Consider the following 115,343-nt stretch of genomic DNA (forward strand, 5'->3'; position numbering starts at 1 on the left):
GTATCGGAAAAGATTACGGACGCTGACGACAAGATAGCACCTTGGTGGGTAACTCTTGCTCAAAACGATTTGCCAAATTCAGAGCCTAAAGGCATAGAAAACTGGGAACTAAAAGACGATGCCGATCTAGAACGCGTCGATATGACCCATGTTCCTTTTGTCACGATCGATGGCGAATCAACCAAAGATATGGACGACGCTCTGTACGCAAAAAAAACGGCATCGGGTGACTTTGAGCTGACCATAGCTATTGCCGATCCAACGGCGTACATTACGCCTGAAGACGAAATGGATAAAGTGGCTCGTGAACGTGGCTACACGATTTATCTCCCGGGGCGCAATATTCCTATGCTACCTCGTGATCTTGCGGACAACCTTTGCTCTCTAATCGAAGGGGAAATCCGTCCTGCCCTTTGCTGTAAGGTTACTGTGAGCAAAGATGGGGTAATTGGAGATGACATCCAATTCTTTGCCGCAAATATTAAGTCTCACGCCCGCCTTGTTTACGATCATGTTTCTGACTGGCTTGAAAACGGTCATTCAGATGCTTGGCAACCATCAGAAGACATCGCGGCTATCGTTCGCGATCTTTATGAGTTCTCACTTGCCCGCGCAACCTGGCGAGAGAACAATGCCGTTGTTTTCCCTGATCGTCCAGATTACCGCTTCGAACTAAGTGAAGATAACGACGTTGTAGCCATTCATGCGGATATGCGCCGCAGTGCGAATCGACTTGTCGAAGAGTCGATGATTACCGCTAATATCTGTGCAGGACGTACGCTACGCGACAAATTCCAAACGGGTGTGTTCAACACGCATTCAGGTTTAAAAGCCGACAAAATTGAAGACGTTTTACAGCTCATTAATCCTGAAGGAACGCTCGAATTCAACGCAGAATCCATCACTACTCTAGAGGGCTTCGCTGCGCTTCGCCGTTGGTTAGGTGGTCAAGAAAGCTCATACTTGGACAATCGTATTCGTAAATACCAAGCGTACAGTGAAGTTGGCAACCAACCTTTGCCACATTTCGCAATGGGACTAGATATTTACGCAACTTGGACATCACCAATACGTAAATACGGCGATATGATTAATCACCGCATGCTAAAAGCCGCTATTCTTGGTAAAGAGCCGGTTCAACAGCCAGATGATGCTGTCGGTGAAGAACTTGCACTTCATCGTAAACACCATAAAATCGCGGAACGAAACGTCTCAGATTGGCTTTACGCGCGAACGCTTGCTGATGAGCCAAGTAAAGGAACCCGCTTTACAGGGAGATTTTTGATATTAACCGCGCAGGCGCACGTGTCAGACTTCTTGAAAATGGTGCTGCAGCCTTTATTCCTGGCACGCTAATTCTGGATAATAAAGAAAGAATTGAGTGCAATGGCGAAAACGGAACCATCTCAATCGACAAAGAAGTGGTTTACCGACTCGGCGACAAACTGGAAATCACCTTAGCTGACGTTAATCAAGAAAATCGCAGTCTGGTTGCAAAACCAACTCAAGTTTTTGCTGACGCCCCTGCTCCACAACCAGAGCAAACGGTAAGCGAGTAATCACGTATAACATCGTTTACCCGTCCTGATATGGGTTTGACACATTTTAAGTTAAGAAGCGCTTTTAGGAGCGCTTTTTTATTTCCTCCTAGCCTGTTTTGGCCTTAAGTCCAAAAACAGCCTAGCGGATCATTTTCAAGCTCAGCAACCAGGTCTTCAAGTGACTCGCTAAATGGTAGTGCTTCATACGGCACCCAACCCAACTCGGTCCCAAAGTAGCTTGGGACATAGAATTGCCATCTTTGCATTTGAGCATCGAATAGGATCTTAGCCACTGGCGAGGTGTACTCACTATGTTGAGAATCTAGAAGGAAGTGCGCATGATAAAGTTCAACTCCGCCTTCAATAAACTCGCATAAGCACTTGCCCTGCTCGACTGGCAAGTTGGCATTGCGTTTCACACACAGAGACTGAACTGACTTATGTAAACGGCTGGTCGCCATTTGAGAGACGGACATGAATAACCTCCTAGAATGCTGAGGTTAGTATATACCTAAACGACACCTAGGTGCAGAATTCAAAGTATTATCGCAAATCATATTGCCGACGATGATTTGGCAACAAGTCACAAAAATGTAACCTTAACGCAATACCATACACTCTGCTTTAAACCTTAAACGGAGTTTAATATGTTACGTTTTACTGTGGCAACACTACTCGCCATGGCTATCTCCCTTCCCAACGCGATAGCAAAAGAAGTGAACATCTCGGGTTCAACCTCTGTTGCGAACGTAATGGACGTCCTAGCTGAAAAGTACAATCAAACCCACCCGGATGACTATATTGCCGTTCAGGGAATTGGCTCTAGTGCTGGTATTACTATGGTGAATAAAGATATCGTCGAGTTAGGCATGAGCTCTCGCTATCTAACGGAACACGAAAAAGTCGAGAACCTGAACGTCGTCACGATTGCCTTTGATGGGCTTGCAGTCGTCGTTAATCGTGCCAACTCCGTCACAAACTTGTCTCAGCAGCAACTATTCGATATCTACAAAGGTAAAATAAAGAACTGGAAAGAAGTCGGCGGTATAGATCAGCCAATTGCTGTTGTTACTCGTGAGGCATCATCAGGCTCACGCTATAGTTTTGAAAGCTTAATGGGGCTTACGACAATCGTGAATGATCACTTGGTGTCTGACATAGATCCAAACAATTTGGTTGTTAACAGCAACAGCATGGTGAAAACCATCGTAAACCACAACACGCGAGCGATTGGGTTTGTCTCTATAGGCTCCGTTGATAAATCGATTAAAGCGATTGCATTAGAAGGCGTGGAACCGAGCAGTGAAAACATTGCGAATCACAAATATAAATTGGCGCGTCCTTTCTTGGTGGTTTACAAAGTAGATAGAATAAGCGAACCAGCGAAACAATTCGTTGCTTTCTTAAAGTCTGAACCTGGTCAAAAAATTATCGCAGACTACGGATACACACAAGTCAAAGATTTCGAGTGAATAGAATGAAAAAAAGAGAGCACCAAGGTGCTCTCTTTTTAAAATGTTTGCGCTTAAAATCAAAAATGCAATTGGATGACCGATACAACTACAGCCCCAGGTCTACGAACACCTTCAATCTCAACCTTAATTTCGCGTTCAATTTCCAAACCTTTTTTGATTGGCGTAACTTTAGACAACGTGCTCACAGCACGAACGTTATTGCCTGCCTTTACCGGATAAGGAAAGCGAACTTGGTTTAGCCCCAAGTTAACCACTAATTTTGCGGTTGGGAACTGTGCTTTGTCAGGATCAACAGAATCCGTAAGCTTCGGTAACAAAGCCAGAGTCAAAAAGCCGTGAGCAATGGTTGTTTTGAATGGTGATTCAACAGAAGCGCGTTCTGGATCAGTATGAATCCATTGCATATCTTCCGTCACAGCACCAAACTGGTTGATTCGTTCTTGAGATACATTTACCCATTCGCCAACGTGAATCACCTCACCAATTTGCTCACTCAGCTCAGCAAACAACTTTTGTGCTTCCGGCATCATGATCAACGGCTCTGGCTGAGGAGCGACTTCTTCATTAATGGCAGGTTGTTGGTAATCTCGAACTTTAGAAAATAAAACGCTGTGCTGAGCTCGATCCAAAAAGTCACTCCAATAATCGCGGAGCGTTGGAGACATCCAATTCATAAACTCGGATTGATGAGCTGAAATCGCATCAACTTTGTCTTTAAATAAATTAGTGACTTTCATAAACACCCTTAAAAATTCTAAGCACAACTGGCTATACCAGTTAATTTTGAATTACTTCACATAGTGATGCAAATACTTTCGGGCGAACACATGTATCCTCAAACCCATTTATTTATTATTTTTCATAAACTTAACAATAAAACACCATTTTATTGGTGATTCGCAATTAGAGTTAATACTCTACAAAAATCGTTCATTTAAAGGTTTTTACGCACTGTCGCTGCCTTAACAAGCGTAATCACATCGGCAGAATGATCAAGTTATCTTATCGCTCATCCAACTCAGAGAAATAACCTTCAAAAATGTGGCTAATTATGGTTAAGAAAAACGCCAGTCAGCCGATAGTAATAAAAGTCAGTTTATGATGTTAAGGAAGACAACTATCACTGTGTAGAGATATGTGCACATTTCTTGCTTAATTTCCCTTATTAACAAAAACAATATTTACAACTTTAGTGTCGGAGTAATGTTGAAATGAGGTTTAGTCAAAAAATAGTCGCTGTATCTTCAGCGTTGTTGATATGTGCTATCGGTACATTATCTATCTATCAGTTAAGTACCATCAGAACAGAATTGGAAGAAGTCATTGAAGATAGTTTGCATGAGCTTTCGCAAAGTGTGGCTCTTCGTGTAAGTGGGGAAATGAAAGCCAAACAAGATTTGGCGTTAGCGACAACAGAAAGCTTAGAGTTAGATCCAAACAACCGTGAATATGTTAATAATGTGTTGTATAGACCAACCTTAAAAGGGTCTTTCTTAGCGATCGGCTTTGGATATGAAAGTGATGGTGCTGTTGTCGAAAATGACGACGCTTGGGAACCTGACAGCAGTTATAATCCTCGCCTACGGCCTTGGTATGTTGACGCTAAGCGTGAAAAAGAACTTGTCGTCACAGCACCTTATGTTGATGTGTCGACTAAAAAGTCATCATTTCTATTGGAACACCCGTTCAGCAAAACGGCCGTTTTATCGGTGCCATGTTCTATGATATGACACTAGAGCCTTTGTCAGAGTTGGTCAACCAAGTTAACTTGTTTGATGCAGGTGAAATGCTGATCGTCGCTTCAGACGGCACCACAATAGCTCACACAAACAACGAGCTAAATGGTAAAAAGCTAGATTCCTATTTACCACAAGCCAAGTTGAAAGAAGGCTACGATAAATTCGCGATTGACGGCACCCCATACATTGCGGTTTATAAATACCTGCCTGAACAAAAGTGGTACGTCGTGGCGTTAGTTGACGAGAATAAAGCGTATCACGTAATCAGTGAAATTCGGAATAGCTCGATAGTAGGAGCGATTCTCGCTCTATTAGTCAGCGTTGTTTTACTAACCCTTGTAATCAAATACTTAATGCGCCCTCTTGATACATTGAGTTCAGCCATCGATGACATCGCCTCTGGTGAAGGTGATTTAACACATCGCCTCGATACCAATTCCGACGCAGAGTTCGCCCGACTGGCATCAGGATTTAATGTATTCACTGAGAAGCTTCAAGGTCAAATCAAACAATCAATTCAACTGGGGGATGACATTAAGCATAATGCAGCCATTGCATCTCAAGATTTAGTGGTCTCATCCAAAGCCATTGAAGAACAGTTGAGTGAAGTTGAACAGTTAGCAACGGCAATGAATGAAATGTCTGCAACGGCGACAGATGTAGCGAACAATGCTCAAGGCGCAGCGCAGGCAGCTTCGGACGCAGACAATGAAACACAACACGGTGTCTCTGTAGTTTCTGAAACAACCGAAGCCATCAATCAACTTTCTTTACGCATTGAATCCGCTGTCGAAGAAGTCCGTGAGCTAGAATCCGCCACAAACAGTATTGAAACCATCTTACAAGTTATTAATGAAATAGCCGATCAGACTAACTTACTTGCCTTGAATGCGGCAATCGAAGCGGCAAGAGCCGGTGAGTCTGGGAGAGGTTTTGCCGTTGTTGCCGATGAAGTCCGTACACTGGCAAGTCGAACTCAAGCATCAACAACAGAAATTCGTAGCATGATTGAAAAACTACAGAGTGGCGCCCACTCCGTAGCCGCTGTAATGGGAGAAAGTAAGACGACAGCAGAAAACGTCGTTAGCAAAGCACAGTTTGCCAATGATGCCTTGCACAAGATTCGCGCGGCAATTCAACATATTAATGATTTAAACATGCAGATCGCATCTGCGGCAGAGGAACAAAGCTTGGTTGCCGAAGAGATCAATAGCAATACCTTTAAAATTCGAGATTTGTCATCTCAAGTGTCAGGTACGGCTAAAGATGCCACTGAATCAATGGCAAAAACCAACCAACATGTTCAGTCACAACATGAGATTTTAAGTCAGTTTAAAGTCTAATAGATTGTCCATTTAAGGTATCCCCCCTAGTCAAAGTCAATTCTGGCTAGGGGTTTTATTCCAACGAAGTTTGTAAACAGCATCACAGCACGGAATTTTTTAATACTATCTTCGTCACGACCCCCTCCCTGTACCACACACAATGTTCGTTAAACCACGATATTCGTAACAACGTCTGTCTTGACTGAGTTAGCGATAAAACAGTTTTCATGTGCCATATGGTGCATCTTTTCTAACTGTTCAAATGTTGGATTTTTATCACCAGAGAATACAATCTTCGGGTTTAGCGTGACCTTTGAAACCCACTCCTTGCCATTTTCTCCTAACGTTAATTCTCCTTGTGCATCATCGTCATATGAGTCAATGACATAACGTCTTTTAGCTGCAATAGACAAAAATACCAGCATATGACAACTCGAAAGTGACGCGATGAACGCCTCCTCTGGGTCAATGTGTTCTTCTACGGACAGTGGCAGCGGCACGACATAGGGTGATGGTGAAGCAGGCACAGTCAACCCACCATCAAACTCCCATCTATGTGCGCGACTGTATTGATTGTCCTTAAAGCACTCATCAGGCTGACGTTGCCAATGAATACTAGCGGTGTGTTTACTCATCTACATTCCTGTTAGTTTGTGACGTGAATAATCGTTTTTAATGTGGATGTTAGCTTGTGGCATAAATGTTAGCTGTTAGTTCGTCGCAAGCTTGTTAGCTAAACGACCCTAACAACCGTTCAAGCCACGTGATTTCACCATATGCGATCAAATCAAAGATAGTGAAAAAAATGACACAAATAATGACTAACTTAAGTATGCGTAAAAGAATAAGCATGGTTGTTTCCGTTTATTTTTGTTGATTATCAACATACTGTATTTTTTGTATAGCGGTAAAGCCATGATATTTCGTCTAGTGACGCATCTTGGCGTTAATTGCGTATACTTAAATAAGGTTTTTCGTACGTGCCAGTCATCGCACAAGGAGGGTCGTATGAAACAAGTATGGAAATGGCTTCTAGCGCTTCTCATGTTTACCACTCCGGCAATGGCAGACACTATTTGGGTTGTGCCCATAAAAGGCGCAATAGGCCCTGCAACCAGTGACTACCTTACCCGTGAGCTAGAGCAAGCTCAAGCTGAAGGCGTCAGTCTCATTATTTTAAAAATGGACACACCAGGTGGCTTGGATAGCTCAATGAGAGATATTATCCACGCCATCACAACCTCGACCTCCCCCGTAGCGACTTGGTTGGTCCTTCCGGGTCAAGGGCTGCCAGCGCTGGGACTTATATTCTCCTTGCCAGTCACATCGCGGCAATGCAGAAGCAACCAACCTCGGCGCTGCCACACCTGTCGCACTAGGTGGTGGCTCCCCCACCTCGCCCATGCCTTCTTCCGATGATAGACAAGAAGCGGATACGGAAGAAAAACAAGATAATCAAGACAACAAAGAAAGCTCTGAAACAGTGCCTGCAAATACAGCGATGGAGAAAAAAGTCATTAATGATGCCAAAGCATACATTAAAGGACTAGCAAAGCTGCATGGCCGAAATGCCGAATGGGCGGAAAAAGCGGTCAGTGAAGCGGCAAGCCTTGACGCTCAAACTGCATTAGAGCTCAACGTTATAGACTATATAGCCAACTCTCCGGAAGAGCTGGTTCAACTTATCAACGGCAAGAGCGTAAAAATAAACAACCAGGCCGTGACATTGTCACTAAACAATCCGATCTGGGTTGAACGAATTCCTGATTGGCGGGCAGAAATGTTAGCGGTCATCACCAATCCAAATGTGGCATACATTCTGATCCTAATCGGTATTTACGGACTGTTATTAGAATTCTACAACCCTGGCGTAGGTTTGCCTGGAGTATTAGGTGGGATTTGTCTGTTGCTTGCGATGTACGCGCTGCAAATGATGCCAGTCAACTACGCAGGGTTGGGACTTTTGTTACTCGGCATCGCTCTCATGATTGCAGAAGCATTCAGCCCAAGCTTTGGTGTGTTAGGGTTAGGTGGCGTGGCGGCGTTCATCCTGGGATCAATATTCTTGATGGATAGCGATTTGCCCGGTTTTCAGATCGCCCTGCCATTAATTTTTGGTATTGCTATCTTTTCTGTCGCTTTAATTGTGCTCACCGTCGGATTACTGGTAAAAATCCGTCGAAGACGTGTCACCACCGGGCTTGAAACATATCCGGGAAAAACCGCATTGGTCAGCGATGATTTTATTGATGGCGAAGGACGCGTGCAGATGAATGGCGCATTGTGGAAGGCAAAAACAGAGAAAGAACATGACGTAAAACAAGGTGAGCACGTCATCATTGTCGATGTTAAAGGACTGACTTTAACCGTCAAACCCAAAGACACCTTAAAACAATAGGAGGCATTTATGATGCTCTATACTGTCGGTGTTGTGTTAGTGCTGCTCTTTGCACTTGCGACACAAGTGTTCAAAGTGCTGCGAGAATATGAACGTGGTGTCGTGTTTTTTCTCGGTCGATTCCAAGAAGTGAAAGGACCAGGCTTGATTATTCTCATTCCTTTTATCCAACAAATGGTGCGAGTAGATTTACGTACTGTGGTGTTAGACGTTCCGACACAAGACCTGATAACCAAAGATAACGTATCCGTTCGAGTAAATGCGGTAGTCTACTTCCGTGTCGTCGACCCTCAAATGGCAATCAACAACATAGAAAGCTACAGCGATGCAACCAGCCAGCTGTCGCAAACTACATTGCGTTCTGTATTAGGCCAGCATGAATTGGATGAGCTACTTTCCGAACGAGAGCGGCTCAACAAAGATTTGCAAGCTATCTTAGATCAACAAACCGATGACTGGGGCATAAAAATCGCGACAGTCGAAGTCAAACATGTTGATCTCAATGAAAACATGGTACGGGCGCTGGCAAGACAAGCGGAAGCGGAGCGGAACCGTCGCGCAAAAGTAATTCATGCTACTGGTGAATTAGAAGCATCAAAGAAATTGAAAGAAGCCGCGCAAATGCTTAATCAAGCACCGAATGCTTTGCAATTACGCTACATGCAAACATTAACCGAAATAACCACCGATAAAACGTCAACCATCATTTTCCCAATGCCGATCAATTTAGTGGAAGCGGTGCAAGACATTGCCAAGGCGGTAAAAACTGACAAAACACCTAAAGAGTCAGGGCAAGAATGACGATAAACTGATTTAGATTGGAATAACCTCAAGATACCGAGTTATATTCAGTATCTTGAGGCTATAGATCATGCTTTGTTATGCGACTTGCTTAGACTTAAAGTTACCCAGCAAAGCGTCGTAAAGTTCGTTGTCACTTAGAATGCCGACTAATTGGTTATTTTCTACCATTAATAGTGGGTAGTTACTGCGTTGTTTAAGCTCAATCGCATCGCGCATACTGATATCCGGGCTCGTTTGAACTATTGTATTCGCCTTTACATCGCTTAAGTTGGAGGACCCCGTCACCCACTCTACTAAAGATTTGTCTGAATCAACCAAACTCAATCCATTCATGTCTTGGTTTAACCAAATATTCTCAACTGGGCAGACACAAACGCATTGTGCTTTCTTCTCTAGACTCTCGCTTGATTGCATTAAAGAACGACCTTTTAACACATTAAGCGGGTTAGTATGAGCAACAAAATCTGCGACATATTCCGTTTCTGGAGCAAGAATGATTTGTTCTGGCTTCCCATGCTGGATAAGTTTTCCCGACTCCATAATGGCAATGTTATTACCAATTTTCAGTGCTTCGTCTAAATCATGGCTCACAAATAGAATCGTTTTGTTAAGTTTCTTCTGTAGTAAGATCAATTCATCTTGAAGCTGCGCACGAATGAGAGGGTCAAGCGCTGAAAATGGTTCATCCATGAGTAAGATATCCGTATCCATCGCAAAGGCACGGGCCAAACCGACGCGTTGTTGCATACCACCGGACAACTCATGAGGGAACTTCGACTCCCAATCAGACAAACCGACCATTTCTAATTGTTCGCGGGCCTTTTGACGACGTTCTGTTTTGCTAATCCCCTGCATTTCCAATCCAAATGCCACGTTATCCAAAACAGTTAGCCAAGGCATTAAGGCAAATTTTTGAAATACCATCGAAACTCGGTGAGTGCGTAGGTGGCGCAATAGCTGCTCATCACAGTTGGCTAACTCTACCATATCCTCACCGTCTTTAATTTTTAACGAGCCACGAGAGATCTCATTAAGCCCATTTACGGTGCGCAATAGACTAGACTTACCAGAACCAGACAGTCCCATCAGAACACAAATTTCGCCTTGTTCAACGGTTAAAGACACATTGTCAACACCGACAACTTGTCCTGCTTCGTCAATAATTTGTTGTCGTGACTTACCCTGATCAAGTAACGCCAGCGCTTGTGCTGGTTTCTGCCCAAACACGACATCCAAATTTTCAATCGTAATAGCGTCCATGATTATGCTTCCTTCTGATTTGGTGCTTTACACAAGCGGTCAAGAATGATTGCAACGAGAACGATAGCCAGTCCAGCTTCAAAACCTTGCGAAATGTTTACGGTGTTCAATGCGCGCACGACTGGCTTACCTAATCCATCTGCACCGACAAGCGCCGCAACCACAACCATAGAAAGAGACAGCATAATACATTGAGTGACGCCAGCCATGATACTTGGTAACGCAGCAGGTAACTCCACCTTAAACAGTAATTTCATGCGGCTTGCGCCAAACGCTTTACCTGCTTCTAACAACTCTTCTGGAACTTTAATAATCCCTAGATAAGTCAATCGAATAGGCGCGGCAATGGCGAAAATAATCGTAGAGATAAGACCCGGCACAATACCTAAACCAAACAGAACCAGTGTTGGTATGAGATAAACAAACGTTGGTACGGTTTGCATTAAATCTAAGATAGGCCGTAACAAAGTATACAACCAAGGACGATGCGCGGCCATAATACCTAATGGTACGCCAATTAATACGGAAATCGTTGTCGCTGCAAAAACAAGGACAAAGGTTTCCAGCATCTCTTGCCAATAACCCAGGTTAAGAATCGCTAACAGCGCGAAAACGATGAATGCAACCAGCGGGAGACTTCGATGTAAAAACCAAGCAATCGCTGCAGTGAGAATAATTGGCGCTGCTGGCGGCATCCATTTAAAGATATCCACCACGAACATTATCACCGTTTCAAGTGTAATCGAGATGGTATCGAAAAATCCCGCAGCATTAAGTGTTAACCAATCAACACCAGTTTCCATCCACTGGCCTAATGGTAGTTTGTTTTCTGTAATAAAATTCACAATAGAGCCTTTGTGTTAATGAAGTGGGCATGTAACGCCCACTTAAGGAAAGTCAATTAAGCGTTAGTGTCTAAATACGCAGCGATGGCCGTTGGTGCATCTTGACCATCAACGGTTTTCACGTCTTTAAGCCACACTTTGATCTGATCTTGATGTTCGCTCAACCATGCTTGCGCCGCTTTTGATGGCTTCTGTTTCTGGTTCAGAATGGCTTCCATCAACTCATTTTCCATCTCTAGACTGAACTCTAGATTTTTCACTAGCTGACCAACATTCGGACACTCAGAAAGGTAGTTTTTGCGTACATTGGTATAGACACTTGCACCACCATAATTTGGGCCAAAGTAATCATCACCACCCTCTAAGTATTCCATTTCAACATTGCTGTTCATTGGGTGTGGCGCCCAGCTAAGTAAACAATCCATTGGTTACGACGAACCGCTCGAGATACTTGTGACACCATGCCGGCTTCACTTGACTCGACAAGGCTAAAGTTTTTCAGTCCGAACGCATCGCTGTCGATCATTGACTGAATGAGTCGGTTGCCGTCGTTGCCTGGCTCAATGCCATAAATGCGGTCTTTAAACTTGTCGGCATGTTTAACTATATCGGCAAAGCTGGTAACGCCCGCATCATAGACGTATTTGGGTACAGCTAAGGTGTACTTAGCACCTTCAAGATTTGCTCTGACTGTTTCTACCGTGCCTGCTTCTCGATATTTTGCAATATCGCCTTCCATCGTCGGCATCCAGTTGCCCAGGAAAATATCAATATCACCATTTGCCATTGAAGAATAAGTAACAGGTACGGAAAGCAGATCCGTTTTAGTCTGGTACCCTAACCCTTTCAAAATTTCTGAAGTTACCGCAGTCGTTGCAGTGATATCGGTCCAGCCAACATCTGCAAATCGAACGGTTTCACACTGATTTGCGTAGGCGCCTGTAGCTAGTGTACTTAGCGCGATGGATGAAATAGCTTTGGTCATCTTAGACATATTGAATTCCTTATAATGAGTGCTGACTTTTTATTTGTTTTTAAGTTTTAAGCGATGGAGTCTAAAGATCGCTTAGGTGCTTGTATTCGCTGTTTTTCTTGCCAATTTGGAGCTATCCAGACTGGTGTGTTGTTTGCTTTTTCCAATACATTACCCAAAATCATGTCCGCTGCACGTTCTGCAACCATGATGGTCGGTGCGTTTAAGTTGCCATTTGGAATGGTTGGGAAAATTGATGAATCTACGACACGCAGACCTTGGATACCACGTACCTGACATTGTTCATTTAGTACAGCCAATGGGTCACTCTCTGACCCCATTTTGCAGGTACACGAAGGGTGATAAGCACTTTCAACATTTTGTTTCACCCACTCATCAATTTGAGCATCGGTCGTGACATCAAGACCCGGTTGAATTTCTTCTCCACGAAACTCATCCATCGCAGGTTGATTGAGGATTTCTCGCGTTAGGCGAATACAATCACGCCAGTCTTGTTTATCTTGTTGTGTTGAAATGTAATTAAACTCGATTTTAGGCTTGTCGTTTGGATTCGCAGATAAAACCTCTACCGTGCCTCGGCTTTCTGGCTTATTCGGCCCTACATGCACTTGGAAGCCATGGCCATCAAATGCAGCTTGCCCGTCATAACGCATTGCTGCAGGCAAAAAGTGATACTGAATATTTGGCCACTTCAACCCTTCACGCGAGCGGATAAACGCACATGATTCAAAGTGATTGGTTGCGCCAAGTCCTTTGCGAGTCAAGATCCATTCTGTACCAATCAATCCCTTACTCACCAAGCCTAATTTACTGTTCAGCGTGATCGGCTGTTTACAATGATATTGGAAATACACTTCCAAATGATCTTGAAGGTTTCTACCTACACCTTCCAGTTCGTGTTTCACCTCAATGCCAGCGTTTTCCAATACCGATTTAGGCCCAATACCTGATAGTTGCAGGAGCTGTACCGAACCAATTGACCCCGCACTTGAAATCACTTCTTTGTTTGCGAAGCACTGTTTGACCTGACCTGATTGCTCAAATTCGATCCCCACAGCTTTTTGACCTTCAACTGACTGATCTTCTTGAAGCAGTACACGATGAGCCGTCACTCTTTTCATTAGGGTGAAATTCTTGCGCTTTCTTGCACGGCTTAAGTAGGCATTAGATGTTGAAGCTCGTACACCTTTATCGACCGTCATATGCATCGGGCCGAATCCTTCTTGCTGGTATCCGTTGTAATCGTCAGTCTCTGGGTAGCCCGCGTCTTTGCCCGCTTCAATAAAGGCGTTATACAGTGGGTTGAGTTTCATGTCGTTGCCGTTGCAGGTTCCAACTGGGCCACGGTCACCGCGGTATTCATCTGCGCCTCCAACCCATGATTCTGCTTTACGGAAATACGGTAAACATGATTGATAGTTCCACCCTTTTGCGCCTTCTTCTTCCCATTGGTCGAAGTCACACGCATGACCGCGAACATAAACCATGCCATTAATCGAAGAGCTACCACCCAGAACTTTACCGCGAGGACAGTGCAGTTGTCGGCCGTCAAGGCCATCTTCTTTGACGGTTTCAAACTGCCAAGCATACTTCTCAGTATTCATCGGGTATGACAGCGCCGTCGGCATTTGAATGAAAATACTCTTGTCAGTGCCTCCTGCCTCAAGTAACAAAACGGTATTTTCTCCGCTTTCACTTAAACGATCTGCTAGAACACAGCCGGCCGAACCCGCACCGACGATGATATAATCGTAGTGTTGTTGCATCTTGATTCTCCTGAAAAGGTTTAAGCGTAGGGGCTTTCGAAGTCGCTTAACTGAACCAGCACACTCTTCGTTTGCGTGTAATGTTTCAGTGTTTCGACACCGTTTTCACGGCCAATACCGGATTGCTTGTAGCCGCCGACGGGCATTTCTGCCGGTGAATCACCCCATGCATTCACCCAGCAGATACCCGCTTGAATTTGATGAATGACTCGGTGTGCTCGAGAAAGGTTTTGTGTGAAAACGCCTGCAGCCAAGCCATATTCGGTGTCGTTCGCACGCTCGATAACCTCTGATTCATCGCTAAACTTCAGCACTGACATAACAGGGCCAAAAATCTCGTGCTGTACAACACTCATGTTGTCGTCACAATCGATAAATACCGTTGGCGCAACGAAATTGCCGTTTTCTAATCCACTATTGGTGACTTTGTAACCGCCAGTCAGTAGGGTGGCACCTGCTGCTTTGGCTTCTTCAATCGCAGACAGCACTTTGCCTTCGTGATCTTTTGAAATCAGCGCACCGATTTGAGTATTTTCATCACGCGGGTCGCCAATAACCAGTTTCTCGGTACGCACTTTCAACTGCTCAATGAACTCATCATAAATCGATTCATGCACAAAGACTCGAGTCCCATTTGTGCACACTTCACCTTGCGTATAGAAGTTCGCCACCATAGCTGCTGAGACCGCGTCATTTAGCTTCGCATCATCAAAGATGATCAGAGGTGATTTACCACCCAGCTCCATGGTGACTTGCTTAAGCGTTTTCGCACTGTCACCCATTACGATTTTGCCAGTGCCAACTTCTCCCGTGAATGAGACTTTCGCAATATCAGGATGTGCTGTGAGCATTTGACCGACACGGTAATCACCCTGAATAACGTTAAAAACACCGTCAGGCATGCCTGCTTCTGAGTAGATTTCCGCTAATTTTAATGCGGTAAGTGGCGTTTCTTCTGATGGCTTAAAAATCATTACGTTACCTGCCGCCAATGCTGGGGCAGATTTCCACATCGCAATCTGAATTGGGTAATTCCACGCACCAATACCTGCGCAAATACCGAGAGGTTCGCGGCGCGTATAGAAAAACTGATTCTCGTTGAGTGGCTGCTGCTCACCTTGCAAGCTAGGAGCCAAGCCAGCATAGTATTCAATAACATCCGCACCCGTGACCACATCGACAGCAATCGCTTCTTGAATTGGTTTGCCGGTATCCGCAACTTCCAGCTTGGCAAGTTCTTCGTTGCGCTCTCGTAAAATTGCCACCGCTTTATTCAGAATACGGCTACGTTCAATCGCAGTCATTGCAGACCACTTGGCAAAACCTCGCTTTGCAGATTCGATCGCCGCATCCATATCGCGTTGGTTCGCTTGTTTAACATTGGCTAAAGGCTCACCATTCGCTGGGTTGTACGTGGTGAAATGTTCCTCGGAACTTCCTAAATACATAGAGCCATCAATGTAGTGTGTTTTCATTTCCATGTTGAAGACCTGACTTTTCGTTATTTTGTGACTACTTGATTACTTTTTTGCGTAATAAGTTAATTGTTTATCGAGATAGTCATTGATGATGATGGTTGCTTTTTCAGCGTCGATGCCTTGCGGGTTGAGCGTTCCGCGTAGCCAAATACCATCGATAAGAGACGCGATGCCGTGAGCAACTAACTCAGCTTGTTCCGCATTCAGTAACGCTTTTAATTCTTTTCGAAGATGGGATAAAAGGCGTCTTTCGTTCACACGCTGCAAGCGCTTAAGCTGCTCGTCATGCATAGAGTAAGACCAAAACGCCAGCCAAGTTTTAGCGACTTTGTTTTCTGCCTGATAACCGACAAAGTTGCCGTCAATAATGGCGTTAATCCTTTGATGGTGTGCATCGTCAGGCAGTTCACGCAACTTGTTCGTTATGGTGGACGAAAGCTGTCGAAGGATCTCGCGCATCGTTTCTTCCAATAATCCGTGCTTACCACCAAAGTAATGATTGATGATCCCCGTAGATACACCAGCTTCTTTGCTGATCAACGAGATACTCGCTGCGTGTAAGCCTACTCTGTCAATCACTGACATTGTCGCTTTCACCAGCTGTGGCTTCCTAATTTCAGGCATTCCCACCTTTGGCATTTCGTCCCCTTTCATTTTTAATTGAACGATTAGTTAAATATAAAATGCACCAAAACTCATTCGAACTCAAATTATTTTTTGTTAAATATTTTCGCAATCAACGTAAAATCATTGAGACAGAATGCAAGATTAAGTTGTGCTTAGTAACAAACAAGACGTTGTAAAACTCGACAATATGACAAGTCTTTTAATTAAAAATCAACAACTTAATAAATAGTGACAGTAGAAAACACAGAAGACTCATGTTCACTACCCAACACTAGAAATTAATCACATAAAATAAATTGTATCGTGCACTAACTATTGCACCACGATGTGTTTGTCTGCATGAACATTAACCAGATGATGTAACAACAGTTTCATAGCACAACATATTTTATTTGTACGCAGATGAGGCATAGTGAATCATTACGCCACAGGACATACCCAAAAAACGAATTCAAAGGTAGAGCTTAAACAATGAACAGGTAATGTTAGAGATATGAATGGGGGATTACACCAACCCAAATAAGCGCTTGATCACTTACTTATCCAGATTGGTATGAGTAGGCTGGAGACTAAGCATCTTAAATCAAATGGCTTCAAGATGCTGATGAGGTTTATGGCTCAATTTCAGTGCGGTTTCTTCCGTTGTATTTCGCGTTGTAAAGCGCTTTATCTGCCGCCTTAATCGCAATATCTATCGGCTGCTGACTTCCCTTCCAAGAAGAGACGCCAATCGATACGGAGAGCGTATCAACATCAGTGAAGGTTTTAGTATTGATCGATTTTCTTATTCGCTCTGCAACTTCAAAAGCAATGTCGAGGTTTGTATTAACAAGCAACACCAAAAACTCCTCTCCACCATGCCGGCATAGCACGTCATGGTTTCTCGCCTCATCCGCCATATGTTTAGCCACTTCTTTGATCACGGTATCGCCAACATCGTGGCCGTACGTGTCATTAATCTTTTTAAAATGGTCAATATCTATCGCAAGTAGAGAAAACGACGTATACCGTTCACTCAGGTGCACCAGGCTTGTTCCCAACCACGTCGATTTAACAAGCCAGTCATTGTGTCCGTCAAACTATCGACATGAAGCTTTTCAATTCTATCGGAAACACTACTAAACGCCCTCACAAGACTTTGCTTTAAGTTTGCGGCCTCAAAATACCATGGGTTGACCTTATCAAGCTCATTCATCTTAGGGCTTTCTGAATCATACTTCCTCACAGTGCTTGCCAACTGCCATAACGGTTTGGAGATAAGAAAAGAAAAGATCCAAATACATAAAAACGTCATCGCGATAATGGGAATTGATTGCATAACTACTTTCCACATATGCTTGTTAAGATTGGACAAAGTCAATTGCTTCGCTTTTTGTGTAACGATTCCCCATCCTGAACTATCAACAATGGCGTAACCCGCTAGCATATCGACACCTTGTGAATTAGTAACGATTCGCCCGCCTTCAACACCATTAACAAGATCTTCAATCGCAGCGTTATTGAGGATTTTTTCTCCGACTCTAGCCGAATCAGGATGGGCAATTAATGTCGAGTTCTTGTTAACCACGTAAAGGTAAGAGCCGTCTTCATGCGCGTGCTTACCAAGCAACGTTGATAATGCGTTATCTTCTTCCAGATAAATGGTGCCGATGATATAACCTAAGTATTGACGAGACTCGGAAAATATAGGCGCAGAAACCCCGAGCAGATAATTTCCCGCAGGAGAAACAAAAGGTTCGACGATATAAGGGGTTCTAATATTCAAAGGCTCAAGAGAGTTTGGACTAGTGAGTTTGGCACCTTTGACTTCTATGGTTGGGGGGGAAATTGCACGAATGATTCCTTCGGTGTTTACGACCGCCACAGAGTTAAATGCGTTACTTTGCGCTCTTACTCGTTCAACCTCCTCATCCAACAGAACTTGATTGTCAATGTCAGTGCCGAGTTCAGTGGCACTAAATTTTAGTTGGGACAAGGATTCTGACAGAAAGGCGTCCGTCATATACGCCATTTTTTCTGCATACACACGGTTTGACTCTATTGCGTTGGACAGCATGTCGTCACGATTTACTCGATAAACTGAGTAAAAAGCATTGAGCAGCGTCACCACGACACTAAATATACACAGAATGAGAATAAGCCGTCTTAGATTTAACGGTGTTTTTATTTTTTTATTCATTACAACACTAGCCACTACATTTTATTGTGCGCCCATTTTAACATTCACAATCAAACTCGCTATTGTCGTTTCTATATTTTCCATTCCCATTCGGTGTTCTTTTCGACAATCTACGTTCGTATTAAAATTAATTTAAACACTCACTTGGATATGCTTACAGGTTTTTGCAAACTTACTGCACCGATGACACTGCTTTGCGCCTCGCTTTAAACCAGCGCTGACCAAACACGTTAATCACCAATCCCAATCCAATCACTATCACCCCGGCAACCTGCTGCAGACCAAGAGTTTCGTCTAATAATATCCACGCACTCAATAAACCGAATACGGGCACCAATAGAGACAAGGGGGCGACCAAAGCGGTGGCATAGCGACTCAGCAGATAACTCCACCCACCATAGCCAATAATCGTGGCAAATAACGACAGATAAACGATCGAAAATAGGTTATGCCATTGAATATGCAGCAATGATCGTTGGATGACATCCGGCCCTTCAATAAGTAATGAAGTAACGGAAAATGCGACTGTGGGCACAATCGCACTCCACACGATGAGAGACATCGTTGGCACCGTATACTTCTTCATGATGACTTTATTAGTGATGTTTCCTAAAGCCCAGCAACTTGCCGCCCCTAGGATCAAAACTAGGGTAAATCCGGTCAAAGATACAACGCCACCACTTTGCGCAGCGGCAAGTAAGTAAACCCCACTCCCCGCTATGATAATTGCCATCATATTGTGGCGGTGTATTTTTTCTTTTAGTAAAAGGATTCCGAAACCTAAGGTAATGAATGCCTGAGCCTGCAATAGCAGTGAGGCCAATCCAGCAGCCAACCCAACATTTAGCGCCCAGAATAACAACGCGAACTGCCCGAAGCTGATGGTCAAACCGTAAGCCAATAGCCATTTGAATGGCAATTTAGGGCGAGGGACAAAGAGTAAGGCAGGAAATGCCACCAGCGCAAAACGTAACCCAGCCAATAGTAGAGGTGGGACTCCCTCTAAACCGACTTTAATTACTACAAAGTTCACGCCCCAGACCAAAACGATGGTGAGTGCGAGCAGTCTGTCACGCATTAGCATTTAAGTATCCTTACAAACTCAGGTCAGTTTCGCCACAAGCAATTTCACCAAAAGCAAATTCACCTAAAGCAAATTCACCTAAAGCAATTTGACCACTATCAATGTCGCCAAAACAATGTGAAAAGAAGTGAGGTCTGTAACATGCGTGCGACAAGCTGGAGTGAAGAGTTTAGATTGCCTCAAACAAGAAGCGAAAACAAGAAACTCTTTACCTAAGACATCGCGTGTGAGTGACTGTTTTTGTATACACTCACACATTGATAAATGATCACCAGAAGAATACATAGCGCGAGAGCAATACGAGTTGCATCGAGAATACCTTGCCATCCCCAGCCTTGGTAAAATGGTTCCAAAAAGAATACGCCTAAGCTAGCACCAGAATAGTAAAATAAACTGTATAATGCTTGCGCACTTCCCTTTGATTTTGTCACTTTCATACCAATTAACGTGCTGGCTTGAGCATGGCAAAAGAAGAATCCCACCGACACCATAACCATACCGACAACCATAGTGTAAAGGTTAGACCAACTCATCAGGAAGTTTGCAGCCAGCATGATCGTTGCACCAAACGCCACACCTGCTATCGGAGAATGCTTTTTAGCAAACTTTCCTGCCAAAGAAGAACTGGTGGTCCCTCCGAGTAATGTTAAAAACATCAAACTACGAATATCACTCGGAAGGTTGTAAGGGAAGTCACTCAAAACCATCATTAGGTAATTCGATAAGTTAACAAAGGTACCGAACGCCAAGCCAATCAGCAGATACAGTATGACCAACTGCGGGTTTTTCAAGTGATGGCCATAAGCCTTGAGGCATTTTCCTACTTTTAAGGGAGCAGGTTTAAAGTGACGTTGAACGGGTATTAAGTAATAGATGATAGCGTAGAGAATCACGCTGATCCCTGCAATCACATAACCTGCGTAGGCCCAATCACCGAGATGTTCGGCGCTCAATCCACCCAGTAGACGACTGCAAATCCCACCCAGCGTATTTGAAGCAACATAAAAACCAACGGCACCGGCTAACCAACTTTTTCTCAGCTCTTCCCCCATCAACGGAACCGCCAACGCTGGGCAAACCGCTAGGAACATACCTTGGAGAAAACGTAGAGATAAAAATAAGTGGTAATTTTCTACCATAGGAAGGGCCACAGAGACAGTTATACCCGCTGCTGTTCCTGCCAACAACACTTTGCAGCGGCCAATTGCATCTGACAAGCTCGCAAAGACCAGCAGCCCCAAACCCATACCAAGTAGCGGTGCTGACATAGATAGGTTTGCGGCGAGAGAACTCACCTGAAACTCTTTCTGAATAATTGGCAACAAAGGTTGCAGCCAATAAATATTGGAAAAAGTGACGATGGAGAATAAACATACACAGATGACTACTCTGCTGTAATGGGCTGATTTTTTCACTGCTTTACTACTTAATCATTTTCTAATGATGAAACGGGTTACAGAGCTAGATTAACGTTCAGCTATGGATAAAAAAAATATTTTGTATTTATCTAATCCATAGATAATATTTATACCAATCAAACGTTAGATAAGAGAAAGCGAGTTGTCATGGAATTAAGGCAGTTAAAACATTTTGTTGCTGCGGTAGAACAAGGCTCGATCTCCGGAGCAGCCAGAGTTCTGAATTTGGCGCAGCCCGCAATCAGTAGCAGCATTAAAAAGCTGGAACAAGAACTGAAAATGCCACTCTTCAATCGCCGAGATCGTGGTATTGACTTAACCAAAGAAGGCAACGAGTTCCTCTACCATGCGAGACAAATTTTATCTCAGGCAGAAGATGCCAAACTAGCGATGCAGGCGATGGAAGGGTTAGACCAAGGGCTAGTTGATGTCGCAGTCCCCAGTATGTTGGGATCGTACTATTTCCCTCCACTGCTGATGGCTTTTCGGCACCAGTACCCAAACATTGATATCAATATACTTGATACAGGGACACGTAATATTCGACAACTATTGCTACAAGGAGAAATTGAGCTTGGGGTCATCGCAAGCAAAGATATCACTCCAGAACTAGAACATGGCCCGCTTATCCGTGAAGAAATGGTGGTATGCATGGCAGTCGACCATCCCCTAGCGGAAAAGGAGGTGATCGAATACGAAGACTTTCTTGCTCATGATTTAGTCCTGTTTCAAAAAGGCTACTATCACCACACCTTGATAGACAGAATATCTCAACAGGTAAACATTAAACCCAAGGTCGCGTTCAGCAGTAACTTGTTACCGCTAATCAAATCGGTCATTCGGCAAGGTTACGCCATCTCCCCGATGTGGAAAGTCGCGATCAATGACGAAGAGGAAATCATCTCTCGCCCATTTGCCGAAACGTTCGAAATCGATCTCAGTCTCGCTTGGCGCAAAGACAGTTATCTATCTCGAGCCAACCAAGCATTTCGCGACTTTATTTTGAATGAGGCCAATGGTAACCGTTGACCTCATTTTGCTGAAGTGAATACGCAAATTACTGGCAGGTTATCGAGCGACAGGATACAACTCGAGTCACTAATTAATACACGGGCAGTTTGGCGGGAGTACCAGAGCGATGCTTTTTTGCATGACGTCAAAACGTACATTTTTGGAACGGTATGGTTCACCATCCAAATTGAGAGGTAGCTTATTGGGAAAATCGATTTCTAGCCAGCTTGATCTTGTATGTTTCACAAACTCGCCATCGACACTTGGCGTGTTAATTTCTTCAATAACCTTTGGAAGTTGATGGGCTAAAAACGGGCGCACCAATGTTAGATCCATTAATCCGTCGTTGATTAAAGCCTTGGGTGCTAATTCTTGCCCGCCCCCCGCTAAGCGGCCATTACAAAACGCCCCAACCAACATTTCACCTTGATACGTTCCCGATTCGGTTGTAATGGTGCCATCATAAGGTTTGAAGCCTAACGCTTTAACAACGCCCGTCAGCGTATACGCGCCACCACCTAAGAAGTTTTTTAACTCAACGGGGGTTTCCGCTGTAATTTCAGCCCCGAAACCCGCAGCAGCAACGTTAATAAAAAAGCGATCATTAGCTTTTACGCAATCAACCAACGCCGCATCTCCGTTAACCGCTAACGCGAGCGCATCGCCAATGGTATTTGGAATACGATTGGCAGTCGCAAAGTCATTTGCCGTACCCAGTGGAATAATCGCAAGCTCTGGCCGTTGGTCTGCATCAATTTGCGCTAAGGCTGCAACGGCTTCATTAACCGTTCCATCGCCGCCAGCAACAACGATTCGTTTTATTCCTTCAGTCACGGCTTCTTTAATCAAGCGGGCCATATCTTCCGACTCCCACGTGACTCGGACTTGGACCTCTACCCCCTGCTCTCTCATCTTAATGATTTCATCTCTAAGTTCAGGGTTCCCGGCTTTTTTACCGTTAAGGATGGTACGTATCACATTCATCATAGGTTTCCTTTAGATAGAGGTATCAAACACTTCCTGGTTACTTTGGTCGACTTTACTTTACATCGTCTGTTTCAGTTACGCTATTCGTATCACCGCAACTAAGTTCCCTGTCGTTTATTCCGCTGATTTATCACTCGAACTTTGGTATTTCTTTGTTTAATTTGCTTTAATCAATACAAATACCATTTACTCAAAATAACTCGATGAATTTTCGCCTTATTTTTCTTGTTGCTATTGTCAGTTTATTTGCAGGTTGTGCTACTTATGCTGGCCTTAACTTCGACCAACTTTTTGGCCCGCAGCTCGTTCGTGAGCGCACGGTAGGTGTCGAAACCAAACAAGCTAATTTCTTTCAAAAAGAAGTCAAACCCATCATAGACAACCGCTGTGTGGTATGCCATGCGTGCTACGATGCGCCATGTCAGTTGAAGCTTTCGTCCGTCGAAGGGATTGACCGTGGGGCATCAAAAGCCTTGGTTTATGAAGGTACACGCCTTATTGCAGCCGCTCCCACTCGTTTGTTTGAAGATGCCCAAACCACTCAAGAATGGCGAGATGCTGGCTTCCACCCGGTGTTAAATGAACGTGAACAAAGCATGGCTGCGAACCTCGACGCCGGTTTGATTGCTCGTTTATTGCAACAAAAAGAGCGCCACCCCCTACCAGAACAAGTGCAGTTAGAGGGGTTTGATTTTTCCATAGACCGTGAGCAAACCTGTCCGACCATGGAAGAGTACGAACAGTACGAAAAGGACAACCCGACATGGGGAATGCCATTTGGTATGCCCAATCTAACCAACAGCGAATACCATACTTTGATGAATTGGTTAGAGAATGGCGCTCTGATGAATGTCCACAACCCAATCAGCGACCACCAGCAAACGCTTATCGACAAATATGAAACGTTGCTTAATAACTCTGAACTCAAACATCAGTTAATGGCACGCTATATCTATGAGCACTTATTCCTTTCACATCTGTATTTCTCGGAACTAAACGAGCAGCCGCGTTTCTTTACCCTGGTCCGCTCTTCAACACCACCTGGACAACCTGTTCAGCGTATCGCTACACGTCGGCCATATGATGAGCCAGGTGTTGAACGCGTGTATTACCGCATCATTCCTGAGCAAGGCACTATCGTTGATAAAACACACATGCCGTATGCGTTAAATAAGCAACGTTTCAACAACTGGCGTCAATGGTTTATCGACTCAGAATATAGCGTATCTAAACTCCCAAGCTATGAACCAGAAGTCGCCGCAAATCCAATGACGGCCTTTATCGACCTTCCCGTAAAATCACGCTTTAGGTTCATGCTGGATAATGCCCAAAATACAATCATGGCTTATATAAAAGGGCCAGTGTGCCGAGGCCAACTTGCGCTCAATGTGATTAACGATCGTTTTTGGGTACTTTTCCTCGATCCTGATACAAGCAGCATTCCGGAAGTGAACGAGTTTTACCGCTCTCAGGCAGCAAATCTCAAACTCCCTGGAGAGCTGGAGAGTAATACTCTTCCGGTCACCAATTGGGTAAAATACGCCAGTCAGCAAGCCCGCTATCTCGAAGCGAAATCTGCGTTTTCAAACGAATGGTTCAAAGAGCACGAAAACCTGTCAATGAATATTATTTGGGATGGTGATGGAAACAACCCAAATGCTGCGCTGACGGTATTTCGCCATTTTGATAGTGCGTCCGTCGTACAAGGCTTAGTTGGCGAACAGCCCAAAACAGTATGGGTACTTGATTACGCACTACTAGAAAGAATTCATTATCTGTTAGTGGCAGGGTTTGATGTCTACGGCAACTTTGGTCATCAATTAATCACGCGCATGTTTATGGACTTTTTGCGCCTTGAAGGTGAAAGTAATTTTGTATCCTTGCTCCCAGCAGATATGCGTCACCAACTGCAATCGAGTTGGTATCAAAACCAAAGCCCTCAATTGAGCGACTTCTTACAACGCAACGTGAAACCATTCAACCAACCAACAAGTATCGTCTATGAAACGGATGACCCGATGAAAGAGCTACTGGATAAGCTCCGTCAGCGTTTGTCTCCGATATTGAACACGCGATATGAAATCGTCAATACCGCCCTCTCTTCAGAGAGTGAAACCCAGCTCAAACGTATAGGAACGCTTCGTGGTGAAGGGCTGAAAACTATCCCACAAATCACCATGTTAATGGTACAAAGTCAGGCAGGCAAAGATGAACTGTTTACTTTGCTGCACAATAACGCTCATACCAATATCTCGAGTTTGTTTGATGAAGAGAGTAACCGAGATTTCGCGAACGATGACATGACCATCGTACGCGGTGTCGTCGGAAGTTACCCGGCTGCGTTTTTCTCGATAAAAGAGGCGCAAGTCACAGGTTTTGTCGATCAATTCAGCGCAATAAAAAGTGAAGCTGATTACGTTAACTTATTGGATCGTTTTGCGATTCGCCGTAGCTCAGATAAATTCTGGTCATTCAGTGATCGCCTACATAAATGGTACCGTGCAAAACAACCGATCGAATTTGGATTACTTGACTATAATCGTGTTGAGAATCGATGATGATTTAAGGGGGTTCTCATGGGTATCCGAGATAATATTGCCGCTCTTGAACAACAAATCTACATCGCTTGTTCAGAGGGAGACTACGACACGGTCAACATGCTTGAGCATCAACTCGAATACTTGCGTGGCAAAGTGGAGCATCCTTTAGACGATGATCCCTATGCTTTAGACACTCGGTTCGAGTGGGAAGATGATTTGACCAAATAGAAAAAACCTCCGGCGCAACCGGAGGTTTTTGTTTCAGTTAGCGCCAAGCAGCACTAAGCAACAAGGTTAAGAGGCGAATCAAAGATGACCTATCGCAGTCAATAGCTCTGTCATACGCGTTCGCATCCACTAATCAAGATACGCCTGCAAAGCAGCCGTATCATCAACACGCGTACTGAACAATTCACTTAGCGCTTCCACCTCATTTGAGCCTAGCTCTTGTAAGGTCAGTTTATAGATAGAGGTAATGCGCTCCTCTGCTATCGAGATGACTCCTTTTGTATTCGGTTCATCTTTCGACAGCACTTTTCCAACCGATTGGATACACGGCAACCGAGCCTCTACTTCTTGCTGTAAAAGTAGAATATCCATAGGAGTACGGATCCGATACAAATACCCGCCATCCACTTTCTGCCTCGCAACATAACCAACATTCTCGAAAACAATCGACTGAGTAACCAAAACAGTGGCGCAGGTTTGATACTTGTATGGTTTGATGTCAACAGGCGTAAATTTGAACTCTGGTTGTCCAGACAACCGATCAGTCCGGGCGTCGACTAATGCACACGGCTTACTTAATGGACCGGTGATCTCGTTCCAGTGAATCGGAACAAATAATTCTCCATGTTTCATAGTCTCGCTAAGGACCGTCTTAACCACACACTCACCGTTGGCATTGAACACAGTGACCATGTCTCCATCACTGAGATCATATTGCATTGCAGTTTCAGGATGGATTAATACGTATGGCTCCTTTGCATGCTCCGCCAAACGACTCGATAGACCGGTTCGTGTCATTGTATGCCAGTGGTCTCGGCTTCTGCCCGTATTCAGCACGAGTGGAAAGCGTTTCGTTGTAGATGTCACTGGAGCACTATGTTTTACCGGGATAAAATTAGCACGATGATCCTCAGTAAAGTATTGGTTATCTGTAAACATTCTCTGATTCACAACTTCGTTCTGTTTCTGTTCGACCGGCCATTGCTGCGGATCAAGTGAGTTGTACTCAGAGTCGGTTAGTCCTACCAGTCCCGCTAAATTGAGATCCCGCTGTTTATCGTTGTTTCTCAATGTCGTGAGTTCCGCATATTCCTTGAAGATCTGCCCTTCATGCAAGTAATCAAACGAGTCTTTAAAGCCTAATTTTTGTGCGACCTGAGAGACAATCCACCAATCTGGTTTCGCTAAGCCAGGACTGGCTAATAACCTGCGTTGACGTGAAATTCGACGTTCAGAATTGGTAACAGTGCCCGATTTTTCGCTCCAGCCTTGCGCTGGCAATAAAATATCGGCATAAGCTGTTGTTGCCGTCTGCTCAATGCAATCCGACACTACAACCAAAGGACATTGGTTTAACGCCTGCTTAATCTTCTCACTGTCAGGAAGGCTAACGACAGGGTTTGTCGCCATAATCCAAATCGCTTTAATCTCGCCCTTGTGAATAGCATCAAACATATCGATCGCCTTTAAACCGGGCTTTTTCGCCAGATTATCGGTTCGCCAGAACGCTTCGAGCTGCTCAATATCGTCAGGGCGATTAAATTCCATATGCCAGCGAGCGTGTTCGCTAACGCCCCAACCTCTCTGCCCCCCATTGCGTTGGGTTGCCCTGTCACAGAAAATGGGCCAGTCCCTTCTTTGCCGATTTTTCCAGTCGCTAAATGACAATTAATAATGCTATTTACTTTGTCGGATCCTTGAGAGGACTGATTCACGCCCTGCGAATATATCGTGATTACCTTTTCGGTATTGGTGAAAAAATCATAAAACTGTTGGAGTGCCGATGCATCAATTCCGGTCACTTCACTCACATCTGCATCATTGAGTGCTGCTTGGTACGCGTCACTAAAGCCATTTGTCGCAGAACCAATAAATGCGTGATCAACCCGACTATGTTCGCCGAGATGGACCAACAAGCCGTTAAATAGTGAAACATCCGAACCCGGATTTATCGCTAAATGAAGATCGGCTAACTCGCAGGATTCATTACGGCGCGGATCGATCACAATGACGTTCAGGTTAGGATTGGTTTGCTTTGCAGCTCTCAGACGTTGAAATAAGACGGGGTGACACCAAGCCAGATTAGAACCGACAAGTATGACTAAGTCTGTTTTCTCAAGATCTTCATAGCAGACAGGTACCGTATCCATACCAAAGGCTCGCTTATGACCAACTACGGTAGACGCCATACACAAGCGGGAATTGCTATCTATATTAGCGGTTCCGAGATAACCTTTGATGAGTTTATTTGCGACATAGTAATCTTCTGTTAGTAGTTGCCCAGACACATAGAAAGCCACCGCATCCGGACCAAACTTTTCTATAGTATCAGCGAAACCTTTCGCTACTCGAGACAGAGCCTCGTCCCATTCGGAGTCTCGCCACTCACCGCTTTCTGTTTTCAGCTTTGGAGTGAGCAAACGGCCGTCATGTATAACCGTGTCACCAAGAGCGATACCTTTAGTACAGAGTTTACCGTAATTTGAGGGGTGCGCTTTGTCACCACGTACTTCTAGCTGCCCATTTGACATTGGTCTTGCTTCGATGCCACATCCTACACCACAATAAGCACATGTTGATTTGATCCATCCTTCGCTCATATCACCCGTCTCCAATATTCCTTTTAAATACTGAGTAGCAAAAAACATTCCAAACACAAAAAACTGAACATTAACTTAATATTATTAATATTAATCAACAAGATAAAACAAGGGATACCTCTAAAGTAGTAGATGGTATTACTTTATAAAACTACCACCTTTTATGTATATTTACCCATATTGATGCATTCATAACCATAAAAACCCAACATCTACCCCTTTTGGCAATACCGCCTACCCTCCTATTTTTTGTACGAAAACTCACTCCACAAAACATAACCAATTGTATTTTAAAAGATTAATTCTATTTTTTAGGAAAAATACATTCATGGCACCCATGTTGCTATGTGAGATACATACATCTAGCAAAATCACATTCGAGGCAATGGCAATGATGATGAATAAAGAACATACCGTTATTGGAAGCGTATCACTGGTAGGTGCAGGCCCTGGCGATCCAAACTTACTTACCGTCAAAGCAATGAAAGCCATCAAGGGTGCCGACGTCATCGTGTACGACAACCTTGTCAGTGAAGGCATCCGCGCTTTGTTTCCTGCTCATTGCCAACGCGTTTATGTCGGAAAAGCCAAAGGCTGCCATAGCTATAAACAAGAAGAGATCAACCAGTTGATCGCGAACTTTGCTTTAGATGGACAGACTGTATGTCGTGTGAAAGGCGGTGACTCCTTTGTATTCGGACGTGGTGGAGAGGAGATGCTGTTTCTTGCGAAATTGGGGGTTGATGTGAATGTTGTTCCTGGCATTACCGCAGCATCTGGGTGTACGACCTATTCCAACATTCCACTTACCCATCGCGGGCTTGCTCAGGGGTGCACGTTTATTACCGCACATGCTGATAAGCGCTTAGAAATAAATTGGAATGCATTAGCTCAACTTAACCAAACATTGGTTATTTATATGGGGCTAACAAAAGCACCACAAATACAGCAACAGTTGACCAGTGCTGGTATGGAAACCGATAAACCAGTGGCCATTATTGAAAATGGCTGTACTCCACAGCAAAGAACCATCGTTGGCCAACTATCTGAGCTTGCTGAATTGACATCACGTCACGCAATCAAGTCGCCAGCACTTATCGTCATAGGTGATGTTGTGAATGTTGCAAGCCAAATGGAATGGTTGCAGCAGCTTAACGACAAGAATACCACGCCTCTTTCCGAGCCCAGCTTACTTAAAAGCGCTTAATCACACGGTCAAGAATTTCAGAATCACTAAGGGAAATAAGATTATGAGCAAACAAAAAATCATTGTGGTCGGTAACGGAATGGTCGGCCACAAATTCATCGATACTCTGATTCAATCTGAACAGGATGATATTGAAGTCCTCACATTTTCTGAAGAGCCTCGATTAGCGTACGATCGCGTGCAATTGACCTCTTACTTTACTGGCAAAACTGTCGATGACCTTTCGTTAACAAGCGAAGGTTACTATCAGTCAAACGGCATAAAATATTTGCTGAATGAAAAAGTCAGCAACGTAAACCCAGACACTAAAGAGATCGTTACCTCATCAGGCCGTGTTGAGAGTTACGACAAATTAGTGCTCGCCACTGGCTCATACCCTTTTGTTCCACCGATCCCAGGTAATGAAAAAGAATTCTGTCATGTGTACCGCACCATTGAGGACTTAGATGAAATCGAACGTTCGAGTAAAGACAGTAAAATTGGCGTTGTTATTGGGGGCGGTCTTCTAGGTTTAGAAGCAGCGAATGCCATTAAGAACCTAGGGTTAGAAACACACGTTGTTGAGTTTGCACCTCGCTTGATGGCCGTTCAGCTCGATCAAGATGGTGGTGATTTACTTCGTCGCAAGATTGAAGCGCTTGGTGTGACTGTTCATACCGAGAAAGCGACAACTGAAATCGTCGACGGAAGCGAATGTCGCTACAGAATGAATTTTTCTGATGGTACGCATATTGATACGGACATGATCGTATTCTCCGCAGGCATTCGCCCTCAAGACGAACTTGCCCGCAATAGCAGTATAGAAATTGGCGAGCGCGGCGGTATCGTCATCAACAACCAATGCCAAACCAACTATGAAGATATCTATGCGATTGGTGAATGTGCCTTGTGGGAACAACGTATCTTTGGTTTAGTCGCACCGGGCTACCAAATGGCGAAAGTGGCCGCTCAGCATATCCTTGGTTCTGTGCAGGCAACCCAGTTTACTGGCGCGGACATGAGCACCAAATTGAAATTAATGGGTGTGGATGTCGCGAGTATTGGCGACGTGCATGGTCAAACATCCGGCGCACTATCATACACATACAAAGACGAAATTGAGCAAGTTTATAAACGTCTCATCGTTTCTGAAGACAAGAAAAAGATTGTCGGTGCGGTACTCGTGGGCGATGCCTCAGCTTACGGTAATCTATTACAGATTCGTCAAAATGATCTTCCGCTACCGGAAAATCCATCCGTATTAATTCTGCCTAACGTCGCTGACGATGAATCTGCAGGACTGGGTATTGATGCGTTACCAGACAGCGCAGTTATCTGTTCATGCTTTGATGTCACAAAAGGTTCTATCAAACAAGCGGTAGCGGCTGGGTGTACTTCTATGGCGGCGTTAAAAGAAACCACCAACGCATCAACAGGTTGTGGTGGGTGTAGTGCGCTAGCAAAACAAGTGCTCGATAGCGAGTTAGAAAAGCTGGGAGTCGAAGTCAATAACCATGTTTGCCAACACTTTGCTTACTCTCGTCAAGAACTGAGCGATATTATTCGCGTTAATAAAATCAAAACCTTTGATGAGCTGCTAGAGAAGCATGGCCAAGGCTTAGGTTGTGAGATCTGTAAGCCGACTGCGGGTTCGATTTTAGCATCCTACTGGAATGACTATATTTTGCAGGATGAACATATCGAACTGCAGGATACTAATGACATCTATCTCGGCAATATGCAAAAAGACGGCACTTACTCCGTAGTTCCACGCGTTGCTGGCGGAGAGATTACACCAGAAAAACTCATTGTTATTGGCGAAGTGGCCCGTGATTACGATCTCTACACCAAGGTCACGGGTGGACAGCGAATCGACCTCTTTGGCGCTCAGCTTAATGACCTCCCTGCTATCTGGACACGCCTTGTTGATGCGGGCTTTGAAACTGGTCATGCCTACGGTAAGTCCGTTCGTACCGTCAAGTCTTGTGTGGGTAGCACTTGGTGCCGCTACGGTGTTGGTGACAGCGTAGGTTTCGCTATCGATTTAGAGAACCGTTATAAAGGCCTTCGCTCTCCTCACAAACTCAAGTTTGCCGTATCCGGTTGTACGCGCGAATGTGCTGAGGCTCAGTCAAAAGATATTGGCGTTATCGCAACAGATAAAGGTTGGAACTTATATGTATGTGGTAATGGCGGTATGCGCCCACGCCACGCTGACTTGCTCGCAACCGATCTCGACGATGAAACCTTGATTAAGTATGTCGATCGCGTGCTCATGTTCTACATCCGTACCGCGGACAGATTGCAACGCACTTCTGTATGGCTGGAGAACCTTGAGGGTGGCCTGGATTACCTAAAAGAAGTCGTAATCGAAGACAAACTTGGATTAGCAGAAGAACTGGAAAAATCCATGCTCGACAACATTGCTAACTACCAGTGTGAATGGAAAACAACATTGGAGTCGCCTGAAAAATTGCGCCGATTCAGCCACTTTATTAACAGCCCCGACCGCGATGAAGCGCTGCAGTTCGTGACTCTCAGAGATCAGAAATTCCCAAAAGATCGAACGGTTTCTAAACAGACAGCAGACGACCTAGCCATTGAAGTGGTCGAAGTCAGCTAAAACACTGATTAAATGATTAATTTTAGGAGAAGAGACATGGAAAACTGGATATCAATCTGTGAGTCTGATGCTATCGCACCAAACACCGGCGTTTGTGCCAAAGTCGAAGATAAGCAAATCGCTATTTTTTTTAGCAAGCGTACGAATTCGTTGCACGCTATTTCCAATTACGACCCCATTGGCAAAGCCAATATTTTGTCGAGAGGCATTCTCGGCTGCATGGACGATAAACTGTGTGTGTCATCACCGTTGTACAAACAACACTTTTGCCTAGAAACCGGGCACTGTATTGAAGACCCAGAATACAACGTGCCGATTTATCAAGTAAGAAATAACAACGGCACTATTGAAGTAAAGCAGTAACGAGAAGTACTCGACATCAATGCGTGGCATTGCCTACAGAACATGATTAGGGAATGCCACAGAGAAAACGCTTACAAGGATTAATGAACATGGAAAGCTCTAAATTCAACCTTCTTTCCTTCACTGGAAAAATGAAAATCCTCCACTTAAGCTGGATGGCATTTTTTATCACTTTTGTTGTTTGGTTTAACTTTGCACCAATGCTGCAGATGGTGAAAGAATCACTTGGCCTATCAAGCCAGGAAATCAAAACGCTACTGATTTTGAACGTAGCACTGACAATACCAGCACGTGTACTCATTGGGATGTTTACTGACCGTTTTGGCCCACGTATCGTCTACTCAACGTTGCTGGCTATCTGCTCTATCCCATGTTTCATGTTCGCCTTTGCAGATTCCTTTATTCAGGCGGCTATTGCACGCTTTCTACTTGGCTTTATCGGTGCAGGCTTCGTTATTGGTATTCGTCTTGTGTCTGAGTGGTTTCCACACCATCAACTCGGGACAGCAGAGGGCATTTATGGCGGTTGGGGTAACTTTGGTTCTGCTGCTGCAGCGTTTACCCTACCAACACTCGCACTGATGTTCGGAGGTGACGATGGTTGGCGCTATGCGACCGCGATAACGGGTGTGATGAGTCTGCTATTCTCGGTTATTTTCTACAAAAATGTGTCCGACACTCCGAAAGGTGCAACCTATTTCCGTCCAAAACATCTGTCAGCAATGGAAGTAACATCAAAAGGCGACTTCTTTTTCCTATTAGCAATGAAAGTTCCGATGTATGCAGTACTGGCTTTGCTTGCATGGAAACTGTCACCAACTAACATCAACATGCTCGACCAATGGATGGTTAACGCGATCTACGCGGGTCTTGCCATTCTTTACATCGTCGATGCGAACCAAGTATGGAAAGTCAACAAAACGATTTTCCAAAAGCCAGTCGAGCCTATCCATCAGTACAAATTCAAGCAGGTTGCAGTATTAAACGTTCTGTACTTTGCGACGTTTGGCTCTGAGCTTGCGGTGATTTCCATGCTACCGCTGTTCTTCTCTGAAACATTCGAGTTAACACCAGTTGTAGCGGGTATGGTCGCTTCTGCTTATGCGTTCATGAACCTGATGTCTCGCCCTGGTGGTGGTTTAATCTCAGATAAATTTGGCCGTAAGCTAACGCTTCTGATACTGACTGCTGGTCTTGCCGTAGGCTATTTCTTAATGGGTCAGGTGAACGAAAGCTGGCCAGTATGGGTAGCAGTAGCTGCTGCAATGGCGTGTTCGTTCTTCGTCCAAGCAGGTGAAGGCGCGGTGTTTGCTACTGTCCCGCTAATCAAACGTCGAATGACTGGACAAATCGCTGGTATGACCGGTGCTTACGGTAACGTTGGTGCTGTGACTTATCTAACGATTCTATCTTTTGTCTCTTACCAAACGTTCTTCTTTGTCATCGCTGCGACCGCTGTTGTCGGCTTTATTGCGCTAATGTTTATGGAAGAGCCAGCAGGGAAAATTGCAGAAGTTAACGAAGATGGTAGCGTCACATTAATCGATGTATCACATTGATACTCAGCGTAAGTACTTCATGTAGAGACTTAACGTAGAGATAGTGAACGTAAATAGTTTTATCGGGAGGTATTGAGCTTTGCTTGCCAAGATAGGATTCACTACCTTGGTACAAAGCATCAATATCGTTCAGAAGCTCAACCATCTCCGGTTGGGCTTTTGTTCTTGATAACCATTTACTCTCGATAACCATTTGTTCTTGATAAACAAGTGATGGCAAGATACGGGATTCAAGGGAAGCATGAATGTCAGATCAAAAACATATTGAATATTCTGGTTGCTCTTTAACGGGAAAAAGAGCAGAAAACCAAGATGCTTTTATCGTGAAATACCCCACGACACGGGATGAGCTAACCTATAAAGGGGTTGTGGCCTGTATCGCCGATGGCGTGAGTTGTAGTAATCAAGCTCAACAAGCCAGCCAGACTGCGACAACTCAATTTGTAACAGACTACTATGCTACCCCGCTAAGCTGGAGTATTAAGCGTTCCGCAAGTGAACTACTCACCAGTTTAAACTCTTGGCTGTACAATCAAGGCAAAGATCACCTCTATCACAACGGTATGGTGACCACGTTCAGTGCGGTAGTAATTAAATCCAATACCGCTTATATCTTCCATGTCGGTGATAGTCGAGTATATCTATTCCGTGACAACAAGCTGACCCTTCTCACCCGTGATCATCAGCGCACTAACTTCGGCCACCAGCATTATTTGACGCGTGCGCTTGGTATAGATGAAAAGGTTGAAATAGATTTTCAAACCTTAGCACTAACAGAAAACGATAAATTAATTTTAACCACGGACGGCGTACATGAGACGTTAACAAACGAGGAAATGAAACAGCACGCGCTTAGCATAGAGGGTTGCGAAGAGCTCTCTCAAGCATTATGTGACGCGGCGTTGTCGCAAGGCAGTTCCGATAATACAAGCTGCATCGTCTTAAAGGTTAATCAATTGCCGAGCTATGACTTGATTGAGCATCAAAACGCCTTACTCGCAAACAGCATTCCACCAGCATTGGAAAAAGGTCAGGTCCTCGATCATTTTGAGATTTTAAAAACCCTTTACGATGGAGCGCGCAGTCATGTTTATCTCGCTCGTGATAAACAAAGTCTCCGTAATATCATTATTAAAGCCCCCTCCTTGAATGACAGCGAAAACCCACAAACGCTAAAGCAGTTTGCCAATGAATATTGGATTGCCACTCAATTAGACAGTCACCGAGTGATGAAAATGTTTCCTCGGCCAAGTGAATCAAAGTTCATCTATCAGGTATGCGAATACATTGAAGGAATCACTCTGCGTCAATGGATGCATGATCACCCTAACCCGCCTCTCGATATCGTTCGGGAGATATTGGATAGCATCGTCAAAGCGGTACGCGTGTTTCAGCGCGCAGACATGATTCATCGTGACCTCAAGCCTGAAAACATTATGGTCACGGGCAATCGCGAAGTAAAAATCATCGACTTTGGCGCAGTGGAAGTCAAAGGTCTGAGTGAAATGCAAAGTGAAGAAAAAGCGTCTTTCCCTCTTGGTTCCGTCAATTATACCGCTCCTGAGTACATTAACACTGGGGACGCAAGCACACTCTCTGATCTGTTTTCTATCGGTATCATCGGTTACGAAATGCTGACTGGCCACCTTCCTTACAAGGAACAGTCACAGCAAACATTGCAGCAAGCCAGACACATCAAATGGCAATACCATTCACTGAAAGAATACCGTGATGATATTCCACTCTGGGTTGACTTGGCATTTCAAAAAGCGACCTCAGAGCTACCGAGTAAACGTTATCAGGCCCTAGGTGATTTTATTGCCGACCTTTTCACACCGAATGTCCAATTACTCAATGACGTTGGAAACAAGCCATTACTAAAACGCAACCCGATTTTATTCTGGAAGTCCCTTGCGGTCGTCGCGTGTATCGTTGCCGTCGTTGAAGGTTTGTTATTATTTCGGTGAGCAACGATACCTAAACGATTAAAAGGTATGTCCGTTATAAATCATGATAAAATACAAATCTTGTTAAAGTTAAAAGGAGTTAACTTTGAGCTCAAGAGAAGCAACGATAATGCTGGTCGATGACCACCCACTGTTTCGCAGTGGTTTAAGACAATTGCTTACTTTGGAAGAAGGTTTGCAAGTGATCTGCGAATATAGCAATGGCGCTGAAGCGATTGAAGGCGCAATTCAACACGACCCGGATTTGATTATCCTCGACCTCAACATGCAAGGTATGAGTGGTTTGGAGACGGTTCGTAATATGCGAGAACAAGGCGTCACGGCTCGTGTCGTCATGCTCACCGTGTCTGACAATGAAGAAGATGTTCTGGAAGCCATATCGAGCGGCGCTGATGGTTATTTATTAAAAGACATGGAGCCAGAAGATATTGTCACCAACATTAAACAAGCGGTATTAGGACAACTCGCCTTGTCTGACCGACTGACCAAAGTACTTCTCGAATCAAGTTCTAAGCCCCAAAAGCAGCCCCGAGATAACCCACTCAAAACACTCACCAATCGCGAACTGGAAATTTTGTCACTCATCTCAAAAGGCATGAGTAATAAACTCATCGCCAATGAGCTAAACATCACAGACTCTACGGTCAAGGTTCATGTGAAGAACTTACTCAAGAAAATTAATGTAAGTTCACGTTTGGAAGCGGCTGTTTGGATGATGGAACATCAGTAGTAACGTATAGGTGCGCGAAAACCTGCGTTGCTACTGGTGCATTTAAAAAGCATTACCACAGAGGAAAGCCACTACTTTTCTAACCTGATCGAGTACATAGTCGGCGTTTATGGCATTGCGTCTCATGATAAAAGGCCACATAGCTATAACTTAAGCCAATCTTAAGTTTCGTTTTGCATACTCCTTCCATGTTCCAAATTGCAACCACGTTGTCATGCCTGATTTAAAAAGCTTTTCGTTTCCTCGTATTAACATGAATATGACCTCTCTTGTCATCCTATGCGCAATCTACTTTGGTACGGTAATGAACTACCCCGTACTAAATGCCATTTTTGATTTGAGCTCAGATGTCACTAATCCTATATTTGCTTATACCGCTCCAGTGTTACTAATTTGTGCTTTTGTGATTATCTTTTCCATGTTTGCATGGCCGTACGTATTCAAGCCCTTCATGGCGTTTGTCGTGTTGACGTCTGCCGCTGCGCTCTATGCAGAGGTAAATTTCCACGTGCTATTTGATACATCAATGATGGAAAGCGTCTTTGAAACCAATGCATCTGAAGTCTCGTTCTACTTCAACACAGAAAGCGTTATCTACTTGCTGTGTTTTGGGGTCCTGCCCTGCGTGTTTCTCGCGATGGTTCGTGTGACGCCATCTCGTACCTGGACGGTAGCCATCATCTCCCGCCTTGGTGTCGTGCTGCTTGCTGTCGCTGGTATTGGTCTCGTCGCCGCTACCAGCTATAAGGATTACGCTTCGGTTGGCCGTAACAACCACTATCTCAACCGAATGATCATCCCTGCACATATTTTTAACGGTGCAAAATACTTAAGCAAAACTTATTTTGAAACCAAGCTTGTTTATAAAGACCAAGGTACTGACGCCAAGGTCGCAGTCTCACCTAACGGCAAACCAACGTTGATGGTGGTGGTACTAGGTGAAACGGCCCGAGCAATGAATTTTGCCTACAATGGTTATGATCGTGATACAAACCCTTATACTAAAGGGATGGGCTTAATCTCATTTCAGAATGTGTCCTCGTGCGGCACCTATACGGCACTGTCGGTACCATGTATGTTCTCCAACATGACTCGTAAGAGTTACGACAAACCCCGTGCAGCCGCGCAAGATAATGCACTAAACGTACTGCAACATGCGGGCGTCGACGTATTGTGGATCGACAACGATGGTGGCGACAAAGGTGTCGCGAAAAAACTACCATATGATCCTATCAATACGTCCCTGAAGAATCAGAACTGTAATGGCACAACTTGTTTTGATGTTGCTATGATGGCAAACGCAAAAAAATTCATTGAGGGAGCATCAAGCAACAAGTTGTTGGTACTTCACACAATAGGCAGTCATGGTCCGACATACTGGCAACGATATCCTGATGCTCAAGCTCCATTCCAGCCAGCTTGTAACCGCAGTGATATCGAAAATTGTAATGACCAAGAAATAACGAACGTATACGATAATACCTTGGTATATACCGACTACGTTTTAGCCCAAGTGATCAATGAGCTCAAAAATGTGTCTAGCGATTACAATGTGATGATGACGTACATTTCCGATCACGGTGAATCTCTAGGAGAGAGTGGACTCTATCTACACGGCACACCCTACATGATTGCGCCTAAGGAACAAACGCACGTGCCTTGGTTAGTTTGGATGCCGGAGCAGTACGCCCAACAAAAAGGAATCAGCACACAATGTATTCGAGAAAAAGCGAACGATAGTGTGCTATCTCACGACAATTTGTTCCACACCCTGCTTGGTTTATATGGCGTGCACTCACAAGTCATAGATCCTAAGTTTGATATAACGCACGACTGCCAAAAAGCCGTGTAAACCCGTTAATTGAGGTCGCCATTCGTCCTCTACTTATCAACACACTCGAGAACGCTACTCATACAAGAAATACAAGAACGCCTCTTCCATCAGGAGGAGGCGTACATAACTCCTGCGTCATCTATGATGATTGCTGCTATTGCTGTAGATAAACTGGCGTATTTATCCCTATAACAGCAGTTCGTGTTTTTAAGTGACACATTGATATCGCCAAACCAGCATAAATACCCCATACTCATAGTGTTAAGCATTGAGTTATCGTGAACTATCCACTGTTTGTCGATGCTAATACCAAGACGCTAACGCGAATTATGAAGAAACGAGGCCAATCATGTTAATCACTTTCCGCTGTAAAGCTTACGCCAACGTTATGATGTTTGGTGATGTCGCGTTACACATGCTGCAACTGATGGGCGTCAGCCAGACCGTACCTAGCTCTATTTCTCCCACAGAAGCAGCCACGGCTCTCAGCAACTTAAAAGCGGCCATTGAACAGGAAAAAGCGCGAGCTCAAGATGAAGATAAACAAGACGAAGACAACGATGATGAGTGGCTCCGACGCCAGTGAGTCTCTCATCTAGAGCAATACCACTGATTGAATTACTGAGTGCTGCGGTAGCAGATGACTGTGATGTGATGTGGGATTCAAACTAATTGTAGTGACGTTTTTTGGGGGAGACAAGTAAGCGCCGTCTCCCTACTCTACAGCCCTTCACGTTACGTGCTTTTATGCACGTTTCTTACTGGCAGTTTTTCTTACTGACATGCAAGTATGCCATACCCACTAGTAGTCCCCAAAGGGTGGCACTAATTCCTAAAAAGCTTATACCGGAAAGGGTGATCAGAAACGTAAAGAGTGCCGGCTCGCGATACCCTTCATCTTTAAAAGCCGATTGTAGGCACATCAGCAACGTTCCCAACAACGCAAAGCCCGCTAAAATCGAGGTCACTTCGGGTGGAAGAGACAAAAATAACTTCACCACGCTTGTCGCGAATAGACCCGCAATAAGGTAAAACACCCCAGCCCAAATGACAGCACGGTATCTCTGAGTTCGATCAGAATCCACTTCAGGCGTCATGCAGATTGCGGCAGAAATGGCCGCTAAATTAACACTAAAGCCACCAAAAGGCGCTGAAACGATATTCACCAAACCAGTACCAATCAAAACCGGTTTGACGGGCGGCTTGTAGCGATAGCTGTTCATCATCGCAATGCCCGGTAAATTCTGTGAGAGCATAGTAATAAGGTACAACGGTAGCGCTAAGTTCAAAATGGCAGTGATATCCAGTTCAGGTGTGACCCATACCGGTTGTGTTAATGAAAATTCCGAAAGTTGCAGGGTATGTTCATCAGCTACAAAGGTATACAGAAGCCCAACCACCAATAGTATCAACATGGCATATCTAGGCATAAAATGTTTCGCCAACAAAAAGCTCACGAACATGACCAGAAATATCGTTGGTGTGCTTGTTACCGTTTCAAATCCGCCTAAGCAAAAAGGCAACAAAATAGCGCCTAACATTGCCGTACCTAATTGGGATGGTATTCGTTCAAGCGCCCGACTCAGTGGACTGATTAAACCTGTTAAGAAAATTAACAGTCCCGACACCACAAAAGCCCCTATCACTTGACTCAATTCATAGTGAAGCGTGGCAGCCACCAACATAGCGGCGCCGGGCGTCGACCATGCCGTTAATATTGGTGTTTTATAAAGCCACGAATACCCTATAGAAGTTAGCCCCATTATTACGCCCAACGCCAACAACCAGCTCTCTATTTGGGGCTGTGTTGCACCAGCTGAGGTTGCGGCCTGAATGATTATGACAACCGAACTGGTATAACCCACAAGGACAGCGGTAAAGCCAGCAGAAATGTGACTTAAGTTGAATAGGCTTTTCATCGGTGATTTTCCCGTTTATATGTTAAAATCCTTTTTCGTGCGTTATTACGCACATACCAAACCATAACACTGTGCGCTATAACGCACAACGGGATATTTTGTTGTGAAGGAATCGATTTTTAAATCTGAAATCGCTCAGCACTTAAAAGCGGAGCGCAAAAGACAAGGCTTAAGCTTGGATGCGACATCCAAGTTAACTGGCGTATCTAAAGCCATGCTTGGGCAAATAGAAAGGGAAGAATCCAACCCAACTATTGCGACACTGTGGAAGATCGCTAGCGGGTTAAATACCTCTTTTTCGGCCTTTTTTGCTCATGTACCAGACTTGCGTTCTGGAGAAAGAACGTTTCCTGATGACTCAAAAATGAAAGTCAGTACATTGTTTCCCTACCAGTCAGATTCTGGTTTGGAAATGTTCGAGATCACACTAACGGAACATCACAAACAAATGTCTTCGCCTCATGGCATCGGAGTTATCGAACATGTCCACGTACTGAGTGGAGAACTAAATGTGTTTTTTAATAATGAATGGCATTGCGTAAAGGAAGGAGAAAGCCTGCGCTTTTTCAGTGATCAGCCACACGGATATGAAGCGGCTACCGAATCAACAACGTTCCAAAATATCGTTTGTTATCCGAAATAGTTGCGAACTAAAGACATGAAAAAGCCCCTCTCTTCAGAGAGGGGCTTTGATAAGCAATATTAATTTTTAAAGGTATCGTTTATTTAAACGCAAGTTTGTTGGTGCCGTATTGACCACAAGACGCATTGTCGAACGCAGGTACCTTACCTTCATTGTAAGAGTCCATAACCACTTGAGGGTCTTTTGGCTCTTCAAGCTTCGCTTTAAGTAGTGTTTTTGTTGTTACACGAGCAAGATCAGAATCACTTTCCATAATTTTCATCATTTCATCGATAAAAGCATCACCACGAACAGCCCAGTCTGCACTGTCGTCGATGTCGTATTTATCAATCGTGTACGCCAACGAACCACACATCGCTACTGCGCCTTTTGCATCTAAATCCGCGACTAAGTCATCCCAGTTAGATAGAACTTGAGCTTGAGCACCAACACTAACAAAACCTAATACAGCTGCGATTAGAACTTTTTTCATTTTGTAATACCTTATTCAAATAGTATTTCAACTACAGAAATTGTCTCTTGCTCTGGCGTGTTTTTACGCGAAACTTGTTTGCAAAAAGACAATGCGATTGTGTGCTCACGTCTTATTTGTTGTCAGAGTTTAAAACATCTGTACATCCAAATTTGACGTCAACACGTGGAGTAGCAGTAATGTCCATTCCATTTGTTTAGCAACTGCTTATGTGCTTGGCCTTAGTGACCAACAGGCTATTAATCCATAGGGCTTTGCCCTCGCCCTTGTTAGCGCACACAAAACAGTGTAGTTACTTTCATCACAAAGAGTGAATAATTAAAATTAATAATCATTAAAATCAAACTAATCAACAACTTAATAAAAAACACCGTTTTATATATCAGGTGTTAAATCAGTAAGTGTTAAGCGAAATGATTGGTCTTTAGCTCGACAAACTTCACGCAGGATCCAAATTCAAGGGATTAATCGAGGTTAACATGCTTAAATGACACTGAAATGAATACGTTATCGTGTACTTTTTAAAGTAGGTGCCCTGTTTTAATGCAAATTTTCACTGACTTAGTGCATTCCCTCTAAACCATGCTACTTAAAAAAACAAAAATACAATAAAATCAACAAGATGAATTTTTGGCACGCAAGCTGCAATAGTTATAATGCAAATGCATGGCAGCGTTTGTGCTTCTCGTTCTTTGTACCTGTATCAACAGGCACGTCCTTTGAATTGGTAATGTCGCCTCCCTCGGGAGGCTTTTTTTTTATCAAAAATACGGTTTGCTGAAAGAAAAGTATCATCCCTACGTTCATATATAATATGAACATTTCAGCGATAATGAATGAGGAAAACGTATGCTTCAACCGATCAAACTGACGCTTTACCCTTGGGCTGGCAGTTGGGGGCCCTTTAAGGTAAACATTCCCTGCGGTGAATGCACGTTGACAAAAGACATACTGGCGGATGCTCTCGAGAATGAACTCGCAGGTATTCCTGTCCAAATTGAAACGAAAGATTGGTTGTCACACTGGTGGGAGCCACTCAAAGTCGGCGCCTGGCACGCCCCTATTGTTATCGTCGAAGGAAAACTGGTTAGTCAAGGCGAAGCACTCAATAGAGGAGCACTGATTCAAGCTGTCATTTCAGAATGGGTGAAACGAGACCAACTAAAGGGTAACGTCGTTTTTGGTAAAGCAAAATGCCCATACTGCATTAAAGCCAAACAGCTTCTTGATGACGCTGGAGTGCAATATCAGTATTACGATGTGGTTAAAGATAGTGCAGCGCTGTACCGTATGATACCTGAAGTTAAAGCGATAATTGGTGAAAAAACGCCTGTCACTGTCCCTCAAATCTGGTTGGAAAGTCAATACGTTGGAGGAATGGTTGATTTAGAAAAATGGTTAGAGAAAAAGGGATTAGATAAAATGCCTGATAATGTTATCGATATCCCAAACCAATCAGGTTGATACGAACTAAAATGTTTGGCTGGAAAAACTGTGTTTTCGGTGAGTATTTTTTATTTATAGATTGCTGTTTGTCTAATGAATAGTCGCTTGTTTAACGAATAGTAGTGATTAATATCAACATTCTAAAAGTAAAACGCCCTGCTCAAATGAACAGGGCGTTTTGGTATTAGTTCGTATTAGTGCGAGAGCTTTTTAACTATACGAGCAAACACTGAAACTTTTTTCTTTTTTGATTTACCGTAGAGTGCTTTGTGCATTACATCCTTAGCAATCATTTGGCCAATATAAGCGCCACCTATTTCGTGATTCATGACCTTCTCCTGTTTATTAACCAAGTCGTTTATGTAGTAAGTTTACTCCACAAAAGCAAAAAAACAAGATATATATCACAAAATTTTGTAATTTAATTTCAGCAATAGTTTGAGCTAGCGTACCGTCCCCTATTAACGCTTAGGCTGATGATACGTTTTCCCCGCCGCAACATAAGTATCTTTCTGTTTGATTTCAAAGAAAGTTTCAAAAAACCAAGCGGCAAATTTCACTAAGTGATCGCCTTCGTTCATTACATGTTCCACGTATTCCTGCTCAACGCCTGCATCATCCGTTTGAGTCGTAACATGGTAAATACGTTTTTCACCTTCTACCTCAGCAAGAGCAAATTGACCAGTCAGAGACTGCGCAACCTCGGCTATTTCCTGCTCGTCACAGGTTTTAAGCAATTCAAGTGCCTGAGGCATAGTATCCTGCTGGACCAGTTGTTTGACTAAAATTTCAAATTCATTTTGTTGCATTCTTTCACCTAAAAATTAAGAGACCAAGCAATGCTTGGTCTCTTGTCTTGAAGCCTATTGAGTATAGCCCGTTACAGCACTGCTTTTTCTTTCTCTTTAAGCAGTCTATTCATTTCATCTCTGTTAGCAATAAACGTCGCCATTTCTTTCTTAGGGACGGAGCTCGCCATTGGAATGTTTGCTCTCATTGCGTTGACAGGACGTCCATATTCAATCAACTCATAATGTAAGTGAGGCCCTGTGACACGACCTGTTTTGCCTGATAGACCAATACGCTGACCTCGAGAGACCTTCTGACCTTTCTTCACCAAAATTTTACTCAGGTGTAGGTAACGTGTTTTGTATTTGCTGCCGTGCTCAATCACCACATAATTCCCCGCATATGGTGCTTACGCGTCATAATCACTTTACCATCACCGGTCGATACCACTGGTGTACCAATTGGCGTAGCGAAGTCCGTACCGTTGTGAGGAGCAATACGTCCGGTTACAGGGTGGTGACGGTTTGGATTAAAACCAGAACTGATTCGCCAGCCACGGCTAACAGGGTAACGCTGGAAGGCTCTCTGTAGACTCTCACCTTTCGCGTTGTAGAACTGACCATCTGTATGCAGATAGGCAGAGATTTCTCGACCACGGTTAAAAATTTTGATCGCTTCGATCTCATTCTTACCTGTCGAGATGCCATCAATGTTTTGAGCACGTCGAACGACTTCAAAACGGTCACCTGCACGTAAATCTCGTCCAAAGTTCACCTGCTCTTTGAGCAAACTAACAACTTGGCTAATTTCCGCAGATGTTAAACCGATACGACTCGCAGAAGAAGAAAAACTTCCTCGGATGACACCAACTAGCGGTTCTTGAACCCATACACCGGGGATTGAAATATCACTGAAGTCGTAGCCACCATCACTATTGAGTTGATAAACCACTTTATCTGCAATTGAAAATTGCAGTTCCATTTTTTCCAACTCGCCGGCGTTTTCATTACGCCAAAAGCGCAATACGTTCCCAGGCTTCAACGTATCCAAAGCGAGGTAGTTTAAATCGGTTTCCATTACTTTCATCAATGAACTGTAACCGAAACCTAACTGGCTAAAAATGGTGCTTAAATTGTCACCAGCTTGGATTTGATATTCAAAATTAGGTGGCGTAACGACTTCAGCAGTCGTTGCGTCAAGAATTCTTTCAACAACCTGCGATTCTGGCAGGTTTAAGGCGATGGTTTTTGTTAAAGACGACTCTTTGAGAGAGTGAGAAATACCTATCGCGGCTAAAACTGGCAAGGAGTACAACAGTAGCGCTCTACGACTTGTCAGATTCGGCAACCGTTTTGTGTTTTCTTTTGTGGACACGGGAATCACTAGCTCCTTTCAAACAAGTGTTATAGCTTATGCAATCCCGTATAAGAAATCACTAGTAAATTTCGCGATCTAGCGCAGAAAACTCCTACTTTTTACATTAATCAAAATAAATTCATCCTTGTTGCATATGTAAGGAATTTCCTGCATGAATGAATATGGCCGAATTCAATTGATCAGGTTGCTCTGCCATTGCTTGAGTATCGCTGTGCGAATAATACGACACACTGATTTTTTCGTCGTCATTCCACACCAACTGAGTGATGTTTACTCTGTCACCAATGTATTGGCTGTCGAGTAACACCACACGACTAGGAATGGGATCAAACTTGAACAGACCAATATAGTAGAATGCACCTGTCCCTTGAGTCGTGACAATCATAGGCGCGACAACCCATGGAACATCCTCTATATCGCGTTTAACGATAAACTCGGTTAACACCTTTACTTGGCCCTTTGTCGCACCAGCATCATATTGACCGATCAAATACCCTGACTCTTTATCCCATTCATCTAAAAAAGTGACCGCGCTTTGCTCAGGCACCTGTATTGTCCAAGGGTTTCGAGATGATATGCCTAAGGTATCCTTCACTATAGAATTGATTTGTGTCTTGGCTTGCGGAAATTTCGCCATGATCTCTTCGTCTGACAAACTAAAACGATAAATACCCGCGATGCTCACCACGACCAACAAAACAATCGGAATCAAAAGAATAAGAGGAATGGGCAAGATTTTCTTACCAGTCATAGGGGCTTCCTTATCAAAAGAGTTATCGATGTCTTCCGCCCGGATTATAACCTCAAATCACTTCAAGGTGCAGGACTCAGAGCCTAACTAAAAGCCACTTCGAAGATCGCTTTACGATATATTGGTATAGGCTGCCAACCAGGCGCTGTTGTCAGTGGTAAAACATGAGCGTTATAATCCCCGCTTAATATCAGTTGGGGCACTATTTTGATTTCCAAACTTCCTCGTTGGGTAGAATATGGCGCATTTCTGTTAGCCCTTTTAGCAGGCTGCGTCAATGCTGTCGGTCTGCTCGGCTTTCACCATCAAGCGATTACACATATTTCGGGTACTGTGACCCAACTAGGGAGCAGTTTACTGACAGATATCGACAGCCCAATTCACCTGTTTCTTATCGTATTTAGCTTTTTAATTGGTGCAGCATTTAGCGGTTTCTTCATTGAAAGCAGCGCCTTAAAACTCGGGCGTCGTTATGGCGTCGCACTTTGTATTGAAGGTAGCTTGCTTTTACTCAGTTTTGGGTTTTTGGTTCAAGGCAACGTATATGGCCAATATCTCGCTTCGGCAGCCTGTGGTTTGCAGAACGCGATGATCACCACCTTTAGCGGCGCCGTTATTAGAACCACACACATGACGGGAATCATTACAGACTTGGGGATCATGATTGGGGAAAGTTTACGAGGAAGACAATTTGACCGACGCAAAGCTAAACTGTTCTTTTTTATCTTTTCTGGGTTCTTGTTAGGTGGAATCGTCGGCGCTGCGCTTTTCGATATATTTGGGTTACGCACACTGCTCTTTCCGGCCTTGCTATCATTCGGTATCGCGTTCATTTACTGGGCATACCTATATTTCCACGCTCATAAAGAATAACGAAATGCGGATTATTATCCATAGCATGATGCCTTAGTGTGTGAATCCGTCATGGCAAACTCAGTGAATATGTCATAAAGACACTGAAACATTTCCCAACTCACATGCTCGCCTTTCACCTTCACAATAAGTTCACAAAAAGCTTACAAACTAAAGATTCCAATTAAAATCCACACAAATTAGAGTGATGCGGTTCTCATTTATAATGCTTTTTAATATTTCTATCACACTGTAAGTCATTGCTAATCATCACGAGCCATCAAAATGATACAATGCACTAACATTCACAACATAACTACATACATTGTCTTATTTTTTAGACAAAAAGCCACAGCTTACTCTGAATATATAGATAATTTTAATGAATAGTATTGCATCAAAAATGGTTTACAGGTAGGCTCACTTCCTGCGGCTGAATACGGATGTTTAGTGAATATTTATGTCATGGAATATGACAAGTGTATTGACTAGTAGTAACAAGAGACGCTTATGCATAACAACATTAATGCGGTAGAAGCCCCAAAACGCAACTTTTGGATGTTTTTCATCCCATCCTTTATCGGTCTTCTGCTCTTCATGGCACCCATCTCTTACGATGGCGGTCTCACCATCCCTGTTGCGGTCCTAGCACAAGTCATTCCAGCCGTTCTTGGTGATGCACTTATCGCGATTATTACGGGTATTATCGCTCTAATGGCTGTTGCCTCTCTTCTTTGCAAGATTTTTCAACCATCTGCTGTGATTCGTAATAGCTTTCTCAACGGTCTGTTTAATCCATCACCATTGTGGTTACTTGTTCGTCTTATCGGTGGTGTAGCCGTCGTGATGACGTTTTTTCAAGTCGGTCCAGAAGCGATTTGGGAAGAAAACACGGGAGGTTTGGTATTAACTGGTTTATTGCCGACCTTGTTCGCTGTCTTTATCTTCGCGGGCCTATTGCTCCCACTATTACTTAATTTCGGTCTATTGGAGCTGATTGGAGCGCTACTCAGTAAAGTGATGCGTCCTGTATTTAATTTGCCTGGTCGTAGTGCCATTGACTGTATGGCTTCTTGGCTGGGTGATGGCAGTGTTGGCATACTTCTCACTAGCAAACAGTACGAAAATAAATTTTATACTCAGCGTGAAGCGGCTGTCGTTGGTACTACGTTCTCTGCGGTATCAATCACATTCAGTTTGGTGGTCATTGCTCAAGTTCAGTTGGAACACCTATTCCTACCGTTTTATGGTGCAGTTTGCTTAGCAGGAATCGTCGCCGCAATCATTATTCCGCGCCTACCACCATTGAGCTTGAAGACAGATCGTTACATTGATGGAAGTGAGCCAAACGCCAATAGTGATGCATTGCCAGAAGGTCATACGACCTGGTCTTGGGGCATGGATTTAGCTCTACAGCGCGCCTCACAAGTAACATCTGTACGTTCAGTATTTAAAGAAGGCGTACACAATGCGGTTGATATGGTATTCGGCGTACTACCTGTGGTTATGGGCCTTGGAACCGTTGCCCTCATGATTGCTGAGTATACTTCGGTATTTGAAGTGCTAGGCCAACCGTTTATCCCATATCTAGAGCTTCTGCACATTCCAGAAGCAGTTGCTGCGTCACAAACCATCGTTGTTGGCTTTGCTGATATGTTTATTCCAGCCATTCTCGCTGCGTCTATCGACAATGAAATGACTCGATTTGTTATTGCTGCGATGTCGGTCACTCAGCTTATCTACATGTCTGAAGTTGGTGCCCTACTACTCGGGAGCAAAATTCCTGTTAACATCGTCGAGCTGTTTGTTATTTTTATCCTTCGTACACTGATCACACTTCCAGTCATCGCGGGTGTGGCACACCTGATATTCTAACCTGAACAGCTCAAAGAAAAAGGCTTCGCAATGCGAAGCCTTTTTTGTACCCAAAGTTAACTACAATTTAAGGCCGACATGGATATAGCGATCATTTGAACGACGGTAATAATGATCATCCACTTTTAAGTAAGTCAGATTCCCTATTTGGATGAAAACACTGTCCCTTGGTATCCGATCTCGGTAGTAGTATCGATGCCTAGGAGGTCTTGAATCAATCACAACTACGTCTCGATGTCTGTGTTTATGTTTATGCTTATGTTTGCGTTTGTGATGATGTCGGTCATCATAATAGTGATCGTGATGATGATGAGCACGCTTATGGCCATGCTTATGTTTTGGATCCGCTATCGCGTCGGCACTAAACATACCGAGAGAGAGCAAAGCGCCAGCCATGGCAACAGATATTTGTTTTGACACAACCGTTCTCCTTTTAAAAAGTAGCCGTCTCAATAATAGGAATCACCACTGTAACCCATGTCAGGCTTTGGCTAAGGTTTATCACTAAATCGTCAGAGTTTTTGTTGTGTATCAGCGTTACGTCAGAGCCATTTTCAGCCAATTTGCATTCATATACATATAGTTAGTTGATAAATAAAGAAAAAGCCGCACAGATAAACTGTGCGGCTTTCAAATAATTCCGATTAGTCTTTAGACTGCTTGGGCAAGCAACAAGAAGCAGCCAAATAGGAACATCATGCTCATTCCCATCGTGCCACCACCCGCTTCATAAATAGTGTCGTCTTCAACCGATACTCGGCGTACTTTCATCGTCATGGAAAGCGGAACAAACACCGCAAGGAATACGAGAATAATTCCAGCATAGCTTAAAATCGCTAAGAAATGTTCTGGCGCGAACACCGCCCCCATTAACGGCAAAACAAAAGTGGCAATAAAGACTACTGGCTTATTGGATTTAAGTAAGTCTGCGTTTTGATCATAAAGTGCCATGGCAACACCTAAGAAAGAAGTCAACAACGCAAGGCCAGTGAACAAAGAGAGAATAAACGCCAATCCAGAATATTTTTGACCAAGAACAGCAATTAACTCCGTTACATTTGCGTATTGCACCAACTCTTGAGGAGGCAAGTTACCCACCACAGCAAGCAGCCACAATAAGTAACAGACTAGAGGAATCGTCGAACCAATGATGATCATATTACGTAACTGGTTCTTACTCGCTTCTTTGTTGTAACTCACGAGTGACGGAATAACCACCATAAACCCAAAACTGGTAAACAGGACTGAACTGGTTTTTATCAACGCGATCTTGTCGTCACTAACAACCTCATCCAATCCTTCGAAACTAGCGCTTGGCATAAGAGCAAAAAGCGTAAGAATAAGCGCAACAATCATACCTACAAAAAGACCACGATTAAGCTTATCGACAACCCCTGTGCCAGCAGAAACAATAATGCCGACCAAGAGCGTAAAGCCTACTTGGCTCGAGACGGTAGAAATAGGCAGTCCAACCGAGGCTGTGACTTTCTGTACCAAATCACCCGCACCAATAATGTAAGCCATCAACAGGCATACTAACAACGCGTAAAGCAGTCCGTTCGTAACCAATTGACCACCTTTACCCAGCGTTTCGCGCGCAATAGCGTTCATGCTGACGCCACCGCCGACTTTACAACTTGCTTCCAAAAGAAGCAAAGCAGCATAAGTCGTCCCAGCCCAAATAAAGAGCATGAGAAGTGTACCCCATAAAAGGCCAAATTGTGCAAGCACCATAGGTATAGCAAGCATACCGGCGCCAAGTGCAGTTCCTGCGACGATCAGAGAACTGCCGATTAGTTTTAGATTCACGGTTAATACCTCAACATTCAATCCGTTTTGTTTTCACCGACGCACAAGGAAATGAGCACGGATGCAGAAGCTATCCCCACCTAAACATGAACGCAAAAGTACACTTTTGAGGCGAAAAAGATACAGGCCAAATAGAGACTGACTCTACGGCGAACATATCTATCCGTTTTTCCGGTCGATGCTTGGTTGATGAAGCGTCACCATTTTGGGTTCGAAGCAAAATGAGTCCTTTCACCAACCATCCCCCCACTCACTATTGAATGGACGAAATTCGCATGGATTGTAAGCCATAATTAGCAGAATTAACAATGAAAAGACCTATCACATGGTGATATATTTCAATAGACTCACCTAGATTACACATAGACATCTACCAACCGTTCAGTTACCAGCGATAAAGTCCCCAAAAAATTATCGAGTGATTTAATCGCGAAATAACAACTTGGTATGTACAAAAAAATTTACAGAACCTCAGTAAGCATTTGAGCGCAGTTACGTAGCCTAGCGATGCCATTATCGCTATTATCCACCACGTACCAACACGCTTTGGTACGAATACCTCAACACACTGATTTACGGTTCGAAAATTTTGGTAAATCGGTGTCTGAATGCTGGGTTTCACTCCCCAGCATTTACATCTTGCCTTTACTACTCATCGCCCTTGAATCTTTAGGTTGGCAATCAGCCGAATGAATGGCAGGCTGCTCCGCTCACATACGCCAGGCTACGATATACTTAGAAGTACTAAAAGCCGACAAATGAAGTAGACAATGAAAAACCTTTCTTTGACCCAATGTGTGATAGCGGCCTTTCTGATGCTGCTTGTCGGCACTGCACCTTTGTCAGCAAAAACCGATAACCAACATTCGGTGAGACCAATCACTCAACCGGGTAACAAACATCACACTCGTCTATTAAAGCGCCCGCATCAACCAGTCAAGCCACCCCATAGTCACAGGCCGCCCCATCATTATCGACCACATCACCATAGGGCGCCTTATATCGTTAGGCCACCGAGGCATCACGCAAGCCATTTCTATGTTCGCAATGCGCACTGGTATCCACCTTATCGTGGTCGATATTACTACTATCATAACGATCTTGTAGGCATTGCAACGTTCGCGGTATTTGCCGGGATCACCTACGCAATCGTTCACGATGCCTATTATCAGCAACGCGGTAACCGTTATGTTTATGTAGAGAGTCCACCCGTAGGCAACTACACGATTATTGATGACGTACCGAACCGATCGTTATCCAGCACCTCAGAGTTAAGACAAGCTGATTTGCCCGGGGTAGCCCGTTCGACAAATTCTGCAAACCAAGCTAAACAGATATTGTCGACCAAACAAACCATTAAACCAAGTAGGTATAAACTTGGTCAGATTATCGATACCCTTCCGCACACCAAAAAAACCGTGGTTGTGGATGGTCAAAGTTACTTCAAATATCAGGACACGTGGTTTATTCCTTTACGAGAGCAACGCAAATACAAAGCCGTCAGAGCACCTTTAGAGTAACGTAAGTCCTTCTCTGTACCACAACCTACTTTCCTTGCGTAAAACACACGCAGCGAGTAAGATCCATCGCAATTCGACGATTAGCTATCAAAAGCCAAACATGAGTAATAAGTGCACAACAAATTGCCAAGCCGTTTTCAACACGACGCAACAGCAATTAGACAATGAAAAAGAAGTTGCCGCACAAGCGAAAGCCTTGGCGCATCCCGCACGCCTCCGAATTCTGCATATTCTCCATACCTTGGAAAAAATGGATGGCTGCTTGAATAGTGATCTCGTCACTGAACTAGGACTCGCACAATCAACGGTATCGGAACACCTTCGCATTCTTAAGCAGGCGGGCTTCATAACGGCAGAGCCAAATCCACCAAAAGTTTGCTACCGCATACAAAGAGACGCTCTCAATAAATTTAGCGCGCTTTTTTCAGAGTTATTTTAGCGTCTGTTGATCCTCATCACTCAATTCCGATGTATACCCAAATAAGTGCCGAAATTTGAATCGTTCAATCATTATTCGGCGACAGAGGTATCAGGAACCAACCGTGATCATTTGTCTGATAGTCATTGGCCCTCTTACTGAGTTTTCATTCCTAATCGCTTTAGTGAACATAACACTGAGAATGAGAGTGAACGACATCAAACACGACACATAGGCACTTTTTTCTACTTGAAAGTTTCGAGCTAAATTTCTTATTCTCTTAATAATGTTTGGTTTATGCTAACTCACTGCTCAGAGAATAAGGAAGACAGAATGGAACTGGATATTTACGTCGTTGACGCGTTTACTGACTCACAATTTAAAGGCAACTCTGCCGCCGTTGTTCCTCTTACAGAATGGTTGGCACCTGAGCTCATGCAAAACATTGCCTCAGAAAATAATCTCTCTGAGACGGCATTTATTAAAAAAACCGCTCCGAATCAGTATGAGATCCGTTGGTTTTCTCCCCTCACAGAAATCGACTTTTGTGGTCATGCAACGTTAGCGTCTTCGCTGGTATTATTCGAGGAGCTTGGTGTTGAAGGCAGTATCGAATTTCACACGCTGCAAGTTGGCCAACTGTCCGTAGTGAAAAATTCACTCGGCAAGATAGAAATGAGTTTCCCGGCGTTACCACCGCAACCCGTTACGAAGATCCCTACTGCACTGATTGAGGGTCTCAGTAGTCAGGTTGATCGTGTCCTGCTGAGCCAGCAAGCTTATTTCGTGATATTAGGAAGCCAACAAGCAGTGGAGTCGATTGAATACCAATCATTGGAGCTGAAAAAACTCGCGCCATACGATGTTGTCGTCACGGCAAAAGGGTCTGAGTATGATTTTGTTTCGCGTTATTTTTGGCCAGCGAATGGCGGAGATGAGGACCCTGTGACTGGCTCTATTCACGCAGGGCTGGCACCATTTTGGGCAAAAGAGCTTGGCAAAACATCACTTATCGCCTACCAAGCTTCAAAGCGCGGTGGAATTTTACACTGCGACGTGAGCGAAGGTAACGTTAAGGTTTCTGGTGATGGTGTGCTGTATATGAAAGGGAAAATTTTCGTTTAACACGATCAACGACTTCAAGCGAAGCCCAACGATCGGTTGGGCTATCATGATAAACAGGTCATCAATGGTCCGTAACTCATTCGCTACCGTAACGACAATCCAAGCTATCCTCTGTGAACCAAATTTTTTGCTGTGACTTGAATATAAGTCTCTCTATTTAAAAAGAATCGCATCCAAATAACATGCTAAAATGTATCTATTAGGGGTCGGCCGGCCTTATAAGGAAGCATGCATTATGAAGAGAATTCTATTCAATACTTTTATCATCGCCCTTCTCGCAGCATGCTCACCAGACAACACACCTCAAGCTCTTGGCACGTTAGAACGTGACCGCGTCACTTTCACAGCCACATCGAATGAGATTATTCGAGCCCTCCCCGTCAAAGAAGGTAGCCTAGTGAGTGAAGGGGACGTACTGGTACAACTGGATAGTACCAGCCAACAAGCGTTGCTCGCTCATGCGGTAGCAGAACAAGCAAAAGCAGATGCCTACTTATTGAAACTGACGAACGGGGAACGACCAGAAGATATCGCGGCCGCCTCTGCAAAAGTAGCAAGAGCCGAGGCACAACTGACTGAAGCACAAAAGAACTTCCAACGCAAAGCCGAATTGGTGCGCAAAAAACTCATCAGTCAATCGGAGAGAGACTCCGCCCTCGCAGCAAGAGACTCTGCCCGAGCAGAGCTAAATTCGACCAAAGAAGAGTTCAGCAAACTTACTGCTGGCTCACGACTAGAGGACATCGAACAAGCTAAAGCTGCGCTAATGGCGGCAAAAGCCGATGTTGCCCTGCAAGAGCAAAAGTTATCAGAGCTGACGATTACGGCAACACGAGAAGGGAAACTGGACAACCTACCGTACAACCTTGGCGAGCGTGTACCTGTTAATGGCATTGTTGCGGTGATTCAGGCTAGCCGCGTGCCCTATGCGCGAGTGTACGTTCCTGCAGACTATCGCATCAACTTCGTACCAGGCAAATCCGTTACGGTGAACGTTGATGGCTTAGACAGCCCATTGCAAGGCACGGTGCGCTGGGTGGCGAGTGAACCATCTTTTACTCCTTATTTTGCTCTGACCGAAGAGGAACGTTCTCGGTTGATGTATTTGGCTGAAGTCGACTTGCCCGAGTCGGCAGTATCGTTGCCTTCCGGCATCCCTGCGCAAGTCGATTTGGTGGAATAGCCCATGACCGAATACGCGATTCAGGCTCACAATGTGGTGAAAAGATTCGGTGATTTTACTGCGATCAACGATATCACGTTAAACGTGCCCAAAGGTTCGATTTACGGTTTTCTAGGGCCTAATGGATGCGGTAAATCCACGACTATTCGCGTGCTTACTGGCTTACTCAGCCCCAGTGAAGGCAGCGTCGATGTGCTCGGTCTAGAGATCCCCAAACAAGCAGAGCAGTTGAGACTTAAGATCGGCTATATGACACAGAAGTTCTCCTTGTACGACGATCTTTCGGTACAGGAAAATCTTGAGTTTATTGGCCAAATCTACAGCTTGCCCAAAAAACACCTCACAGCCAAAATCGAAGATCAACTTCACATATACGGTTTAGGTCAGTTACGAAAACAACGAGTCAATAGCTTGAGTGGCGGTCAGAAACAACGCCTGTCCCTTGCTGCAGCGACGATGCATGAGCCAGAACTTTTGTTCTTAGATGAGCCAACGTCCGCGGTGGACCCAGAAAATCGGCGTGAATTTTGGGAACAACTGTTTGACCTGTGCGACAAAGGCACGACAATCCTTGTGACCACCCATTACATGGACGAAGCTGAACGCTGCCACCGTCTCGCAATCATGGAGTCAGGAGAAATTCGTGCGGATGGTGAACCGGAACAATTAATGCAAAACATGAGGGTGAACATTGTCGAAGTCAAAGCGAACAAACTAAGGGAACTGAAAGAAAAGCTCATTCAGCGTGAAGAAGTTCGTTCTGCTGCACAACTCGGGATTCGATTAAGAATTCTCATTCACCAACATATTGAACAGCCAATAGAATGGTTGAGAAATACTTTTCCAGAACTAAAACATGCTGAAATGAGCGACGCACGTCCTAGTTTAGAAGACGTGTTTGTCAGCGTAACAGGAAAAGGCCGACAATAATGAGTACCATCACCCGTATGAAAGCGGTAATGATAAAAGAGATACGCCAACTGTCTCGTGACCGCATTACATTTGGCATGGTGGTGATGATCCCGCTCATTCAACTGTTACTGTTCGGATTTGCAATCAACACAGATATCCGCAATATCCCTGTTGGCGTTGTAGACCAAAGTGGCAGTACTGCAGGGCGTATCATTACTCAGTCTGTAAAAGTGACTCAGGTCGTGGATATCAAAGAAACCTATGCCACACCTCAAGAAGCAGAACAAGCGATTCAGGATGGTCTCGTGCGTGCGGCACTCATTTTACCCAGCGATCTGACCCAACGAATGATGCAAGGACGTGTTCTTGGGCAATGGATTGTCGATGGTTCTGACACCATGATCAGTTCTGCGATTCTGTCACTGCAAACCATGCCACTCACGGATTTTGACTTCGACATCAGATCAACCCCCATTAAAACCTTTGAAGTCGCGCTCTATTACAATCCGAGTCGGCGCTCAGCAGTCAACATTGTTCCTGGCCTACTAGGAATTATTCTTACTATGACGATGATTTTGTTTACTAGCGCGGCCATTGTTCGAGAGCGTGAGCGTGGCAATCTCGAGCTACTCATCACCACACCGATTCACTCAATCGAGTTGATGATTGCTAAGATCGTTCCGTATATATTTGTTGGATTAATTCAAGTCTTCATCATCTTGGGATTAGGACACTGGATTTTCGACGTACCAATAAACGGCGCTCTGAGTCAGGTTTTGTTAGGCACATTGTTATTTATCGCGGCCAGTTTGACACTTGGATTAGTGATCTCCACCGTCGCCTCGACTCAACTTCAAGCGATGCAGATGACGGTATTTATTCTTCTTCCTTCCATCCTGCTTTCAGGATTTATGTTTCCTTATGAAGGCATGCCCATCGCGGCCCAGTGGATCTCTGAAGTCCTGCCAGCAACGCATTTTATGCGCATGATTCGAGGCATTGTCTTACGTGGTGCAGACTTAGTCGATTTGTGGCGAGATACACTTTGGTTGGTGGGCTTTACCTTACTTGGCTTGCTCGTCGCTTCATTAAGATTTAAGAAATCGCTGGATTAATAACCTGATACTCAATAGTACTCACCGTACGAGCAATCTCTTAAATGGGATATTGTGTAGTTTTTCAGCGAGTCTATTTTGAAATAGAACAGAACCTCTTTGCACACGACACCTTCTCGATCGGTATAAGTAATAAGGCCTTCACTGTAAGCCCGGTTGCCGTCTGACGACTTAATGCGTGCATCTAGCTCAAGGTGCCCTTTATGCGATTTGACCTTATTCTTAACGTCAAATGCATCAATCCACTCTTCCCGATTTGCCATCTGAATCAGCATAGATTCAGCCTGTGTTTCCAACTGCTTAGGATACACATACATTCGGTTGTATCCGAAATAGGCGCACATAAGTAATAAGAGCAAGGTCAATGAGGTTGTTCTTGTCATGCAAGTTTCCTCTTTTTTGTTATTCGTATATCTAAGTAACCTAAAGTTGTTCGATTCAGCGAGAATAGCTGAGCGCTTAGCCGCGGCAACATATGAATCTTGTTTCACTAATTAACTTGGGTATAAGCATAGTGGATATGAAAAGTTTAGGTTATAAAACTTACCTAAATAACAAGGAATGGTCAGAAATGGTCAATTCTATGACAAGCTCTAACAGCACTTGAACAAAAAACAGTCAACATGTCTGAAAACTTTAAAATAACGAGAATGATCAAGTCAAAAAGCTGAAGAACTGAAGAACTGAAGAACTGAAGAACTGATAAAAACTCAAACAAGTGAGAACCCATGTCGAGCTCTCACCTGCCTATTTTATCTAATCCGTGTGAACGAGCGTTGAAGATTTAGCCGATACGTCCTCCGTTACGCTCACCTCAATTTTTACTGCAGCGACTTTAAACTCTGGGATTTTCGCATGTGGATCGGTTGCCGTTGTGGTTAAACGGTTTACCGGTGATTCAACAAAGTGGAATGGAATAAATACCACCCCTTGCTGCATTCGTTTGGTGACAAAAGCATCTATTTCCATGTTGCCACGGCGGGTAGAGATTTTCAGCCTCTGCCCATTACTGATGCCCAGTATTTCTGCATCCTCAACACTGATCATCGCCCTCGGGCCAGCCAAATTATCTAACCCTTTGGTTTTTCGCGTCATCGTTCCCGTATGGAATTGCTCTAAAACACGCCCCGTGGTCAGTACTAAAGGAAACTCCTCATCCGGAAGCTCAGCAGCATAGCGGAATGGAATTCCCACCATTTGCCCTTTGCCACGCGTAAACTGCGTCTGGTGCATAATGCGCGTACCGTGCGGATTGTTCTTATTGCTAGGCCATTGCACACCATTTGGCGTAATCGTCTCCCAGCGTAATCCTGCGTATTGTGGTGTGACGCGAGCGATCTCATTGGTGATCTCAGAAACGCAGTGATAGTGCCAATCGCCACCCATCGCGTTGGCAATGTCTTGAATGATCTTCCAGTCTTCTCTCGCCTCACCCGGTGCCGACACCACTTGATTAATCCGCTGTACACGGCGCTCTGTATTGGTGAAATGCCCGGTCTTCTCTGCAAAGGAACAAGAAGGAAGAACGACATCCGCATGCTGTGCGGTTTCGGTTAGGAAAATGTCTTGCACCACCAAGAAATCTAATGCTTCCAAACCTTCAATCACATGGGCTTGGTTTGGATCACTGAGCACTGGGTTTTCACCCATAATGTACATACCGCGCACATCGCGTTTACACGCTGCGTCGATAATCTCGGTCAGTGTCAACCCCTGCTCAGCAGACAAGTCCGGCGCGTTCCACTCTATAGAAAAGTGTTGACGTACCATTGGGTTATACACTTTTTGATATCCTGGATAGCAGTTTGGCAGCGCTCCCATATCACACGCGCCTTGCACATTCGATTGACCGCGTAGCGGATTAATACCACCACCTTCGATGCCGATGTTGCCGCACAACAACTGCAAATTTGCAATCGAGCGCACATTGTCGTGTCCAGTGGTATGCTGGGTAATCCCCATCGAGTAGTAAACTGCGGTGCGCTGAGCAGTCCCTATCATGCGCGCCATCGCGAAAATATCTTGCGATTTCACGCCCGTAACAAGCTCAACTTTATCGAGATTATACGCTGGCGACATTACCTCTTGTAATAAGGTATCAAAGCCATCAACACGCTCTTCAACGTACTCTGAGTCATACCAACCATTTTTGATGATTTGCTGCATCACCCCGTTGAGTAGCATGACATCAGTACCGGGGCGATGTGCTAAGTAAAGTTCGGCATGATCGACCATATCCACACGTTTAGGATCGGCAACGATCAAACGAGCACCGTTATGTCGAATCGCTTGTTTAATATGCGAGGCGATGATTGGGTGTGCGGATGTGGTATCCGAACCGATAATAAAGATTACATCAGAATGCTGAATACTTGGAATATCGTTGGTCATCGCACCACTGCCCAGAGAGGCCTCTAGCCCCGTAACCGTTGAAGCGTGACACAAGCGCGCACAGTGGTCGACATTGTTGGTGCCTAATTCACGACGAATAAACTTTTGGAACAGGTAGTTATCTTCATTAGTCGTTTTAGCAGAAGAGAAACCTGCCAGCGCATTTCCTCCAAAATCCTGCTTGATTGCGGAGAACTTGGACGCCACTAACTGAATCGCCTCTTCCCAACTAGCCGGTTGTAGCCAGCCGTCTTTTCGAATCAAAGGGGTAGTTAAACGCTCTTCGCTGGCAATGAAGTCAAAACCAAATCGCCCTTTCACACATAACATACCTTGGTTAACTGGCGAGTCTGCCCCTTCTACATAACGGACTTTATTTTCGGCTTCATCAACATACATGGTCAACTTACAACCCACACCACAGTAGGTGCAGATCGTATCCACAGCTTTCAAGTGCTCGGTACGACCTTGAGAGCGATCACGACTGTCTACCATGGCACCGGTTGGGCACGCTTGTACACAGGCACCACACTGAACACAGTTAGAATCCCCAATCAAGGTTGCGGCGTTAACGTTTGAACCTTTTTCTGCACTGCGAAATCTCGGACGGTCATCTGGTCGCAATGCCGGACGTCCATTTTCGTCACTGACAAAACTCAATACCCCGTGTACCGCTTTTTCGCGGCAGGCTTGAATACATTGGCCACAGCTAATACAACGGTTGGCATCAAATTCGATAAACTCCGAACTACGGTCAACTGGATACTTATGACGAAGATCTTTTGCTCGCAAGTCGAGCCAATCTTGATGCCCAACAACTTTCGTTGGCGAGAGTTTTAGTGACGAGTCAAAAGACTGTGTCGCCTCATATTCCGTCGCATAATCACGCAAATCACAATCTGTATTGGCCTGACAGCCACACTCCAAGCATCGAGCCGCTTCTTGTATGGCTTCTTCATTGTTAAAGCCTAATTCCACTTCAGCAAAACTTTGTTCACGTTGTTCAGGTGTTAACTCAGGCATGATTGAACGCGCCACTTTTTTGAATGTTCTCAAAGTGCAGCGGATCAACTTGCGATAACGTATTCTCTTTACGAGAGTTAAACGCCACAGTTGGCATATCCGCCATGTCGCCATTGAGGAACAAATCTATCGCTTTTGCAACGACACGACCATCTCCCACCGCTTCAACCGCCGTTGCAGGGCCTCGTCGAAAGTCGCCGATACTAAAAATATTCCCAGTACCAGTGTGTAGGGTTTTGTCGTCCGTTTCAGACGTGTTCCATCGAGTTACAGGGATAGAAACGCTGTCATTATCTAAAAAGCTCAGATCAGGCTTTTGAGAAACGGCCGCAATGACCGTATCGAACTCTTCCGTGAAAAACTCACCAGTTGGTTTCGGACTGCGGCGACCTGAAGAGTCTGGCGCCCCTAAGGCCATGCGCTCTAGACGAATCGCCTTCACAGCCCCTTTATCGTCTGAGACATTTTCTGCTGGATTGGTAAGAAAATGGAATTTTACGCCTTCATGCTCGGCTTCCACGATTTCGTAGTCTTCAGCAGGCATCTCGTCTCGAGTTCGACGATAGATAATTGTGGTATCCGCTCCCGCACGACGGGCGGTCCGGGCACAGTCAATCGCCGTGTTACCACCACCAATCACCGCCACTTTTTTGCCCGTGATGTATGTTTGCTCAGTCACATAGTCTTTCAGGTAATCCACCCCCAAATAGCAACCTTGCAAGTCGCTACCAGGATAATTCATTTCTACCGCTTGCGATGCCCCAACCGCTAAACACACCGCGTCGTAATCGTCACTTAATTGGGAAAGCGTGAAATCAACCCCGAGCTTTTTATCGGTCTCGATCCGCATGCCATTGCGACACATTAACTCGATTTCTTTATCCAGAATATCCTTTGGCAAACGGTATTCTGGTATACCGTAACGTAACCATCCCCCCGCTTTTGGCATAGACTCAAAAACGGTGACGTTATAGCCTTCATTCGTTAAGTAGTACCCAGCCGTTAAACCACCGGGGCCGCTGCCCACAATCGCGATGTTTAAGTTTTTAGCGGTTTTCTGTTCAGGAACAAAAGACTCATAGCTTGCTAAGTCCGCATCCGCAGCGTGTCGTTTAAGTTGACGAATCGCAATTGGCTCATCCACCAAAGCACGACGACATTCACTTTCACAAAATGCAGGACAGACTCGACCAATTGACAGCGGCATAGGCAACGTACGCTTAATCACTTCAATTGCTTTTTGATGATCGTTTTGTGCGATGTGATATAGGTACGATTGGATGTCTACGCCAGCTGGGCAGGCAGTTTTACATGGCGCCTCACAGTCAGCGTAATGATCTTTCATGATGCGGTTCAAGGCTTTCCGGCGACGTTCGGTTAAATCTTCAGACTGTGTAAGAACATTCAAACCATGATGCACTTCGAGTTCACAAGCGCGCTTGATACCACCGCTTTCGACTTCAACCACACACAAGTCACACGGAATTTTCTCATTACTTTTATTCGAGCCGCATAATGAGGGAATCTCTACTCCACACACTTTTGCGGCTTCTAGAAGGGTTAGCCCTTCTTCAACTATTCTATATTTTCCGTCAATGACAATTTCGATCATATTTCCCCCGAGGCTAGCCAATTGACCTCATTATTTTTAAGGATAAATCCTACTACGCAGCACGCTTGTGATAAAACACTCAATAAGAGAATTTTATTGTAGATTCTTAAGTATTGACCTTACCCCTAGGGTAACCTTTATGATGTAAGGGTTATTAACATCATCACTCTTATTTTGGATACGGTATGCGTCTCAAATCACTGCATACAATTTGGCTTACGTTACTGACCACACTGGTATTTTTAGTATCCAGTGTGGTCAACAGCGCGTCATTAATGAGTGTAAATATGATGTCGAATAGCACCTCCATGTCGACTCACGCAATGGTTAGTACGCAGAAAATAGTTAATACGCAGAGAATGGTTACAACCGAACATTGTGGTTCTCGCGCAATGGAGGTAGTGGTAGATACTCACGCTTCGCATTCTCCCGATCAAGCTTCGCTCTCCTTGTCTGAAAACGCCTTAGCTGAAAACGTGATGGCAGATTGTGTGGACAATACAGGCTCAATTCATAACTGCTGTTCAGCATCCTGTTCAGCCATGTTCGTGTATTTACCAACACCAAGTAATCATACTTTACCGCAGGCCTATCGTGCTCCAATGTTGTTCGATACAAGTGCACCTGTTGTACAAGTCAACAACAACCTCTATCGACCTCCCATCGTTTAACTTCCCCCAACCATATTCGATCCTGCTAACTCGCAGGTTGTTTAACTACACCCAATTTTTGAACTAAAACTCTCTCCTACTTTGTGCTTACTGACATGAGTACATGGCAACACATGAACAGGTTTTAGCTCATAGAATTGGTGAATTCCCTTCATATGCTCTGGACATACGAGTTCGATCGTACCTCAGCTCTTGAAGGGAAACATTTTGGATGTAAACGATGAAATTCCACCCCAATCGTTTAGTGAGCACTATTTGCTCACTGACCTTTGTTGCCTTACCCGCCTTTAATGTCATGGCGCAGTCCTCATCTGACATTTCGGCAAATGAGTCAACACAAGTTCAATCAGCCCAAGAACTTGAAAAACTAATTAACCTTGCATTGAGTAATGACGGAACTCGAAAGCAGTTCTTTGCACAGTCCGAAGCCATACGCGAATCTGGTGTGGCAAGCGCAACGCTCATGGATCCAAAATTGAAAGTTGGTTTTGGCGGCTTACCTGTCGACAGTTTTCAATTTGATGACGATCCAATGACCAATATTTCCGTTGGCCTAATGCAGCAGTTTGAACGCGGTTCCACCCTTGGTCTGCAGCAAAAGAAAGCGAATCAACAAGCTGATGGTGTCGAACTCCAAGTACATGCGCGTGAATTGGAGATTGCCAACAGCATGACCCAACTCTGGCTTGAGCTTGGGTATCAACAACGAGCGGAACAGATCATGTTGGAAAACCGCCGTTTAATGAAAGAAATGGAAAACTTTATTCAAACCAATTATTCGATTGGTAAGAGTGAGGCTCAGGATTTACTCAATGCACAACTCCAAGTCAGCAAATTAGACGAAAAGCTACAGGCCAACGCACAGATGCAGCGTCGTTTGGTCGCTCAACTGTCTGAGTGGTTAGGGGCAGATTGGATTCACAACGATGCACAGCTCAACCAAATCTCTATTAAAGCCAGTAACCAATTGAACTGGAGCCATTTAACGCGAATACTCGCCGCAAATACCGGTACCAGTAAGCATTATGAACAGTTGAGCTTCCACCCTATGGTGAAAATGGCGGATATCAGTGTTTCAACTAATGAAACACAGGTAGAAATCGCCGAGCAGGCTTATACACCACAGTTTGGGGTCGAAGTGGCTTATGCTTATCGTCAGGCAAACAACATGAAAGGTGAACCAGCATCCGATTTAGTCAGTGCTTATCTCACCATGGATATTCCTCTGTTTACGGGCAATCGCCAAGACCGAAACCTCGCAGCAGCCCAATATCAGGTTGGGGCAGCTCGCTCTCAGAAAGACACATTACTCACCCAAATGAATGCCAAGGTAAACACCTTGCTAGTCGATCGTACCAATCTAACTCAACGTTTGGAACGGTATCAATCCACCCTACTTCCTCAAGTCAAAGCTCGTATTCGCGCGGTAGAGCGAGGTTACCAAAATAACACCGCTCAGTTTAACGATGTGCTCATGGCAAGTACTGATGAGCTGGCCCTAAAGCTAGAACAACAGCGCTTGCTCACCGATTTAAACATCGTAAACAGCAATTTATCAGCGCTGTTGGGCGGGTTTGAATATCAGGTATCAACACCCGTTATTACGCCTGAAAAGAATACGAACTGAATCACGAAAAACTCGAAACCTCTCGTCGCAGTCCGAAATACAAAAAATACATCGACTGTTGAATGAAATGAGGAAATAAGGAATTAAGAATGACGTCAAACTCAATCAAAATTGCCACGATCGCTCTGCTTATCGGTGGAGTACTCGGATTTGGAGCAAACCAATTTAGCTCTGGCACGAAGCACGAGAACGCCAACATAGGCGAGAACACATCAAGCAGTTCAGATGAACCGTTATATTGGGTCGCTCCGATGGACCCTAATTACCAGCGAGATAAGCCCGGAAAGTCTCCAATGGGAATGGATTTAGTCCCTGTTTATGCGGGCGATCTCGCCGGTGAACAGGATAAGCCGGGAACGGTAACGATTGATCCATCGGTGGAAAATAACCTCGGAGTGAAAACGGCTGCCGTCACCTTAGAGAAACTCGCCCCTCGTATTGAAACGGTCGGTTATATTGCTTTTGATGAAAGTCATCTTTGGCAAACCAACGTCAGAGTCGCTGGTTGGGTTGAACAACTGTACATCAATGCGGTAGGTGAGCAGGTTAAAAAAGGCGATGTATTGTTCACGCTATATTCGCCGGAGCTCGTTAAAGCACAAGAAGAGCTTCTGAATGCTTACCGCACGGGTCGCAATGGCTTAGTCAAAGGCGCAACCGAGCGCTTGGTGACTTTGGGTGTTGATCGCTCGCAAATCAAAACGATAACCCAACGCGGAAAAGCGTCACAAACCATTGAAATTAAAGCCCCTGCCGACGGAATCATCGCGAGTTTAAACGTTCGAGAAGGCGGGTATCTATCACCGGCTCAAGTCGTGGTCAGTGCGGGTCCACTTGATAATGTTTGGGTAGACGCAGAAGTGTTCGAACGTCAAGCCCATTGGATGAAAGCGGGTAGTAACGCCTCTATGACACTGGATGCGATTCCTGGCAAGGAGTGGCAAGGCCTGGTGGATTATGTTTACCCCATTTTGGATCCGAAAACCCGAACATTGCGTGTGCGCTTAAAATTCCCCAACCCAAATGGCGAACTTAAGCTAATATGTTTGCCAACATTGCCCTACAACCGGTCAGCGACGAAGCTGTGATGACGATTCCAAAGTCTGCGGTTATTCGCTCTGGCGGAATGGCTCGGGTGGTATTGGCAGAAGGCAACGGAAAATATCGTTCAACACGCATTAAGGTTGGACGTGAAGCCGACGACAAGACGGAAGTGCTGGAAGGTCTAACCCAAGATGATCACATCGTCACATCAGCGCATTTCATGCTTGACTCAGAATCCAGTCAGTCTGCAGACCTATCAAGAATCTCGAAGGCAAAACAAACGCCTGCCCCAACCGCATGGGCAAAAGGTGAAATTACCGATGTAATGAACGATCACCGGATGCTGACCATCAACCACCAACCAGTACCGGAATGGGACTGGCCAGGCATGGTGATGAATTTTACCTTAGCTGAAGGGGTAGAAATGAATGGCCTGAGCAAAGGGCAAGCCATTGAGTTCGAAATACAAAAAACACCATCGGGCCAGTATGAGATTTTGGACTACAAAGCCAATGATAGTGTAGTGGTCACTGACGTTTGGCTAACAGGTGACATCAGCATGCTAATGGCCGACTTTGGCATGATTACTCTCAACCATATGCCAGTTGCAGAATGGAATTGGCAAGCTGGGGAAATGAACTTCTCAGTGGGCAACAACGTCGATTTATCCGGCTTTGAAGAAGGGCAAAAAGTTCGGTTTCTAATCGAAAAGCAAGGCTCTGATTATGTGCTCAAGCAACTTGAAGCGGTCGAGGGATAATTATGATTAGCGCAATTATTCGTTGGTCCATCAATAACCGCGTTATGGTACTGATCGCGACGATCGTGCTGGTATTAGCCGGACTTTATAGTGTAAAAAACACACCTGTCGATGCTATTCCAGACTTGTCTGATGTACAGGTCATCATAAAAACAAGCTACCCGGGACAAGCCCCTCAAGTCGTAGAAGATCAAGTCACCTATCCGCTCACAACGGCAATGTTAGCGGTTCCGGGCGCAGAAACCGTCCGTGGCTATTCATTCTTTGGCGACTCGTACGTTTATATCATTTTTAACGATGATACCGACATGTACTGGGCTCGTTCTCGTGTTTTGGAATACTTAAGCCAAGTTGCACCGAAATTGCCACCCAGTGCGAAACCAACATTGGGGCCTGATGCAACGGGTGTTGGCTGGGTCTACAGTTATGTCCTACAAGACAAAACGGGTCAACACGACCTTGCTGAACTGCGCAGTTTCCAAGATTGGTTTTTAAAATACGAACTGCAAACCGTTGATGGCGTATCTGAAGTCGCAACCGTTGGCGGCATGGTGAAGCAATATCAGGTTCAAATCGACCCAGCTAAATTACGTGCCTATAACCTCACCTTGCAGCAAGTCAACATGGCGATCCAAAATGGTAACCAAGAGACTGGCGCCTCGGTTGTCGAAGTGGCAGAAGCTGAGCACATGGTTCGAACCACAGGCTATTTGACGAGCATCGAAGACATTGAATCCTTGCCTTTAAAAGTGACCGAGAAAGGTACACCGCTGCTGTTAGGTGACATTGCCGACATCAACTTAGGTCCACAAATGCGCCGTGGTATCTCAGAGTTGAATGGCGAAGGTGAGGCAGTCGGCGGTGTTATCGTCATGCGTTATGGAGAAAACGCGAGCGCAGTCATCCACAAGGTCAAAGAAAAGCTTAATGATTTACAGGCCAGCTTGCCTGATGGTGTGGAAATCGTTCCAACTTACGATCGTTCAACTCTGATCAATGCTGCGGTGGACAACTTATGGAAAAAGCTTGCCGAAGAATTCATCGTTGTCGCGGTCGTTTGTGCGTTGTTCCTGTTCCACATCCGTTCATCCTTGGTCATCGCTCTGAGCTTACCGGTCGGCATTTTATCCGCCTTCATCATCATGCATTCTCAAGGCATTAACGCCAACATCATGTCACTGGGTGGGATAGCCATTGCCATCGGAGCCATGGTTGACGGAGCGATTGTCATGATCGAGAACGTCCACAAACACATCGAGCGAACACCGTTAACGGATGAAAACCGTTGGCAGGTGATTAGCAAAGCGGCAGAAGAAGTCGGTGCACCGCTGTTCTTCTCACTGCTTATCATCACGTTAAGTTTTGTTCCGGTGTTTGCGCTCGAAGGACAAGAAGGCAAAATGTTCTCGCCTCTCGCCTTTACGAAAACCTACGCCATGGCATCAGCCGCCGCGCTTGCGATCACACTTGTACCCGTTTTAATGGGTTACTTTATTCGGGGAAAAGTGCTTCCTGAACACAAAAACCCAGTGAACCGTAGTTTGGTTGCGCTTTATCGCCCATTGTTAAACCTAAGCTTAAAGTATCCCAAAGCGATGATCGTCCTCGCACTTGGGCTCATGGCGTCAGCATACTACCCAACGAGTCAATTGGGCAGTGAGTTCATACCACCGCTGGATGAAGGCGATTTGATGTACATGCCAACCACTTATCCAGGAATTTCTATTGGTAAAGCGCGTGAATTACTGCAACAAACCAACAAGTTGATCAAAACGGTACCTGAAGTAAAAACCGTTTGGGGCAAAATTGGTCGTGCAGAAACCGCGACAGATCCCGCTCCATTGACGATGATCGAAACCGTGATTCAGTTTAAACCAAGAGAAGAATGGCGCGAGGGGGTAACCACAGAGTCACTGCGCAAAGAGTTCGATGCGCTGATCCAGTTCCCTGGGTTGACGAATGCTTGGGTTATGCCCATTAAGACTCGTATCGATATGCTAGCGACCGGTATTAAAACCCTATCGGGATCAAAATTGCGGGGCCAGATCTCAAGGAAATTGAAAAAATTGGCGCTCAGTTGGAGCCTATTTTAAATGGTGTTGATGGCACGTCATCGGTTTATGCTGAGCGTGTAGCTGGGGGCCGCTATGTCACAATAGACATCAAGCGTCGCGTTGCCGCTCGTTATGGACTCAATATCAAAGATGTTCAGCAAGTCATTTCTACTGCGGTTGGTGGGATGAACGTAGGTGAAACAATCGAAGGCCTAGAACGGTACCCGATTAACGTTCGCTACCCACAAGATTATCGGGATTCTGTCGTCAAACTGCAAAATTTACCACTCGTTACACCAAACGGCGCTCGCATTGCTCTCGCAGATGTGGCCGACATTCGCTACGAAGATGGACCACCGATGATTAAGACCGAAAATGCACGTCCTAACGGTTGGGTATTCGTCGATATTGACGGACGCGATCTCGGCTCATATGTCGTCGAAGCACAACAAGCTGTCTCTGATCAACTGGTCCTGCCGACTGGCTATTCGATCGCATGGTCGGGTCAGTATGAATATATGGAGCGAGCCAAAGACCGTTTGAGCATCGTGGTCCCTATCACCATCGTAATCATCATGATGCTGCTTTATTTCAGCTTCCGCCGGATAGGTGAAGTCCTGATCATCATGCTGACACTGCCTTTAGCGATGGTGGGAGGCTTGTGGCTCATGCATTACCTCGGCTACAACTTCTCCATTGCTGTGGGAGTCGGATTTATCGCTCTGGCAGGTGTCGCCGTCGAAATTGGGGTCATTATGCTCGTGTACCTCAACCAAGCCTGGCACCACAAAAAGCTCGACGCTCAAGAGAAAAAAGAATCACTAAACCTGAACGATCTGACCAACGCGATTCGTGAAGGTGCGGGCTTACGTGTGCGTCCAGTAATGATGACCGTACTCACCGTAATCATTGGTCTCATACCAATCATGTACGGTGAAGGAACCGGATCACAAGTGATGCAGCGTATCGCAGCGCCGATGATTGGTGGCATGGCGTCAGCGCTTCTGCTCACCCTGCTGGTGTTGCCAGCGATCTTCAAGCTGTGGAAAAAGCGCGAAGTGAAAAATCAATCACACCCTAAATAACTAAACAATCAGCGCCATTGTGTATTTATCAATGGCGCATTACTGATGAAATGTAAGGACATTACGATGAAAAAGACACTAATCGCACTTACTCTGACTATAGCTTCTGGTAGCGTCTTGGCTGAAATGGATCACTCAAATATGAACCATGACGCTATGTCTGTAGAAGGTATGTCTGTAGAAAACATGCCTATGGAGAATATGCAAAGTGAAAGCATGCCTATGGATCATTCAAAAATGGATCACTCAAGTATGGGCGGAATGCCAGGCATGTCTGCGGTAGGCATGCCAGCTACTGGGGCCAAGCCCGACAAGGTGATCCACGTTATCTTGAGTGATGACATGAAAATTACATTCAAAAAAGAGGTAAAAATCGAACCGAACGACGTGGTCCAATTCGTGGTTATGAATACAGGCAAGATCAACCATGAGTTCACGATTGGTTCAGCGCAAGAACAACGTGAACATCGAGAAATGATGAAAACTATGGCTGGTGATCATATGCATGACACTGGTAATGCTGTCACCGTCGCGCCAGGCAAAGCGAAACAGTTGCTGTGGCACTTCCACGGTGACAATAATGTTGAGTTTGCTTGCAACATTCCTGGCCACGCAGAGGCAGGAATGATCAAAAAAGTGAAATTGTAAGCACGCTATCCTTGTACCTGAACGAGAACGCAAATAGGAGCACTTCACTGCTCCTATTTATTTCGAGAAGTCGCATCCTCTGTCGGAAAGTAACCAGACCTCATATCGAGTCATGGAACCTTGAACGATTTCTTCGGCAAACCACTAATCCTCCTTCGCTCTCAGCCCCCGACTGATTATCGCAAGGGTGATATGTCACCAACGGTGTTTTGATAACGTTATCATTCCAATACGCATCGAAACGGAAATTAGAATGACTAAACGTCACGAAGCACAACAACAATTTGAAGAAAGTAATGCCAATTTGATTGTTGGTAACAAGGCTCACTGCCCCATATCGCCAAAACAACTCGCCTTAACCACGAGTCACTCACCTTATGTCATTCAAACATTCAAAAGTGGGTTAACGGCAGAAGTCTATCGTGTCCGCTTTAACGGAAAGGACTACACGTTAAAGAAAAAGCGCCCGATACCTCTCGTACAAAACCTTGATGGTCAGTTCTCTTTTCTTAATGAGGTGCAACGCCGCTCTGATTTTCAAAAGCTTAAAGATGATCCCAATACATCTCAAGCATTCAGGTGTATCGTGGAGACAGTGTATGCAGATTATCGCCTGGGTATAATCTTGTCCGAATGGATTGAAGGTGAACCTATCAGTGAGCTTACTCCTTCGCTGCTATCGCAACTTTTTTCTACCTTGATTGAGAGCGAAAAAGTCGGCTTGTTCGAATGGGATTTAAGTTCTGGTAATTTATTAGTTGATAGTAACGAGAGGTTATGGCTGTTTGATTTCGGTTATATGTATCCATTTGATCCGTTGACTGAATATAATAGTGATGGCATTACAGCGCCGTTATTCCAGTTTTGCGAACGCTTTGAGACCCGCTTCTTATCTGGTTGGATTCTGGACCATGATTGTTCACGACATCAGTCTTTAACGATATTCCATCACGTCAAACACGCAGCCGTAGGTGCACTGGAGAACAAGATTGCATGGTTGCGAGCAAATCATGCTGATAGAACCATCATTGACGTCACTCAGTCGTTGAAAGCACGATACCTTCTCGCACTTGAAAACCATGACGAACTGGAAAGGCTGTTTACTGTTGAGATGTTTCGCTCCAATGTACTGGATATTGAGGATGATCTGAGTGGCAAAAGCTGTACGCCCACGACCGTTAAGCGAGTGAATACGGTTCTTGAGATGATAGAAAACGACTATCCACTACTCAAAGAGCAAGGTGCGCTGCATTTTCACAATAAAGATAAAAGCAAACAAGAGTTGATTGAGTCGTATCAGAAAAAGTGGCACTTAGTAAAACAGTATCAGCTTTAGCTGAATAAAATTTCAGATGGCTGACTAAGCGGGTAAATTCCCCAAGGTGAAGGATAACCTTTTTATTCCCATTCCAAAATCAAGCTACGCTATGATACGAAGTCGTAGCTTGATCAAAGCCAAAGAGTGACCAAGACATTGCTTCCGTTGCGCAGCCCTTTCACCGCATCACAAACAGCTCTTCATGGTAATGATGCTCAGTATCAAATTGATACGCTTTTAGTTGCATTTTCAATGCTTGTGAGAATGATTCTGGACCGCAAAAAACCAGTTCATAACCTGTTAAGTCTCCGCAACGTTTTACGATCCGTTCCGCATTAAGTCTTGGTGACGACTGGGTATCAATCACGCTCAAATCCACCCTTGCTTGGTACGCAGCGTGCCAAAGCTCATCCAGCAACTGGCTATCAAGTCCGCGACAACAATAAAATAAGTGCGCTGGCTGATGTGAGCTCCGCTCTTTTAATGTCGCGAGAATTGCGAAGAAAGCCGCAACCCCTACCCCACCAGCAACCCAAACCTGAGGTTTGCTGACGTCGAATTCCAAACGTCCATAAGGCCCTTCCAAAGTGACGTTATCACCGGGTTTTACTCGTTGGTATAAACCAGTCGAAAAATCCCCTAGCTCTTTGATTAAGAACTTCAGTTCAGGGTCAGAGCTTGCCGAAGCAATCGTAAATGGGTGGGGATCTTCATCACCAAAGCGCACATAGGCAAATTGCCCCGCTTTATGCCCTTGCCAACTTTCTGTCGGCGTGAGAACTAATTCCATCACCCCGGCTTGGGAGAAAAAGCGCGTTGACTTAACCCGCATGGGATGACGATTCGCACGGCCGACGAACCCAAGCAAACTGTAAACCGCGGCCGCAGACCCTAGCAAGGCAAATACCCAAACAATAACATAAATAGGCTCACCCCAATATGCGCGCTTAATCATTAGTACCGAGTGAACCACTAGCATCAAGTAAGCTACGGCCATCAATCGATGGGATAGTTTGAAGGGTCTATACTTTACGACGGTCCAAAGTGAAATACCAACCAAGACCAATAATAAGTAGAAGCCCCACTCCCCAAAATTCATCGCAACATCACGCAAATCTGCTATCCAGGCTTCCCACCCTTGAAGGTTATGACCCGCAGGCCCAGCACCGGTAAACTTGACAGGTTTCTCCAAAAATCCTGACTCAATCAACCATGTGGGTATTTGATACAACGCCCAATGTAGAACCGCTACGCTAACGCCTGAAATGCCCAACCATTTATGGAGTCTATACGCTTTGTCTAGGCCACGAGTCCATCGTTCAATCGCGGGCAATCGCAATGCCAAAACCATCGCTACCGACATTAAAACCAATGCAACCATGCCTGAATATTGGGTTAGCGCTGAACGCCAACGGAAGAATTGAGTCGATGATAGGAGCTGCGGTTCAGATATCAGCCACAACACTGACACAATCGCTATTAATACAAACACAAAATTCCGTACCGTTTTCATGCTCGTCACCCTCACAACCACCTTTATTCTATTTTAGCTCTTCTAACGTCAATATACGTAAAGTTGCGTAAATCCTGTGCATATTTCTACAGAAAATGGACAGAGATTTAACAGGCCAGATAACCGTGAATCGCTATAGTACCGAACCGAATGACGCGATTTCGCGAGCTAAGATAAAAATAGAAGAACAAGACCTATGAAAAAGTTATTTTTGTTGATGGGACTACTCGTGTATTCATCCGCTAGCTTAGCCACCCACCTCAATGAAAACATTTCTAATATTGAGCAACAAATCTCTGGGCGTATTGGTGTTTCTATTTGGGACACGCAAAACGACAGCCACTGGGATTATCGTGGTGATGAGCGCTTTCCTTTAACGGGGACAGCAAAAACTCTGGCATGTGCAACAATGCTAGAAAGTATGGACACCGGTCAATTAGATAAAAATGCCACGTCTAAATTAGTCAAAGAAAACATGGTAATGTGGTCGCCTGTGATGGAGAAGATGACCGGAGAAAGTGTACGCGTTGAACATGCTTGCGAAGCGGCAATGTTAATGAGTGACAACACCGCTGCCAACCTTGTACTCAGTAGCGTTGGAGGCCCAGACGCAGTAAACTTGTTCCTACGTCGTGTTGGAGACAATACAACACGATTAGATCGCCAAGAGCCAGAAATAAACGAGGCCAAACCAGGGGATGTACGTGATACAACCACGCCAAATGCCATGGTCAATACATTAGAAAGTTTACTTGAGGGCAAAGTACTTGCTTATGAGTCTCGTCTACAGTTAAGAATTTGGATGCAGGACAACAAAGTATCCAACGCTCTTATTCGCTCCGTACTTCCACAAGGATGGTCCATTGCCGATCGTTCTGGGCAGGGAGGTCACGGATCGCGGTCGGTCAATGCAGTGATCTGGAAAGAAGATCATAAGCCCATTTACATCACTATTTACGTGACCGATACCGAACTATCTTTACAAGCACGAGATCAACTCGTTGCTCAAATCAGTCAACTCATTCTAGAGCCCTATAAGAACATATAGCTTCTGCCCTACCTCTGTGAGTCAAACTACATAAGCACAACAAAAAAGGTAGCGTTCTAGAACACTACCTTTTATTCGTTGGCCACTGGGTAAAATCAATCAACCCGCAGCACTTTTATCAATGACGTTAAATAGATACACGTTTTTTAACGTCATTTCAGTACATTATGCCTTCTTCAGGTCTCTTGTCGGATAAGTCAATACGGCACCATTAGCTTTAACATGCGTATACGCACCACCGCCACTTACACCAGATACGACCATTTTTCCTAGATCAACGCCTTTGGTAGCGACAACTTCATCACCAATTGAAAACATACTGCATACCTTCTATTTAGATTAAGACCATGGGTCAATTGGGTGTATTTAATATGAAATAGCGACATACACCTAATCAGGTTTTTTGTCGTAAGGATCAAATTTTTATAATGAAGTGACCGTCGAAAACGCATTAAATTTCGGAACCATTGACGAAACTGGATTACAATCCTCGTCACGGAGATCAGGGAGTGACTTTTACTCTCTTAGGAGAAACAAAATGAAAAAAGGTCTTAAAATGCGTGCGCTAGAACGTTCTGATCTACGTTTTATTCACGAGCTGAACAATAATCGTAATATCATGGCCTACTGGTTTGAAGAGCCTTATGAGTCCTACGATGAGTTAGAAGAGCTGTATCGTAAACACATCCATGATGATGCCGAAAGGCGTTTTGTTGTCGAAGACGACGACGGGATTGTGATCGGCCTTGTCGAGCTTATCGAAATTAACTACATACATCGTAGTGCTGAGTTTCAAATTATCATCGCACCCGACCATCAGGGACTTGGCTACGCGACCGATATGATACACCGTGCGTTAGACTATTCGTTTTCAATTTTGAATTTACGTAAAATATACCTACTGGTTGCAGTAGACAATGACATTGCCATTCACCTCTACAAAAAATGCGGTTTCATTGAAGAAGGCCATTTGGTTGAGGAGTACTTTATCAATGGTGCTTATCGAGACGTTAAAAGAATGTATATTTTGAAGAACCAGTATCAGAAAGAAACGGCACAGTAAAAACGACGGCTTAGGATTAAAATCACCACTCAAGTGTATCGGCTTTACCGCAAAAAAAAAAAGAGCCGCTCAATGCGGCTCTAACTGCTAAGGTCAGTTGACCTTTTGAAATGATTGTTACAGCGAACTGTTGGTATTAACCCGCTTGGTTGAGCTGAAGTTCGGCTTGAAGCGACTCGGCTTCAGCTTCATTAAGCACTTGCTCAAAACCTTTTAGACGCTTATGAATTGAAAGCAGTTCAACAATGGTCGTCCAAGAGTTAACTAAATATTGGAAAGAGTTCTCCACTTGACTAAAGGCATTCATGATGCGTTGCATCATACCCAGTGTAAATGCGCCCGCCACAATGGATGGCGCTAAAGCAATCATGGGAACGAATGCACCGACCTGCAAATAACCATAGCGAACAATATTGAAGTACACGTAGTGTAGGTAAAGTCGAAAATAGCTACGACGAACATTACTAAACAATGCTTGCAAAGTAATAGGCTCTGCACGATCTTCGTGGTCTTCTCCGTAAACTAATTCTTTACGGTATGCCGCTTCTACTTTCTGGTTCTTAAACTCCAACCCTGGTAGTTTTGACCCAGCGATTGCCAACAGCATGGTGCCAAAAATCGACCAGAGAATCGCAACGAAAACCAATGCTTGAGGTATTTCACCCAGAATCGGAACTGATTTTACGTGTTCCGACAAGCTCCAAAGAATCGGTAGAAATGCAAGTAACGTCATGATCGAATTGAGGAAACTGATACCCAAGTCTTCCATAATCGACGCAAAACGCATGGTGTCTTCTTGAATACGCTGAGAAGCACCTTCTACGTGACGGACATACTCCCACTTTGACGTGTAATAATCGGTCATTGCCGTTCTCCAACGGAACACATAGTGACTGACAAAAAATGAGTTACACACCGCCACAGTTATCGCGACCATCAATATGATCATTACCGTAGAGAGCTCCGAGTAAAATTCGGTCATTGTAATACTGTTTGGAGCGGACAGTGCCTTTTGGATCAAGTTGTAAAAGTCACCATACCACTCATTAAGAGCCACACTGACTTCCACCTGAAACCAAGTAACGAATACGATTAATCCAGAACCAGCGACAGACCATTTCGCCCACTTTTGGCCACCCACTTTTAGCCAAGTGCCAATGAATAAGGCATAACACACCGCCATATATTGATATAGCCAAGCGTTAGTCGCACTCTCTTGCGCGGATTGAAACTGTGCCACTAAGTCGGGGTTAGCATCAGCAGCGAGTGCGCTAGGATAATGAAGACCAAACCAGTCCGCCAAGCTTAGACTAGGGCCAAGATCTTGAATGAGAGTATACCAACCAAGGACACAAATGACGGACCAAAAAGTGAAGCTAAAGAAAAACAGCTTAGGTTTGGGAAAAAAGGAATCGAACACGATAAGTACCTTCTGTTACATTGCTGTGCTCAGCACTAGCGTAATTGAGATGCAGTGAACACAAACAATCATCAAGAGTCAGCCTGAAAGGGTAACCTCGACAATTGACGTTGATCATCACTTCGACAAGAACAATGAATACAAATTCACTCTAAAAATCTCGCCAGAGTGACTTCAATGCATTACGTCACTTCCTTGTTTTCCTGATTACTATGAATGATTGTGAATAGCTAGCATTGGACGAGCAGCCTCTCCACAAAAGCCATTTGGTGTCCATGATTTACTTTTGAGTATATTAATAGAGTTGCTCCAGTAAACCTTATGATTAAAATTAATAATCATTAAATTAAATAAAATCAATCAGTTAAAAAACAAAGCCTGTTTCATTTTTAAGAAAGAAAACAGAAAGAACACCGGATTTTGACGTCCCGTGACCTCCCCCTGCTAGATAACTGATTTACACAATGGCCTTGATTTAATTTCGCGAGTAGGCATTAACGAAACTGAAAGTAGAAAAAGAAAAAAGCCATGATGCCTAATAGCGTCATGGCTTTTTATGCTTAAATGTTAACCCCGCGCCGATTCTAATAAATATCTCGACATTACCATCGTAATACAAAAACGAACTTGCACTTTAGTCGTGCATAAAATGTAAACTGAGAGATAGTATATAGAAACAATGCAATAAGGAGCGGTGGTCCATCCCACTACTTAGCTACTTAGCAATACATCTATTCAGTTAAAAGTTGTAAGCAACAGACAAGTGATACTTACGCCCGTCTAGAATGTAGCGGTAATCTGCATCTTCTTCTGGATTAACCTCTTCGTTAAAGACATTGTATACCCCAGCCTTTAAGCTAATATCGCGTTTTGGTTTGTATACTAAACCTAGGTCGTAGAATGTGTAATCAGGAATAGTTAGACCATTAGTCCCGCGTCCACTCGTACCCGTTTGCCAGCGGCCCGAGGTTTCTCCACGATAGTTTCCTTGTGTCCACAACATCAACTGCTCTGTCGCTTGCCACTCCAACGACGCATTAAACATGTGTTTCGCAACATCATTAAGCGGTTTACCCGCGTATTCTCCAGACTTTTGTTCTGTTTTGGTGTACGTGTATGAATGACGGTACATCAGATCTTGAGTAAATTGGTAGTCAAGGGTGAACTCAATGCCCGACATCTCAGCTTCTGCAATATTTTCATACGCGGTGTAGCCGTACTGATGTGCTGGATAATAGCTGCCGTTATAGTAACAATCGACATCCGCTTCGCACACTCGACCGGTACGATTAATCTTGTCTTTAAATTCTGAGATATAGGCAGTTAATGCGGTTGATAGACCTGAACCATAGAGGTCGTCATAACCAAGACCAATCTCGTAGTTAAGGCTCGTTTCCGGTTTTAGCTCTGGGTTACCGATGATCACGCCACCACGAGAGGTTGCGCCGAAATCATTCGCACTTTGACGTAAGCTCGGCGCTTTATAACCTGATGTGACACCACCTTTAATAACGACTTCATCAGTGATGCCATATACCCCATACACTTTAGGACTAAATTGGCTACCAAAGTCTTGGTTATCATCAAAACGACCACTTAATACAATAGAAAGATCGTCAATAGGCGCCCACTCATTTTCTGCAAACACAGAATATTGGTAACGCTCCATTGTGTTCACCGCATTCGCATCAGGAACCACAGGTGGCGTTAAGCCATTAGTCGCACCATCTTCTAAGCGCTCATTTTTGTAGGTTGCACCAACGGTCAGCGTATTATTATCCCAAAACCAGTTAATCTGAGAATTGACTGTCAAAACATCGAATTGTACACCGTTACCCGTAACTTCATTGGTGCGTGTGGAGTTATCAGAATCATCGTAATTAACATACGATTTCCAGCGCATGTCGTCATAATGACCTTCATGCTCGATGAAATAAGTATCACGAACCGATTTGTCGTAGCTCAGTTCAGCGTCACTGATACTGCCGTCGCGGTTTGTGACCGTTTCAGCAATACTTATTCCTGGCGTATGAGTTCGCTCTTGCACATAGCGGCTATATCCAGCTGAAAGATTGTTTTGCTCATCGATCACCCAATTTACTTTTGATGAAAAGTTTTTACGCTTGTATTCCGGGTCAGACGCTGAGCTTTTTCTGTCCCCTTCAAAGTGACTTTCGTCTTGGTTTAAAAAGGAGCCACTAACTTGCATAGCAAGCTTGTCATCAACTAGCGGGGCATTCAGAACGAAGTTGGTTTGCATCGCATCTTCATTCACTTTATTGGCACTATCGGCTTTGGTGTACTCGGTCGCAATGCTGCCACTCCATTCATTGCGAACTTTTTTGGTGATGACGTTAATGACGCCACCCATCGCGTCAGAACCATAAAGTGCTGAAGCCGGACCACGAATAATCTCGATTCGCTCTATCTCCGAGACAGGTGGTAAAAAGTTGATCGGTGTCCCTGCCTGAGACCCATTCATTCCAAAAGCGTCATTGCCTTGTACAGGACGACCATCAATCAAAAAAAGTGTGTAGCTGGAAGCCATGCCACGGATCATAATGGATTGCTCAACCCCGCCGCCCATCACTTGCACACCTGACATATTTTTTAATACGTCAGTAATATCCGTATAGGCTTTTTTCTCAATGTCTTCAGCAGTGATCACCGACATGGTTGCGGGCGCGCGCTGTAACGTTTGTTCAAAACCAGATGCAGTAACAACCATGGTTTCATCTGCTTGATTTTGCGCGTCTTCCGCCCAAGCTGCACTTTGGCTAATTAATCCAAGAGAAACGGCCAGCGCAACTTGAGAAGGGAACCATCTGAACATGCAAAACTCCTTAAGTGTTAATAATTATCAATATCAATTTTGATATGGCCATTATTCATAAAATTGATTTCTGAAATAGATCAATATGTGGGACAATTTAGACCGTAATTGGAACAATTCTCATTCGCACAACCACTACTTTCATTGCTTAAGGAGCTTACATGCAAGACCTCAGCGCTGTGCGCGCGTTTCATGCCCTATGCCAGCACAAAAGTTTAACCGCAGCGGCAAAGTTTTTGGGGCAACCGAAATCGACGCTCAGCAGAAGACTCTCACAACTCGAAGAGGATCTTGGACAGGCTTTGGTGACCAAACAAGGCAATAGACTGATGCTGACTAAAGCGGGGAAAGTATTCTCAGCTTACTCAGAACAACTGTTGGCGCTTGCATGTCAAGGTAAAGAAGCACTTCATGAACTGAATAATCAAGTGAGCGGACAGTTAACGATTATCGTCCATCCTAACTTGACACGCGGTTGGATGAGCCGAGTACTTGATACCTTCATGCAAGACCACCCTGAAATTAAAATACGGATGTATAGTCAGTTCTATCATGGCGAAACAGCCATTGATGCAGATTTGATTGTTTGGATAGGTGATATGACTCCAGCGGGATATCATCAGGAGCAACTTGGACTGTGGCACTATGCGGTATATGGCTCGCCAAAATATTTAACTAATAATGTTAGCTTGAGCCACCCTAAAGAACTGATTAATCATAATTGGATTGACTTGATCTCCGCTCGGCAGGAGTCGCTCACCTTATACCATGAGAACCATGGTAATTATGAACTTCCAGCGTTGGAAAGCCGTTTACAAAGTGACAATTTAACCATGCAAGCTGATGCAATAGCGAAGGGAAGAGGGATCGGACTACTACCAACTTGGCTAGCAAATGGATTTGAAAAAGCGCATCCTGGTAGTTTAACGCCCTGCCTTGAAGGCTGGCTTTCCGCGCCTGCGGCCATTAACTGCTTTTACTCAACAGGCAGGCACCCTTTGAAATTAAGACGCTTTATTGAAGTATTGCGTGAAACTCGCATAGCAGAGTGGAAATAACATTCAGGTGTTAGTGGTGACGGGATAGCTCATGATATAAATTATTTAAAAAAGAATACTGCTCTTCTTTGGTCCTAATTACTTCATGGCTTCCCGCTATTCGGCATGCTAAAAAAACTTATCATTAAAACCAGCGGAGACGTTTAAAAAGATATAAACAACGAAGCCAATATGCCACGTCCTTAAAACCGTTACCTCATCTGAGAGTGATAGACAAAAAACCGTCTCGACGATACTCGTTCAGCGATTTACAGAATAGTGGCAGCTGGTCTTAGCTAGATACATAGCGATCATTGAATACTAATTGGTAGCCCGTTCCTCCAGTACTTCCTTAACTGCAAACATGCCGTTTAATGCAGCGGGAAATCCTGCGTAGACAGACATCTGAAGAACCACTTCTTTTATTTCCTCCTCGGTACAGCCAACATTTAGGGCCGCATGAAGATGAACTTTAAGCTGTGGTTGACAGTTGCCGAGTGAAGTTAGTGCCGCAACCGTTGCGATCTCTCTAGATTTGAGATCTAACCCAGCTCGGCTGTAAATATCTCCAAATGGGTACTCAATTATATACGTTGCCAAATCTGGACATATCTCTCTAAGGCTTTCTATTACCTTAACCCCAGCGTCTCCATCAATCTTGCTCAGTTGTTCTAAACCAAGTTCGTATCTCGTATTACTCATCATCTTAGTCTTCCTCTGTTTGATTTTGTAACAGAGGCTAATGGTTAGAGTATGCTCTAAGTCAAGAACAAATTTTGTCATCATAGAATGCTATCTTGCCATCAAGTGCTTTAAGGTGAGCAAGCTGATTTTCAATCTCAGATTTTAGTTTGTTACGGTGTAGCTCTAAAAGTTGTTTCCTTTGTTGTAAAGAGCTGTCGCCGAGTTCCCGTAAATCTGCATATTGCTTAATTCCTTCTAGGTCCATACCAGTTTCTTTCAAGCGAATAATAAACTGGATCCACTCGACATCTTTCTGCGTGTATGACCTGTGACCACTAGCGTTACGTGTAATGTTTCTCAGTAGCCCGACTTTTTCATAATAGCGAAGCGTATATGCAGACACTCCCACTAATTCAGAAAATCTTCTTATGTTCATGGTTGATGACCGTGCAATACTTCATAGTGACGCTCGACATTCATTGTTACCTCGCCCCAATAAGATTTCCTCACCCTTTCCTGGTGAGACTCAAAAGCAACCCAATCCGAAAACTCCTCGTAAACATCAAAACGAAAAGGATTCTCCGAGTTTTCAGTAACACTGAATGTAATACAGCCCGGTTCTTCAAGAGTTAGCCGTTTATGGTTTACCAGTTCACTTTTGACTGATTTAAGATCTGCCTCAGGAACTATAATGAAACCTTTTAATATGACTTTTGACATTGCCTTCCTTATTGCGCCTAATTTACCACTTTACTCTTGCACAGCAGTTTAAGTTTATCTTATCGATTTACGTCGGCATGATGGTTGATAAACCTCTAATACCCTATTGACTCAAGGTCTTGTCTTGCATGTTGAGATGACAAGCAATACTATCTCCTCGTACTTTAACGAGGCCGAACAGTGGGAAGTATCGCAATCGAGACCGACATGCATCCTAATATTTTATATCATCGACCTCATTCGTATTTCCACATGACAGTGATTACCAATCCAATTATTTTATGCACACACAATCTGACCTAAACCGTCAGGCCAATCGAGAAGCATATTGGGCGATATTACTTGCTCTATGCTATTTTGCCTGGTGGTACATTAGTGCTTATGTTTTTTCTGGCCCACAAGGTCAAACACAACTACCAGATTTGTACTGGGGTATGCCGCTATGGTTTCTTTTATCCTGCGTTTTTGGTCCGATACTTTTTACCGTCTTGTGCGCCCTAATGGTGAAGTACCTGTATAAGGATATCCCGCTAGATAAACACGACGACAAACATAAAGATGAACGTTATGAATAGCCAACTTATTATTCCTTTGTGTTTGTATCTTGTCGCGGTTTTCGCTTTGGCATTTCTCACCCGCCGATATCACAAGCCAGGAAATTTTCTCACAGAATACTTCGTCGGCAGCCGCAGCATGGGAGGCTTTGTACTTGCCATGACGTTGGCCGCAACCTATGCCAGTGCCAGCAGCTTTATAGGTGGGCCGGGCGCCGCTTACAAAATGGGGCTAGGTTGGGTACTACTGGCGATGATCCAATTACCAGCCACTTGGCTGACTCTCGGTGTATTGGGGAAAAAATTTGCAATTGAAGCGAGACGTCACAACGCTCTTACCATCAATGATATGCTGTATGCCCGATTTAAAAGCCGCAAAGTGGTTATTTTTGCTTCCCTTGCCCTGCTTTTAGCTTTCTTTGGAACCATGGTAGTACAGTTTGTTGGGGGAGCACGTCTACTGCAAACTGTACTAGGGATAAGCTACCAAAATGGGTTACTGTTGTTCGCCTGTACAGTCGGTTTATATACGACGATCGGGGGGTTCCGAGCGGTCGTTCTTACTGACACCGTACAGGGAATCATGATGATCATTGGCACCATCGTCCTGCTTGTGGGTGTCATTCATGCAGGCGGAAGTTTAGAGGCTCTCGTCACCAAGCTTCACTCCATTGACCCAGATTTAGTCACACCGTATGGTCCAGACCATTTCCTTAGCCAACCGTTTATTCTTAGCTTTTGGGTTTTAGTCTGCTTTGGTGTGATTGGCTTGCCGCAAGCCGCCGTGCGTTGTATGTCATACAAAGACAGCGCATCTCTTCATAAAGGGATGGTGATCAGTACGGTAATGATTGCATTGGTGATGTTCGGGACTCACCTAACTGGCGCGTTGGGTCGAGCAATCGTACCTGAGGTCTCTAGCCCAGACCAAATCATGCCTACATTGATGATGACGGTTCTCCACCGATGTTTGCAGGCATCTTTCTTGCCGGTCCCATGGCAGCGATTATGTCGAGTATCGATTCGCAACTGATACAGGCATCATCAACACTACTTAAAGATCTGTATATTAACTATATCAATCCGGAAATCGTCAAAGAGCAAAGCGCAGATCGCAAGCTAAATCGCATTTCAATGTGGACAACTGGCATTTTCGCTGCTCTGGTTTTTGTTGCAGCGACGAATCCACCAGACATGATTATCTGGCTAAACCTTGTTGCATTGGGAGGACTTCAAGCAGTATTCCTATGGCCACTGGTTCTTGGCTTATATTGGTCAAAAGCCTCGGCGACTGGCGCTTTCAGTTCCATGGTCATAGGACTGGGTGTGTACATCAATTTGGTTTGGTTCAAGCCTGACATGGCAGGTCTCCATCCCATTGTTCCGACCATGATTTTGGGGTTACTGGCTTTTGTCATTGGTAGTTTAATTAAACCCAACGCCGTTGATGGTCAGAAGCGACTCACTCACTCCGACAGTGTTCGCGATGATTTGAACACATCCCATAGCCATATGTAATCACTTGTCTTAGTGCAGTTGGTATAGGTTAACGACTCCGCTGGCTGCACTAGACAAAGTGCTTTACCATGCCAAGAATCAGGAACGCATTGTGAGCCACGAATGAGCAATAAAAATTACAAAAATCTCAGTATTCTTCTAAAACTCAGTACCTTTGTTTCACCTTACAAGTGGCGTGTGACTGCGGCATTAGTCGCCCTAGTTACCACCGCCAGCCTGACATTATCGGTAGGGTATGGGGTACGTATTCTTATTGATCAAGGATTTGCACAACAGTCATTGCAACAACTGACCAGTGCGATTCTGTTTATTGTTGCGATCACACTATGTATTGCTACGGGCACTTTCTTCCGCTTCTATTTGGTATCATCCGTCGGAGAGCGTGTGAGCGCGGATATTCGTCTTGCCGTGTTTAACCATGTCATTTCTCTGCACCCTAGCTATTTTGAAACCAACAGTAGCGGCGATATTATGTCACGTCTTACTACTGACACCACCTTGCTACAGAGCATCATTGGTTCATCATTTTCAATGGCCATGCGTAGCGCAATTATGTGTGTTGGGGCTATCATCATGTTATTTGCCACCAACTTTAAGCTCACCCTGATTGTGCTGGCATCTGTACCATTTGTTCTCGTGCCCATATTAGTTTATGGGCGTCGAGTGCGTGCGCTGTCGCGTCAAAGCCAAGACTCAATGGCCAATATGGGCAGCTATGCCGGTGAAGCAATAGAACACATTAAAACCGTACAAAGCTTTAGTTCAGAGCAACATGAAAAAGCCGCGTTCGCAGTAGAAGTGGAGAAAGCGTTCGAGGTAGGAAAGCAACGGGTGAAGCAGCGCGCTATTTTAATATCCGGCGTGATTGTCATTGTATTCAGTGCCATTTCAGGCATGCTTTGGGTAGGCGGCAGCGATGTTATTCATGGCAATATGTCTGCAGGTAACCTTGGAGCATTTGTTTTTTATGCCATCATGGTCGCATCTTCAATGGCCACCATTTCAGAAGTGCTTGGCGAGCTACAAAGAGCAGCAGGTGCGACCGAAAGGTTGATTGAGATCCTTCAAGTCAACAGCGATATAAGTGCGCCAGACCACCGATTCCCGATTAGCGATACGTTGCCTGCAGAAGTGACATTTAACTCCGTTCATTTCAACTACCCTTCTCGCCCGAACCAGCCAGCGATTAAACAACTTAACTTAACCGCGGAACAAGGTAAAGTTCTAGCGTTAGTTGGCCCTTCTGGTGCAGGGAAAACAACAATATTCGAACTGTTACAGCGTTTCTACGACCCACAACAAGGCCAAGTTTTGTTAGGAGGAGAAGATATTCGCCAGTTCGATCCTAGCGATCTTCGCCGCCAAATGGCTCTCGTACCACAACAGCCGGCATTATTTAGCAAGATGTGTTTCACAACATTCGCTACGGCAACCCAGAAGCAACGGATGAGCAAGTGTTTGAAGCGGCAAAAAAAGCCCATGCGCATGAATTTATCGAGAAACTACCCGAAGGCTATCATAGCTTTTTAGGTGAGCGGGGCGTAAGACTCTCGGGGGGCCAAAAACAGAGAATCGCGATCGCTCGTGCCATCCTTAAAGATCCAAAGATTCTCCTGCTTGACGAAGCGACCAGTGCACTCGATAGCGAGAGCGAATATCATGTTCAGCAAGCACTCGAAGCGCTAATGAAAAACCGTACCACACTGATCATCGCGCATCGTTTATCAACCATCCAACATGCTGACAAAATAGCAGTATTAGACGGTGGCGAGTTGATTGATATTGGCGATCACCAATCATTGATGCAAAGCTGCGAACTGTATCAAAGGCTCGTGGCATTGCAGTTTAAACACTTAGACTAAGCAATCGAATTTGGGGCTAAACTGACTAAGCCCTATTTGGCAGCGCACTGTCTCGGTGTTTCGAGTGCGCTGATTCAAATCAACTCAATATGCCCCCTTTCCTTCGCCCTTTCTGTACGTTGTCCCCTTATTTTTGAACACGCTTCGCTGATACGCGTTGTACTTATTTATGCGACTCAACGTCTTAATCATGGACTCAGCGATTAAACCTGTAACTTCAAGTTTTTATGTTCCGCAAAGAAATCATATCTCTCAAATACAGGAACTGTTTCAAAATATTGCTGAAGTTGATTCAGCAATCATAATTTATGCCAATTCCTCACTGTCATGTTATCAACATCACAATGCCACTTATTGCGCATTGTACCTGTCTACGTTAGGCGTATGTTTTAACTGAATCGATTCAGCTTTGCCATTTCACAACAATTAAGGAAAGAACATGAAAATCAAGTCAACGTTAGCTGCTGTATTATTTGGTTTGACCGCGATGAATGCCCACGCAGTTGAGTTTGTATTAACCGACGCCGCACAGGGAAAAGACGTCGGTGACTGGCTCGTCAGCAGCGATTCTCTGAAGTTGAAAAGTGATACGCCTTTTTCCATAGAAAAACGCCGCTTACATGGTGGTAAGCAGATGGGTGTTGATATCCTCGTTGTCAATAACGGCGATCTCACCATTACACTTGTCCCAACTCGGGGGATGGGCATACTGAATGTAAAACGTGACAATGAACGTGTTCTAGGATGGGACTCACCGGTAAAAGAAGTCGTTAATCCGGCATTTATCGACTTAGAGAGTCGTAATGGTCTTGGCTGGTTAGATGGCTTTAACGAAATGCTTGTTCGCTGTGGCTATGAATGGACTGGTCACCCGGGCGTCGATGACAACGGGCAACTACTGAGCCTTCATGGACGTGTTCAAAATACTCCTGCTTCAACAGTGAAAGTTATTATCGATGATACACCACCACATAAAATAACCGTCGAGGGCGTGGTTTCAGAAAGAACCTTTAAAAAGGCGGAATTGGAAACATTAACGAAACTGGAAGTCGTCCCGGGAGCAAACTCTTTCGCTCTTCATGATACGTTGACAAACAAAGCAGACTACGATGATGAGTATCAGATCATTTATCATTCCAATTTTGGACGTCCTATCTTGGAAAAAGGCGCGAAGATCACGGCCGCAGCCAGTGAAATCTCACCATTTAACGACTACGCTAAGGCGGGATTAGAAGATTGGCAAACCTATCTGGGCCCAACAAAAGACTTCGATGAAATGGTATTTAACCTAAAGCCAATTGGCGACTCGGAAGGCAACTCTTTGGCTGTGTTGCACAACCAGTCTGGTAATCAAGGTGTGTCAGTTGGTTTCAACATTGAGCAACTCCCGGTACTCACACTGTGGAAGAATACCGACACGGAACAACAAGGTTATGTGACTGGGATTGAGCCTGGTACTAGCTATGCTTACAACACCAAATATCAACGCCCTCTGGGTTTAGTTCCAACAATTAAAGCGGGCGAAAGCAAGCAGTTTGATGTTACTTATACAGTACTTGGTGATAGCAATGAGGTTAATTCGGCGCTAGACACCGTCAAAAGCATCCAGAAAGGTCTGTCAGTTAAGAAAGTTGCACAGCCCTTGGTAGATTTAAGCAAAGTTGAGTAAGCCCCACGTTGCTAAAAGGGCCAGTTTGTTGGCCCTTTCTTTTCAACATCTTATGAAATAAAACCATCGAGCATTCGATCACGCACACAGTTATCATATTGAGTATGTCTTTTTAAGCCAACTTAGCCCCGTTTGGTAACGCCATATCCACAAAGGTATTCTGAATAGGTACTTGAAGTTCGTCATCAAAGTTGATTGATATAGCGACACACAGCTTAATAAACTCTACCGTTCAAAATAACAAATTTGAGGTAGATAGAGTTGAGGGTAAGCCAAACTGCAACAACTTCTATTTAAACAACATAAAGTTAAGGGTTGACAGTGACGAAGTCCTGCGTAAAATTCGAAGTCAGTCGGACTGTAGCGCAGCTTGGTAGCGCACCGTCATGGGGTGTCGGGGGTCGCTGGTTCGAATCCAGTCAGTCCGACCATCTTTCCTTTATATGCACAGCACTCGTTGGTACGATTGTATTCATACCCATGGTAGGTATCGCTGCGATTCACCCCTTAATCAACTCACTTTTTCCTTTAATGTCAGTCTACGTGCTTCACTTTGAATTTCGCCACATCCTATAACCTTTCTGCCTCATCGCTTTACCCAGTAAATGAGTGGCAACAGGCGCGGTTAGGAAAATAAACAACATAGTGCCAAGTGTACGCGAAATAACCGTATTATCAGGAATCGATAGTGCTACAGCCAAAAGTAATGAAGCAACACCAAATGTGCCCGCTTTAGTCGCAGCATGCATACGAGTGTAGAGATCCGGCATACGCACAATTCCTACGCTGGCTATCAAGATAAACAGGCCCCCTAAACACAGCAAAATGCCAATAAACAATTCCATTACTCCTCTCCTTCTCTCTTCGCGATCAGCCGAGCAAAAGCGATAGTGCCGAGAAATGCCACCAAACCAAGTGTAATTGCGATATCTAACAACGACTCTTGTTTACTATCCAAGGTGTACACGGCGATGAACCCAATCGTGACAAAGGATATTAGGTCAAGAGCAACGACTCTATCCGCCAGTGTTGGTCCCAAGGTCAATCGCACTAATGCCAAGGCCGCACTGAGCAATAAACCACCATAAGCGAAGACAATACAGATTTGCAGCCAACTATCCACGAGTCACCTCCAAAATACGCCGTTCCAAACCCTCTTTGATTTCACGAATAACCTTATCATGCTCAGAGGCAAACATAGCATGCACCACAAGGTGTTTTTTGTCAGGCGTGACATCCAAACTCAACGTACCAGGCGTTAAAGAAACCATATTGGCAAGAAGCGTGATTTCTAAATCCGTCTTTGCATCGAGTGGCACGTAAACAATATCCGGCTCACTTAAATGTGTGGGAGTTATCACATCCCAAGCCACCTGAACAACCGATCTCACCATTTCCCAGAAGAAGTAAATGAGTAAGAACAGAAGTGCACCAAATACTCGAAAGTAACCACTGTGACGCCTAAATGGCAGGCTTAACCTTAAGGCGAAAAAACCAACGATAAAGCCAATGAGAAAATTGCCGATGGTATAGCTTCCATTTAACAGCATCCAAGCGATGGCAAGAAAGAGATTGAGAAAGAAGTAAATCATTCACGACCTCCCAACACCGCTCTGATGTAATCGTTAGGCTGTAATAACTGTTCTGCGGCTTGCACTGCAAACTGATATAAGGGTTCAGCAAACAGGCCGATAAATAAACTGAACGTGGTCAGTATTGCTATAGGTACGCTGTACAAATATAGAGTTGATTTGGCTAATTCATGCTCTTCAGCACCGCTATCCGCTTTTTTCCAAAATACAGCGTTCCAAATTTTACTCATAGAAAAGACCGTTAATAAACCGACCAATAACGCAGTCCCTGCTAGCCAATATCCCTCGGTCACTAAACTTGCCTTAATCACCAAAAATTTGCCCCAAAAACCGGACAAAGGTGGAAAACCCGCTAACGAGAATGCGGTAACCAAGAAGAAAAATGCTAACCAAGCATCGCCTTATACACACCGCCTAACTTTTCGAGCTTGCCAGAGCCGTATTTACGCTCAATCAGGCCTCCAATCAAAAATAGATTCGCTTTCACCAAAATGTGGTGGATGATATAAAAGATACCACCAGCAATCGCTAGAGGTGTATAGATCGCAAGTCCCATAATCATGTAACCAATTTGACTAATGATATGAAACGAAAGGATTCGCTTAATATCAAACTGACTTGCAGCTCCAAGCACCCCGGTCAGCATAGTTAGGGCAGAGATCCACATTAACGTCGACTGCCAACCACTCTCGGGGAGTGGAAACACTAACGTGAACACCCGCATCAATGCGTAGACGCCAACTTTGGTCAGCAACGCTGCAAACAAAGCGACCACCGCGCTTGGTAAGGTATGGTACGAAGCCGGTAACCAGGCAAATAGTGGAAACAAAGCGGCTTTGATAGCAAAGGCGAATAGAAACAGGCCAGCAAGCAATACTTTTGTTTCTGGCACAATCGACGCGGCTTTAGTGTGGAGATCCGCAAGGTTTAAGGTACCGGTTGCCCCGTACAAAAGCCCTATAGCCAACAAAAAACATAAAGTAGAGATAAGATTTAAAATCACGTACTTAACGCCAGCATCGATCTGGCTCTTATCCGCATCCAAAATCATCAGGCCAAAGGAAGCAATCAACATCACTTCAAACCAGACATAAAGATTGAATACATCACCCGTTAGAAACGCGCCATAAATTCCCGCAAGCAAGACATGCATTAATGCGTGATACGTTCCGTAAGATCGCTTGTCTCGAATATCGCCTACCGCATAAAACGTACAGATCGAACCAATAATTGCAGTAACCATCACCATGGCGACAGTCAATAAATCAGCAACAAATACAACGCCAAACGGGGCACTCCACTGGCCAAAGGCAACCGATTGTGGACCCAACTGCATGATATCGTTCACCAGAAAAACGGCGACTGCTAGCGTAAAAAGCGTACTCGCGCAGCTAACACCTTGGGCAAGATTCGCATTCTGTTTGGTACAAAACACTGCGATCGCCGTCAGAATTGAGGTCACGATCGGTAAGGTTAACCACATCGTCGTCATTCATCCTCCTCTGAGCAGCGCATCTTATCAATATCTGCCGATCCTGTTTCTGAATACGCTCGATAGAGCAAAATCAACGCAAAAACCAACAAACCAAAACCAATGACGATGGCCGTCAGAATTAATGCATGCGGTAACGGGTTGGCAAAGCCATCCGGTGGTAGCTTCGCGTTTGCATCAATGAGAGGGGGCTGTGACGCCGTTAAACGTCCGGCAGTAAATATCGCGAGATTGACCGAGCTGCTGAGCAGAATTAGCCCAAATAAAATCCGTAACACATGTCGTTCGAGTAAAAGGTAAATACCCGCAGAAATAAACACACCAACGACTAAACTCCACAACACTTCCATCAGTCGAGCACCTCATTCACGTGTAATAGCATTCCTAAAACGCCGCCGATAACCGCAAAATAAATCCCCAAGTCAAACAACAATGGCGTACCAATCGGCAGGACTTCTTTCCACCACAACCCCGTTAAGAAAGGCAAATTAAAAGCAACACTCAATAAGCCTGCACCTAGGCTGAGTAAAATACCGAACATAGCAATGCTTAATGGGGAATAGTACAAACGCTCTCTTACATATTTTGGAGACTCAGCAAACATCAACAAAGCAAAGCCTATCACCGCAATTAGCGCACCAATAAAACCGCCGCCCGGTTCGTTGTGTCCGCGCAGCAGCAAATAAAGAGAAAACACCAACATCAACGTAGAAACAATGTGCGCCGTGGTGGCAAAGATTAACGAGTGAACAGGAGTCCGCTTAGGGTTACTCATGGTGAGTAGACTCATCGCGGCGATACCCGCAATGACAACTACCACTACCTCTCCCAACGTATCCATGGCACGAAAATCCACGAGTATGACATTAACGATATTCCGACCATGTCCACCAGGGACACTGTTGCTGGCAAAAAAATCGGCCAACGTTGGGTCCAGTGGTTGGGCGGTGATATTGAGTAGCAAAGCAGAGACGGAAAAGCCGATGCTACCTGCTATCGTGGCGTGCAATACTCGTCGCCAATTAGAATGTTTCGTGACTGTGGAGAGCTTTGGCAAGTGACGCATAAGTAAAACCACAAAGACCAACATTAGGGTTTCAACTAATAGCATGGTTTTCGCAACATCGGGGGCGCTGTACAACATGAACACCAATGTCGTCATAAAGCCCACCATACTCAGCGCCGCAACCGCCAACATTCGTGACGCCGTCACAACGCAAACAACAACAGCGGCGATGAGTAACAATGCAATCGCCACTTCATAGAAGTGAAGTGCCGACAGTTCGGTAAATCGAGAGATTGGTACCAATGATAGATTGCTGATCAACACGATGGCCAAAACGAGGCTAAACAACAACACGTAACGACTTAATCGTTTTTGCTGCAACGCGTGTGTTTGCCATTTAGCTACGTGTACCAATCCATCGATCAATCGGTCCAATACTCGGTCAGCTCTAGGTAAAGAGAATGAGGTTTTTTGCGAGATAGACAGAATGGACGGATAAAACGCGAAGATGATTCCTCCAAGTACCAACGTAGCAAGCTCAAAAGCAATGGGGGATTTATTCCCTCCCATAACTTCGCCGCTTCAGGTAAAGCATTCGGTAGAATCGATACGACACCAGGAATAACGACATGACTGTTGACCCAATCAAGCCATAACAGTGGCACAATCACACCACCCAACGAGAGCAACAGTGCAGGAACCCATAATCCTTTCACTTTCTCGACGTGTTTTGTAGAAACAGGTGAACGTTCGGAAGACGCAAAGAAAGGCTTATAGATAAACGCAATCGACACCGCCACCATGATCGCATTAACCAACAATAACAGTACAGTGATGATATTGGTGAGCTCTAGCCCTGACTTGTACATGTATTCCTTGCTTACAAAACCTAAAAACGGGGGCAAGCCTAATTTAGACAGTGCGGCCAAAGTACCGGCTACCAAACTAAAAACCAAAACGGTCTTAAGGCCATGAAGCTGAGTAATGTCTCGGGTTCCGGTGGATTTATCGATGTTCCCAACCACCATAAACAGAGCGGCCTTATAAAAGGAATGGGCTAAGATAAACACCAACGCAGCCTTTATTGCCGACTCAGTTCCCATTCCGAGCAACAACACAAGCTTACCTAACGCCACGTTAGTGCTGTAGGCAAGCATCAGTTTTAGATCGGTCTGTTTTAGTGCTAAGCACGCGCACCAAATAGCGGTCACCCCACCGACAGTGCCTAATGTAAAGAACCAAGCATCACTGTGTGAGTAGATCGGAGACAATCTCGCTAAAAGGTAGACGCCGGCTTTTACCATCGTAGCTGAATGCAGGTATGCGCTAACAGGCGTTGGAGCAGCCATCGCGTTGGGCAACCAAAAATGGAACGGAAACTGAGCGGACTTGGTGAATGCCCCTATTAAAATGAGCACAAGAGAAGGGATAAACCAATGGTGTTGAGCAATCACTGCGGCTTGCGAAATGATGACACCTATCTCATAACTGCCCGCGATTTGCCCCAATAAGATTAACCCCGCTAATAGGCTAGACCGCCTGAACCTGTCACCAACAGGGCCTGCAACGCTTTGTGGCGAGATTGTTCCTTCTCATGATTGAAGCCAATCAGTAAATAGGAGGTAATGGTCGTGAGCTCCCAAAATACGAATAGCAACAATATGTTATCGCTCAACACCACCCCCAACATGGAGAGCATAAATAACGTGAGGTAAAGGTGAAAAGAAAAACGAGCCCCATGGTCACGCATATAAGCAAGGGCATAGAATTGTATCAGTGTACCGATACCACTGATCAAACATGCAAACAAAAACGATAAACCGTCCAGGCGAAAGCTGAGATTAATATCGAGACTTGGAACCCACTCGATATACCAACCCACCCCTTCGCGGCTGTATGCATTGAGAACACACAGTAAAATGATGAATGACAACAACGGAAAAATCATCAGTAAAAGCGTGTCTTTTTTCCAGTGCAGAGTTCGGTTGTTAGTATTATGGTTATTCAATATCGCCATCCATGGTTATGATGCGCGCCGCACCATTCAACTGTTTGGCTCACTCGCATCTTATAAACGATTTTGACCTGTAAAAAGCTCTTGAGACTGACCCTTAGCCCGAGCACAGCAGATGAACGAACTAAGGGAAAAGAGTATCTACTTCAACGTAGACCGATATTCCGATAAATTCTAGTTACTTAACATCGGAAGTGACATACGTTTTGAGATCGTTGTGATGCGTGTATTTATCTTCATCCTGCGTAAAACTTAGCGAGTCATAGCAACAATCGCCAATCTCGTTTCTCGGGCATACTAGAATATTTGCTCGCTCTACCATTTCAGTTCGACAGACTGGACAATAAGTTTTCATACTCCCCTCCTTTACACACTAAAATTTAGTAACCAGTTCAACCTTAGCTCACTCCTCCTAATTCATCGTAATCACATACAGTAAATGATACCAACCATAGTAAACTACGTGATTGGCGACACAAAACCTTCCGGCTTCATTGCCACCAAAGAGCAGTTTATCGATTGAAGGATGTTTTCTGCAGTATTGCCGATAACAAACCCTGCAATACCAGTTCTCGCTAACGTGCCCATCACAAGCACATCAATTTCTAATTCATCAATGATGTCGGGTATCTTATCGTCGGCTTTACCATGAAGAAGGTGGAACACCATTTCACCTGCAATCCCAGACTCGTCAATAAGACTTTGCAATGCTTGCTCGTGTTTAACTTTTGCGTTGGACACTTCTTTATCAAGTTGCGCATCTTCTACTTGAATCCACATGTTTCCATCCAAGTAGTTTTCCAAATAGTATTCCCAGCAAGAAATGACATGCAATCGACTATCACAAGTATCAGCAATGGAGCGAGACAGCTCTAACAACCTTAACGACAACTCATGTTGCTCATCACTCGTCCTCATTGGGTCAATCGCGACAGCAATACGGCGCTTATTTCGCGGTTTATCAATTCGACGATGTAACCAAACTGTACAAGGGCATTTTCGCAGTAACGTCATATCAATGGCTTTAAAGCCTTCTGCCCCTTCATTTAAAGGCTCTGCCTCTTTGATGATCAAATCGTTGTGATGAGAAATCGCTTCCTGAATGATGCAAACAGCAGGCTGTTGGCTACTTTTGACGGTCAAGGGAAACGGAACTTGCTCTTCAGAAACGTTGTTTTCTACTCGTAACGCTTTGACACGCTCGAGTAAGGAGTCGTACAGAGATTGTTCGTATCTTTGTTGATATTGAACCAAGTGGGTCGGAAAATCTTGACAAGCAATAAGGCCTGTCACGGGGACACTATTGTTAGCAGCAATTCTGATCGCTTGCCCTAAGGCATCACTGTGCCCTGGAAGTCCTTGAGTAGCAAAAAGTATGTTCTCAAAACGTTTCATACACACCTCCTTTACTGGTTAATTCTTAACCAGTAAAGGTTTTTTTTCTAGTCAGGATTGTAACGGTTAGTAACTGAGCTCAACTGATGCACTAACCTGCATACATTGGTAGCATAAAAAATTAATGACCGAAATGCCTCTATCCAAGGTACATTAACTTGGTTGCCTTATTTAATCGTTATCTGCGTTTTTAGGTATAAGTCCTTCAACTAGCGCTTTTCGCCATTGTTCTGTAAATGGATCGTAAGCACCAAAACCAGAGCTGTACTCCCAGTAGTTCCAGCTATACCCTCTCTTTTCAGCTTCTCTGGTAATGAATGCTGTCCAAGCGCGTTGATCTTCTCGCGCAGAGTATTGACTGTAGACACCAAACTCACCAATGTTAATTTCAAATCCATGGCCAGGTTCAGCATTCCATGTATCCACGATATTTAAGTAATCGAGCAGTACTTTCTGCTGCGACTCTGTCGCCAACCAACGTGTCCCAATCCATGCATCGGCCCCATCTACCCAAGAAGCCCCCTGATGAGTGAATTGAAACGGTTCGTAGAAATGCACCGTAATGATTGTATTATCGGGATTAGATGATTTAGGCAGTTCCAAATAAGGTAGCTTAGATACCCCACCCCAATCTGCAGGCCCAATCATGACTTTACGTTGGCCAAGTGCGTTGTTTTGAGTAACAGCATTTGCATTCCAAACGATATCGGTGAGATCTGAAATTAAACTATTCCATTCCTTAACGGTGACATTTTCATGGGGTTCATTAAGAAACTCAAAAATCAGTTGGTCTTGATTATATTGGCTTATAGGAAAACGCTTAGATAGTTGGTTCCAAAACTTCAATAGTCGTGAACGTTGATAGTCAAAATCTTTATCATCGTAAAATAGTTCGTCAAAATGGTGAGTATTGATGATTACTTTTAAGTCTTCCTGAATAGCTTGATCAACCACTTCTTGCACACGTGACAAGAAAGCGTCATCGATAGTATTAGGATCATTAATCAACGTGTGTGCACTCCAGCGAACAGGGATCCGTACACTTGAAAAGCCAGTTTGGCTGATGTTTCTAAAGTCACTGGCCTGAATCGTCAGGTTATTATTCCACTCCCCTTCATAAGTGGGCGACTCAAGATAATTCCCCATATTGATACCACGGCCAAGCGCAGTAACGTTAAGCCCTTTGCTGTCATTCCAATGATACATATCTGTGTAATAACGACTATCTAGAACAACCGATTGTTCACCTTTATCGCTGCTACCCGAGCCACAGCCCATCAACGTGATGAGACTTAACATTGCCACGCTTGTTACTTTTATCTCACGAAACATAAAACACTATTCCTTTAAAACCCAATAGCCATGAAATGTCACTCCAATTGGCAACCATTAAATAAACTTTTTATATCTACAAGCAGCTCTAAACTGCTATTTATGAATTTGTGTACATTACAAAGCCACCTCACTCATAGGAATGAGATGGCAATATTGGTTTACCCTGATTCGATGCAGAACGGCTTAATCGCTATAATTTTCTGCAAGGAGACGAAGGATCATAGCTGTCACCTTTACCTTCGATTGAAACATTTGCAAAGGAGAACTCCAGATTGTTCATGCTGTCCCACGGTCCAGAAATATAGATTGCTTTTTTAACTTGAGTTAAATTGCTTTGAGGAATGATTGATGCAACAGGAATCTGGCAGCGATACCACTCATCATCGCTTGGCACTATTACGTTATCCACGGTAAAGAACAGGCCGAAATCTTCAGTCACTCCATCCATGCGAATCTGAAGGCCATTCGTTTCTCCGTAGCTTTTTACTTTCAAATCGAGACTAACAAGATCGTCTTGGTAAGCAGAGAAATCCATATCAGAATCGTCATTTCCGAGGAATACACCGCCATTCTCTGAAGATGAGACATTCACAACTTGGTTTTCCTCTGTCACGACAAAACCGAAACTATTTAATGGGTAAGCAGACGAATAATCTTGAGCCTGGCTAATATCACCTGAGTAATATAGTGCAGCGTCTCCACTATTAAGAGCCGGAGCATTGTTCACACCAAGCTCCACATCATTATTACTGTCACCATCGCTATCACTGTTACTATCAGAAGTCGAAGCACAGCTATCAGCGTCCACGACGGTTTCTTGATCTGTAGTTAATCGATAAGTGACATCGGTAACTTCGAAGTCAAATGACTCTTTGACATCCAGATGGAAAGGGGTACCCACTTGTGTAAAGTCGACCGCAGTAGCGCCATCGAAAGGTTTCAAACATGTCACTGGAACGCTAAGCGTTTCCCATTCTCCGCTTCCTATTAGCGGATTACTCAACTCGAGGCTGCTTCTGTTTGGCCACTCATTATCAATCGAAACCACCATTGATTCAGGTGCATCACTTTTCGCGCGAACTTTAAACTCTAGATAACCAGTCTGATAACCGCTTAGATCCGTTGCTGCTTCGGACTTAAGCATGAATAAGTGACTTCCAGTACCTGTAACTTGGATATCTGCGGTATCACTTTCACCATTATTATTGATCAGCACAGCATTGATATCTGCCAAGCTAGCTTGGGTCTCGCTGACTTCAACGACCTTCCATCCATCGTTCTCAGACTGAATCCACGGAGATATGCCAGCCATTGCATCTACGCCAAATAGTTTGAGATCATCACCGCCCGAAACATCTGCTTGATTATCGTCATTATCAGAATGACATCCAGAAATAGCCATAGCCATCGGTATTAATGGTAAAAGGATAAATTTTTTACTTATTTTTTTCATGATAACTCTACACTCTCGTTAATTGGTACATATAAACCTTTAATAAATTACTCATAAGGAGAAAATCTAACTGCTCGATATTTTGCATAAACGGGATAGCCGTTATAATAACTAGGTGGAAACTGGGGATTAGCACTTATCCAATTATTAATAAATATTTGCATATAACCTGAGACTGTTTTATTGGCTCTTCGTACTTGAACCCATTGATTATGATATCGACTGAAAACTTCCCATGTCACACCATATTCGTCGATTGTGAATGCATATTTTTCCATGCTCCAAATAGACATCCCATATTGACCTAAGTCGATATCCACAGGAGATTGACGACCTTCTATCCATACATTCGTGTGTAATAAATTCGTTCCTCCCATCAGTTCAATATCAACTTCATAATGGCTGTCAGTTCCGGATTCTCCCGCATAAGTAAAAAATGAACTGATAGTTCCGGGTACCGCACCCGCTTGCATTTCTACTTCATAACGCCCACGACGAACGTATTGGTAAGTCCTAATTTCAGAGCAACTTTTACCATAAGACTCTGATTTTGCGTGCATAATCAATAAATCAGCTTCACGCCAAACATTTTGTGATTGCCATGTACAATCGAACTCGCTTCCACCATTTCTCCAACCATCTGAGACAAGCCAGTTCATTCCGCTCCAATCCAAAGCAAAACTGTAAGAAACACATAAAGTATTGAGTAGCAATGCATAACTACAGCGTCGTAAAATTGTGTTCATTTTTAACCTCTTAACTAGGGTTATATATACCTGACGTATACATTCTTAGATTTCGAGAACAAAGTATGAACAGCAAAATCTCTTTGTTTCCCCCACTTATTTTACGATTAGACTCTAGATGTATTTGTTAAAATTTGTCCATATCCATCTTTAAAAATAAAGTTTTAATTAATTAGTAAAAATTAAAAAAAAGGAATCAATCACACTTCCATAGCCTTCATGAAATCATTTCTTGAAATTGAGAATGGATTTTAAAAGAAAAATGGGATAAAAATATTAAATAGTAACCGCCTTCACAATTTAAAAAATACCACTTGCATTATTAAGTAACATATCGTTTTATCAAAGTTCCCCCATTTATAAAAATACATATTCAAACCTCCACTTTCGGTGGGGTTAATTACGATTATAAAAGAGACCTATCAATATCATCTTTTAAAGTTCACGAGGTTAAAATGAATAAGAAACAGCTAAGTATCGTAGCTATTTTTAGTTGTGGCTTTATTGGAATTAGTGGCTGTGCTGTAGAGCCATCGACGTCCAGTAATACCAACAAATATAAAGAAGAACTCATTACCAATGGCAGTTTTTCACAAAGCACTGATGGATGGTGGGCTGCAGGCGCAGAACTACAATCTACCGACGAGATGGGTTGTATTACCTTTACTCAGAAGGGTAAGAATCCATGGGATGTTATTCTTGGACAATCGGGACTGGCTTTAAAACAAGGCCAAGACTACCATCTACAATTTAGTGCGCTAGCTAAACAGTCAATAAACGTAAAAGCACTCGTCCAGCATAATGGAGCGCCATACACCAACCATTTTGTTCAGGATATTGCTCTCAATCAGGATCTTAAACCATTTCAATTTTCGTTTAAGCCAGCTGGTGATGACGATAACGTTCAATTCCAGTTTCAAATGGGAACCGAATCACCAACAACCGTCTGTGTTAAAGATGTTTCTTTAACCGGGCCAAAATATGTTAAGGAGAGCAACCTAGCTCGCGTAAGAGTTAACCAAGTTGGCTACTTTATTCATGGGCCTAAACATGCCACGGTCGTCACTAAAGAGACATCACCTGTGAGTTGGAAGTTATTAGGTTCTGACCAACGTGTTATCGCCGAAGGTGAAACGATTCCATTCGGCTTGAATAAAGCTTCTGGTGAACATGTCCAGTTGATCGATTTTAGCAGTGTGCAAAAGCCGGCAAAGCAAGCCACGTTAGAAGTGGACGGACATCAAAGCCGTCCATTTGTTATTGATAATGCCATTTATAGAAAAATGAAGTACGACGCTCTTTCTTTCTTCTATCAACAACGCAGTGGCATTGATATTGTGCCTGAATACGTGCAACGAGCCGATCTCGCTCGACCTGCAGGACATTTGCCTGAAGTTGTTACGTGTTTTAATAAAACCGATGCAAAAGGAAACCAATGGCCAGGTTGTGATCTTAACTTAGATGTCACTGGCGGCTGGTATGACGCGGGAGATCATGGCAAGTACGTGGTTAATGGCGGCATTTCGGCATGGACTCTCGCCAACTACTACGAAAGAGAAAAGCAGGCAAATCGTACCAACGCCTTTGCAGATGGAAAAGTAAAGATCCCAGAAAATAACAACAACTTCAACGATCTTCTTGATGAAAGTCGTTGGATGATGGACTTTATGATGGCAATGCAAGTGCCTGAAAATAGCAAAATCTGGGTTCCCGTGGGTGATCAATCCGAGAAATTAGATCAATTGAAACTCACGCAGATTGATGCCGATGGCATGGCTTTTCATAAAGTCGCTGATGACGCTTGGACGGGAATGCCTTTACCTCCTCACAAAGATCCACGTGAGCGATTCTTAAGCTACCCGACCACCGCCGCTACACTTAACTTAGCCGCTACAGCTGCTCAATGTGCAAGGATTTGGCAAGACCTCGATCCAAGCTATGCGAAGCGTTGCCTAACTTCTGCAGAAAAAGCCTGGAAGGCAGCCAATCAACACAAAAATGTGTATGCATACGACAACTTTGTCGGCTCCGGCCCATATGATGATACTCAACTAGATGATGAGTTTTACTGGGCCGCTGCGGAACTGTTTGTCACGACAGGGAAAGAAGAATACAAAAAAGCGGTTCAATCTTCACCTTACTATTTAGCAACTCCTAAAGGAGACCTTAATGCTACTGGCGATCTTTACTGGCAAGGAGTGAGCGCAGCAGGAACCTTGTCTCTTGCTATCGTTCCTAATAAATTACCAGCTAGCGAAATAGAGAAAGCACGTGCGAATATTATCAAAACTGCGGACGCTTATTACCAGTCGATAGAAAAAGAAGGTTATCTCATTCCTTACAACACCGAAGAGTACCCATGGGGTTCAAATTCCAACTTAATGAACCGCAGTATCTTCCTAGGTATTGCTTATGATTTCACAAATAATCGTAAGTATGTAGAAGCTATTATTGATGCGATGGACTATGTCCTTGGCCGTAACGCGTTAGATCAGTCTTATGTTTCGGGCTATGGAAGTCGCCCGCTTCTGAATCCTCATCACCGTTTTTGGGCTCATGCCGCCGACAGTGAATCTCCAGTAGTCGCTCCTGGTGTCATGTCTGGAGGTCCTAACTCTATTAACTTCAGTGATCCTGTCGCAGCGTCAATGAAAGGCAAGTGTATTGGACAAACTTGTTGGAAAGATGATATCGGGGCGTGGACACTCAATGAAATAACCATCAACTGGAATGCGCCATTTTTCTGGGCGACGAGTTTCTTAGATGAAACCGTTCAATAACTGAGTAGCATAACGTAACAAAGCCGAAAAAGTATTTTCGGCTTTTTACTCGCGCTCTTATCGATATAGAGACTTAGTTGAATCTCTCGCTTTTAAACAAATAGGTGGAAGCCTAACCGTTTCGACTTCTCCACACAGCAGCTTTAATACACATCGAGCACTGATCGCACCGATTTCATCAAGTGGTTGACGTAATGTTGAAAGAGAAGGCGTGAAATAAGGCGACATCGGTAGGTCATCAAAACCAATAACGGACACATCTTCCGGAACTTTGAACCCATGCTTATGTAATGCTTTGATTGCACCAAAGGCGGTAAGATCATTAGCGGCAAATATGGCGGAAAAATACACGCCAGACTGAATAAGCTCTACCGTTTTATCGTAGCCAGTTTTGATACCAAAATCGCCCTCCAAGACCAACTTTTCCTTATAAGCAACGCCTGCCTCCGAGAGTGCTTTTTTATAACCAAGAAAACGGGAAGTCGCATCTTGATGATTTGCCAAGCCTTTTATATGTGCGATATTAACGTGCCCAAGCTGTATTAAGTGCAAGGTGGCAAGATACCCACCGAGCGTGTTATCAAGTGCGATCGACTGAATATTATCTCCCTCAATATCATAGCCAACCGCAACCACGGGTATTTTCTCAGCACACTTAACAATAAGCGACTTATCAACATTGCCAGAAATGATGATGATCGCATCCACATCGCTTTTGAGAAGATAGTCAAGAGAATGAGAAACCAACCTCTGCTGCCAACTATTCACTGACATCAATATTGAATACCCATGTTCATCAAGCACCTTTTCTATATCTATCAGAATAGAACTGGTGTAAGGACTGTCCGGATTCTGAACCAGTACGCCAATCGTCAGCGAACGGGTTTTGACCAGTTTATCAACATCGACTTGAGGCCTATACCCCAATAAACGGATGGCATCTTCTATTTTTTCCGCTTTATCATTAGAGACATAGGACGATCTATTAAAGTATCGAGAAACCGTACTGGGAGATACGTTAGCAAGCTTCGCAACTTCGTAAGCGGTAGGCGCCTTGGTTTTATTTGTTTTATCCATATGAAGACTTAATGCTTTAGATCCAATCTAGAGTAACCGTTCTAACACATGTTTTCAGATTAGTGAAGGTAAAGGTTTGGTAAAAATCAACCTCTTATACTTTTGCAAATAACAATAGAGATAACAAAATAATACTTCTTGGTAGGTTATATCCACACGTGTAACCAATAGCAACTAGAGAGGATGACACTGTCTAGTTGCTAGCGCAAATCTGCACGCGCACGATCTGTTTTCTGTTTTAAGTGTGATGTAAGAATGGGTATTCCAGCCCGATCTGCCGACGAATTTCATCCATGGTTTTCATCGTATTTATAGTGTCTTGCCAGCTCATGACATCACTCTGAAGTTTACCTTGAGCAATGCAACTCATTACCTCTTCAATTTGATATTCAAAACCTGTTGCTCTAAACGGTCGCTCCACCACTTCCTCTTTTTCGCCGGCAACACATAATACCGCCTTCGAACCTGCCCAAAACATGGATTCGATTTTTATGTAGCCATTGCTACCGTAAATCGTGAAACTATTGTCCAATGTAGTGTTCAAGCTAACCGTGAACTGGCTACCAATACCATCATAATCAAGAATTACACTGGTACGTTCATCGACATTTGTCTCACCAATCATGCCATTCGCCACTATCACACTTGGCTCACGTTGCAGCACAAACTGTGACATGGTGAGGTTATAAATTCCCATATCGAGCAGTGCTCCACCTGCTAAGTCATTGTTTAATAGTCGATCATTCTCATCACGTGGTACGTTAAAACCAAAAGATGAACTCAATAGGCGTAAGTCACCAATATGTTTTTCACCCAGCCAGTTTGACACCTGCTGCCAAATTGGCAAAAAGCGTGTCCAAACAGCTTCCATCAAGAAGACCTGACGTTTTTCAGCGAGTTCTACTAACTCCCGTGCTTGAGCTTCATCTACACAAAGTGGCTTTTCACACAAAACCGGCTTCCCCGCCAAAAGACATGCTTTTACCCATTCAAAATGAAAGCGATGAGGGTTAGCAATGTAAATCGCATCAACAAGTGCATCATCGATTAAGGCACGGTAGTCATTGTAAACATGCTGACATTCGTATTCTTGCGCAAAAGAGTTGGCTCGCTCTAGGTTTGAGCTTGCTACGGCATACAAGTTTGCATTAGGGACTACATCTAACGCTTTAGCAAAAGTGTGAGCTATTCTACCTGGGGCGATAATACCCCAATTGAATTTTTTTTCAGTCATAAACATTCCTTATTATTTCAATTAGAAAATAGCAAATAATCGAACGTTTTCCTAGCTCTAACTCCTCACAATTGTCAACTTCAATAAATTAAATTTAGATAATAAAAACCACTTACAACTTATAGTTAAAATATTCACCCAAACCTCTCATATTTAATTAAGAAATTTGAAATAGACAGTTTAGAAACATAAAATATTTTTCAGTATTTAAATTAATAAGGATGGTTATGAAAAAAATCATATCAATCGCAACTATCGCACTTATAGGGAGTGCACTAAGTGGTTGCCAATCACAATCAGCATCTAATCAAGGACAATCACATACAGATATTAATCAAGATACATTAATAAAAACAGGAAAACTCAATAAAACCAAAACACCTCTTTATGGCGCGGAAATTTACAGTCATAATAAAATTAAGTTCGGCAAGTTTGTTATGCGTATGAAGATGGTATCAAGCCCTGGTGTTATCTCTTCGTTTTTCACTTACGATAACGAGTCATGGCAGGGCGGTATCCCTTGGAGAGAGATTGATATCGAAGTGGTTGGGAAACAACCAGATCAACTACAAACTAACCTAATTACGGGAAATAGTACAAAACGCATACACTCAGAGACTATTCACAACATACAAAATTTGGACCAGTTCCACGAGTTCACGTTAATCTGGACACCAGATGAAATAACGTGGAAAGTCGATGGAAAGGTGATCCATACTGAAACTGCGGCAACATCAAAACAAGTTATTGATATGCGAGATTCACCTCAAAGTTACCGTATGAATTTATGGATATCTGAAGCTATTGAATGGGCTGGTTTATTCAATACTAAAAACTTACCATTATATCAATATGTCGACTGGATTGAATATCATAGCTTTAATAATGGCGACTTTAACTTAGAGTGGCGAGATGATTTTAATAGCTTCAATGAAAAGCGTTGGGGAAAAGGCGATTGGAGTTTTGATGGAAACCTAGTAACATTTTCACAAGACAACATAGCAATTAGGAATGGCATGTTAGTGCTTGGATTAACGAACAACCAAACAGGTATAAATTAATAAATATAACACTTTTAAAAAAACATATACCCAAGTTCCGTTATGTTACTTGGGTATTTTTATATCGAATAAATTAGTTATTTAATCATTATTACTTGTTGTAATAAAAGGCCACCTCACTTTTTCGTTCAAGAGAAAAAATGTAAAGTGACCTATTAACGTCGTAACCGGGCTTGTTAATTCAATTGACCTTCATCTAAGGCAGTTGCTACCCAAACCAATGGAGCATTCCAGTTAATTGTAATTTCATTAAACGACCAAGCATTGATGTTATCACGATAGCACGTTTGTCCAACGCATACGCCCTTCAACGTAGCGGCAACTGGATCACTGTAACTTACAGAGTTTGGACCGCCAACCAATGCCCCAGGCGCAGGTTCAGGTGAATTCTCATCCGCAGCATGCGCCCAAAAACGATGATGTGGATTCTTAGCAGCATTTGGACCATAACCTGTAACATAGGATAGGTTCATTGGGTTTGCACCTAGTAGATAATCCATCGCGTTGGCCGCGGCTTTGACATACATAAGATCACCAGTGAAATCGTACGCGTAAATTAGCAGCATAGATCGGTTTACAAAACTTGAGTTTGATCCCCACGGATATTCTTCTACCGTGTAAGGAATATGGTAACCCTCGTTCTTAATCTGATTTACAAAGTTGTCCGCCGTTTCTATCAAGTTGTTTCTTGCAATCTTAACTTGCTCCTCACCTAGGCCGTTCGGGACTATCGCTAAGCTTACGGTTCCTAAAGGTGCCGTATAACCCCAAAACATTTCGCCAGTTGCCTCAATATCCCCTTTTGGTGTTTCAAGGTAATGAGAAGAACTTTTCAGAGCATCAGCGTACTTGCTATCTCCTGTCGTAATATAAAGCTCACTAGCTGCCCAATAAAACTCATCAGAAAGTTCAGAATCATCATAAGGACCAGAACCCGTAAAGTTATCGTATGCGAAAATGTTAGGGCTTCTGCTCGCTGACTTCCAAGCCTCTTCCGCTGCATTCAGACAGGTTTTCGAGAACTCTGGATCAATATCTTTCCAAATTCGCGCACATTGAGCACCTATCGCTGACAAGTTTAACGTAGCAGCGGTAGTAGGATAGCCCACATATCGCTTCTGTGTATCTAGGTGAGGAGGTAATGGCATCCCAGTCCAAGCTTCGTCAGCAACTTTATGGAAAGCCATGCCTTTAGCGTTAATCTTTGTCAATTTCAGTGTCTTACCTTTCGACTGATCACCAATTGGCACCGCGACTGAGCTGTTTGTGTTGATCTGCATAGCCAACATGAACTCGATATTCCAACGAGCTTCTGATAGCAAAGGATTAACACCGTTTCCCGCTTCAGGAATTTTCACTTTCCCATCAGCAAAAGGGATTGGCACATTTTCTAGCCATTTACCTCTTTCATACAAATTGAGCAGCGTCCAAGTCGAAATACCGCTGTTAACTGTATATTTGCCATGATCACCCGCATCATACCAACCACCGGTGACATCAACAGAAAAGTCACAACCTGGCCATTGATTACCCCAACTGTCCACTTTATCAAAACAAGTGACCACATCACTCATATGGCCGCCTGGGCGTGCTAAATCTTCACGTTGGACAAGGGATTTATCAATATCTATGCCGCTGCGGTTTTGGTAGAAATAAGAAAGTGCATCGTATTTTAACTGGCTGTAGATACCTTTACTGATACTAAATGGGAAGCTCTGATCGTCGCCCACTTTCACTTTCAGGCCACTCATGTCCGTTTTGTAGTTTGATAGATCAATTTGATGAATAAATTCACCGGATGCTTTATTCAAACCAAACACTTCCGTTTTGCCTAAATCGATATTGATATCGCTACTGTTGGTTAAAACCCACTTTAAAGGTTCTTTTGATTCATTGGCGACAAAGACGATTTTATCCGCTTTGGGAAGATAGCCTAATTGATTCGCACGAACCGAGCTTATCTTCAGCTCCTCAACATACCGTTTACCGATAATCGAAACATTGCTAACGCATATGGTCCCAGTTTTTTGCGCCCCCATTTGGAATTGGAACTCAGTTTTACCGTCACTTTCAACATCATGAGTGAAGTTAAATTGATAGTGCTTTTTGTTGGTTGATACTTTTGTCTCATCGATAAAGTAGTGCGTGTACGGCGGTCCTTCATGTTGGATCAATGATTTCATCTGAGTATCAACTGTTGAGTAAGCATCAAATGAAACTTGATAGTCTTCATTATTGGCTAAACCAATACCACCCTGCCCCAAAATCACATTCCATGAATTTTCACCTGGGTTTCTGATCTCAACGCAAGCTTCACCATTATTGACTTGTACATCAGCACCGGCATTCCACCAACCATCCATACTTCCATCAAAGTTACCATTAATAACTTGCTCACTTGCATAAACGGACCCCGATGAAAGTATCAGTGCTGCAATCAGTGAGAGGTTCATTTTGTTCATACTTATTCCTAGACATTGCGAATACAACACCATGAAATTAAGTTATTTTTGTTCGCATTAAGTTGATGTATGCACACAAAAAAAAGACGTCATAAATGCCAATTCTCACCTTCGTGACACTGGTAACATTTGATGACAAGCCAATGAATCCGTTTCAGGAAAGTGCTATCGATAAATCGATTTTGTTGATTGCCGCACGACGAGATCAATCGGAGGCAATCTCGCTTCGTTATTTTCTCTTGCCAATAAGTTCAACATTGATCTTGCACATAAGGTTCCGATTTCTTCTATCGGTTGACGTAATGTCGTCAGTGCTGGAGTGAAATAGCGGGATACAGGTAAGTCATCAAACCCAACAACGGATACATCCTTTGGTACACGCAAACCTCGGTCAGTCAACGCTTTAATCGCACCATATGCCGTCTGATCATTGGCAGCAAATATAGCCGAAAAGTGTATTTTAGATTCGATTAATTCAATTGTTTTTTGATACCCTGATTCAGCACTGAAATCACCTTGCATAATCAGCTTAGGATTCGGCTTGATACTCGCCTCTAACAGAGCCTTTTTATATCCTTGAAAGCGTGCTTTAGAATCCGGTTGGTTGTCTAAACCTTTAATATGCGCGATATTCATATGACCAAGCTGCAACAAATGCAACGTTGCCATATAGCCGCCAAGGCTGTTATCCAAACGTAATGAACGAATGTTTTCTCCCTCGATATTGTATCCGACTGCAACAACAGGGAGCGATTTCGCCGTTTTTAAAATCAGCTCCTCACTCAAACTCCCCGTAACCACGATCAAACCATCGACAGCGCACTTCAGCAAATATTCAAGTGCATTCACCTCTAATTTATTTTGCCAATGTCCCGTCGCTAAAACCAAAGAATAGCCCTGCGCCATCAGAACTCTTTCCATGTCATTGAGAATGCTGCTGGTATAAGGCTGTCTGGATGCTGAACTAAAACGCCAATGGTCATCGAGCGACGATTTTTATCCTGTTGCATCTGAAAGTTAGGTTTGTAACCGAGAGAAGTGATGGCATGCTCTATCTTATGGCTTTTGTCTTCTGAGACATAAGTAGTTCGGTTTAGGAAACGTGAAACAGTACTAGGTGATACTCCTGCTAAGTTTGCTACATCGTATAAAGTGGGAACTTTATTCTTTTTCCTGACCATAACCTGATTCTGCCTTTTATGAATAGATTTACAACTATGAATAAATTTATTAAGCAATGAATATAACGTGGGATTGAGTGAATTGTCATTATCAATCCCACGTTTGTGGCGTTTACATCAACCCTAAGTGCTATCGGTAGAGATAGGCATAGATCATCCCAGGTCGGAAATACCGTCCTGCGGTATACTTAAGGCCAGTACTCAATAACCACGTGTGAAGTTCGCAATAGTCTATGCTTGCTGGCAACGCTGTTAAACTTAACTTAAACGCTTCTGGGCTTGGATTAAGGTCGGGATTAACTCGACCATCATTAAACAAGTGACCAAGGTCTTTGAGTTGGTTGATTAAGTTGCTTGCCACCTCTCGCGTTAAACCAAAACGTTGTGCTAAATCATCGTGACTCACGGTCACCGAGCAGTTAAAACCTTCCGGTGCGGCAAAAGGAATTTTCGCCATTTCATACAGTGCCTTATACACTGCGTCCATCAGAGTTTCTGCTTGTTTCTGCTTACCAGCAAGGCGTAACGCGGTTGCAACGCTAAACTGAACGCCAATCCAAACATCCTGAGCCTGAAACGCCTCATGAGGACGACCATCGGCCAGAGTCATATTCGCAACACCCAATTTAGGACTATTAGCAACATAATTAGTCCGGTAGATGAAATCTAACGTACGTTCAATACGCGAAGAATCAAATAAACCAGGTAACCCGACCAGTTTTAAATAACTATCCGCGAGTAACGCATCACCGAAACTGTTATCTGAGTCCGCTTCCAACTCAGCAAATTCAGCATGAAATGCCTGAGGTGCTATTTCCAGCAATGCTTGCTTTTTGGCCATACGCTGTTCACGCTTACTGCACCCGACATTGAGTTCATAAGCATCCAAATACGCGTTCACCTTACTTGCATCTTGTATTGCATCGCCTGTCAAGGTTAAACCGAGCTTTTCAAGTGGTTCAAAGCCAGTCCCAGTTAAATGCTTGGCTTGTATTGGGGTGACAAAGAAATGGTAATATCCTTCTTCTTCATCCCAGAGTCCACGCTCTAATATATCAAGTGCAACCTCAGCGCGGCGCGAATAGTCACAGGACAATTCGACGTCACCAAGTAGCACAGCAAGCTCACTCGCTGCGCGCAGCCCTGCTATCCATAAGCTGCCGCAATAGATCGAAATACCATGAGACGCAAGGTTGTCAAAAGTATCATCAGTACCACGAGTTAACGGCAATGCGTCTCCAGGTTCAATCAGTTTGGTGAGATAATCGATACTTTCCTTAACGGATTGCCAACAGCTTTCTACAACATCACGATCACCGGTTTTTTGCCAATGACGAAAAACCATCAATATGAATTTTGGCGCTAGATCTTTCCACTCTTTGACGTTATGCCAACTGTAAGCGTCAGGCTGAATATCGTAAGGACTTCCCAAATCGTGAATCACTGCACCTCGCACAGCTCTTACCCCTTGGTACTTCTCGTCTATCAGCTCAGCAAACGGCTTATCTTCGTACTCCCAGAAACGTCGAAGCTTGTCATCACTGCTTAAGATGGCATTAGCGAAATGTTTCATGACACAACCATCAAGTTCTGGTAGCAAGTAAAGCAAAGAAAACGAGCCATAGAAATAGACATCTAATGAGTTAAAAAATGGATAATCAACACACTCTTTAACCAACAGTACATTGTCTTTATCCCATACGGTAGATTCCGCCAAAAAGGACAAACTATTCATTGCCATGGTTGAGTAACGCAGTGCACTGTCTTGATCAACAAAGTTGCTTTCTGCCGTCTCGAGGAACTCTCGTTGCTGATCAACAATGTTCTGCTCGATCTCATTCAGTCTCGGTAATGTCTGATTAAGGATAGTTTTCGCTCGCGACTCTACAGGGAAGTAGCGGGTATACGCTTTTTCACTCTCCCAACCATCTAACATGATCTTGCTGTGGTCCATCACTTGTGCAAACCTAAGCGCGATTGTCTCTCCCGGCTTTAGCATCACCTGAACACAAACCAAGGCGCTTAACGCCTCTCTGCCGCTATAAATACCATGATCAAAATGTTGATTGGTTCGGCCGGTTTTTAATGCTTTCTCAACTTGTGGATCGGTTTTACTGCTGTATACCTGAGGCTTAATCGTAACCGTCACTTGATCCAATGCCACATCATCAGATTGAGTATGCACACCATATAAAATCTCACCAGAGATGTCGCCGTCGTATGGTGAGTTTGATGTCATACTCACGCCTTGGAACTCATACGCCTCCCCTGAGATAGATATAAGCTGATGCTGCTGTTTAATCGCATTCTGCACCAAATAACTGCAAGAATCTTGAACGCCATCTCGCGCTTTTTTATAGGTTGAGCCAATAAAATTACGCAATGGTTGCACCAGGGTAACCAGTTGAGTTTGCTCGCCTTCATTGCTCACTTCAAAGTGATTCCAGTGCATCGGCAAACTGCAAAGCGTTTGGTCATTTTTAACGATTGGAGACACAACCTGACGAGTTAAAACAATAGACTCAAGTCCTTGATACTCATATTCTGCAATCGGATAAAGGGCACGATAATCGATGTTATTCGCGTCGATTGATTCCACACTCGACACTTGGTTTGCCGTAAGTGACAAAGCTCGCGTGGAGCTATTCACCAATAAACCATTAAAGAAATCGATAACCACCAGCAATTGCGTTTCAATGCTAGTTGCATCTTTCGCTATTGATTGCTGAGTTTTAGCAGACAACTCAATGTGCCAGCGTTCGAAGTTAGTTTTATTATTTAAATAGAACAGACCTGTTTTTAAACAATCCTTTATTCCATTTAAAATGTCATTTTTATTATCACACTGTGAAATATCGAATGAAAAGTCGGCTGGATAATATCTCAAAAAGTTTAACAACTCATCGACATTTAGAATTTCTAAATTTTCAAGTGAATGCTCATCCATAACCGAAAAATAAAAGTCATTAAAGTGAATGTCTTCATGTTCACAATCAACAAATATTCCCGGAATAAAACTAAAGTTTGGCGTGTTGCCTTGTGGAGTTAAGGTAAAGGTGGAGCCTATGCCACCAATAGCCATCCCCGTATTTTCTGGGGTTGTAGAGATCGGGACATACCACGGTTGAATAAATTCTACCGCGTTTCCTTTACTACATAATTCCCCAGCCTGACCTGAATATGATGCATATGGAATTTTATTTATCATAATTTTAAATCCGACATTGAATAATTAAACTATTCCTTTACTATCTAATAAAAAGGAGACTATTTATGTTTAAGTTAATTAAAAATAATTTTGGAGAATTCAACTCCACAACCTTGATAAATTCTGAACTAGGCATCCAAGTCGATATTATTCAAGACTTCGGTGCCATTATTAATCAATATCGAGTAAACCACAGTCCATTTTCATTTATCACTGGGTACAAAGACAGTGAAGAATTAATTCAATCTCATCCTTTCTTTTCCCGTAGTGCGAAGTTATTCCCCTTTCCAAATCGTTTAAATGCAGGTCGCTACAACTACAAGCAACGTGAGTATAAACTGGCTGCCAATTTTCCTTGGTCAGAGCATGCTGTACACGGGTTGCTCTATAACCAACCGTTCGAACTCGTAGCACATGAAGCCAATAGCGAGTACGCAGAAGCCATATTTCGTTTCGAAACAAGCAAGTTAGCCGACGGTTACCCATTCTCATTTCGCCTGGATATACGTTACCGTATTGATGACCAAGGAGTGCTAAGTTGCAATACCATGATAACGAACATCGGAACCGAACACTTTCCGTTTGGAGATGCTTGGCACCCTTACTTTTCTCTCGGTTGCGAACTCGAACAATGCCAACTGTCCATGTCGCCTCATACTGAGCTGACACACCAACACGATTTACCCACTGGTGAATGCGTATCGAGCAATCTATTCTCTAGTCCTACATTGCTAACAGGCTTAACGCTCAATCATTGTTATCAATTTAGCGATCCTTGCGAACAAACGGTGATGTTGCTACGTGAAGATAAAAACGCGTCTTTACGTTTCCAACAGAACCAAGGTTACTCGTTCGTGCAGCTTTATACTCCCCCGTCGGAATCTAGTATTGCTATTGAACCGATGACCTGTCCTGCTGATGCATTTAATAACCATATAGGGTTACTAGAACTGGCACCTGGAGAAAGCAATCAATTTAGTTGGCAATGCCAAGCTCACTATGGCTAATTTAACGAAATGGGGGGAGCGCAACACTCCCCTTTAAACTTTAACCTAAACGAACTTCAACCTTATGTTCTCCTTCAGGCAAGACTGGCACTTTATTACCGTCTAGGATTTCACCATTAACACGTAACTCCACGACACCTTTGCTCACTTTCTCTGGGTTCGTCACATGGATATTGTACGTAGCCCCGCGGAACACACGTTTAACACGGAACTCTTCCCATTCCGATGGAATACAAGGATCAACAATCAAACCATCAACATCAGGACGTACGCCTAAAATCCATTGTGTACCAGCAACATATGTCCATGAAGATGTTCCCGATAACCAGGCATTTCGGCCAAGGCCAAATTGAGGATGCTCGTCACCAAGAATATTTTGTGGATAGCAGTACGGTTCAGATTCAAAGATATCAATAGCGTCATTCTTCGATGCTGGATTGATCTGGCGGTAGTACTCGTAAGCACGGTCACCATTACCCATCTTCGCTTCCGCGATCATCACCCAAGGATTAGAGTGTAAGAAAATACCGCCGTTTTCTTTCGCGCCTGGTGGTAGGTAGAGACCCCACCTAGATTCGGATTAAAGCCATTGTAGCCTGGGGTAGATAGCTTAATGCCATTTGCCGTATTCAGTTTAGTGTAGACAGAGTCTAGTGCCTGCGTCGCACGCTCTTCCTCTGCAAACCCTGCAATCACAGGCCAGCTTTGACCGTTGGTATAGATTTGGCCTTGCTCGTTGATGTGTGAGCCAACAGGGTATCCTTGCTCATCAAAGTAACGAATAAACCAGTTACCGTCCCAACCGCATCCGTTCACCACTGCTTTCATTTGCTCGTATTGAGCTTGATAACGCTCTGCCAGGTCACTTTCACCGCGCAAGCGACACAGATCAAGCATGTCAAGCAACGCTTTGCCGTACATGCTAGCAACCATGAGAGATTCTGCACCCGTTGGCAAATTCACCGTGTCATTCCAGTCCGCGAAGCCAAGTAATGGCAATCCGTGTTGGCCTGTGTTGCCTCGAGTGAACTCAATAGAACGGCATAAGTGTTCCCACACGCTAGCCGACTCGACAGGTTGGCCTTGTGCATCTTTCTGATAAAACGGAATAACCTTATTTAGGAACTCAGCATAACCGGTTTCTTTAACGTATTGCGTAACCGCGTATACAATCCAAAGATGATCATCGCCGTAATAATCGGGACGGTCTTCTTCTTCACGCGAATCACCGGCATTTGCTTCCATCGTTGAAGGGAAGAACTGATGCATCGCTGAACCATCGATGTTTTGCACCGAAAGTAAGCGTTCGATAAACTCGCGTGCTTCTTCTGGCATATGTGTAATGACGCCAAGTGTATCTTGCGAAGAGTCGCGGAAACCAATGCCTCGTGCTCCGTAACCAAGTTGGTACAACGACAAGTAACGCGACCAATTTTTCGTCGTGTGACATTGGCGTGGGTTATGAATGTTTAGCATGGAGTTCATGGCTGGATCGGGTGTTTCTACCTGTACTGCCGCAAGGTAGTTATCCCAGTGATTAGCAAGCGCATCCAACGCTTTGTCCACTTCTTGATGGTCTCGGTACTTCTCAAGCATAGGCTCAGCCTGCTCGAGACTTGGCATTTGCGTTAACTGTACAACGGTACGCTCCATTTGCTTAGGTTCAATCCAGCCTAAACGTAGATTCAACGCACCAATATTGTCTCCACGCAAACATTCACTGTTTCCTAGTTCATCGGTGAACAGTTTTTCAGGAGCGGCCCAACTGCCATAACCCAAGTTGCCAAGGAACTTCTGACGGTCACCATCAAAAGAGGTCGCAGGGCGATCCGCCGTCATTAGGTTTACTGCATAGTCACGCTTCATAAAAGCGTATTGCTCTAAAACGGTGTGGCCTGATGCTTGTTGATGCGCCTTAAGCGTCATGGTTTGTGGTACCCAGTCTGCATTAACTAATTGTTTTAACGCATCAAAGTGAGTGAACTCAAAGACAGGAACAACATCAACGTGTAGCGCTTCATCGCTGATGTTTGTGATTTTGATATCTTCAAGTAATACTGGCGCATCTTTAGGCACAAACAAAGTGGCTTCACAACGGACGCCGTACCCTTCAGCAATAATTGTGGTGTAAGAAAGTCCCGTATGGTTTTCAAACTTTTCTAACGGTTTTAGCGTAGGAGTATAAAAAGGTGAAAATACCTCAACGTTACCTTCGCGGTTGGTCACTTTTAGGTAAACCGTCGATCCTTTAAAATCAGAATTAGGCAACTGGGCAATGTACTTCGTGATACGGTTGAGTGCTGGGTCACCTTTACACAACACAACGCCACCGTTACTGTCAACTAAACCACCGAACTCCAGTGTACCAACATAGTTACACCATTTTATTGGCGTGCAGGGCGTGGTGGTGATGTATTCTTTATTATTATCGTCAAAATATCCGAATTTCATAACACTATCCTTAGTCCCCAGTAGACTGGGGACCAATTATTAATTTGTTCTTAGAGATTGGGTATGGAAATTAGTGAGCCAGTGATTTTTCACTTAATGCGTCAAACAAGTGAACAGAATCTAAATCAATGTAGAGCGTGATCTCTTGGGTATCGACTTCTGCGGCTTGCGTCTCGACCGTTAACAACTGACCACCAATCTCAGTTCTCAATAAAATGCTTGCTCCAAGCAGTTCTTTATCTTTGATTTTAGCGCGAACTGGCAATACACGGTCGTGCTCTACTTGCTCGGCACGCAAATGAATATCGGTAGGACGAATACCAAAATGCAACGCTAAGTTCTTTGATGCATGGGCTTTAAAGCGTTCAGGTAATGGAATATTCACATCTCCTAGAGCAATAAAGGATTCGTCTTGTTCATTCACCAATTTCGCATCTAACATGTTCATTGATGGGTTACCGATAAACTGAGCAACAAACTTATTGGCTGGACGTTTAAACACTTCTGTTGGCGTACCAACCTGAGCGACATAACCGTCTTTTAGAATCACAATACGGTCCGCGAGTGTCATGGCTTCGATTTGGTCGTGCGTTACGTAGATAGTGGTTGTCTTAAGCTCGCCGTGTAACTGTTTGATTTCTTCACGCATCACACCACGGAGCTTGGCATCAAGGTTAGAAAGCGGTTCGTCAAATAGGAATACTTTGGGAGTACGCACCATCGCACGCCCCATTGCTACGCGCTGACGTTGACCACCGGAAAGCTCCTTAGGCTTGCGATCCAGTAGCGGTTCTAGCTCTAGCATTTTTGCCGCTTTGCGAACTTCCACATCAATATCTGCTTTATTCATGCCTTTTAACTTGAGCGCAAAAGCGATGTTTTCATAGACCGACATATGCGGGTAAAGAGCATAGCTTTGAAACACCAT

78 protein-coding genes, 1 tRNA gene and 15 pseudogenes (2 of these 94 running past the window's edge) are annotated in these 115,343 nt (G+C 44.1%); 44 read left to right on the top strand and 50 right to left on the bottom strand.

The annotated features are described in order from the left end of the window. A pseudogene (rnb, locus tag SU60_RS01070) lies at nt 1-1,559 on the top strand (exoribonuclease II); it begins 444 nt to the left of the window's first position. A gap of 104 nt (nt 1,560-1,663) precedes the next feature. Here rnb and SU60_RS01075 read toward each other — a convergent pair. Continuing rightward, nucleotides 1,664-2,017, bottom strand: a complete 354-nt coding sequence (locus SU60_RS01075) for a DUF3024 domain-containing protein (RefSeq protein ID WP_041153928.1) — start codon at nt 2,015-2,017, stop codon at nt 1,664-1,666. A gap of 171 nt (nt 2,018-2,188) precedes the next feature. Between SU60_RS01075 and SU60_RS01080 the strand changes: the two genes are divergently transcribed. Beyond that, the gene (locus SU60_RS01080) at nt 2,189-3,013 is read left to right on the top strand and encodes a phosphate ABC transporter substrate-binding protein (RefSeq protein WP_041153929.1); all 825 of its coding nucleotides are present in this window, start codon (nt 2,189-2,191) and stop codon (nt 3,011-3,013) included. A gap of 59 nt (nt 3,014-3,072) precedes the next feature. Here SU60_RS01080 and SU60_RS01085 read toward each other — a convergent pair whose 3' ends face one another. Next, nucleotides 3,073-3,753, bottom strand: coding sequence for a MaoC family dehydratase (locus SU60_RS01085; protein ID WP_041153930.1), 681 nt, complete (start codon nt 3,751-3,753; stop codon nt 3,073-3,075). 474 nt (nt 3,754-4,227) lie between these two features. On the opposite strand from SU60_RS01085, the pseudogene SU60_RS01090 reads away from it, so the two are divergent. Further along, nucleotides 4,228-6,098: pseudogene (locus SU60_RS01090) on the top strand (methyl-accepting chemotaxis protein). Nucleotides 6,099-6,247: 149 nt separating this feature from the next. Here SU60_RS01090 and SU60_RS01095 read toward each other — a convergent pair. Then, nucleotides 6,248-6,715, bottom strand: coding sequence for an OsmC family protein (locus SU60_RS01095; RefSeq protein WP_041153931.1), 468 nt, complete (start codon nt 6,713-6,715; stop codon nt 6,248-6,250). Nucleotides 6,716-7,088: 373 nt separating this feature from the next. On the opposite strand from SU60_RS01095, the pseudogene SU60_RS01100 reads away from it, so the two are divergent. Both SU60_RS01100 and SU60_RS01105 read left to right on the top strand, forming a co-directional pair. Continuing rightward, nucleotides 7,089-8,478 (top strand): annotated as a pseudogene (locus SU60_RS01100) (NfeD family protein). Between the two features lie 9 nt (nt 8,479-8,487). Next, nucleotides 8,488-9,279 (top strand): slipin family protein, encoded by a 792-nt coding sequence (locus SU60_RS01105; protein ID WP_041153932.1) that lies wholly within the window; start codon nt 8,488-8,490, stop codon nt 9,277-9,279. Between the two features lie 78 nt (nt 9,280-9,357). Here the strand turns inward: SU60_RS01105 and choV are convergent, their stop codons facing one another. From choV to SU60_RS01150, 10 genes and pseudogenes are all read right to left on the bottom strand, one after another. Then, nucleotides 9,358-10,542, bottom strand: a complete 1,185-nt coding sequence (gene choV, locus SU60_RS01110) for a choline ABC transporter ATP-binding protein (RefSeq protein ID WP_041153933.1) — start codon at nt 10,540-10,542, stop codon at nt 9,358-9,360. A 2-nt stretch (nt 10,543-10,544) separates the two neighbouring features. Further along, entirely contained in the window at nt 10,545-11,387 is an 843-nt protein-coding gene (gene choW / locus SU60_RS01115) for a choline ABC transporter permease subunit (protein ID WP_041153934.1), read from the bottom strand. Between the two features lie 56 nt (nt 11,388-11,443). Continuing rightward, nucleotides 11,444-12,381 (bottom strand): annotated as a pseudogene (locus tag SU60_RS01120) (choline ABC transporter substrate-binding protein). A 47-nt stretch (nt 12,382-12,428) separates the two neighbouring features. Next, nucleotides 12,429-14,147 carry a choline dehydrogenase gene (gene betA, locus SU60_RS01125; RefSeq protein ID WP_041153935.1) on the bottom strand — a complete coding sequence of 573 codons (1,719 nt, stop codon included), beginning with the start codon at nt 14,145-14,147 and terminating at the stop codon, nt 12,429-12,431. Nucleotides 14,148-14,167: 20 nt separating this feature from the next. Beyond that, a complete protein-coding gene (gene betB / locus SU60_RS01130; RefSeq protein ID WP_041153936.1) occupies nt 14,168-15,628 on the bottom strand; it encodes a betaine-aldehyde dehydrogenase in 1,461 nt (486 codons plus the stop codon). Nucleotides 15,629-15,667: 39 nt separating this feature from the next. Continuing rightward, nucleotides 15,668-16,264, bottom strand: coding sequence for a transcriptional regulator BetI (gene betI / locus SU60_RS01135; RefSeq protein ID WP_041153937.1), 597 nt, complete (start codon nt 16,262-16,264; stop codon nt 15,668-15,670). A 599-nt stretch (nt 16,265-16,863) separates the two neighbouring features. Continuing rightward, on the bottom strand, nt 16,864-17,277 hold the full coding sequence (locus SU60_RS22705; protein ID WP_342418100.1) for a GGDEF domain-containing protein: 414 nt from the start codon (nt 17,275-17,277) through the stop codon (nt 16,864-16,866). After that, nucleotides 17,268-18,431 (bottom strand): cache domain-containing protein, encoded by a 1,164-nt coding sequence (locus tag SU60_RS01140; RefSeq protein ID WP_342418101.1) that lies wholly within the window; start codon nt 18,429-18,431, stop codon nt 17,268-17,270. The genes SU60_RS22705 and SU60_RS01140 overlap by 10 nt, the downstream gene beginning before the upstream one ends. Nucleotides 18,432-18,603: 172 nt before the next feature. Beyond that, the gene (locus tag SU60_RS01145) at nt 18,604-19,509 is read right to left on the bottom strand and encodes an EamA family transporter (RefSeq protein WP_245228330.1); all 906 of its coding nucleotides are present in this window, start codon (nt 19,507-19,509) and stop codon (nt 18,604-18,606) included. A 218-nt stretch (nt 19,510-19,727) separates the two neighbouring features. Then, nucleotides 19,728-20,930: an MFS transporter gene (locus SU60_RS01150; protein ID WP_041153939.1), complete on the bottom strand. Its 1,203-nt coding sequence runs from the start codon at nt 20,928-20,930 to the stop codon at nt 19,728-19,730. 150 nt (nt 20,931-21,080) lie between these two features. Here SU60_RS01150 and SU60_RS01155 point away from each other — a divergent pair, with 150 nt between their 5' ends. Next, nucleotides 21,081-21,962: a LysR family transcriptional regulator gene (locus tag SU60_RS01155; protein WP_041153940.1), complete on the top strand. Its 882-nt coding sequence runs from the start codon at nt 21,081-21,083 to the stop codon at nt 21,960-21,962. A gap of 69 nt (nt 21,963-22,031) precedes the next feature. Here SU60_RS01155 and yegS read toward each other — a convergent pair whose 3' ends face one another. Beyond that, on the bottom strand, nt 22,032-22,928 hold the full coding sequence (gene yegS / locus SU60_RS01160; protein ID WP_041153941.1) for a lipid kinase YegS: 897 nt from the start codon (nt 22,926-22,928) through the stop codon (nt 22,032-22,034). A gap of 206 nt (nt 22,929-23,134) precedes the next feature. On the opposite strand from yegS, the gene SU60_RS01165 reads away from it, so the two are divergent. Together SU60_RS01165 and SU60_RS01170 are read left to right on the top strand one after the other, a co-directional pair. Continuing rightward, nucleotides 23,135-25,489 (top strand): fatty acid cis/trans isomerase, encoded by a 2,355-nt coding sequence (locus SU60_RS01165; RefSeq protein WP_041153942.1) that lies wholly within the window; start codon nt 23,135-23,137, stop codon nt 25,487-25,489. 18 nt (nt 25,490-25,507) lie between these two features. Next, nucleotides 25,508-25,699, top strand: coding sequence for a hypothetical protein (locus SU60_RS01170; protein WP_041153943.1), 192 nt, complete (start codon nt 25,508-25,510; stop codon nt 25,697-25,699). A 129-nt stretch (nt 25,700-25,828) separates the two neighbouring features. On the opposite strand, the pseudogene SU60_RS01175 reads toward SU60_RS01170, so the two are convergent. Then, nucleotides 25,829-28,299: pseudogene (locus tag SU60_RS01175) on the bottom strand (molybdopterin oxidoreductase family protein). A gap of 397 nt (nt 28,300-28,696) precedes the next feature. Between SU60_RS01175 and cobA the strand changes: the two are divergent. The 9 genes from cobA (at nt 28,697) to SU60_RS22710 (ending at nt 39,233) form a co-directional block, all read left to right on the top strand. Then, entirely contained in the window at nt 28,697-29,506 is an 810-nt protein-coding gene (gene cobA / locus SU60_RS01180) for a uroporphyrinogen-III C-methyltransferase (protein ID WP_041154104.1), read from the top strand. 43 nt (nt 29,507-29,549) lie between these two features. Then, nucleotides 29,550-32,108, top strand: coding sequence for a nitrite reductase large subunit NirB (gene nirB / locus SU60_RS01185; protein WP_041153944.1), 2,559 nt, complete (start codon nt 29,550-29,552; stop codon nt 32,106-32,108). 36 nt (nt 32,109-32,144) lie between these two features. Beyond that, on the top strand, nt 32,145-32,471 hold the full coding sequence (nirD, locus tag SU60_RS01190) for a nitrite reductase small subunit NirD (RefSeq protein WP_041153945.1): 327 nt from the start codon (nt 32,145-32,147) through the stop codon (nt 32,469-32,471). An 89-nt stretch (nt 32,472-32,560) separates the two neighbouring features. Then, on the top strand, nt 32,561-34,030 hold the full coding sequence (locus SU60_RS01195) for a NarK family nitrate/nitrite MFS transporter (RefSeq protein WP_041153946.1): 1,470 nt from the start codon (nt 32,561-32,563) through the stop codon (nt 34,028-34,030). 245 nt (nt 34,031-34,275) lie between these two features. Further along, on the top strand, nt 34,276-35,997 hold the full coding sequence (locus SU60_RS01200) for a bifunctional protein-serine/threonine kinase/phosphatase (RefSeq protein ID WP_041153947.1): 1,722 nt from the start codon (nt 34,276-34,278) through the stop codon (nt 35,995-35,997). A gap of 85 nt (nt 35,998-36,082) precedes the next feature. After that, nucleotides 36,083-36,727, top strand: a complete 645-nt coding sequence (gene narL / locus SU60_RS01205) for a two-component system response regulator NarL (protein ID WP_041153948.1) — start codon at nt 36,083-36,085, stop codon at nt 36,725-36,727. Between the two features lie 259 nt (nt 36,728-36,986). Then, the gene (locus SU60_RS01210; RefSeq protein ID WP_041154105.1) at nt 36,987-38,579 is read left to right on the top strand and encodes a phosphoethanolamine transferase; all 1,593 of its coding nucleotides are present in this window, start codon (nt 36,987-36,989) and stop codon (nt 38,577-38,579) included. Nucleotides 38,580-38,910: 331 nt separating this feature from the next. Continuing rightward, entirely contained in the window at nt 38,911-39,147 is a 237-nt protein-coding gene (locus SU60_RS01215; RefSeq protein ID WP_342418102.1) for a DUF1840 domain-containing protein, read from the top strand. Then, nucleotides 39,144-39,233 (top strand): DUF1840 family protein, encoded by a 90-nt coding sequence (locus SU60_RS22710; protein WP_342418103.1) that lies wholly within the window; start codon nt 39,144-39,146, stop codon nt 39,231-39,233. Before SU60_RS01215 ends, SU60_RS22710 begins: the two co-directional genes overlap by 4 nt. A gap of 86 nt (nt 39,234-39,319) precedes the next feature. Here the strand turns inward: SU60_RS22710 and SU60_RS01220 are convergent, their stop codons facing one another. Next, nucleotides 39,320-40,480, bottom strand: a complete 1,161-nt coding sequence (locus SU60_RS01220; RefSeq protein ID WP_041153949.1) for a benzoate/H(+) symporter BenE family transporter — start codon at nt 40,478-40,480, stop codon at nt 39,320-39,322. 103 nt (nt 40,481-40,583) lie between these two features. Between SU60_RS01220 and SU60_RS01225 the strand changes: the two genes are divergently transcribed. Continuing rightward, on the top strand, nt 40,584-41,123 hold the full coding sequence (locus tag SU60_RS01225) for a helix-turn-helix domain-containing protein (RefSeq protein ID WP_041153950.1): 540 nt from the start codon (nt 40,584-40,586) through the stop codon (nt 41,121-41,123). Between the two features lie 79 nt (nt 41,124-41,202). Here SU60_RS01225 and SU60_RS01230 read toward each other — a convergent pair whose 3' ends face one another. Then, complete coding sequence (locus SU60_RS01230; protein ID WP_041153951.1) at nt 41,203-41,595, bottom strand: hypothetical protein; 393 nt, start codon at nt 41,593-41,595, stop codon at nt 41,203-41,205. An 849-nt stretch (nt 41,596-42,444) separates the two neighbouring features. Here SU60_RS01230 and SU60_RS01235 point away from each other — a divergent pair. Further along, a complete protein-coding gene (locus SU60_RS01235; protein WP_041153952.1) occupies nt 42,445-43,059 on the top strand; it encodes a glutaredoxin domain-containing protein in 615 nt (204 codons plus the stop codon). A gap of 176 nt (nt 43,060-43,235) precedes the next feature. Here SU60_RS01235 and SU60_RS22530 read toward each other — a convergent pair whose 3' ends face one another. The 4 genes and pseudogenes from SU60_RS22530 to SU60_RS01250 all read right to left on the bottom strand — a co-directional run bounded on the left by SU60_RS22530 (nt 43,236) and on the right by SU60_RS01250 (nt 45,958). After that, nucleotides 43,236-43,370: a hypothetical protein gene (locus SU60_RS22530; RefSeq protein ID WP_128814582.1), complete on the bottom strand. Its 135-nt coding sequence runs from the start codon at nt 43,368-43,370 to the stop codon at nt 43,236-43,238. A gap of 132 nt (nt 43,371-43,502) precedes the next feature. After that, nucleotides 43,503-43,850 (bottom strand): hypothetical protein, encoded by a 348-nt coding sequence (locus SU60_RS01240; protein ID WP_041153953.1) that lies wholly within the window; start codon nt 43,848-43,850, stop codon nt 43,503-43,505. Between the two features lie 71 nt (nt 43,851-43,921). Next, nucleotides 43,922-45,204: pseudogene (gene shyA, locus SU60_RS01245) on the bottom strand (peptidoglycan DD-endopeptidase ShyA). Nucleotides 45,205-45,325: 121 nt separating this feature from the next. Continuing rightward, complete coding sequence (locus tag SU60_RS01250; RefSeq protein WP_041153954.1) at nt 45,326-45,958, bottom strand: hypothetical protein; 633 nt, start codon at nt 45,956-45,958, stop codon at nt 45,326-45,328. Between the two features lie 207 nt (nt 45,959-46,165). On the opposite strand from SU60_RS01250, the gene SU60_RS01255 reads away from it, so the two are divergent. Both SU60_RS01255 and SU60_RS01260 read left to right on the top strand, forming a co-directional pair. Beyond that, a complete protein-coding gene (locus SU60_RS01255) occupies nt 46,166-46,831 on the top strand; it encodes a YoaK family protein (protein ID WP_041153955.1) in 666 nt (221 codons plus the stop codon). A 489-nt stretch (nt 46,832-47,320) separates the two neighbouring features. Next, nucleotides 47,321-48,685 carry a YjiH family protein gene (locus SU60_RS01260; protein ID WP_041153956.1) on the top strand — a complete coding sequence of 455 codons (1,365 nt, stop codon included), beginning with the start codon at nt 47,321-47,323 and terminating at the stop codon, nt 48,683-48,685. A gap of 60 nt (nt 48,686-48,745) precedes the next feature. Here the strand turns inward: SU60_RS01260 and SU60_RS21095 are convergent, their stop codons facing one another. Both SU60_RS21095 and SU60_RS01270 read right to left on the bottom strand, forming a co-directional pair. After that, complete coding sequence (locus tag SU60_RS21095) at nt 48,746-49,105, bottom strand: VPA0510 family protein (RefSeq protein ID WP_084735496.1); 360 nt, start codon at nt 49,103-49,105, stop codon at nt 48,746-48,748. Nucleotides 49,106-49,336: 231 nt separating this feature from the next. Next, nucleotides 49,337-50,494 (bottom strand): amino acid permease, encoded by a 1,158-nt coding sequence (locus SU60_RS01270; protein ID WP_041153958.1) that lies wholly within the window; start codon nt 50,492-50,494, stop codon nt 49,337-49,339. Between the two features lie 770 nt (nt 50,495-51,264). Here SU60_RS01270 and SU60_RS01275 point away from each other — a divergent pair. From SU60_RS01275 to SU60_RS01300, 6 genes are all read left to right on the top strand, one after another. Then, nucleotides 51,265-52,014, top strand: a complete 750-nt coding sequence (locus SU60_RS01275) for a hypothetical protein (RefSeq protein ID WP_041153959.1) — start codon at nt 51,265-51,267, stop codon at nt 52,012-52,014. 100 nt (nt 52,015-52,114) lie between these two features. Continuing rightward, a complete protein-coding gene (locus SU60_RS01280; protein WP_041154106.1) occupies nt 52,115-52,453 on the top strand; it encodes an ArsR/SmtB family transcription factor in 339 nt (112 codons plus the stop codon). A 312-nt stretch (nt 52,454-52,765) separates the two neighbouring features. Next, nucleotides 52,766-53,557, top strand: a complete 792-nt coding sequence (locus SU60_RS01285) for a PhzF family phenazine biosynthesis protein (RefSeq protein WP_041153960.1) — start codon at nt 52,766-52,768, stop codon at nt 53,555-53,557. 235 nt (nt 53,558-53,792) lie between these two features. Beyond that, nucleotides 53,793-54,740 carry an HlyD family secretion protein gene (locus SU60_RS01290; RefSeq protein ID WP_041153961.1) on the top strand — a complete coding sequence of 316 codons (948 nt, stop codon included), beginning with the start codon at nt 53,793-53,795 and terminating at the stop codon, nt 54,738-54,740. A 3-nt stretch (nt 54,741-54,743) separates the two neighbouring features. Beyond that, nucleotides 54,744-55,670 carry an ABC transporter ATP-binding protein gene (locus SU60_RS01295; RefSeq protein WP_041153962.1) on the top strand — a complete coding sequence of 309 codons (927 nt, stop codon included), beginning with the start codon at nt 54,744-54,746 and terminating at the stop codon, nt 55,668-55,670. Further along, nucleotides 55,670-56,767, top strand: coding sequence for an ABC transporter permease (locus SU60_RS01300; protein WP_041153963.1), 1,098 nt, complete (start codon nt 55,670-55,672; stop codon nt 56,765-56,767). Before SU60_RS01295 ends, SU60_RS01300 begins: the two co-directional genes overlap by 1 nt. 11 nt (nt 56,768-56,778) lie before the next feature. Here the strand turns inward: SU60_RS01300 and SU60_RS01305 are convergent, their stop codons facing one another. Together SU60_RS01305 and fdhF are read right to left on the bottom strand one after the other, a co-directional pair. Continuing rightward, the gene (locus SU60_RS01305) at nt 56,779-57,150 is read right to left on the bottom strand and encodes a hypothetical protein (protein ID WP_084735500.1); all 372 of its coding nucleotides are present in this window, start codon (nt 57,148-57,150) and stop codon (nt 56,779-56,781) included. Between the two features lie 373 nt (nt 57,151-57,523). Further along, nucleotides 57,524-61,793, bottom strand: a pseudogene (fdhF, locus tag SU60_RS01310) (formate dehydrogenase subunit alpha). 185 nt (nt 61,794-61,978) lie between these two features. Here fdhF and SU60_RS01315 point away from each other — a divergent pair. The 6 genes and pseudogenes from SU60_RS01315 to SU60_RS01340 all read left to right on the top strand — a co-directional run bounded on the left by SU60_RS01315 (nt 61,979) and on the right by SU60_RS01340 (nt 71,018). After that, the gene (locus tag SU60_RS01315) at nt 61,979-62,464 is read left to right on the top strand and encodes a hypothetical protein (protein ID WP_041153964.1); all 486 of its coding nucleotides are present in this window, start codon (nt 61,979-61,981) and stop codon (nt 62,462-62,464) included. Nucleotides 62,465-62,684: 220 nt separating this feature from the next. Beyond that, nucleotides 62,685-64,091 (top strand): TolC family protein, encoded by a 1,407-nt coding sequence (locus tag SU60_RS01320; RefSeq protein ID WP_041153965.1) that lies wholly within the window; start codon nt 62,685-62,687, stop codon nt 64,089-64,091. Nucleotides 64,092-64,180: 89 nt separating this feature from the next. Continuing rightward, nucleotides 64,181-65,895: pseudogene (locus tag SU60_RS01325) on the top strand (efflux RND transporter periplasmic adaptor subunit). A 2-nt stretch (nt 65,896-65,897) separates the two neighbouring features. Beyond that, nucleotides 65,898-69,034 (top strand): annotated as a pseudogene (locus SU60_RS01330) (efflux RND transporter permease subunit). Between the two features lie 66 nt (nt 69,035-69,100). Next, on the top strand, nt 69,101-69,682 hold the full coding sequence (gene copI / locus SU60_RS01335; RefSeq protein WP_041153966.1) for a copper-resistant cuproprotein CopI: 582 nt from the start codon (nt 69,101-69,103) through the stop codon (nt 69,680-69,682). A gap of 253 nt (nt 69,683-69,935) precedes the next feature. Beyond that, a complete protein-coding gene (locus tag SU60_RS01340) occupies nt 69,936-71,018 on the top strand; it encodes an AarF/UbiB family protein (protein ID WP_041153967.1) in 1,083 nt (360 codons plus the stop codon). 160 nt (nt 71,019-71,178) lie between these two features. Here SU60_RS01340 and SU60_RS01345 read toward each other — a convergent pair whose 3' ends face one another. Beyond that, nucleotides 71,179-72,513: a ferredoxin reductase family protein gene (locus tag SU60_RS01345; protein WP_041153968.1), complete on the bottom strand. Its 1,335-nt coding sequence runs from the start codon at nt 72,511-72,513 to the stop codon at nt 71,179-71,181. Nucleotides 72,514-72,709: 196 nt separating this feature from the next. On the opposite strand from SU60_RS01345, the gene blaCARB reads away from it, so the two are divergent. Continuing rightward, nucleotides 72,710-73,561, top strand: coding sequence for a CARB/PSE/RTG family carbenicillin-hydrolyzing class A beta-lactamase (blaCARB, locus tag SU60_RS01350; protein WP_041153969.1), 852 nt, complete (start codon nt 72,710-72,712; stop codon nt 73,559-73,561). Nucleotides 73,562-73,726: 165 nt separating this feature from the next. Here blaCARB and SU60_RS21865 read toward each other — a convergent pair whose 3' ends face one another. Continuing rightward, complete coding sequence (locus SU60_RS21865) at nt 73,727-73,879, bottom strand: hypothetical protein (protein ID WP_164833017.1); 153 nt, start codon at nt 73,877-73,879, stop codon at nt 73,727-73,729. A gap of 220 nt (nt 73,880-74,099) precedes the next feature. Here SU60_RS21865 and speG point away from each other — a divergent pair, with 220 nt between their 5' ends. Next, entirely contained in the window at nt 74,100-74,624 is a 525-nt protein-coding gene (speG, locus tag SU60_RS01355; RefSeq protein ID WP_041153970.1) for a spermidine N1-acetyltransferase, read from the top strand. Nucleotides 74,625-74,760: 136 nt separating this feature from the next. Here speG and sbmA read toward each other — a convergent pair whose 3' ends face one another. Both sbmA and SU60_RS01365 read right to left on the bottom strand, forming a co-directional pair. Continuing rightward, nucleotides 74,761-76,044, bottom strand: coding sequence for a peptide antibiotic transporter SbmA (sbmA, locus tag SU60_RS01360; protein ID WP_041153971.1), 1,284 nt, complete (start codon nt 76,042-76,044; stop codon nt 74,761-74,763). A 739-nt stretch (nt 76,045-76,783) separates the two neighbouring features. Next, nucleotides 76,784-78,877, bottom strand: a complete 2,094-nt coding sequence (locus SU60_RS01365) for a TonB-dependent receptor domain-containing protein (protein ID WP_041153972.1) — start codon at nt 78,875-78,877, stop codon at nt 76,784-76,786. Nucleotides 78,878-79,038: 161 nt separating this feature from the next. Between SU60_RS01365 and SU60_RS01370 the strand changes: the two genes are divergently transcribed. Next, the gene (locus tag SU60_RS01370) at nt 79,039-79,935 is read left to right on the top strand and encodes a LysR family transcriptional regulator (protein ID WP_041153973.1); all 897 of its coding nucleotides are present in this window, start codon (nt 79,039-79,041) and stop codon (nt 79,933-79,935) included. 300 nt (nt 79,936-80,235) lie between these two features. On the opposite strand, the gene SU60_RS01375 is transcribed toward SU60_RS01370, so the two are convergent. From SU60_RS01375 to SU60_RS01385, 3 genes are all read right to left on the bottom strand, one after another. Next, entirely contained in the window at nt 80,236-80,616 is a 381-nt protein-coding gene (locus tag SU60_RS01375; protein ID WP_041154108.1) for a carboxymuconolactone decarboxylase family protein, read from the bottom strand. A 61-nt stretch (nt 80,617-80,677) separates the two neighbouring features. Next, nucleotides 80,678-81,034: a MerR family transcriptional regulator gene (locus tag SU60_RS01380; RefSeq protein WP_041153974.1), complete on the bottom strand. Its 357-nt coding sequence runs from the start codon at nt 81,032-81,034 to the stop codon at nt 80,678-80,680. Next, nucleotides 81,031-81,318 carry a putative quinol monooxygenase gene (locus tag SU60_RS01385; RefSeq protein WP_041153975.1) on the bottom strand — a complete coding sequence of 96 codons (288 nt, stop codon included), beginning with the start codon at nt 81,316-81,318 and terminating at the stop codon, nt 81,031-81,033. Before SU60_RS01385 ends, SU60_RS01380 begins: the two co-directional genes overlap by 4 nt. Nucleotides 81,319-81,599: 281 nt before the next feature. On the opposite strand from SU60_RS01385, the gene SU60_RS01390 reads away from it, so the two are divergent. The 5 genes and pseudogenes from SU60_RS01390 to SU60_RS01410 all read left to right on the top strand — a co-directional run bounded on the left by SU60_RS01390 (nt 81,600) and on the right by SU60_RS01410 (nt 87,352). Further along, nucleotides 81,600-81,893 carry a YhdT family protein gene (locus tag SU60_RS01390; protein ID WP_041153976.1) on the top strand — a complete coding sequence of 98 codons (294 nt, stop codon included), beginning with the start codon at nt 81,600-81,602 and terminating at the stop codon, nt 81,891-81,893. Continuing rightward, nucleotides 81,886-83,390, top strand: a pseudogene (gene panF / locus SU60_RS01395) (sodium/pantothenate symporter). The gene SU60_RS01390 and the pseudogene panF overlap by 8 nt, the downstream one beginning before the upstream one ends. 102 nt (nt 83,391-83,492) lie before the next feature. Next, nucleotides 83,493-85,252 (top strand): annotated as a pseudogene (locus tag SU60_RS01400) (ABC transporter ATP-binding protein/permease). A gap of 439 nt (nt 85,253-85,691) precedes the next feature. After that, the gene (locus SU60_RS01405) at nt 85,692-86,921 is read left to right on the top strand and encodes an aldose 1-epimerase family protein (protein ID WP_041153977.1); all 1,230 of its coding nucleotides are present in this window, start codon (nt 85,692-85,694) and stop codon (nt 86,919-86,921) included. Nucleotides 86,922-87,275: 354 nt separating this feature from the next. Further along, a tRNA-Pro gene (locus SU60_RS01410) sits at nt 87,276-87,352 on the top strand. 117 nt (nt 87,353-87,469) lie between these two features. On the opposite strand, the gene mnhG is transcribed toward SU60_RS01410, so the two are convergent. The 11 genes and pseudogenes from mnhG to SU60_RS20970 all read right to left on the bottom strand — a co-directional run bounded on the left by mnhG (nt 87,470) and on the right by SU60_RS20970 (nt 97,954). Then, complete coding sequence (mnhG, locus tag SU60_RS01415; protein WP_041153978.1) at nt 87,470-87,766, bottom strand: monovalent cation/H(+) antiporter subunit G; 297 nt, start codon at nt 87,764-87,766, stop codon at nt 87,470-87,472. Beyond that, nucleotides 87,766-88,044 carry a cation:proton antiporter gene (locus tag SU60_RS01420; protein ID WP_041153979.1) on the bottom strand — a complete coding sequence of 93 codons (279 nt, stop codon included), beginning with the start codon at nt 88,042-88,044 and terminating at the stop codon, nt 87,766-87,768. The genes mnhG and SU60_RS01420 overlap by 1 nt, the downstream gene beginning before the upstream one ends. Continuing rightward, entirely contained in the window at nt 88,037-88,513 is a 477-nt protein-coding gene (locus SU60_RS01425) for a Na+/H+ antiporter subunit E (protein ID WP_041153980.1), read from the bottom strand. Before SU60_RS01425 ends, SU60_RS01420 begins: the two co-directional genes overlap by 8 nt. Continuing rightward, a pseudogene (locus SU60_RS01430) lies at nt 88,510-90,005 on the bottom strand (proton-conducting transporter transmembrane domain-containing protein). Before SU60_RS01430 ends, SU60_RS01425 begins: the two are co-directional and overlap by 4 nt. Next, on the bottom strand, nt 90,002-90,355 hold the full coding sequence (locus SU60_RS01435) for a Na+/H+ antiporter subunit C (RefSeq protein ID WP_041153981.1): 354 nt from the start codon (nt 90,353-90,355) through the stop codon (nt 90,002-90,004). The pseudogene SU60_RS01430 and the gene SU60_RS01435 overlap by 4 nt, the downstream one beginning before the upstream one ends. Next, nucleotides 90,355-92,959 (bottom strand): annotated as a pseudogene (gene mbhE, locus SU60_RS22185) (hydrogen gas-evolving membrane-bound hydrogenase subunit E). The gene SU60_RS01435 and the pseudogene mbhE overlap by 1 nt, the downstream one beginning before the upstream one ends. Before the next feature lie 244 nt (nt 92,960-93,203). After that, a complete protein-coding gene (locus SU60_RS21885) occupies nt 93,204-93,380 on the bottom strand; it encodes a hypothetical protein (RefSeq protein WP_164833019.1) in 177 nt (58 codons plus the stop codon). Between the two features lie 104 nt (nt 93,381-93,484). Further along, a complete protein-coding gene (locus SU60_RS01450) occupies nt 93,485-94,420 on the bottom strand; it encodes a universal stress protein (RefSeq protein ID WP_041153983.1) in 936 nt (311 codons plus the stop codon). Nucleotides 94,421-94,591: 171 nt separating this feature from the next. Then, on the bottom strand, nt 94,592-95,752 hold the full coding sequence (locus SU60_RS01455; RefSeq protein ID WP_052481448.1) for a glycoside hydrolase family 5 protein: 1,161 nt from the start codon (nt 95,750-95,752) through the stop codon (nt 94,592-94,594). Nucleotides 95,753-95,945: 193 nt separating this feature from the next. After that, nucleotides 95,946-97,208: a putative glycoside hydrolase gene (locus SU60_RS01460; protein WP_041153984.1), complete on the bottom strand. Its 1,263-nt coding sequence runs from the start codon at nt 97,206-97,208 to the stop codon at nt 95,946-95,948. Nucleotides 97,209-97,255: 47 nt separating this feature from the next. Further along, nucleotides 97,256-97,954: a family 16 glycosylhydrolase gene (locus SU60_RS20970; RefSeq protein ID WP_084735503.1), complete on the bottom strand. Its 699-nt coding sequence runs from the start codon at nt 97,952-97,954 to the stop codon at nt 97,256-97,258. A 455-nt stretch (nt 97,955-98,409) separates the two neighbouring features. Between SU60_RS20970 and SU60_RS01470 the strand changes: the two genes are divergently transcribed. Next, nucleotides 98,410-100,734: a glycoside hydrolase family 9 protein gene (locus tag SU60_RS01470; RefSeq protein WP_041153985.1), complete on the top strand. Its 2,325-nt coding sequence runs from the start codon at nt 98,410-98,412 to the stop codon at nt 100,732-100,734. Between the two features lie 57 nt (nt 100,735-100,791). Here SU60_RS01470 and SU60_RS01475 read toward each other — a convergent pair whose 3' ends face one another. After that, nucleotides 100,792-101,811 carry a LacI family DNA-binding transcriptional regulator gene (locus SU60_RS01475; protein WP_041153986.1) on the bottom strand — a complete coding sequence of 340 codons (1,020 nt, stop codon included), beginning with the start codon at nt 101,809-101,811 and terminating at the stop codon, nt 100,792-100,794. A gap of 238 nt (nt 101,812-102,049) precedes the next feature. After that, on the bottom strand, nt 102,050-103,045 hold the full coding sequence (locus SU60_RS01480) for a Gfo/Idh/MocA family protein (RefSeq protein ID WP_041153987.1): 996 nt from the start codon (nt 103,043-103,045) through the stop codon (nt 102,050-102,052). 227 nt (nt 103,046-103,272) lie between these two features. On the opposite strand from SU60_RS01480, the gene SU60_RS01485 reads away from it, so the two are divergent. Beyond that, nucleotides 103,273-104,106, top strand: a complete 834-nt coding sequence (locus SU60_RS01485) for a family 16 glycosylhydrolase (protein ID WP_041153988.1) — start codon at nt 103,273-103,275, stop codon at nt 104,104-104,106. Nucleotides 104,107-104,282: 176 nt separating this feature from the next. Here the strand turns inward: SU60_RS01485 and SU60_RS01490 are convergent, their stop codons facing one another. From SU60_RS01490 to SU60_RS01500, 3 genes and pseudogenes are all read right to left on the bottom strand, one after another. Then, complete coding sequence (locus tag SU60_RS01490) at nt 104,283-106,568, bottom strand: glycoside hydrolase family 9 protein (protein ID WP_041153989.1); 2,286 nt, start codon at nt 106,566-106,568, stop codon at nt 104,283-104,285. A 165-nt stretch (nt 106,569-106,733) separates the two neighbouring features. After that, nucleotides 106,734-107,749, bottom strand: a pseudogene (locus SU60_RS01495) (LacI family DNA-binding transcriptional regulator). A gap of 130 nt (nt 107,750-107,879) precedes the next feature. Beyond that, nucleotides 107,880-110,957 (bottom strand): GH116 family glycosyl hydrolase, encoded by a 3,078-nt coding sequence (locus SU60_RS01500; RefSeq protein ID WP_041153990.1) that lies wholly within the window; start codon nt 110,955-110,957, stop codon nt 107,880-107,882. A 65-nt stretch (nt 110,958-111,022) separates the two neighbouring features. Here SU60_RS01500 and SU60_RS01505 point away from each other — a divergent pair, with 65 nt between their 5' ends. Beyond that, on the top strand, nt 111,023-111,964 hold the full coding sequence (locus SU60_RS01505) for an aldose 1-epimerase (RefSeq protein ID WP_041153991.1): 942 nt from the start codon (nt 111,023-111,025) through the stop codon (nt 111,962-111,964). A 40-nt stretch (nt 111,965-112,004) separates the two neighbouring features. Here the strand turns inward: SU60_RS01505 and SU60_RS01510 are convergent. Continuing rightward, a pseudogene (locus tag SU60_RS01510) lies at nt 112,005-114,415 on the bottom strand (glycoside hydrolase family 94 protein). Between the two features lie 70 nt (nt 114,416-114,485). After that, nucleotides 114,486-115,343, bottom strand: partial view of an ABC transporter ATP-binding protein gene (locus SU60_RS01515; RefSeq protein ID WP_041153992.1) — the 3' portion only. 234 nt of this gene lie beyond the right edge of the window; only the last 858 of its 1,092 coding nucleotides appear in the window; its start codon lies beyond the right edge, outside the window; it ends in the stop codon at nt 114,486-114,488.

It is taken from the genome of Vibrio mytili (genome assembly GCF_000830505.1).
Classification (GTDB): Bacteria; Pseudomonadota; Gammaproteobacteria; order Enterobacterales; family Vibrionaceae; genus Vibrio; species Vibrio mytili.

Coding starts and splice junctions, on each gene's coding strand:
- SU60_RS01375 (WP_041154108.1), bottom strand. CDS start 80,616: ATGAGTAATACGAGATACGAACTTGGTTTAGAACAACTGAGCAAGATT.
- SU60_RS01260 (WP_041153956.1), top strand. CDS start 47,321: ATGCATAACAACATTAATGCGGTAGAAGCCCCAAAACGCAACTTTTGG.
- SU60_RS01235 (WP_041153952.1), top strand. CDS start 42,445: ATGCTTCAACCGATCAAACTGACGCTTTACCCTTGGGCTGGCAGTTGG.
- SU60_RS01315 (WP_041153964.1), top strand. CDS start 61,979: ATGCGTCTCAAATCACTGCATACAATTTGGCTTACGTTACTGACCACA.
- SU60_RS01405 (WP_041153977.1), top strand. CDS start 85,692: ATGAAAATCAAGTCAACGTTAGCTGCTGTATTATTTGGTTTGACCGCG.
- SU60_RS01285 (WP_041153960.1), top strand. CDS start 52,766: ATGGAACTGGATATTTACGTCGTTGACGCGTTTACTGACTCACAATTT.
- SU60_RS01095 (WP_041153931.1), bottom strand. CDS start 6,715: ATGAGTAAACACACCGCTAGTATTCATTGGCAACGTCAGCCTGATGAG.
- SU60_RS01140 (WP_342418101.1), bottom strand. CDS start 18,431: ATGAATAAAAAAATAAAAACACCGTTAAATCTAAGACGGCTTATTCTC.
- mnhG (WP_041153978.1), bottom strand. CDS start 87,766: ATGGAATTGTTTATTGGCATTTTGCTGTGTTTAGGGGGCCTGTTTATC.
- SU60_RS01485 (WP_041153988.1), top strand. CDS start 103,273: ATGAAAAAAATCATATCAATCGCAACTATCGCACTTATAGGGAGTGCA.
- SU60_RS01425 (WP_041153980.1), bottom strand. CDS start 88,513: ATGATTTACTTCTTTCTCAATCTCTTTCTTGCCATCGCTTGGATGCTG.
- SU60_RS01220 (WP_041153949.1), bottom strand. CDS start 40,480: ATGAAAAGCCTATTCAACTTAAGTCACATTTCTGCTGGCTTTACCGCT.
- choV (WP_041153933.1), bottom strand. CDS start 10,542: ATGGACGCTATTACGATTGAAAATTTGGATGTCGTGTTTGGGCAGAAA.
- SU60_RS01230 (WP_041153951.1), bottom strand. CDS start 41,595: ATGAAAAAAGTTCTAATCGCAGCTGTATTAGGTTTTGTTAGTGTTGGT.
- SU60_RS01345 (WP_041153968.1), bottom strand. CDS start 72,513: ATGAAAACGGTACGGAATTTTGTGTTTGTATTAATAGCGATTGTGTCA.
- SU60_RS01195 (WP_041153946.1), top strand. CDS start 32,561: ATGGAAAGCTCTAAATTCAACCTTCTTTCCTTCACTGGAAAAATGAAA.
- SU60_RS01475 (WP_041153986.1), bottom strand. CDS start 101,811: ATGGATAAAACAAATAAAACCAAGGCGCCTACCGCTTACGAAGTTGCG.
- betA (WP_041153935.1), bottom strand. CDS start 14,147: ATGCAACAACACTACGATTATATCATCGTCGGTGCGGGTTCGGCCGGC.
- SU60_RS01155 (WP_041153940.1), top strand. CDS start 21,081: ATGGAATTAAGGCAGTTAAAACATTTTGTTGCTGCGGTAGAACAAGGC.
- SU60_RS01085 (WP_041153930.1), bottom strand. CDS start 3,753: ATGAAAGTCACTAATTTATTTAAAGACAAAGTTGATGCGATTTCAGCT.
- SU60_RS22530 (WP_128814582.1), bottom strand. CDS start 43,370: ATGAATCACGAAATAGGTGGCGCTTATATTGGCCAAATGATTGCTAAG.
- SU60_RS01450 (WP_041153983.1), bottom strand. CDS start 94,420: ATGAAACGTTTTGAGAACATACTTTTTGCTACTCAAGGACTTCCAGGG.
- SU60_RS01075 (WP_041153928.1), bottom strand. CDS start 2,017: ATGTCCGTCTCTCAAATGGCGACCAGCCGTTTACATAAGTCAGTTCAG.
- SU60_RS01460 (WP_041153984.1), bottom strand. CDS start 97,208: ATGAAAAAAATAAGTAAAAAATTTATCCTTTTACCATTAATACCGATG.
- betI (WP_041153937.1), bottom strand. CDS start 16,264: ATGCCAAAGGTGGGAATGCCTGAAATTAGGAAGCCACAGCTGGTGAAA.
- speG (WP_041153970.1), top strand. CDS start 74,100: ATGAAAAAAGGTCTTAAAATGCGTGCGCTAGAACGTTCTGATCTACGT.
- SU60_RS01290 (WP_041153961.1), top strand. CDS start 53,793: ATGAAGAGAATTCTATTCAATACTTTTATCATCGCCCTTCTCGCAGCA.
- SU60_RS01080 (WP_041153929.1), top strand. CDS start 2,189: ATGTTACGTTTTACTGTGGCAACACTACTCGCCATGGCTATCTCCCTT.
- SU60_RS01455 (WP_052481448.1), bottom strand. CDS start 95,752: ATGTTTCGTGAGATAAAAGTAACAAGCGTGGCAATGTTAAGTCTCATC.
- SU60_RS01480 (WP_041153987.1), bottom strand. CDS start 103,045: ATGACTGAAAAAAAATTCAATTGGGGTATTATCGCCCCAGGTAGAATA.
- cobA (WP_041154104.1), top strand. CDS start 28,697: ATGAATAAAGAACATACCGTTATTGGAAGCGTATCACTGGTAGGTGCA.
- SU60_RS01365 (WP_041153972.1), bottom strand. CDS start 78,877: ATGTTCAGATGGTTCCCTTCTCAAGTTGCGCTGGCCGTTTCTCTTGGA.
- copI (WP_041153966.1), top strand. CDS start 69,101: ATGAAAAAGACACTAATCGCACTTACTCTGACTATAGCTTCTGGTAGC.
- SU60_RS01250 (WP_041153954.1), bottom strand. CDS start 45,958: ATGACTGGTAAGAAAATCTTGCCCATTCCTCTTATTCTTTTGATTCCG.
- SU60_RS20970 (WP_084735503.1), bottom strand. CDS start 97,954: ATGAACACAATTTTACGACGCTGTAGTTATGCATTGCTACTCAATACT.
- SU60_RS01145 (WP_245228330.1), bottom strand. CDS start 19,509: ATGCGTGACAGACTGCTCGCACTCACCATCGTTTTGGTCTGGGGCGTG.
- yegS (WP_041153941.1), bottom strand. CDS start 22,928: ATGAATGTGATACGTACCATCCTTAACGGTAAAAAAGCCGGGAACCCT.
- SU60_RS01215 (WP_342418102.1), top strand. CDS start 38,911: ATGTTAATCACTTTCCGCTGTAAAGCTTACGCCAACGTTATGATGTTT.
- SU60_RS01505 (WP_041153991.1), top strand. CDS start 111,023: ATGTTTAAGTTAATTAAAAATAATTTTGGAGAATTCAACTCCACAACC.
- SU60_RS01470 (WP_041153985.1), top strand. CDS start 98,410: ATGAATAAGAAACAGCTAAGTATCGTAGCTATTTTTAGTTGTGGCTTT.
- SU60_RS01320 (WP_041153965.1), top strand. CDS start 62,685: ATGAAATTCCACCCCAATCGTTTAGTGAGCACTATTTGCTCACTGACC.
- betB (WP_041153936.1), bottom strand. CDS start 15,628: ATGGAAATGAAAACACACTACATTGATGGCTCTATGTATTTAGGAAGT.
- nirD (WP_041153945.1), top strand. CDS start 32,145: ATGGAAAACTGGATATCAATCTGTGAGTCTGATGCTATCGCACCAAAC.
- SU60_RS01275 (WP_041153959.1), top strand. CDS start 51,265: ATGAAAAACCTTTCTTTGACCCAATGTGTGATAGCGGCCTTTCTGATG.
- SU60_RS01280 (WP_041154106.1), top strand. CDS start 52,115: ATGAGTAATAAGTGCACAACAAATTGCCAAGCCGTTTTCAACACGACG.
- SU60_RS01340 (WP_041153967.1), top strand. CDS start 69,936: ATGACTAAACGTCACGAAGCACAACAACAATTTGAAGAAAGTAATGCC.
- SU60_RS01500 (WP_041153990.1), bottom strand. CDS start 110,957: ATGATAAATAAAATTCCATATGCATCATATTCAGGTCAGGCTGGGGAA.
- SU60_RS21865 (WP_164833017.1), bottom strand. CDS start 73,879: ATGTTTTCAATTGGTGATGAAGTTGTCGCTACCAAAGGCGTTGATCTA.
- nirB (WP_041153944.1), top strand. CDS start 29,550: ATGAGCAAACAAAAAATCATTGTGGTCGGTAACGGAATGGTCGGCCAC.
- SU60_RS01380 (WP_041153974.1), bottom strand. CDS start 81,034: ATGAACATAAGAAGATTTTCTGAATTAGTGGGAGTGTCTGCATATACG.
- SU60_RS01300 (WP_041153963.1), top strand. CDS start 55,670: ATGAGTACCATCACCCGTATGAAAGCGGTAATGATAAAAGAGATACGC.
- SU60_RS01105 (WP_041153932.1), top strand. CDS start 8,488: ATGATGCTCTATACTGTCGGTGTTGTGTTAGTGCTGCTCTTTGCACTT.
- blaCARB (WP_041153969.1), top strand. CDS start 72,710: ATGAAAAAGTTATTTTTGTTGATGGGACTACTCGTGTATTCATCCGCT.
- SU60_RS01435 (WP_041153981.1), bottom strand. CDS start 90,355: ATGGAAGTGTTGTGGAGTTTAGTCGTTGGTGTGTTTATTTCTGCGGGT.
- SU60_RS01490 (WP_041153989.1), bottom strand. CDS start 106,568: ATGAACAAAATGAACCTCTCACTGATTGCAGCACTGATACTTTCATCG.
- SU60_RS01200 (WP_041153947.1), top strand. CDS start 34,276: ATGTCAGATCAAAAACATATTGAATATTCTGGTTGCTCTTTAACGGGA.
- SU60_RS01295 (WP_041153962.1), top strand. CDS start 54,744: ATGACCGAATACGCGATTCAGGCTCACAATGTGGTGAAAAGATTCGGT.
- SU60_RS01390 (WP_041153976.1), top strand. CDS start 81,600: ATGCACACACAATCTGACCTAAACCGTCAGGCCAATCGAGAAGCATAT.
- SU60_RS01370 (WP_041153973.1), top strand. CDS start 79,039: ATGCAAGACCTCAGCGCTGTGCGCGCGTTTCATGCCCTATGCCAGCAC.
- SU60_RS01210 (WP_041154105.1), top strand. CDS start 36,987: ATGACCTCTCTTGTCATCCTATGCGCAATCTACTTTGGTACGGTAATG.
- SU60_RS01240 (WP_041153953.1), bottom strand. CDS start 43,850: ATGCAACAAAATGAATTTGAAATTTTAGTCAAACAACTGGTCCAGCAG.
- SU60_RS01170 (WP_041153943.1), top strand. CDS start 25,508: ATGGGTATCCGAGATAATATTGCCGCTCTTGAACAACAAATCTACATC.
- SU60_RS01165 (WP_041153942.1), top strand. CDS start 23,135: ATGAATTTTCGCCTTATTTTTCTTGTTGCTATTGTCAGTTTATTTGCA.
- SU60_RS01305 (WP_084735500.1), bottom strand. CDS start 57,150: ATGACAAGAACAACCTCATTGACCTTGCTCTTATTACTTATGTGCGCC.
- SU60_RS01385 (WP_041153975.1), bottom strand. CDS start 81,318: ATGTCAAAAGTCATATTAAAAGGTTTCATTATAGTTCCTGAGGCAGAT.
- SU60_RS21885 (WP_164833019.1), bottom strand. CDS start 93,380: ATGAAAACTTATTGTCCAGTCTGTCGAACTGAAATGGTAGAGCGAGCA.